The organism is Streptomyces sp. 1114.5, assembly GCF_003635085.1.
In the GTDB taxonomy this organism is placed as follows: domain Bacteria; phylum Actinomycetota; class Actinomycetes; order Streptomycetales; family Streptomycetaceae; genus Kitasatospora.
The window spans coordinates 628,759-744,101 of the sequence record NZ_RBXE01000002.1; the positions used below are offsets into that span (position 1 = coordinate 628,759).

96 protein-coding genes and 2 pseudogenes (1 of these 98 running past the window's edge) are annotated in these 115,343 nt (G+C 71.9%); 46 read left to right on the forward strand and 52 right to left on the reverse strand.

Going from position 1 to position 115,343, the window contains the following annotated elements:
- Window positions 1-57 precede the first annotated feature (57 nt).
- From BX285_RS26235 to BX285_RS26255, 7 genes and pseudogenes are all read right to left on the reverse strand, one after another.
- Window positions 58-729: pseudogene (locus BX285_RS26235) on the reverse strand (transposase); the annotation flags it as partial.
- A 99-nt stretch (window positions 730-828) separates the two neighbouring features.
- Window positions 829-1,965: a DUF5994 family protein gene (locus BX285_RS37965; RefSeq protein WP_310794238.1), complete on the reverse strand. Its 1,137-nt coding sequence runs from the start codon at window positions 1,963-1,965 to the stop codon at window positions 829-831.
- An 82-nt stretch (window positions 1,966-2,047) separates the two neighbouring features.
- On the reverse strand, window positions 2,048-2,257 hold the full coding sequence (locus BX285_RS36900; protein ID WP_143685673.1) for a hypothetical protein: 210 nt from the start codon (window positions 2,255-2,257) through the stop codon (window positions 2,048-2,050).
- Window positions 2,258-2,656: 399 nt separating this feature from the next.
- The gene (locus BX285_RS39550) at window positions 2,657-2,893 is read right to left on the reverse strand and encodes a DUF5994 family protein (RefSeq protein WP_398901186.1); all 237 of its coding nucleotides are present in this window, start codon (window positions 2,891-2,893) and stop codon (window positions 2,657-2,659) included.
- A gap of 837 nt (window positions 2,894-3,730) precedes the next feature.
- Window positions 3,731-4,684 (reverse strand): IS481 family transposase, encoded by a 954-nt coding sequence (locus BX285_RS26245; RefSeq protein WP_121179024.1) that lies wholly within the window; start codon window positions 4,682-4,684, stop codon window positions 3,731-3,733.
- A 425-nt stretch (window positions 4,685-5,109) separates the two neighbouring features.
- Window positions 5,110-6,177: a methyltransferase gene (locus BX285_RS26250; RefSeq protein WP_183107230.1), complete on the reverse strand. Its 1,068-nt coding sequence runs from the start codon at window positions 6,175-6,177 to the stop codon at window positions 5,110-5,112.
- 128 nt (window positions 6,178-6,305) lie between these two features.
- Window positions 6,306-7,526 (reverse strand): cytochrome P450, encoded by a 1,221-nt coding sequence (locus BX285_RS26255; RefSeq protein WP_183107231.1) that lies wholly within the window; start codon window positions 7,524-7,526, stop codon window positions 6,306-6,308.
- A 398-nt stretch (window positions 7,527-7,924) separates the two neighbouring features.
- On the opposite strand from BX285_RS26255, the gene BX285_RS38675 reads away from it, so the two are divergent.
- The 8 genes from BX285_RS38675 to BX285_RS26290 all read left to right on the forward strand — a co-directional run bounded on the left by BX285_RS38675 (window position 7,925) and on the right by BX285_RS26290 (window position 15,000).
- Window positions 7,925-8,059, forward strand: coding sequence for a hypothetical protein (locus BX285_RS38675; protein WP_257032335.1), 135 nt, complete (start codon window positions 7,925-7,927; stop codon window positions 8,057-8,059).
- 161 nt (window positions 8,060-8,220) lie between these two features.
- A complete protein-coding gene (locus BX285_RS26260) occupies window positions 8,221-9,120 on the forward strand; it encodes a SagB/ThcOx family dehydrogenase (protein ID WP_183107232.1) in 900 nt (299 codons plus the stop codon).
- A gap of 39 nt (window positions 9,121-9,159) precedes the next feature.
- A complete protein-coding gene (locus tag BX285_RS26265) occupies window positions 9,160-10,194 on the forward strand; it encodes a TOMM precursor leader peptide-binding protein (RefSeq protein ID WP_097235651.1) in 1,035 nt (344 codons plus the stop codon).
- Window positions 10,187-11,554 carry a YcaO-like family protein gene (locus tag BX285_RS26270; protein WP_121178398.1) on the forward strand — a complete coding sequence of 456 codons (1,368 nt, stop codon included), beginning with the start codon at window positions 10,187-10,189 and terminating at the stop codon, window positions 11,552-11,554. The genes BX285_RS26265 and BX285_RS26270 overlap by 8 nt, the downstream gene beginning before the upstream one ends.
- A 1-nt stretch (window position 11,555) precedes the next feature.
- Complete coding sequence (locus BX285_RS26275; RefSeq protein WP_179852707.1) at window positions 11,556-12,323, forward strand: CPBP family intramembrane glutamic endopeptidase; 768 nt, start codon at window positions 11,556-11,558, stop codon at window positions 12,321-12,323.
- Window positions 12,320-13,006 (forward strand): type II CAAX prenyl endopeptidase Rce1 family protein, encoded by a 687-nt coding sequence (locus BX285_RS26280; protein WP_121178399.1) that lies wholly within the window; start codon window positions 12,320-12,322, stop codon window positions 13,004-13,006. The genes BX285_RS26275 and BX285_RS26280 overlap by 4 nt, the downstream gene beginning before the upstream one ends.
- A gap of 36 nt (window positions 13,007-13,042) precedes the next feature.
- Window positions 13,043-14,107: an LLM class flavin-dependent oxidoreductase gene (locus BX285_RS26285; RefSeq protein WP_121178400.1), complete on the forward strand. Its 1,065-nt coding sequence runs from the start codon at window positions 13,043-13,045 to the stop codon at window positions 14,105-14,107.
- A gap of 230 nt (window positions 14,108-14,337) precedes the next feature.
- Window positions 14,338-15,000: a TetR/AcrR family transcriptional regulator gene (locus BX285_RS26290; RefSeq protein ID WP_179852706.1), complete on the forward strand. Its 663-nt coding sequence runs from the start codon at window positions 14,338-14,340 to the stop codon at window positions 14,998-15,000.
- Window positions 15,001-15,037: 37 nt separating this feature from the next.
- Here BX285_RS26290 and BX285_RS26295 read toward each other — a convergent pair whose 3' ends face one another.
- A complete protein-coding gene (locus BX285_RS26295) occupies window positions 15,038-15,799 on the reverse strand; it encodes a helix-turn-helix domain-containing protein (RefSeq protein WP_121178401.1) in 762 nt (253 codons plus the stop codon).
- Window positions 15,800-16,218: 419 nt separating this feature from the next.
- On the opposite strand from BX285_RS26295, the gene BX285_RS26300 reads away from it, so the two are divergent.
- The 5 genes from BX285_RS26300 (at window position 16,219) to BX285_RS26320 (ending at window position 21,657) form a co-directional block, all read left to right on the forward strand.
- Window positions 16,219-16,662 carry a helix-turn-helix domain-containing protein gene (locus BX285_RS26300; protein WP_097235644.1) on the forward strand — a complete coding sequence of 148 codons (444 nt, stop codon included), beginning with the start codon at window positions 16,219-16,221 and terminating at the stop codon, window positions 16,660-16,662.
- Window positions 16,663-16,877: 215 nt separating this feature from the next.
- Complete coding sequence (locus BX285_RS26305; protein ID WP_257032334.1) at window positions 16,878-17,267, forward strand: hypothetical protein; 390 nt, start codon at window positions 16,878-16,880, stop codon at window positions 17,265-17,267.
- Window positions 17,268-17,281: 14 nt separating this feature from the next.
- Window positions 17,282-18,385 carry an MAB_1171c family putative transporter gene (locus tag BX285_RS26310; protein ID WP_147465235.1) on the forward strand — a complete coding sequence of 368 codons (1,104 nt, stop codon included), beginning with the start codon at window positions 17,282-17,284 and terminating at the stop codon, window positions 18,383-18,385.
- Between the two features lie 88 nt (window positions 18,386-18,473).
- The gene (locus tag BX285_RS26315) at window positions 18,474-19,676 is read left to right on the forward strand and encodes an amidohydrolase family protein (protein WP_097235642.1); all 1,203 of its coding nucleotides are present in this window, start codon (window positions 18,474-18,476) and stop codon (window positions 19,674-19,676) included.
- 235 nt (window positions 19,677-19,911) lie between these two features.
- Complete coding sequence (locus tag BX285_RS26320; RefSeq protein ID WP_121178403.1) at window positions 19,912-21,657, forward strand: MFS transporter; 1,746 nt, start codon at window positions 19,912-19,914, stop codon at window positions 21,655-21,657.
- A gap of 580 nt (window positions 21,658-22,237) precedes the next feature.
- Here BX285_RS26320 and BX285_RS26330 read toward each other — a convergent pair.
- Window positions 22,238-24,514, reverse strand: a complete 2,277-nt coding sequence (locus BX285_RS26330; protein WP_097235640.1) for an MMPL family transporter — start codon at window positions 24,512-24,514, stop codon at window positions 22,238-22,240.
- Between the two features lie 327 nt (window positions 24,515-24,841).
- Here BX285_RS26330 and BX285_RS26335 point away from each other — a divergent pair, with 327 nt between their 5' ends.
- Window positions 24,842-26,077, forward strand: a complete 1,236-nt coding sequence (locus BX285_RS26335) for a sensor histidine kinase (protein ID WP_097235639.1) — start codon at window positions 24,842-24,844, stop codon at window positions 26,075-26,077.
- Window positions 26,074-26,775, forward strand: a complete 702-nt coding sequence (locus BX285_RS26340; protein WP_121178404.1) for a response regulator transcription factor — start codon at window positions 26,074-26,076, stop codon at window positions 26,773-26,775. Before BX285_RS26335 ends, BX285_RS26340 begins: the two co-directional genes overlap by 4 nt.
- A 122-nt stretch (window positions 26,776-26,897) precedes the next feature.
- On the opposite strand, the gene BX285_RS26345 is transcribed toward BX285_RS26340, so the two are convergent.
- Window positions 26,898-28,076 (reverse strand): serine hydrolase, encoded by a 1,179-nt coding sequence (locus BX285_RS26345; RefSeq protein WP_373560465.1) that lies wholly within the window; start codon window positions 28,074-28,076, stop codon window positions 26,898-26,900.
- 412 nt (window positions 28,077-28,488) lie between these two features.
- Here BX285_RS26345 and BX285_RS26350 point away from each other — a divergent pair, with 412 nt between their 5' ends.
- Entirely contained in the window at window positions 28,489-29,463 is a 975-nt protein-coding gene (locus BX285_RS26350) for an LLM class F420-dependent oxidoreductase (RefSeq protein WP_097235636.1), read from the forward strand.
- Between the two features lie 329 nt (window positions 29,464-29,792).
- The gene (locus tag BX285_RS26355; protein ID WP_121178405.1) at window positions 29,793-30,332 is read left to right on the forward strand and encodes a DUF6328 family protein; all 540 of its coding nucleotides are present in this window, start codon (window positions 29,793-29,795) and stop codon (window positions 30,330-30,332) included.
- Window positions 30,333-30,405: 73 nt separating this feature from the next.
- Here BX285_RS26355 and BX285_RS38680 read toward each other — a convergent pair.
- Window positions 30,406-30,531 (reverse strand): annotated as a pseudogene (locus BX285_RS38680) (hemerythrin domain-containing protein); the annotation flags it as partial.
- A gap of 176 nt (window positions 30,532-30,707) precedes the next feature.
- On the opposite strand from BX285_RS38680, the gene BX285_RS26365 reads away from it, so the two are divergent.
- Entirely contained in the window at window positions 30,708-31,031 is a 324-nt protein-coding gene (locus BX285_RS26365; RefSeq protein WP_121178406.1) for a plasmid stabilization protein, read from the forward strand.
- A 36-nt stretch (window positions 31,032-31,067) separates the two neighbouring features.
- Here the strand turns inward: BX285_RS26365 and BX285_RS26370 are convergent, their stop codons facing one another.
- The 7 genes from BX285_RS26370 to BX285_RS26395 form a co-directional block, all read right to left on the reverse strand.
- Window positions 31,068-31,535, reverse strand: a complete 468-nt coding sequence (locus BX285_RS26370; RefSeq protein ID WP_121179025.1) for a CinA family protein — start codon at window positions 31,533-31,535, stop codon at window positions 31,068-31,070.
- 38 nt (window positions 31,536-31,573) lie between these two features.
- Window positions 31,574-31,708, reverse strand: a complete 135-nt coding sequence (locus tag BX285_RS38685) for a hypothetical protein (protein ID WP_259470798.1) — start codon at window positions 31,706-31,708, stop codon at window positions 31,574-31,576.
- Window positions 31,709-32,022: 314 nt separating this feature from the next.
- Complete coding sequence (locus BX285_RS26375) at window positions 32,023-33,444, reverse strand: MATE family efflux transporter (RefSeq protein ID WP_121178407.1); 1,422 nt, start codon at window positions 33,442-33,444, stop codon at window positions 32,023-32,025.
- Window positions 33,445-33,452: 8 nt separating this feature from the next.
- On the reverse strand, window positions 33,453-34,484 hold the full coding sequence (locus BX285_RS26380) for a cysteine synthase family protein (RefSeq protein WP_121178408.1): 1,032 nt from the start codon (window positions 34,482-34,484) through the stop codon (window positions 33,453-33,455).
- A 57-nt stretch (window positions 34,485-34,541) separates the two neighbouring features.
- Window positions 34,542-35,876 carry a Y4yA family PLP-dependent enzyme gene (locus tag BX285_RS26385; RefSeq protein ID WP_121178409.1) on the reverse strand — a complete coding sequence of 445 codons (1,335 nt, stop codon included), beginning with the start codon at window positions 35,874-35,876 and terminating at the stop codon, window positions 34,542-34,544.
- Window positions 35,867-36,856 carry an ornithine cyclodeaminase family protein gene (locus tag BX285_RS26390; RefSeq protein WP_121178410.1) on the reverse strand — a complete coding sequence of 330 codons (990 nt, stop codon included), beginning with the start codon at window positions 36,854-36,856 and terminating at the stop codon, window positions 35,867-35,869. Before BX285_RS26390 ends, BX285_RS26385 begins: the two co-directional genes overlap by 10 nt.
- A gap of 45 nt (window positions 36,857-36,901) precedes the next feature.
- Window positions 36,902-37,891 carry a TauD/TfdA family dioxygenase gene (locus BX285_RS26395; protein ID WP_121178411.1) on the reverse strand — a complete coding sequence of 330 codons (990 nt, stop codon included), beginning with the start codon at window positions 37,889-37,891 and terminating at the stop codon, window positions 36,902-36,904.
- 378 nt (window positions 37,892-38,269) lie between these two features.
- On the opposite strand from BX285_RS26395, the gene BX285_RS26400 reads away from it, so the two are divergent.
- From BX285_RS26400 to BX285_RS39310, 4 genes are read left to right on the forward strand one after another with little or no spacing between them, the layout of a single operon-like run.
- Window positions 38,270-39,829: an ABC transporter substrate-binding protein gene (locus BX285_RS26400; protein ID WP_121178412.1), complete on the forward strand. Its 1,560-nt coding sequence runs from the start codon at window positions 38,270-38,272 to the stop codon at window positions 39,827-39,829.
- Window positions 39,826-40,824 carry an ABC transporter permease gene (locus BX285_RS26405; protein WP_398901198.1) on the forward strand — a complete coding sequence of 333 codons (999 nt, stop codon included), beginning with the start codon at window positions 39,826-39,828 and terminating at the stop codon, window positions 40,822-40,824. Before BX285_RS26400 ends, BX285_RS26405 begins: the two co-directional genes overlap by 4 nt.
- Window positions 40,821-41,660, forward strand: a complete 840-nt coding sequence (locus BX285_RS26410) for an ABC transporter permease subunit (RefSeq protein ID WP_121178413.1) — start codon at window positions 40,821-40,823, stop codon at window positions 41,658-41,660. Before BX285_RS26405 ends, BX285_RS26410 begins: the two co-directional genes overlap by 4 nt.
- Window positions 41,657-43,117: an ABC transporter ATP-binding protein gene (locus BX285_RS39310; RefSeq protein ID WP_121178414.1), complete on the forward strand. Its 1,461-nt coding sequence runs from the start codon at window positions 41,657-41,659 to the stop codon at window positions 43,115-43,117. Before BX285_RS26410 ends, BX285_RS39310 begins: the two co-directional genes overlap by 4 nt.
- A gap of 54 nt (window positions 43,118-43,171) precedes the next feature.
- Here BX285_RS39310 and BX285_RS26420 read toward each other — a convergent pair whose 3' ends face one another.
- The 5 genes from BX285_RS26420 to BX285_RS26440 all read right to left on the reverse strand — a co-directional run bounded on the left by BX285_RS26420 (window position 43,172) and on the right by BX285_RS26440 (window position 50,275).
- Window positions 43,172-44,128 carry a helix-turn-helix domain-containing protein gene (locus BX285_RS26420; RefSeq protein WP_121178415.1) on the reverse strand — a complete coding sequence of 319 codons (957 nt, stop codon included), beginning with the start codon at window positions 44,126-44,128 and terminating at the stop codon, window positions 43,172-43,174.
- A 120-nt stretch (window positions 44,129-44,248) separates the two neighbouring features.
- Entirely contained in the window at window positions 44,249-45,067 is an 819-nt protein-coding gene (locus BX285_RS26425) for a carbohydrate ABC transporter permease (protein WP_121178416.1), read from the reverse strand.
- Window positions 45,068-45,078: 11 nt separating this feature from the next.
- Window positions 45,079-46,002 (reverse strand): carbohydrate ABC transporter permease, encoded by a 924-nt coding sequence (locus BX285_RS26430; protein WP_121178417.1) that lies wholly within the window; start codon window positions 46,000-46,002, stop codon window positions 45,079-45,081.
- Entirely contained in the window at window positions 45,974-47,227 is a 1,254-nt protein-coding gene (locus BX285_RS26435) for an ABC transporter substrate-binding protein (RefSeq protein WP_121178418.1), read from the reverse strand. The genes BX285_RS26430 and BX285_RS26435 overlap by 29 nt, the downstream gene beginning before the upstream one ends.
- Before the next feature lie 300 nt (window positions 47,228-47,527).
- Window positions 47,528-50,275: a helix-turn-helix transcriptional regulator gene (locus tag BX285_RS26440; protein ID WP_121178419.1), complete on the reverse strand. Its 2,748-nt coding sequence runs from the start codon at window positions 50,273-50,275 to the stop codon at window positions 47,528-47,530.
- A 748-nt stretch (window positions 50,276-51,023) separates the two neighbouring features.
- Between BX285_RS26440 and BX285_RS26445 the strand changes: the two genes are divergently transcribed.
- Window positions 51,024-51,887 carry a helix-turn-helix domain-containing protein gene (locus BX285_RS26445; RefSeq protein ID WP_183107233.1) on the forward strand — a complete coding sequence of 288 codons (864 nt, stop codon included), beginning with the start codon at window positions 51,024-51,026 and terminating at the stop codon, window positions 51,885-51,887.
- A 32-nt stretch (window positions 51,888-51,919) separates the two neighbouring features.
- Window positions 51,920-53,020 carry an alpha/beta hydrolase gene (locus BX285_RS26450; RefSeq protein WP_121178421.1) on the forward strand — a complete coding sequence of 367 codons (1,101 nt, stop codon included), beginning with the start codon at window positions 51,920-51,922 and terminating at the stop codon, window positions 53,018-53,020.
- Window positions 53,021-53,066: 46 nt separating this feature from the next.
- On the opposite strand, the gene BX285_RS26455 is transcribed toward BX285_RS26450, so the two are convergent.
- Entirely contained in the window at window positions 53,067-53,987 is a 921-nt protein-coding gene (locus tag BX285_RS26455) for a VOC family protein (RefSeq protein WP_220783977.1), read from the reverse strand.
- Between the two features lie 159 nt (window positions 53,988-54,146).
- Window positions 54,147-54,983 (reverse strand): alpha/beta fold hydrolase, encoded by an 837-nt coding sequence (locus tag BX285_RS26460; protein WP_121178423.1) that lies wholly within the window; start codon window positions 54,981-54,983, stop codon window positions 54,147-54,149.
- A gap of 252 nt (window positions 54,984-55,235) precedes the next feature.
- On the opposite strand from BX285_RS26460, the gene BX285_RS26465 reads away from it, so the two are divergent.
- The gene (locus BX285_RS26465; RefSeq protein ID WP_121178424.1) at window positions 55,236-55,790 is read left to right on the forward strand and encodes a Dps family protein; all 555 of its coding nucleotides are present in this window, start codon (window positions 55,236-55,238) and stop codon (window positions 55,788-55,790) included.
- Between the two features lie 109 nt (window positions 55,791-55,899).
- On the opposite strand, the gene BX285_RS26470 is transcribed toward BX285_RS26465, so the two are convergent.
- Together BX285_RS26470 and BX285_RS26475 are read right to left on the reverse strand one after the other, a co-directional pair.
- The gene (locus BX285_RS26470) at window positions 55,900-56,382 is read right to left on the reverse strand and encodes a DoxX family protein (protein ID WP_121178425.1); all 483 of its coding nucleotides are present in this window, start codon (window positions 56,380-56,382) and stop codon (window positions 55,900-55,902) included.
- Between the two features lie 29 nt (window positions 56,383-56,411).
- The gene (locus tag BX285_RS26475; protein WP_121178426.1) at window positions 56,412-57,074 is read right to left on the reverse strand and encodes a hydrolase; all 663 of its coding nucleotides are present in this window, start codon (window positions 57,072-57,074) and stop codon (window positions 56,412-56,414) included.
- Between the two features lie 387 nt (window positions 57,075-57,461).
- Between BX285_RS26475 and BX285_RS26480 the strand changes: the two genes are divergently transcribed.
- Window positions 57,462-59,339 carry an amidohydrolase gene (locus BX285_RS26480; RefSeq protein ID WP_183107270.1) on the forward strand — a complete coding sequence of 626 codons (1,878 nt, stop codon included), beginning with the start codon at window positions 57,462-57,464 and terminating at the stop codon, window positions 59,337-59,339.
- Between the two features lie 85 nt (window positions 59,340-59,424).
- Complete coding sequence (locus tag BX285_RS26485; protein ID WP_398901204.1) at window positions 59,425-60,135, forward strand: YoaK family protein; 711 nt, start codon at window positions 59,425-59,427, stop codon at window positions 60,133-60,135.
- A 244-nt stretch (window positions 60,136-60,379) separates the two neighbouring features.
- On the opposite strand, the gene BX285_RS39315 is transcribed toward BX285_RS26485, so the two are convergent.
- Window positions 60,380-61,717: a CdaR family transcriptional regulator gene (locus BX285_RS39315; protein WP_310794239.1), complete on the reverse strand. Its 1,338-nt coding sequence runs from the start codon at window positions 61,715-61,717 to the stop codon at window positions 60,380-60,382.
- A gap of 186 nt (window positions 61,718-61,903) precedes the next feature.
- Between BX285_RS39315 and BX285_RS26495 the strand changes: the two genes are divergently transcribed.
- The gene (locus tag BX285_RS26495; RefSeq protein ID WP_121178429.1) at window positions 61,904-63,226 is read left to right on the forward strand and encodes a lipase family protein; all 1,323 of its coding nucleotides are present in this window, start codon (window positions 61,904-61,906) and stop codon (window positions 63,224-63,226) included.
- A gap of 101 nt (window positions 63,227-63,327) precedes the next feature.
- Here BX285_RS26495 and BX285_RS26500 read toward each other — a convergent pair whose 3' ends face one another.
- Window positions 63,328-63,894: a PadR family transcriptional regulator gene (locus tag BX285_RS26500; RefSeq protein ID WP_097235624.1), complete on the reverse strand. Its 567-nt coding sequence runs from the start codon at window positions 63,892-63,894 to the stop codon at window positions 63,328-63,330.
- A gap of 238 nt (window positions 63,895-64,132) precedes the next feature.
- Here BX285_RS26500 and BX285_RS26505 point away from each other — a divergent pair, with 238 nt between their 5' ends.
- Window positions 64,133-64,810, forward strand: a complete 678-nt coding sequence (locus BX285_RS26505) for an alpha/beta fold hydrolase (RefSeq protein ID WP_259470800.1) — start codon at window positions 64,133-64,135, stop codon at window positions 64,808-64,810.
- A 46-nt stretch (window positions 64,811-64,856) separates the two neighbouring features.
- On the opposite strand, the gene BX285_RS26510 is transcribed toward BX285_RS26505, so the two are convergent.
- Window positions 64,857-65,495, reverse strand: coding sequence for a ScbR family autoregulator-binding transcription factor (locus tag BX285_RS26510; protein WP_121178430.1), 639 nt, complete (start codon window positions 65,493-65,495; stop codon window positions 64,857-64,859).
- Window positions 65,496-66,296: 801 nt separating this feature from the next.
- Between BX285_RS26510 and BX285_RS26515 the strand changes: the two genes are divergently transcribed.
- The 7 genes from BX285_RS26515 (at window position 66,297) to BX285_RS26545 (ending at window position 75,890) form a co-directional block, all read left to right on the forward strand.
- Window positions 66,297-67,409, forward strand: a complete 1,113-nt coding sequence (locus tag BX285_RS26515) for a 3-dehydroquinate synthase II family protein (RefSeq protein ID WP_097235570.1) — start codon at window positions 66,297-66,299, stop codon at window positions 67,407-67,409.
- Between the two features lie 111 nt (window positions 67,410-67,520).
- Entirely contained in the window at window positions 67,521-68,885 is a 1,365-nt protein-coding gene (locus BX285_RS26520) for an aspartate kinase (protein ID WP_097235588.1), read from the forward strand.
- A gap of 137 nt (window positions 68,886-69,022) precedes the next feature.
- On the forward strand, window positions 69,023-70,297 hold the full coding sequence (locus tag BX285_RS26525) for a cytochrome P450 (RefSeq protein ID WP_121178431.1): 1,275 nt from the start codon (window positions 69,023-69,025) through the stop codon (window positions 70,295-70,297).
- Window positions 70,294-71,835: a GMC family oxidoreductase gene (locus tag BX285_RS26530; protein WP_121178432.1), complete on the forward strand. Its 1,542-nt coding sequence runs from the start codon at window positions 70,294-70,296 to the stop codon at window positions 71,833-71,835. Before BX285_RS26525 ends, BX285_RS26530 begins: the two co-directional genes overlap by 4 nt.
- Before the next feature lie 86 nt (window positions 71,836-71,921).
- On the forward strand, window positions 71,922-73,415 hold the full coding sequence (locus BX285_RS26535) for an aldehyde dehydrogenase (RefSeq protein WP_257032325.1): 1,494 nt from the start codon (window positions 71,922-71,924) through the stop codon (window positions 73,413-73,415).
- Between the two features lie 75 nt (window positions 73,416-73,490).
- Window positions 73,491-74,528: a zinc-binding dehydrogenase gene (locus BX285_RS26540; RefSeq protein ID WP_097235584.1), complete on the forward strand. Its 1,038-nt coding sequence runs from the start codon at window positions 73,491-73,493 to the stop codon at window positions 74,526-74,528.
- Between the two features lie 57 nt (window positions 74,529-74,585).
- On the forward strand, window positions 74,586-75,890 hold the full coding sequence (locus BX285_RS26545; RefSeq protein WP_097235583.1) for an NAD(P)/FAD-dependent oxidoreductase: 1,305 nt from the start codon (window positions 74,586-74,588) through the stop codon (window positions 75,888-75,890).
- A 264-nt stretch (window positions 75,891-76,154) separates the two neighbouring features.
- Here the strand turns inward: BX285_RS26545 and BX285_RS26550 are convergent, their stop codons facing one another.
- The 13 genes from BX285_RS26550 to car form a co-directional block, all read right to left on the reverse strand.
- On the reverse strand, window positions 76,155-77,330 hold the full coding sequence (locus BX285_RS26550; protein ID WP_257032324.1) for a cytochrome P450: 1,176 nt from the start codon (window positions 77,328-77,330) through the stop codon (window positions 76,155-76,157).
- 108 nt (window positions 77,331-77,438) lie between these two features.
- A complete protein-coding gene (locus BX285_RS26555; protein WP_183107234.1) occupies window positions 77,439-78,734 on the reverse strand; it encodes an MFS transporter in 1,296 nt (431 codons plus the stop codon).
- Window positions 78,735-78,933: 199 nt separating this feature from the next.
- Window positions 78,934-80,649 carry an AMP-binding protein gene (locus BX285_RS26560; protein WP_097239890.1) on the reverse strand — a complete coding sequence of 572 codons (1,716 nt, stop codon included), beginning with the start codon at window positions 80,647-80,649 and terminating at the stop codon, window positions 78,934-78,936.
- Complete coding sequence (locus BX285_RS26565; RefSeq protein WP_257032323.1) at window positions 80,649-81,449, reverse strand: enoyl-CoA hydratase/isomerase family protein; 801 nt, start codon at window positions 81,447-81,449, stop codon at window positions 80,649-80,651. The genes BX285_RS26560 and BX285_RS26565 overlap by 1 nt, the downstream gene beginning before the upstream one ends.
- The gene (locus BX285_RS26570; protein WP_257032322.1) at window positions 81,446-82,189 is read right to left on the reverse strand and encodes an SDR family NAD(P)-dependent oxidoreductase; all 744 of its coding nucleotides are present in this window, start codon (window positions 82,187-82,189) and stop codon (window positions 81,446-81,448) included. The genes BX285_RS26565 and BX285_RS26570 overlap by 4 nt, the downstream gene beginning before the upstream one ends.
- Window positions 82,186-82,722, reverse strand: a complete 537-nt coding sequence (locus tag BX285_RS26575; protein ID WP_101948155.1) for an iron-sulfur cluster assembly protein — start codon at window positions 82,720-82,722, stop codon at window positions 82,186-82,188. The genes BX285_RS26570 and BX285_RS26575 overlap by 4 nt, the downstream gene beginning before the upstream one ends.
- A complete protein-coding gene (locus tag BX285_RS26580; protein WP_121178434.1) occupies window positions 82,719-83,825 on the reverse strand; it encodes a Phenylacetic acid catabolic protein in 1,107 nt (368 codons plus the stop codon). The genes BX285_RS26575 and BX285_RS26580 overlap by 4 nt, the downstream gene beginning before the upstream one ends.
- On the reverse strand, window positions 83,825-84,712 hold the full coding sequence (locus tag BX285_RS26585) for a Phenylacetic acid catabolic protein (RefSeq protein ID WP_097235577.1): 888 nt from the start codon (window positions 84,710-84,712) through the stop codon (window positions 83,825-83,827). The genes BX285_RS26580 and BX285_RS26585 overlap by 1 nt, the downstream gene beginning before the upstream one ends.
- Before the next feature lie 53 nt (window positions 84,713-84,765).
- The gene (locus BX285_RS26590; RefSeq protein ID WP_097235576.1) at window positions 84,766-85,758 is read right to left on the reverse strand and encodes a 3-oxoacyl-ACP synthase III family protein; all 993 of its coding nucleotides are present in this window, start codon (window positions 85,756-85,758) and stop codon (window positions 84,766-84,768) included.
- Window positions 85,758-86,804, reverse strand: a complete 1,047-nt coding sequence (locus BX285_RS26595) for a ketoacyl-ACP synthase III family protein (RefSeq protein ID WP_097235575.1) — start codon at window positions 86,802-86,804, stop codon at window positions 85,758-85,760. Before BX285_RS26595 ends, BX285_RS26590 begins: the two co-directional genes overlap by 1 nt.
- Window positions 86,805-87,452: 648 nt before the next feature.
- A complete protein-coding gene (locus BX285_RS26600) occupies window positions 87,453-88,928 on the reverse strand; it encodes an MFS transporter (protein WP_121178435.1) in 1,476 nt (491 codons plus the stop codon).
- Between the two features lie 212 nt (window positions 88,929-89,140).
- A complete protein-coding gene (locus BX285_RS26605; RefSeq protein ID WP_121178436.1) occupies window positions 89,141-90,145 on the reverse strand; it encodes an aldo/keto reductase in 1,005 nt (334 codons plus the stop codon).
- A gap of 70 nt (window positions 90,146-90,215) precedes the next feature.
- Complete coding sequence (gene car / locus BX285_RS26610) at window positions 90,216-93,815, reverse strand: carboxylic acid reductase (protein ID WP_121178437.1); 3,600 nt, start codon at window positions 93,813-93,815, stop codon at window positions 90,216-90,218.
- 581 nt (window positions 93,816-94,396) lie between these two features.
- Between car and BX285_RS26615 the strand changes: the two genes are divergently transcribed.
- The 3 genes from BX285_RS26615 to BX285_RS26625 all read left to right on the forward strand — a co-directional run bounded on the left by BX285_RS26615 (window position 94,397) and on the right by BX285_RS26625 (window position 97,749).
- Window positions 94,397-95,479 carry a ParB N-terminal domain-containing protein gene (locus BX285_RS26615; RefSeq protein WP_257032321.1) on the forward strand — a complete coding sequence of 361 codons (1,083 nt, stop codon included), beginning with the start codon at window positions 94,397-94,399 and terminating at the stop codon, window positions 95,477-95,479.
- A gap of 164 nt (window positions 95,480-95,643) precedes the next feature.
- Complete coding sequence (locus BX285_RS26620) at window positions 95,644-96,477, forward strand: 2-amino-3,7-dideoxy-D-threo-hept-6-ulosonate synthase (RefSeq protein WP_097235571.1); 834 nt, start codon at window positions 95,644-95,646, stop codon at window positions 96,475-96,477.
- A gap of 159 nt (window positions 96,478-96,636) precedes the next feature.
- Window positions 96,637-97,749 carry a 3-dehydroquinate synthase II family protein gene (locus BX285_RS26625; protein WP_097235570.1) on the forward strand — a complete coding sequence of 371 codons (1,113 nt, stop codon included), beginning with the start codon at window positions 96,637-96,639 and terminating at the stop codon, window positions 97,747-97,749.
- Window positions 97,750-98,029: 280 nt separating this feature from the next.
- On the opposite strand, the gene BX285_RS26630 is transcribed toward BX285_RS26625, so the two are convergent.
- Complete coding sequence (locus tag BX285_RS26630) at window positions 98,030-98,680, reverse strand: ScbR family autoregulator-binding transcription factor (RefSeq protein ID WP_257032320.1); 651 nt, start codon at window positions 98,678-98,680, stop codon at window positions 98,030-98,032.
- 164 nt (window positions 98,681-98,844) lie between these two features.
- On the opposite strand from BX285_RS26630, the gene BX285_RS26635 reads away from it, so the two are divergent.
- Window positions 98,845-99,930 (forward strand): ScbA/BarX family gamma-butyrolactone biosynthesis protein, encoded by a 1,086-nt coding sequence (locus BX285_RS26635; protein WP_121178438.1) that lies wholly within the window; start codon window positions 98,845-98,847, stop codon window positions 99,928-99,930.
- Between the two features lie 109 nt (window positions 99,931-100,039).
- Here the strand turns inward: BX285_RS26635 and BX285_RS26640 are convergent, their stop codons facing one another.
- Window positions 100,040-100,600, reverse strand: coding sequence for a TetR/AcrR family transcriptional regulator (locus BX285_RS26640; RefSeq protein ID WP_097235567.1), 561 nt, complete (start codon window positions 100,598-100,600; stop codon window positions 100,040-100,042).
- Window positions 100,601-100,720: 120 nt separating this feature from the next.
- On the opposite strand from BX285_RS26640, the gene BX285_RS26645 reads away from it, so the two are divergent.
- Both BX285_RS26645 and BX285_RS26650 read left to right on the forward strand, forming a co-directional pair.
- Window positions 100,721-101,926 carry an acyl-CoA dehydrogenase family protein gene (locus BX285_RS26645; RefSeq protein ID WP_121178439.1) on the forward strand — a complete coding sequence of 402 codons (1,206 nt, stop codon included), beginning with the start codon at window positions 100,721-100,723 and terminating at the stop codon, window positions 101,924-101,926.
- Complete coding sequence (locus BX285_RS26650) at window positions 101,923-102,624, forward strand: HAD family phosphatase (RefSeq protein ID WP_097235565.1); 702 nt, start codon at window positions 101,923-101,925, stop codon at window positions 102,622-102,624. Before BX285_RS26645 ends, BX285_RS26650 begins: the two co-directional genes overlap by 4 nt.
- 102 nt (window positions 102,625-102,726) lie before the next feature.
- On the opposite strand, the gene BX285_RS26655 is transcribed toward BX285_RS26650, so the two are convergent.
- The 4 genes from BX285_RS26655 to BX285_RS26670 all read right to left on the reverse strand — a co-directional run bounded on the left by BX285_RS26655 (window position 102,727) and on the right by BX285_RS26670 (window position 105,904).
- Complete coding sequence (locus BX285_RS26655) at window positions 102,727-104,016, reverse strand: MFS transporter (protein ID WP_121178440.1); 1,290 nt, start codon at window positions 104,014-104,016, stop codon at window positions 102,727-102,729.
- On the reverse strand, window positions 104,001-105,245 hold the full coding sequence (locus tag BX285_RS26660; protein WP_121178441.1) for a hypothetical protein: 1,245 nt from the start codon (window positions 105,243-105,245) through the stop codon (window positions 104,001-104,003). The genes BX285_RS26655 and BX285_RS26660 overlap by 16 nt, the downstream gene beginning before the upstream one ends.
- A 106-nt stretch (window positions 105,246-105,351) precedes the next feature.
- Window positions 105,352-105,660 carry a hypothetical protein gene (locus tag BX285_RS26665; RefSeq protein ID WP_097235562.1) on the reverse strand — a complete coding sequence of 103 codons (309 nt, stop codon included), beginning with the start codon at window positions 105,658-105,660 and terminating at the stop codon, window positions 105,352-105,354.
- Between the two features lie 28 nt (window positions 105,661-105,688).
- Window positions 105,689-105,904 carry a hypothetical protein gene (locus BX285_RS26670; RefSeq protein WP_121178442.1) on the reverse strand — a complete coding sequence of 72 codons (216 nt, stop codon included), beginning with the start codon at window positions 105,902-105,904 and terminating at the stop codon, window positions 105,689-105,691.
- Between the two features lie 237 nt (window positions 105,905-106,141).
- Between BX285_RS26670 and BX285_RS26675 the strand changes: the two genes are divergently transcribed.
- Window positions 106,142-107,149 (forward strand): hypothetical protein, encoded by a 1,008-nt coding sequence (locus BX285_RS26675; RefSeq protein ID WP_121178443.1) that lies wholly within the window; start codon window positions 106,142-106,144, stop codon window positions 107,147-107,149.
- Between the two features lie 148 nt (window positions 107,150-107,297).
- Here the strand turns inward: BX285_RS26675 and BX285_RS26680 are convergent, their stop codons facing one another.
- From BX285_RS26680 to lat, 3 genes are all read right to left on the reverse strand, one after another.
- Window positions 107,298-108,206, reverse strand: a complete 909-nt coding sequence (locus BX285_RS26680; RefSeq protein ID WP_121178444.1) for a phosphotransferase — start codon at window positions 108,204-108,206, stop codon at window positions 107,298-107,300.
- Window positions 108,207-108,333: 127 nt separating this feature from the next.
- Window positions 108,334-109,893: an aldehyde dehydrogenase family protein gene (locus BX285_RS26685; RefSeq protein ID WP_121178445.1), complete on the reverse strand. Its 1,560-nt coding sequence runs from the start codon at window positions 109,891-109,893 to the stop codon at window positions 108,334-108,336.
- Window positions 109,890-111,269 carry an L-lysine 6-transaminase gene (lat, locus tag BX285_RS26690; RefSeq protein WP_121178446.1) on the reverse strand — a complete coding sequence of 460 codons (1,380 nt, stop codon included), beginning with the start codon at window positions 111,267-111,269 and terminating at the stop codon, window positions 109,890-109,892. The genes BX285_RS26685 and lat overlap by 4 nt, the downstream gene beginning before the upstream one ends.
- 610 nt (window positions 111,270-111,879) lie before the next feature.
- Between lat and BX285_RS26695 the strand changes: the two genes are divergently transcribed.
- From BX285_RS26695 to BX285_RS26705, 3 genes are all read left to right on the forward strand, one after another.
- The gene (locus BX285_RS26695) at window positions 111,880-113,187 is read left to right on the forward strand and encodes a hypothetical protein (protein ID WP_121178447.1); all 1,308 of its coding nucleotides are present in this window, start codon (window positions 111,880-111,882) and stop codon (window positions 113,185-113,187) included.
- Window positions 113,188-113,272: 85 nt separating this feature from the next.
- On the forward strand, window positions 113,273-114,298 hold the full coding sequence (locus tag BX285_RS26700) for a TauD/TfdA family dioxygenase (protein WP_121178448.1): 1,026 nt from the start codon (window positions 113,273-113,275) through the stop codon (window positions 114,296-114,298).
- Window positions 114,295-115,343, forward strand: partial view of an AMP-binding protein gene (locus BX285_RS26705; RefSeq protein WP_121178449.1) — the start only. 1,975 nt of this gene lie beyond the right edge of the window; 1,049 of the gene's 3,024 nt are visible here — the first part of the coding sequence; its start codon is at window positions 114,295-114,297; its stop codon lies off the right edge, out of view. The genes BX285_RS26700 and BX285_RS26705 overlap by 4 nt, the downstream gene beginning before the upstream one ends.

Consider the following 115,343-nt stretch of genomic DNA (forward strand, 5'->3'; position numbering starts at 1 on the left):
ACCTTGGTTCCCCGCCTGTGGGCGGCTGGAGCCACGCAGCCTGGGCTCGGCCGACCCGCATGTCTGGGTGATCGCCGGCGGCCATACCGTCTCGATGGCTTCGGGCAGGCCCGTCAGGCCGTCGCAGACGACCATGCACACGTCCTGGACGCCGCCTGGACGCCCCGGTTCTTGATCTCTGTCAGCACCTGGAGCCAGTACTTGACGCCCTCGCCGCCGTCGCCGGCCCACAGGCCGAGGATGATGGTGGAGATGGTGTCTTGGACACGCTCGCGCCGTAGACCTCCGCCAGGTGGGCGGAGATGTCGCCGTGCGTCAGGCCGCGCGCGGACAGCGACAGCACCATCTCTCGTCCACGCCGGTCAGGCGGCGCTGCCGCTTCTTGACGATCTGCGGCTCGAAGCTGCCCTCCCGGTCGCGAGGCACCTCGATCTCGACCGGGCCGACCTCGGTCAGGACGGTCTTCGGCCGTACTCCGTTGCGCGAGTTCCCGCTGCCGGCCCCGGCCGGGTCGTGCTTCTCGTATCCGAGGTGGTCGGTGATCTCGCCCTCCAGGGCGGACTCCAGCACGCGCCTGGTCAGCTGCTGCGGCAGCCCGCCCTCACCGGTCAGCTGCAGGCCACCCGCCCGGGCCCGGTCGACCAGCTGGGCGATCAACTGGTCGTCCAACAGGTCCGCCGGCGGCTCGACCGGCCGGACCTCTTCAACCGCCTCAACGGAGACAGTCACGTCGCTCATCAGGTGCTACTTCCATGATCGGGAGTTGCACCGTTCAAAGTGCAGACCCTGTCTGGCCGGTATCGCCGACTCCTGTCTACGAGCGAAACGCTAGACCCGCCCACAAGGAATGTCTACTCCGGCGAGCATAGATTTTGCGGCGTCCGGGTGTGAGGTAATCTGTCGCTGCGCGGCGGCGGCAACCCCCCGGGCCGCCGCCGCGCGCGCCAGAATCGCGACCCTGCCCGACCAGGCGTTCAGGTCGACCCTGAACCTGGCGTGGCGGCCGCTGCGAATGCGCGGTGCTGCCCGTTGGGCGAGCTTCCGCACGGTACCGGTGACGGCCATTGCCCGGTCCGGGTCAAGCCGCGGTGGTGAGGTCGGCGTGGCCGAACAGCGGCGCGTAGCCGTGGGGAAGGTCGGCGAGGAGACGGTCGTGAGCTGGGTCGCCTGCCAGGGCGGCGAGGGCGTAGGAGACGTCCCCGCGGGCGCCGTGAGGCTGGTGTTCAGGGCTCGGGCGACGGCTTCGATGACCCGCATGCGCGCCGACCTGTCACTGGACGCGCTGGAGACGGCGTTGTGGCGGCGGAAGATATTCATCGACATCGTCGGACTGGCCGGCGTACTGGTCGTGCTCCGCCGTCCGGTTCCGGCACCCGCGCGGGCCATCGCGGCCAGGGCCGCCTCCAGGCTCGCCTGCGGGGGGACGGCGAGCAGGCTGAAGTGATCGCGGTCGCCCCGCGTGACGATCACGGTGTCGTCGCCGACCCGGATACCGGTCGATGTGCACCGACCGGCCGTCGACGACCAGGCGGGCCGGGACGTCGTCCCAGGCTTCCGCGTCCAGGCCGACGCTCGCCGCGGGCCGGAGTGTTCAGTCAACGCCCTTACCAAACCGGGGAGTTCGGCGCCGACGTCCCGTGACCGCGGCCACCATGCGCCGTCGAGCACACCCTCGCGCGACTGTGTGGTCTCCAGACGCAGCAGGACGGTCCCCGGCTTCGCGGCCTGCCGGAACCGGTCCGGCAGAAGTCCCGGGAACACGGCACCGGTTTCGTCCGACATGGCGCGCCATCTGTCCGTGGACGCACGCCGGCCCGCCGAGCGAGGGCCGACCAAGGGGAACGGCGGCCGGGCCGTCCCATATCCCCACGGTACCCCGCCCGTACCCCGCCGACCCGGCCGGTGGGGACAGCCCGTGCGGGGTGCCGGTCTCTCAACGCCATTCGATCGCGAACAGGGCGGCATCGTCGCTCGTGCGACCCGCTGCTCGATGAGCGGTCCCGGAGACGTGAGCCCATATCCACGGCGAGGAGCGGACCCCCGGCGTCTAGGAAGCAGGCTCGCCCCAGTTGACGCGTTCTACGGCATGAGGCGGGAACGACACCCGAGATCCGTCCGCCTGAGTGACGTGCACCCATCCGCGCTCGTCGATGCGAACTATGCCCTTGACCGACTCGCCCAGCGCGACGCCGGGGCTGACATATCCCGCCTCGTGGGCCAGATGCACCGTCCCGGGGTTCGCTTCGAGGCTTGCCATGACCCGATTGTCCAGGTCCGATCCCGGGTCCGCCACCGGAGCCCTGTCGTGCCGTGCACCCGTCCGACCCTCACGGCCCGCCCCCAGGGGGCCCGGTGCCCACCCCCGTGCCCTGGTCAGGCCGGGCCGCCGTCCGGTGCGCCCGACCGCATCCGAGCGGAGCGCTGCGGATGCGTCGGTGCCGGTGCGGGCATTGGCCGGGGCGGGCGCCGAGGTCGTCAGCCACTCGGCGGCGGCCGAGGCCTCGGCCTCGGGGGAATTACCAGGAGCTGCAGGCGGAGCGGGACGAAGGAGCACACCATCACCTCGTCCGCGTCCTGCTCCTGCTCGAACCATCCGACGTGGATGACGTGACCTTCGACGGGACCCGCCGGGGGATGACCAGCCGATGTGTCGGATTCACGGTGACAGGTGTGATCTTCCCCTGTGTGGGGCCAGTGCTGCCGCCAGCGGGGGGAGTTCGTGCAGGAGGTCGTGCGAGCGGGGCCGCCGGGCGCCGTCCAGTCGTCCCGGGGTGGCTCCTTCCGGTGTCAGTGCGAGGCGCACCGGCGGTTCCGGCCCCGGTGGCTGGGCAGTCCTTCCACCGTCGGCTCCCTGCCTTGCCTCAAGATGGACCGGCGAACGTCTCACCAGCACTTCCCCTGTCCCGGCATGGCGCCGGCCCTGGCCCGCGGCACTTCAGCCAGGCAGGATCTTGCCGCTGTCGGGTGCGGCCCAAGATATTTATCGGATGACGGTCAAACATGAGCGTGCGGTAATTTTTGAAAAAGAATTCATGTGCAAGAGGTGCTCGGATTCCAGCAGTGCGGAGTATTCTGGAAAGTGCCGGGAGAAGTAACCGGTGGGACGATCGCGAGGAGGCGAATATGTGGATCAATGAGGCAGGATTCCTGGATCCGCGACTCGTGATCTCGCGAGTGTCTGCCCTTTCGGTGGGAAGATCGTAGGGTTGCGGGGGCGTGGATTCAGATCCTGTTGTCCCGGTCGGTGTTACGTTTGCGCAGGCCGGAAAGGTCACCTCCGCAGCAATGCGGGGCGGCCTTTTTTGTGGGGCGGTCGAGTGTAATGGTCTGCGTGGGAGGCCGGTGGCTCCCGTCACTATGTCTGTCGGTGGACGATGCAGAATTCCCTGATCTGGAGCCGACCGTCGCGGCCGCGCTGTTCCGAAGAGCGACATCGGGGGCTCTGGAGCGGAGGAAGTCTCATTGTCCTGGGTGAGCGGATCACTTTCGATCTCCCGCTCGCGTGCTGGCTCTCACGCGCTTCTCACGGATTGGGTGTCATGGGGTGGCATCAGGCGTCATGGAGGTTGGACGTGAAGGGCCCTGACACACTTCATTCCGTCGATCAAGTGCGCGCCGACAGACCCGCTTCTGAAGTCAGGCAACCAGCCGCCCACCTCGCCTGGCACCGGGCTCGATAGCTGGTCGCCGCCCACGACGACTTCCCCGGTGGGCGGCGGCTTCTGCGGCGCTAGGTGTTCTGTCCCGTGAGGTTGGGGATGCGGCTGGCGGGTGGCTTGCCTGCGAGTGCGGTGTGTCCGCGGTGGTGATTGTAGGTGTGGAGCCAGGCGGGGTAGGCGTCGCGGCGTTCTTGCTCGGTTTGGTAGGGCCTGGCGTAGGCCCATTCGTCGAGCAGGGTGCGGTTGAAGCGTTCGACCTTGCCGTTGGTCTGCGGCCGGTAGGGCCGGGTTCGCTTGTGGGTGATCCCGGCCTGGGCCAGGACGTCGCGCCATGGGTGGGACTTGTAGCAGGCGCCGTTGTCGGTCAGCACGCGCTGGACGGTGATCCCGGCCTGGGCGAAGAAGTCCTGGGCGCGGGTCCAGAACGCGGCGGCGGTGTCCTTGCGCTCGTCGGCCAGGATCTCGCTGTAGGCCAGGCGGGAGTGGTCGTCGACGGCGTTGTGGAGGTAGCTGTATCCGGTCCCGGAGCGGGTCCTGCGGCCGGCCTGGCGGCTGAGCACCCTGTGGCCGCCGCCGTCTGGGATGTTGCCGAGCTTCTTGATGTCGACGTGGACCAGCTCGCCGGGCGCGGAGTGCTCGTAGCGTCGGATGACGCGGCCGGTGGCGCGGTCGAGGTGCGCGAGTCGGGCGAGCCGGTAGCGAGTCAGGACCCGGTGCACGGTGGCCGGGTTGAGCCGCAGCAGGTAGGCGATGCGGGCCGGTCCCCAGCGGCGCAGGACGCGGACCTTGACGATCCGCCGCTCGGTGTGGGTCGGGGTCCGGCGGGGGCTGTGGTGAGGGCGGCTGGAGCGGTCGCTCATGCCCGCCTTGCCGTGGGCGCGGTAGCGGTCGGCCCAGCGCTTGGCCGTGGTCGGTGAGACTTGGAAGCGTTCGGCGGCCCGCCGCAGTGGCCAGCCGTCCTCGACGACGCAGCGGGCCAGGCGCAGGCGTCCGGTCTCGGTCGACGGTGCATTAGAGTGCGGTATGAGGGCCTTTCTGGCGCTGGGGTAGATGTCGCAATCCACACCTGGCCAGAAGGCCCTCACTCATTTCAAGATCACCTGACCGTGAGCCCCGTCACCAACCCTCCGTGGTCAATACAGCTAGTGCAGGCCCGCGGGGGTGCTGGGGCTTCGGAACAGGGTGTCGGTGGTGGCCTCGGCGGTGCCGGCGGGAATGTCGGCACGGGCGGCAAATCCACCGGGCTGTTCCGCCGCTCCGGCGGGCCGTCAACCGCCCGTGGTCGAATGGCAGCCCCGCATCGGGACCTCGGCCTGGTTGCTTCAGCTCGCCCGTAGCGACCAGGCCTCGTCTTGCAAGCAGGACGAAGTCACTGTCGACAGAGCGGTGCTCCCGGTTGCCACTCGGACCGAAGGGGCCGATCTGCGTATCCGTCTCAGGTTTCAGAGGCTCACTTCGGACGGGCGGTGAGTAGCCACTGAGGCGGTAGAAGGTCCTTGGCGTCGTCGAGCACGAAGCCGTAAGTGTCGAGGAGCTTCTCCCACTCGGGCAGCGTGTGTACGCGCCCTCCGCAGTTCACCATGACCTCGATGTCGACGAAGCGTCCCCAGTCGTACTCGTTGCCCGGGGTGATCACGGACTCGATGAGGAAGAGCCGGGCGTCCTTCCGGTCGCCGATGGCTGCGCGGATGCTCAGCAGGGTCTCGGCGGCCACCGTTTCGTCGAAGCAGTGCAGGGTGTTCTTGATCAGGTAGGCGTCCGCCTGGGTCGGGACGTCCCGAGGTAGTGCTCCGGCGAAGAGCTCGACCCGCTGGGACAGCTGGCCCTGCGTCAGGCCGGGATGGGCCTCTTCCAGCACCTTCGGGCGGTCCATGAGGACGCCCTTCAGCGACGGGTGGGCGTCGAGGATCGCTCGGAGGAGAGTGCCGTTGCCGCCGCCGAGGTCTGCCACGGTGTCGAACTGGGCGAAGTCGACGGCCTTGAGCAGAGCTAGCCCCACCCCCGCGGTGAGCGGCGCCCAGGCCCCCTGGTAGATGGTGCCCAGCTCGGGTGATCGGTCGAGGTAGTCGAAGAACGCCGTACCGTTGGCGGTCTGGAAGCTGGGCCGGCCCGTCTTGAGCACGTCCAGGATGCCGGCGAACGATCGGGTGGTGGGCTCCGATCCGAGCAGCAGGGTGAGGTCGCGCAGGCTGAGGTCGACGCCGCTGCTCAGGTGGTGTGCCATGGGGGTGAGGGTGAAGCAGCCGTCCTCCGTTTCCGCGAAGACGCCGACGCCGGCTGCGGCGCGCAGGCAACGCCGGAGCGGATCCGTCAGGACGCCGCAATCCTGCGCGAGGTCCTCGACCGTGCGGGGGCCGGCCTGGAGTAGGTCTGCCACTCCGAGATGGGCCAGGGCGAGCAGTGGCTGGGTGATCCACTTGGCTGCGATGAGTTGCATCAGGCGTAGATGCGGGGGCATCCAGGCGGGGAAGAGCAGGTCGGCCGGGGTAGCCGGGTTGGTGTCCTGGTGTGCGGGCACAGTGACTCCCTGAGTACGTCGGGCTGTCGTTACGCGTTGCATGGTGGGCTTGCATCGATGGCTGGTTCCCGGGCGGCTTGGTGCTCGGCTGCGCGGGGTGTACGGGCGAGTGCGGCCTCGGGGCGCGGTCAGCGGGAGAGCACGACCGGGAGCCGGCTCATGCCTCGCATCACCATGTTGTGCCGCCAGGGGAGTTCCTCGTACGGGCCGTCCAACTGCACGTCCGGGAAGCGGGAGAAGAGTGAGAGTACGGCGATCTTCGCTTCCATCCGCCCGAGGGCGTGACCCAGGCAGTGGTGCGCGCCGTGGCCGAAGGACAGGTGCCCGGTGGAGGTGCGGCCGAGGTCAAGCCGGTCCGGGTGGTCGAACTGTCGCGGGTCGCGGTTCGCCGCGCCGAAGAGTACGAGCACGGGATCTCCGGCCGGGATGAGGACGCCTGCAACCTCGATCGGTTCGGTGGGGAAGCGCCAGGTGGCGGACTTGACCGAGCCTTCGAACCGCAGTAGTTCCTCGAGCGCGCCGTCGATCAGCTCAGGGTCCTGCCGCAGCCGGGCCAGCTCGGTGGGGTGCTGCAGGAGGGTGGCGATCGCGTTGGCGATGAAGTAGCCGGTGCTCTCGTGGCCGGCGAAGAAGAGCTGGAAGAGCAGGGAGTTGAGCTCGTCGGTCGAGATCTCCATGCGCCTCTCCGCGGCGAGCAGCAGCGCCATGAGCCCATCGGGGGAGACAGCCTGCGGATCGGCCATGAGGTCGCCGAGGTACGCCGCGAGCGACTGGATGACGTGGAGGAAGACGTCGTCGTGCTCCGCGTCGCCGCGCAGGACCTGCAGCCCGAGATCGCGGAACAGGACGGCCCCGTCGGTGGGAAGGCCGATGAGCTCGACCAGGACCAGGATCGTCAGCGGGAGAGCGAAGTCGGTGAGGAGGTCGGCGCGCTCACGGTCGGCGAGATCGTTGAGTAGCGCGTCGGTGATCTCCTGGACGCGGGTCTCCAGCGATCGCAGCCGACGAACCGTCAGAGCGGCCGACATGACCTTGCGCATGCGAGTGTGGTCCGGCGGGTCGGTCGCCAGCAGATGGCGGCCGTACAGCGACTGCTTCTCCTCCGTGGCCAGGGACAGCAGCACCCCGCGGACTTCCGAGGTGGTGGAGGCTGGTTCGATGCTCAGCCTGCGGTCGATCAGGAGTGCGCGAGCCTCCTCGTAGCCGCAGACTACCCAGGCCAAAAGGCCAGGAGCGACCTCCAGTTGGTGGATCGGCCCGGCTTCGATCAGGCGGCGGTACGCGACGTACGGCGCTGCGGCGAACTCCCTCCGGAACGGTTGCGGTAGCACGGGGACGGGCGAGGCCATCTGAGTCTCCTTCGTCTGGGAGCACGGGGGGAACCGGACGGTTCGAGTGCGGTGAGCTGCAGGCGCATGCCGATCAAGGGCCGGAAGTCCCGAGCTGGGCGATCCGGGCCGGCACGCAGGCCCGACCGCGCGATGCCACAGATATTCGTCTATCACGACCAGTCGAGTGCAGGTCGGCGTAAGCATTCGAATGATCTTCGATTCGCATATGTTGTTCAGGGCCCGTTGACCACAACCTGCGTTCGTTAGAGAGTCATTCCGGGCGGTCCGCGAAGGACTGATCGCCCAGGAACACGGCTCGCCGAATCAGGGATTCCGTTTACGGGTGCATCCCGTGGTAGCCGTTTCCTCAGGACAGGCCGTCAGGCCGATGTTTCCGCCACAAGGAGGTGAAACAAATGGAGCTTCGTTCTCAGGCCAGGGTCGAGCACCGCAACGCCACGGCGCAGGTCACCCTCACTGGTGGGCGTGACGAGGAGATCGTGATTCCGGGCACCTGCTGCTGCTCGGCCGCGATCGTCCGCGAGAGCTGAGCCGGCCCAGCCGGGTGAGGTAAGCCGAGCAGGCCAGGGCCCGGCCTGCTCGGCCTTGCCCGAATCCTCCAATCAGCCCGGCCTGACGTCAGCCGCACCCGGCCGGGTAACTGAAAAGGTGATCCCGATTGTCTGATACTTCTCCGGGCACCGCCTCCGGGGTGCGCGATTCCCTGATAACGACGGAAACCCGCGAGGTCAGCCCCAGCGTCCGTTCTGTCGGACTGCGAACGCACCCGCTTCGCTTCGACAACCTGTCGAGTGCGAATGTGCTCCCGCGTACCGCCGAGGAATTCCTCATAGCCAGCAGGAATGTTCGGCACGACCGGGAAACGCAGCTCTCCGTCGCCCACTATTTCTCCGATCCCGTCACCATCGCACTGGCCCAGGCCTCCAAGAAACCTGGGGATGGCTCGGAACGCATCGCCCTGCCCGAAGCACAGCCACCGGCGGCGGACCTGGCGGACGCGATCGCAACCAGGCGCAGCGCCCGGCAGTTCGCGAGGGGACCGCTCTCACTGGAACAGGTCGCGACCCTGCTGCGCTACGGCAACTCCGAGACAGCGGAGGTCCTCGCACCGCTCGACGGCGGCGGCGAGGCAGTGCTGCGTCTACGGACCGCTCCGAGCGCCGGCGGCCTGTATCCGGTGGAACTGTGGGTCGCGGCCCTGGACGTCACCGGTCTTGCGCGCGGTGTCTACCGCTATCTTCCCCACGAGGACGCACTGGAGTTGTGGGCCGGCGCGGACACCCTGCAGCCGCTGCTCGACTCGTGCGTCGACCTGGGCCCCGGCGGGCTGACTGCCTCCGCCTCGGCGGTTCTTCTCTTCGTGGGGAGCCCCTGGCGCTCGATGCGGAAGTACGGTCCGCGCGGCATGCGCTTCCTGCTGCACGAGACCGGGGCGATCTCCCAGAACGTCCACCTCACGGCCACCGCGCTCGAAGTCGGCAGCCTGGACTACTCCGGCTACTTCGACGACGAGACCCACCGGGCACTGGGCGTCGACGGCGTGTTCCGAGCCGTCGTCCACCTCGTGCTCCTCGGCGCCGTCGCCCAGTAGCCCCTGACCGCAGACCTGTTCACCCACCATGGAGTCCCGATGCCCGAAGCGGAGGCGCGTCTCAAGCGCGCGATGACAGTGATCGGCCACAGCCCCGATGTCGTGGAGCTGCGGGTCGGAGTATGGAACCCGAAGTCGTTCACGATCACGGACGAGTCCGGCAAGGGAAAGCTGTTCGGCCTCGTCGCCGGCCTCGACGGCACCACCAGCCACCGCGATCTCGCCCGCGCCCACGGGGTCTCACGGTCCACCGTCGAGGCCGTCGTCGATCACCTGCGCACGCTCGACGCCATCGAGTGGGGCTCCACGAACGCGCTCGACGCCTACCTCGATCACGTCAACGCCCTCCGGGTCGACGACGGGGCCCGCCAGCAGACCGACCGCGCCGTGCTGATCGGCGACCCCGTGCTCACCGACGGGATCGCCGGGCTGCTCGGGGACGCCCAGGTCGCCAAGATCGAACGGATCGGACCCGAGGACGCCCTGGCCCGCGACCTCGCCGCCACGGACCCGGCGATGCTGCACGACGGCCTGCGCCTGGCCGAACTGGCCGAGCGGTTCGCGCAGTTGCGTGGCGCCTACGTTGTATGGGCGCAGCAGACGGTCAACCCCGTCCAGTCCCAGGTGTTCAACCGGATCGCTCTGGAACTCGGCGTGCCGTGGACGCACGCGGCCATCGACGGCCCGTTCCTCTTCGTCGGCCCGACGATCGTGCCGGAGAGCTCCCCCTGCTACGAGTGCTTCGAGACCCGGGTCACCATGAACCTGCGGGAGAGCGCGAGCTACCTGAAGTACAAGACCGCGCTGGCCGAGGGACAGGTGGTCCCGGGCACGCCGCCGATGCTCGCCGCTTTGCGGACGACGCTCGCCGGGCACACCGCGCTGGAGGCGGTCAACTTCCTCAAGACCGGCAGCACCTTCACGATCGGCAAGACCCTGGGGATCTACCTGCCCACCATGGAGATCGCCCACCACGAGTTCCTCCGGCTGCCAGGCTGCCGGGCGTGCGGCTCCCTGCGCGGGCGCGACGACTCCAGTCTGTACTTCGACGCCAGGGCGTGGATCAATGAGTGAGGCAACCACCCTGGCACCGCGTGTCTTCCGCGACGAGGACGAGCGGGCGTGGTCCCTACAGGCCCGGATGCACAACCGGCTGTGTGGCCTGATCACCTCCATGGGCGGCTTCAACCGTCACCTGCGCGCCCCACGACTGTTCGTGGAGGGCGCCGAGTTGACCGGTGTACACCTGTGGCAGGACCGGTCCGCCCCCAAGCCCGGCTCGTACCACATCGGCGGGTACGGATTCGTCCCCTTCGAAAGCCGCATCCGGGTGCTCGGCGAGACCCTCGAACGCTACGCCGGCCATGCGGTGGTCGCCGAGGGCCGCCTGCCCGTCACCATCGCCAGCCACACCGAGATGGTCCGGCGAGGCGAGCCGGTGCTGGAGGCCGAGGCGTTCGCGTTCTTCGAGCGCACGCAGCTGTCCAGGAAGGACTTCCTCTACCAGGCCTTCGACCCGGCGGCCCCGATGGGCTGGATCCGCGTACCGTCGCTGACCGACGACACCGAGGCCATGGTACCGGCCCAGCAGTTCCTGCTCGGCTACCTCCCCGCCGCCGAGGAGCCCTGGCTGGTGTCCGCGGTCACCACCGGCACGGCCGCGCACACCTCTCCCACAGCCGCGCTCAGCGGGGCGCTGCACGAACTCGTCCAGATCGACACGGCCGTCGGGCACTGGCACGGGACGATGACGAGCGTGCTTATCGAACCGGACCACCGGCTCGGAGCTCTTCAGGCCTTCATCAACCGGCACTACCAAGGCACGGTCGCCCCCGAGTTCCACTACCTGCCGAACCCTGATCTTCCCGGTTTCACGGTGGCCTGCCTGCTGCGCTCGCGGGCAGGTGTGGTCCCGGCGGTGAGCGTCGGCCTGGGCAGCGGCAGCAGCCTCCAGAGGGCCGTTTACCGCTCGCTCCTGGAGACCGTGGGCGTCCAGGCGCTGGCGAACTGGTCCTTCTTCCAAGCGCAGTTGGATGCTGCCGACGGCAAGCTGGCGGCCGGTGAAGAGCGACTGGACACCATGTTCGACCTGGAGTCCAACGTCGGCTACTACGCGAGCCCCGAAGGGGCACAGAAGGTGGAGGAGCGGTTCGCCCGCAGTGTTCGCCTGCCCGCGAACGACCTTCCGGCGGACGACGCACGGTCCTCTCGCGAGATCGTGCGGGAGGTCGTGGACGCCTTCCGCCGCACCGGCAAGCGGCTGTACTGGAACGACCTGACCTCACCGGACATCCGCGACCTGGGCTTCACCGTGATGCGGGTATGGTCCCCGGACACCTTGAGCCTGCCGCTGCCCAGCGCGCCTCCCGCCGCGCATCGCCGGTTCGCGGACTATGGCGGCTTCGTCAATCCGCTTCCGCACCCGTACCCGTGACATGCGCGCCTACCTCCTCGCCGTCCTGGTGCTGTGGGGACTCGCGCCGATGGTCCTGGCTTCCCACGTCCACGGCCGGTGGATCGAGACCAGGTCCCGCAACCTGCCGACGCTCCCCGTCTACTTCGTCCTGATGACCGGGCTTACCGGGCTTGCCCTCGCGGTGCTCGGGCCGGGCATGCTCTGGGAAGGCCGATGGCCCTGCCTGGCCGCTGCCGCGCCGGGCGGAATCGTGCTCGCCGAGATCACCTGGCGAGCCGACCGGTACCTGGTCAGGAAGCTCGGCAGGCGGCCGGGACGGCCGGCGCCGAACACCGCCCGGGTCGTGCGGCACACGCGCCCGGTGGGGATCGCGGCCCGAGGGGCGCGCCCGGCGACGGCTGCGCAGCGGTCAATGCCCGCGAACCGGTGGGGCACGACGGAACGGCAGCGTGAGATCCACGTCGGCCTGCCTTGGCTCGTGGCCGGTGCTGTGCTGGAAGAGGCCTGGTACCGCGGGGCGCTCGGGCACCTCGCACTGTCCGGGATCCCGCTCCCGGTCGGGGTGCTGCTGTTCGTCGGCGCGACGGCCGCGTTCGCTCTCTCGCACCTGCCGTTCGGCTGGCGGCAGGCCGCAGCCAAGCTTCCTCTGTCTGTACTCGCCCTCGCGGCAACGCTGACCACCGGAACCGTGCTCACCGCCGTCATCGGCCACACGCTGTTCAACATCCGCGTCTGGCGCCTGTACCAGCGCACCACGGCCGCCCGCGCGAAGGCGGCCACCGGATGAGCACGCTGCTGGAACCGCTGCTGCGCGGTGCCGTCGCACTCGCCGTCCTCGGCGTGGGAGGTCGCTACGGCGTCCGGGCGCTGAACGTACGGCTGGTTGCGGTGGTCGGCGGTGAGGTCATTTCGCAGGTGGCGACCTGGTGCGTGGTCCTTGGGCTCCTTCTGCCGCTGTGGTGGCCGGCCGGGACAGGGATCGGCTCCGGCGCGAGCACCATCGTGCTCGTGCCCTTGGGCGCGGCCGTCGGCGCAGGGGAGCTGGCAGTCGCGGGGCTGCTGTCGACCATGGTGGCGAGCGCCGTGCGCCGCGAATCGGTGGGAAGCCACAACTGGATGGCGGTGCTGCACAGCACAGCTGTCCGGCCCTACCGCCGACTGGCACAGAGACTGCCCTGGCCGGCAGCGGCCGGAGTGTTTCTGCTGGTCGGGCTCGCCCAGGAACTACTCCTGCGGGGAGCCGTCTTCGGTTTGGCCAGGGGCGGCGGCGCCGGTCTGGCGGTCGCGCTGTCGGCGTGCTGCTCGCTGCTTGCCGCTGTACTGCCCGTGCGCGACAGGGACGGACGGTACCTCGCCGGCGTCGTGGGCGTGGTAACCGGCGTGGTCCATGGCCTCCTCTATGCACACACGCACAGTCTGATCCCCCTCGCCGTGGCACAGGGCACTTTCCTCGCCCTGGCTGTCCTGTAACTACCCAACCTCGTACACCTGTTGAGGAGGAACATCGTGAAGTACGGGATATCTCTCCTGCCCGACTGCCGGCCGCATCTTCGCTCCGCGGCCCAGTACTACGCCGACGTGCTGCGAGCGTCTCGGCTGGCTGACCAGCTCGGCTTCGAGTACGTGAAGATGACCGAGCACTACCTCAAGGACTACGGCGGCTACTGTCCGAGCCCGCTCGCGTTCCTGACTGCGGTCGCGGCCCAGACCAGCAGGATCAGGCTGATGACCGGCGGCATCCAGGCCTCGTTCCACCACCCCATCCAGCTCGCGGCGGACACCTCCCAGCTGGATGCGGTCAGCGGCGGCCGTTTGGACGTGGGCTTCGCGAGGGCCTGGCTGCCGTACGAGTTCGAAGCATTCGGCATCGACCTGGACGAAAGCCGCGCGAGGTTCACCGAGACGATCGAGGCCGTGGTGCGGCTGTGGACCGAGGACAAGACCTCCGAGGACACGCCGTTCTTCCGCTACACGGATGCCACCTCCCTGCCGCCGGTGACCCAGACACCGCACCCGCCCGTGTGGGTGGCGGCTGTCCGGTCCAGGGAGAGCTTCGCCTGGATCGGCGAGAAGGGCTTCTCACTGCTGATCGCCTCCCCGCCCCGAGAGGAGGAACTCCCGCGCATGCGGGAGATGGTGGAGGTCTACCGCGAGACCTTCGAGGAGGAGCACGGCGCATCGGGGCGCAAACCGCGGGTCGCCCTCAGCGTCCCGCTCCACGTGGCGGAGACGGACGACGAGGCGTACACGGCCGGGGCGCCGTTCCTGCGGGAGTACCTGCAGGTCTGGGGAGAGGCGGCCGACTCCTGGGCCGGCGTCACCTCCTCCGCCTACCCGGGCTACTCCGCGGCCGGGAAGACCTTTCTGAACACGTCGGAGGCCGACCTGCGCTCCACGGCGACCGGCGTGCTCGGATCCCCGGGCACCGTCGTCGAGAAGATCCATGCACTGCGCGATGCCCTGTCGCTGGACACGATGCTCTGGCAGATCGACTTCGGCGGGCAGAACGCGGAGTCCATGGAGCGCAACCTTCGGCTCTTCGCGCAGGAGGTCTGGCCCAAGGTCCGCTGACCCACGGCAACCTGCGATGACGACCGCTGCGGTCGGGAGTGAGCCCAACAGCCTCCCGGCTGCAGCTCCGTTGTGTCCCTGCCCATTGGCTGGCTAACAAGGTTAGTTAGGTGGCCTGATGATAGGCTCCGAGGGCGCGAATGGAGGACGGGGTGGCGACAGGGTCAGAGGCCCGGAAGCGGGAATCGCCGCGACGGCGGAAGGAATCGCCGCGCGCCGATCGGGCTCCGGTGACCCTGGACCGGGTCGCCGAGGCAGCCTTCCGGCTCATCGAACGGGACGGGCTGGAAGCCCTCACCATGCGGAAGGTTGCCGACGAGCTCGGCATCCAGGCCGCCTCCCTCTACTGGCACGTCCAGGACAAGCACGACCTCGTCGACCTGCTCGCCGACGCCCTCTTCGCAGACTTCGACCTGGAGGCACTGCCAGACGCGGAGTCCGGCGACTGGAAGGCCAACCTGACAGAGTTCGGCCACGCGTTCCGCCGATACCTGCTGAGCAGACGGGATGCCGCGCAGATCCTCGTCAACCGCTTCGTGCTCGGGCCTCACATGCTCAGTAACCTGGAGCGGCTGCTCGGCTGGCTGCGAGGCTCCGACCTCGGCGACCGGGAAAGCTCGTACGCGCTGATCACGTGCCTGGTCTACATCCACGGCTTCGTGCTGTGGGAGACCACGCCCATGTCCGGCGCGGTCGCCCGCGGTGAGGCCCCTAGGGAGTATCTCGACGAAGTGCGGGAGGAACTGGAGGAGTTGTCGCCGGAGGAGTTCCCCCACACCGTCGCGCTCGCGGAACAGCTCACCGGGCCGAGCAACGACGCCCGCTTCGAGTTCGGCCTGTCGTGCCTGCTGGACGGTCTCGCTGCGCAGGCGGCAGGCGGGGCCGGCGCATGAGGACCAGCTGAGTCCTCATGCGCCGACCCCGCCGGGCTCAACGATGGCGATCAGTCGGCACGAAGGACAGGATCTTGTAGCCGGCCAGGTACCGGGGGACGGTCTCGACCACCGTGACGCGCGGACCCCACACCCGATGCCGGAACGGGCGAGCGGGCACCGGGCGAATCAGAGGACGAGTCGACAGTTGCGTCCACAGCCTGTGCACGCGCGGGTCGAGGGCGACGTTCCGCACCAACGCCTTCGGCCACTCAGCGTCTGGGTACACCTCGCAGGCCGTCCTCAGATCGTTCAACAGCGGAGTGGCCCACGCCTCGTCCCAGTCGCCGAGCAGGGTGTCACGAAGCCGGGGCGCCAGGAGCACCTGCCGCAGGAGATTCGCCCGGCCGTGTCGGTCCGGAGCGACCGCGTGAAAGATGCTCTGGTAGGCGCCGTTGGCGGACACGACCTGCCAGGCCTGGTCGATGATCACCGCAGGGCAGGCTTGCATCGACAGCAGGTCCGCCCAGGTGGACTGCTCGTCGAGGGTCGCGCCGTCCAGCGGCGGCGGATCGTGGCGGACGGTGAGCATGTACAGCCGCCAACGCTCGTCAGGGCTCAGCTCCAGCAGACGTGCGAGCTCGTCGAGCACCGCGGCGCTCGGGTTGCGGATACGGCCTTGCTCAAGGTTCCAGTAGCCACGCGGGGACAGATGCAGTTGCTTGGCGACGTCCTCCTGGGAGACGCCGGCGCGCTCGCGACATCGGTGGAGAAAAACTTGCAGCTCGCCGCGCGTCTTGATCGCCGACTGCACCGCCATGATCGTTACCCTCTCTGCTCGGTGAGTGGATTCGACCGGGGAAGTCGAAGAGCTGGGTAAGTTGCTTATGGCCAGGCACGGTTGCGCCAGGACCGGGCGAGGCTGGGTTGGGCTCGCCGGTGGGAGCGCTCCTGATGGGCGGGTGCCAGGGTGTTGCGGGATCTGGGGCCTTGCCTGTTCCGGCCTGCGTCAGCTTGCTCGCCGCCCCCGGGCGCATGCCGAACGCTTCCCGGCCTCTAGCTTCGACGGCCGGTATCTCCACCCTTGTCGAAGATCATTTCTGGCTTATCTCAACCACAGTGGAGTTGCTTGCGGGGAGTCTATTCTTGGAGTGGACATGATTCAACTGTCGTGCAGGGCTGGGGCTTGAGGTAGATTGACGGCAGTCGAGACCAGGCCGTTGCCGCGAGGGGGCCGCTGTGACCGAGCCGGTGGGCCGTAGCCTGGCGGACAAGCTGAACCACTTGTTCGCGACCGTCAAGCCCCGTGGGGGCCAGGAGTACAGCAACGAGTACGTCGCCGGCGCCATCGGCAAGGCCGGCGTCGCGATCTCGCAGAGCTACATCTGGCAGCTGCGCAAGAACAAGAAGACGAATCCGACCCTCCGGCACCTTCAGGCACTAGCAGACTTCTTCGGGGTGCCCGCGGCGTACTTCTTCGACGACGAGGTGACAGACCGGGTCGAGGGCCAGCTGAGCCTCCTGCGAGCGGAGCAGGAGCGCCTCGACAAGGCGGTCGGCAGCGGCGACGTGAAGGTCATGGCTATGCGCGCGGGCGAGCTGTCGCCGGAGCGACGCAAGCAGGTGATGGATCTCCTCGACGTGGTCTACCAGTTGGAGCAGGCGGAACGACGGGGCTTGTGACTGGTCGACATCGTCGACGCCGCTGACGTCCGGAGGGGAACCGGCTGCCGCGGGACAAACTGATATCGAATCTGATCGGGGTGGGCAGATTGAAGGAACGGGAGCTGCGGCGTCGCTGTAGGCGCGAGCTGCGGGCACTGGGTATCCAGCCACCGTTACAGGTGGACGTCCTGTGCCAGCTCCTCGGGGAACGCCGCGGGCGTCCCATCCGGCTCGTGCCCTACTCGCTGCCAGTGCCCGGGCCCTTCGGTGTTTGGCTGGCTACCACCTCGGCCGACTACATCCTGTATCAGCAGGAGACCAGCAAGATCCACCAGGACCACATCATCCTGCACGAGGTCGGACACATTCTGGCGGATCATCAGAGCGATGAAGCAGATGACGAGTTCTGGCGGCAGATGACGCCGGATCTCTCGCTCGAAGCCGTCAAACGGGCACTTCGGCGAACCTCCTACGACCAGGATCACGAACGTGAGGCCGAACTGGTCGCCACGATCATCCTGGAATGGGCCTCCGTGCTCGATCGCGTGACGCCGCGCAGGTCGAACAACCCCTCGGTCCAGCTGGTGCAGACCGCCCTGGGTGATCGGCAGGGATGGCTGTGACGGTCCCTCTCGGCGTGGTTCTCGTGATCGCCGTGGCCTGGAAGCTGTACCAGCTCATCAAAGCTCCTCACGATCGCCCGCTTCGGGCAGTCACCCTGTGTCTCGTATGTGCGGGCATGGCCTTCCCGTTCGGCCAAGCAGCCGGCAGGCGGGTAGTCGACAGCGCCGCAGGTCCCGGCACGGCCCTACTTCTGCAGAATGTGCTGCTGCTCGGGGCCGTCTACTGGCTGATGTGCTTCTACCTCCACTCGGCCTCGGATCAGCACCAGGGGCGAGTGCGCGCCAGATGGGAAGCTGTCCCACTGGTCGTCGCCGTCGCCGTCATCTCGATCGCGGCGGTTGCCACTCCGCGAAGCGTCGAAGACCGTATGTATGAGACCGCAGACATGCGGGTGACGCCCGTGGCGGTCTTCTACGTGGTCGCCGGGCTGTACCTGGCCTACGCACTCGCCTCGGCACTGCCCTGGACCTGGCGCTATGCCCGGATGTCCACCCGGCAACTGGCCACCGGGCTATGGCTGGCAGCAGCGGGTATGGCGGGCATGGTAGCCGCCGACGTGATCCGCCTGGTGCTCGTCGTCTTCCGATGGCGAGGCAACCCGGTCCCACCGGTGCTTACCTTCAGCGCGGGCCTGCTCCTCGCGATCGCCATTCCACTGTTCGTGATCGGCATCACCTACCCCGGTCTCGTCACCCGGATCGCTGCACTGCGCATCTGGCGGAATCACCGTCGCGTGTACTGGCGGCTTCATCCGCTCTGGACAGCACTGCACGAGGTGTACCCCGAAGACGCCCTGCACCGCGTACCCGTCGGCCTCTGGAGCGACAGACTCTCGCTTCGAGGCGTCCACCGCCGCTACTACCGACGCGTCATCGAATGTCGTGACGGGCTCGTCCGAATCAGCCCGTACGTCGCACAGCTCGGCGTCCACGACGACAGGACCGGGACGTCTTCGCCGGCGCTACTGGCTGAGCATCTGCGGACCGCGCTCCGGACCTACGCGGCTGGCCGCCCGACGCCTTCGACTGCGGTTCCCATGGCGATGCCGCACACCGATGACCTGGATGCTGACGTGCAACAACTCGTAGTACTCGCAGACGCGTTAAGGCAGGAATAGCGCGTCATTCCTGAGGCCGTGTGAGCCTCAATCCTGCGTCGACGGCGCGGGCGACTCCCCATACCTATTGGATCAAGGAAAACGAACGATGGAGCTGCTGATCTCAGCGGGACGGGTCCTCACGGGTCCCGGTGGCGAACTCGTGGACGACGGGGCGGTACTGGTCGGCAATGGTGCAATCGTCGCGGTCGGGACCCGAGACGAGGTGGAGAGGCTTGCTCCGGACGGCGTGCGGAGGGTTTCCTTCCCCGAGGGCACTGTGCTCCCCGGATTGATTGACTGCCACGTGCATCTCGCCTTCGACGCCTCGCCGGATCCGGTAACTGCCGTGCGCGACGCGGATGACGCGAGCCTCCTTCTCGGTATGGCTGGCCGGGCACAGCAACTCCTGGCCACTGGGGTGACCACGGTGCGGGATCTGGGAGACCGGGGCGCGCTTTCCGTGCGGCTACGCGACGCGATCGCTGCGGGCGTACTGCGCGGTCCGCGGATCATGGCCGCGACGGCGCCGCTCACCTCACCCGGAGGGCATTGCTGGTTCCTGGGCGGCGAGGTATCCGGTGAGGAAGCCATCCGGGAGCAGGTGCGGCGCAACGTGGAGAGCGGCGCCGACGTGATCAAGGTCATGGCCACAGGCGGTGGAATCACCCCGGGCGGACCTGCGACTTGGCAATCCCAGTTCACGACCGAGGAGCTGCAGCTGGTCGTGACCGAAGCCGGGCGGGCGGGCCTGCCTGTAGCGGCCCACGCCCACGGCGCGGATGGCATCGCCAGCGCCGTGGCCGCTGGAGTGAACACGATCGAGCACTGTACCTGGATGGTCGAGGGGGGCTTCGAGATGCGGGACGAGGTAGTCACCGACCTCGCCGCCAAGGAGATCCACGTTTGCCCGGCAGCCAGCCCGAACTGGCGGGGTTTCGCCGAGCGGTTCGGGAGGGAACGGGCCGAGGAGGTCTTCGCGCGGGTGCGCTGGATGGCCGAGCGGGGAGTCCGCCTGGTGGCGGGAACAGATGCCGGCGTGCCGAACGCGGTCTTCGACGGGTTCGTGAGCAGCCTCGAGTTCTACGAGTATCTGGGCTTCCCCCGGGACCGCGTCATCGATATGGCCACCATCGACGCTGCCCGCGCCCTCGGTATCGACACCGAAACTGGACAGCTTGCCGCCGGCTACCGTGCCGACCTGCTCGTCGTCGACGGCGACCCGCTCCGAGACCTGAACGCCCTGCGTGCCATCCGCCTCGTGCTGGCAGGAGGGCGCCCATGCGGCAACGGCAAAGGTGAGAGTTGGTGATCGCGTCGGCTCTGATCCTCATGTGACGGCCTGACCGGGATCCACGTGCGCCCGGGTCAGTCAGCGAGTTCTGCTGACTGACCCGGGCGCACACGTATGTCGGGGGGCGGTGAGGAGCGGCGGGCGGAGCCATGCGTGAGCATCGAGCCGTGAACACCCTACCTAACGTTGATAGATAACCCTAACGGCGTTAGGGTGTGAGGTGTCGAAGTCGCCACAACCCTTGGGAGAGGCCATGGTTGAGCTTGGCAAGGGGGAAGTGCCGGCACGAGCCGTGCACACTAAACCTGCCGGATCGCGCAGCTGGATCGCGCTCGCCGTCGTGCTGACGGCCGCGTTCATGCAGCTGATCGATGTCAGCATCGTGAACGTTGCCGTTGCCGCGATCCAGAACGGGCTGGGGGCGAGCTACTCCCAGATCCAGTGGGTGCTGGCTGGGTACACACTGGCGTTCGCGGTCCTGCTGATGGCCGGAGGGCGACTGGGAGACCGTGCCGGGCGAAAGCGGATCTTCCTGGTCGGAATGATCGCCTTCACCGCCGCCTCGTTGTTGTGCGGAGCCGCCGGCAGCGCGGAACTGCTGGTGGTCGCCAGGCTCCTTCAAGGGCTCGCCGCCGCATTGATGTACCCACAGGTCTATTCCGTCATCCAGGCGACCGTCCCGCCGGAGCGACGAGGCGTCGTGCTCGGCATCCTCGGGGGCATCATCGGCCTCGCTGCGATCACTGGCCCGCTGGTCGGCGGCCTGCTCATCCAGGCCGACTTGTTCGGCTGGGGCTGGCGGCCCATCTTCCTGGTCAACGTACCGGTTGGCATCCTGGCAGTGCTGCTCGCTCTCCGCTACCTTCCGGAGTCCCGTGTGGAGAACCCTGGTGCCGTCGATCTGCCGGGAGTCCTCCTGGTCACCGCAAGCCTCGCGCTGATCGTCTATCCGCTCGTTCAGGGGCGTGAACTCGACTGGCCGAAATGGCTGTTCGCCCTGATGGGCGCCGGTGTCGCTCTGTTACTACTCTTCGCGGTCTACGAGCAGTATCGCGCACGGTCAGGCAGCAGTCCGCTCGTCCGGATGAGCCTGTTCCGCAACCGCAGCTTCACCGGCGGACTGGTCGTGGTCATCCTCTTCTACGGCGCCTTCCTGCCCTTCTTCCTGGTGTTCAGCCTCTACGTCCAGGCGGGTCTCGGCTACACGGCTCTTCAGGCGGGCGTGGCTCTGGTCCCCTACGCGCTGGGCTCGGCGGTCGGATCCGGGACCTCGATCGCGCTGGCCCCTCGGCTCGGTCGTCCGATCCTGCACCTGGGGTTGGCTCTCCTCATCCTCGGCACCGGCGCGACCATCTGGGTCGTGCACCGCTGGGGCACCGACCTCCACACTCTCCAACTGCTGCCCTCGCTCGTCCTCTCGGGTATCGGCTTCGGGCTGACCGTCACCCCGCTGGTCACCCTCGTCCTGGCCAAGGTGCCACTTGATCAGGCCGGCGCAGCCGCCGGCGTACTTACCACCGCGCAGCAGATCGGCAGTGCTGTCGGCATCGCGGTCCTGGGCACATTCTTCTTCGGATTGCTCGGCAGCCATGCGGACTCCGTCACCGAAGCTCAAGTCCCGAAACTCAAACGGGAGCTGGTCGTACTTAAGCTGGACGAGTCGGTGGCTGACCGGATGATCCAGCAATACCGCGCCTGCTTCCACGACCGGGCCAACGAGAAGGACCCCGCCGCCGTCCCGGCCAGCTGCCAGGCCGAGAGCAATCCGCCGGGCGGAAGCAGTCAGATCCAGCTCGCCGCGAAGGTGGCAGACGTCCTCCAGGCCGAGGCGACCCGCGACCTGCGCACCGACTTTGCCGAGGCGGCAGAGCGAACCCTCTTCCTGCAAGTCGGCCTGTTCGTCGCCTGCTTCCTGCTGGTGTTCGCCCTCCCGCGGGTCCGCGGCCAGGAGCTGAGCGAATTCGAGGAGCGAAGCCGCGACACGGTGATCATCGGGTGATCTCCTGGCCTGGCGCTTGCGGACCGAAGCGCCGCGATCACCGCAACATGCCGCCATACCAGCCCTGACGAAGAAAGAGGAGAGATCGCGCGCAGGTTCAAGAGCGCAGCCTCACTGGTCTTGCTGGTCGCCTTGTCCGCGACCGCCGTCGGATGCGGGGAGCCCGACCACGCCGTTCTCGGCTCCACCCCGAGAACGATCTGTGCCGACCGGCCAGGTGGCGCCGCCTGTCGGCCGGGCCGCCAGATCGGCCGACACCCCGTTCCCGGAGCACCACTGGCCCGCGCGTTTCACTTCGAGGTGCGTCCGGATCACGACCGGAAAAGCAGAAGTGCCTTCTGAGCTGGGACGATGAGGCCTGTCCAAGGTCTCCGTCGTACCAGCGGGAAGGCACTTTCCGCGTGCACACCACCCGGTCTCGCCCCGACCCCGGGCCCGTCAGCGCTGACGGGCCCGGGGGCGTTAACCACGCTGGTTCGCGCCTGCCGGCGGATCTGGCGGATGCCACCACACGGACCAGCGGCTTCTCCGAGGCACTGCGGTGGCTGCGTCCGGTGTCGTCTTCCGAGCCGGCCGCGTTCTAGGAGTGATGGCTCCGTCGGGCCCGGGAGGGGGCGGCGCCGTGTTCCTCCTGCGGCGCGGGCCACTGGGGCCGGGGCGGCGACTGCCGTGCGTGCGGGGGGTCCGTGCGGTGCCGGTCGGTGGGTCGGGTGGTCGTGCGTCCGGGGCGCAGGGGCCACCACAGGCTGCGGCCGAGGATCGCGGCCAGGGCGGGCACCAGCACGATGGACAGCAGGAACGCGGAGAGCAGGATGCCGAGCGCGGTGGCGAAGCCGATCTGCTGGGTGGAGGGTTGCGGGGTCACCGCGAGGCTGGCGAAGGAGCCGGCCAGGACGAGGCCCGCCGTCGCGATGGCCGGCGCGGTGTGCCGCAGGGCGCGCGCGACTGCTGCCCGGGGCGGCCCGGGATGTTCCATCTCCTCCCGGATCCGGTCGCTGATCAGGATGTTGTAGTCGGTGCCGAGCGCGACCACGAACAGGAACAGGACCAGGGGCAGCGTGAAGTTGACGCCCGGCTTGTCCATGGCGTGCTGGAACAGCAGGGCGGCCGCGCCGAGGGTGGCCGCGAAGCCGAGGCCGACGGAGAGCATCAGGACCACTGGTGCCAGCAGGCTGCGCAGCAGCAGGAGGAGGATCACCCCGATCAGTGCCGCCGCGACCGGGAAGACCAGCCGAAGGTCGCGCCCGACGGCGGTGGAGACGTCGGCGAAGACGGCCGGGGTGCCGCCGACGTGCGCGGCCAGGTCGGCGGGGGTGCTCTGGGCGACGGCTTCGCGGATCGGGCCGGAGACCAGGTCGCGGGCCCGCTGGGACTGCGGGTCCTCGGTGAGGAACAGGTCGATCCGTGCGGCCTGCCGGTTCTCGCTCAGGACCGGCTTGGCCACCTGGCCGACGCCGGCGACCCGGGTGAGGCGCTGGGCCAGGCCGTCCAGTGCGCCGGCGGAGAGGGGGCCGGCGTTCTTGGTTTCGACGTAGACGCTGGTCGGGTCCGCCACGCCGGCGGGCAGGGCATGGGCGATTTCGAGGGCGGTGGTCTGGGACGCGGTGCGTGGGCCGCCGCCCACGCCGTAGTCCATCCTGATCCCGGCCAGCCCGCCGGCCAGGGCGCCCAGGAGGGCGAGCGAGGCGAGGACCACGGTCAGCGGGCGGCGGGCCAGCAGGCCGGCGAATCGGGCTGCGGTGCCGGCGCGGGGTTCGGCGTCGAGGGCACGTGAGGGCCAGAAGAGTTTGCGTCCGCAGGCCGCGAGCACGGCGGGCATCAGGGTGAGACTGGCCAGCAGCATGACCAGGACCGAGACCGCGACGGCCGGGCCGAGCACCCGGAACTGGCCGAAGCCGGCGATCCCGAGGGTGGCGAAGGCGGCGACGATGGTCAGTGCGGCCGAGGTGACCGCGGTGCCGACCTTCTGACTGACCTCGGCGGCGGTGGTGCGGTGGTGGCGATCGGGTCGGGCCCGCAACTGCTCGCGGAAGCGGAACATCAGGAACAGGAAGTAGTCGATGCCGATGCCCAGGAGTACCACGCCGATGAGGCTCGGTACGGAGGGGTCGAGCTTGATGCCGGTGAGCAGCGCGGTGCCCACGACCGCGCCGCCGGCCACGCCGCTGATGAGGGCCACCGAGACCAGCGGCAGCAGGGCGGCGAGGACGCTGCGGAACACCAGGACATGGAGCAGCACGATCAGGGCGACGGCGCAGGCGGAGGCGATGGTTGCGAGGGTCTTCCCGTCGTCGGCGGAGTCGACCTGGTCGGCGAGTGCGCCGGTGAAGCCGGTTCGCAGGCCCTGGGCGGCGAACTCCGCCCGGGCGTTGTCCCGGAACGCCCGGAAGGTGTTCTCCAGGCCCGGGTCGGCGGGGTTTCCGGTGAGGTTGGCGGAGAGCAGCTCGAAGGTCCCGTCAGGTGCCGCCATGGCCGGGCTGACCTGGGGGATCTGCGAGTAGTCCCGCTGAAGGAGCGCCTCGTCCTTGGGCTTGGGCATGGCGACCCTGAGGCTGCTCAGCCGCTTCGCCCCGGCGTCGATCTGCTCCCGGTCGGTGGGAGTCAGTGCCCGGCCGTCGGTCCGTGCGACCAGGACGGTCACCGGGTTGGCATCGGGCTTCGCCCCGAACCGGTCGTGGGCGATCGCCATGGCGGCGGCCGAGTCGTAGCTCTTGGGTAGGAAGTCGGCCGTCTGCGTCTGGGTCACCCGGTAGATCAAGGTCTGGCTCAGGATGGTCAGGAGCATTCCCAGGACCGCCCACGCGGCGATCACCTTCCACGGATTCCTGGTGGAGAATCCGGTCAGGGCACGGATCACGCTGTCCTCCGGTTGTGGTGCTGTAACCGGGAGTTCCGGCACGTCTCCAGGCCATCACGGGGTACCGGGCCTTCTCGTCCGAGCGGGGGAGGAGAACGCCGTCGGGACCAGGGCCCGGCACACGGTCCTGACCAGGACCAGGGGCCTGGTCAGGGATCGGTCCGGGGTGCCTGCCCGGGGCCGGGAGCCGCTGCGAGGATGGACCGCGGAGGCTCCCCCGGGCGGGGGCCGCAGGCCGTTGCCGGAACGGCACCCGACTCCGAGATGCGGCCGCGGTGAACCGGCGAAGGCCAGTGCCGACCGGCCACGGAAAGGACCAGCACCAGCATGTCGACGCCCCACCGGCCCGTGCCGCCGCCGAGAGCCGACGGCCTGCCCTGGACGGCCAGTGACGCGCTGGTGGCCGTCGGGGCGGCCGTCCTGGACCTCCTCGGCTATTCGATCGGCAGTCCGGACGGAAGCCAGCCGATCGCCCTGACCGCGCTGGTCATGCTCGTACTGGCGGCCATGCCGCTGCTCGCCAGGCGCCGCTACCCGCTGGCGTCACTGGCCGGTGTGCTGGTCCTCGGCCTGGCACTGAACCTGCGCGTGCCGGTGCCGAACCACTTCAACGCCACCCTGTGCGTCGCGCTGTTCGCTGTGGCCCGCTCCAGCGGCATCGCGGTGGCGGCGCCGGCCGCCCTGGTGGCGGCCGGCGTGCCACTGCTGGGCCGGGGGCATCCGCTGCCCCCTCCGGCGGCGGACGTGGCGGCCAACGTGCTCGCTGCGGCGCTGGTCATCGTCGCGGCCGAGGTTCTGAGGCGTTGGCAGCACGAGATGGAGGTCAGGCGCAGTCTGCTGGCCGACCGCGCGGTGGCGCAGGAACGGCGCCGCATCGCACGGGAGTTGCATGACATCGTGGCCCACCACATCACCACCATGCAGCTGATGGCCGGTGGTGCCCGAGCGAACCTCGGGGGTGACACCGAGGTGGTGCGCGACGCCCTGGTCACGCTGGAGGGCTCCGGGCGGATGGCGCTGCGCGAGATGCGCCAGCTGCTCGACGTACTCCGGGCCGGCGACGTGCCGGAGGAGGCGGCAGGGGCCGGGGCGCCGTCCGCGCCGCAGCCCGGCGTCGGGGACCTCGCAGGGCTCGTCGAGGAGTCCCGCAGGGCCGGTCTGCCCACGGAGTTCGCCGTCCTGGGGCAGGAGCGTCCACTGCCGCCGAGCACCAGCCTGGCGGTGTTCCGGATCGTCCAGGAGTCCCTCACCAACACCCGCAAGCACGCCGGCGGTCGGGCCCGGGCGCGGGTTCACCTGACCTACCACCCGGACCGGGTCACCGTCGAGGTGTCCGACAACGGCTCCGCCGCGCCGACCGATGCCCGGGTGGGCACCCTGACGGGGACGGGCGGTGCGGCCGGACCGCGGGCGGGCCGCACCGGGTACGGTCTGATCGGCATGCGCGAACGCGTCGCGCTGCAGGGCGGCAGCATGGTGGCCGGCGGCGTCGACGGTGGTGGCTTCCGGGTGGTGGCCGGCCTGCCGACGGCGCCGCCCGACGGAGAGGACCGGCTCGGATGACGGGAACCCCGGAGCGGATCAGGGTGCTGATCGCGGACGACCAGCCGCTGGTGCGGCGGGGCCTGGCCCTGATCCTGGCACCGGACCCGGCGTTCGAGGTGGTGGCGGAGGCGGACGACGGGCAGCAAGCGGTCGACCTCGCGCACCGGCACCGGCCGCACGTCGTGGTGATGGACATCCGGATGCCGGTCCTCGATGGCGTCCAGGCGACCGAGCGGATCACGCGGGAGCTGCCCGCATGCCGGGTCCTGGCGCTGAGCACCTTCGACATGGACGAGTACGTGGTGGCCGCCCTGCGCGCCGGCGCCTCCGGGTTCCTCCCCAAGGACGTCTCCCCGGAGGAGCTCTCGGCGGCCGTGCGCACCGTACACACCGGGGAGGCGGCGGTGGCGCCGCGCCTGCTCACCCGGCTGATCTCCACCTACGTCACCACGCCCCGCCGGCCGCAGTCGCCGCCGTCGGTGCCGGTGTCCGATCCGGGTGAACTGACGCCCCGCGAGATCGAGGTGTGGCACCTGCTGGCCACCGGCCTCGACAACGCCGAGATCGCGTCGGCGATGGGCATCAGCGTCTCCACGGTCAAGAACTACATCACCAGCATCTTCGCCAAGCTGAGCGTCCGCGACCGGGCTCAGGCGGTGATCGCGGCGTACGAGTCGGGCCTGGTGGAGGCCCGGTCCACGAACCCGGCGGGCTGAAGCGGGATCGAAGTGGGCTGGGGGTGGGGGGAGTTGAGCCGGGCCTGGCCAGCGACCCCCACCGGGCTCGTGTCCTGGTGGGGTCGATGGTCGAGCCCGGTCGGTTGTCCGCCGTGGGCGGGTCAGCGGCAGAGGGCCGCGTCCAGGGCGTCCGCCATGTGCTGCGCGGCGGCCTCGTCCGGGATGGTGGTGACTGTGATGGTGGCGGCGCGGCCGTCCTCGGTGACCCCGCCGCGGGAGCGGTAGCCCGGGGTGGTCCCGCCGTGGCCCCAGAGGAGGCCGCCACAGGAGAGCGGCTTGCTCTGCAGACCCAGCCCGTAGCGGACCCCCGGGCCCAGGAGCTCGGCGGGGACGGTGGTGCGCATCTCGGCGAGCTGCGCCGCGGGCAGGAGCCGGCCGCCGACGAGCGCGGTGAAGAACGAGTTGAGGTCGGTGTTGGTGGAGACGACCGCCCCCGACGCCCAGGCCATCGAGGAGTCCATCTCGGTGTAGTCGATCGGGGGTGCGTCCGGCGCGCTGCGGTAATAGCCGTGCGGGTGGGCCTCGTGGATGGTCGTGTCCCCCGGGGTGGGGAAGTAGGTGTGGCGCAGGCCGATCCGGTCGATGACGCGCTTGGTGATCTCCTCGCTGACGGGCCGCCCGGTGACCTTCTGGATGAGGAGTCCGGCGACGATGTAGTTGGTGTTGCTGTACGCCCAGCTGGTGCCCGGGGGGAAGACGGCCTTCTGGGCGAGGGCGCCGTCGAGGAGGTCGCGGGGCTCGAAGTAGCGGTGCTGGATCGTGGTGAAGTCCGAGAGCGCGGGGGCGCTCATGTAGTCGGGCAGGCCGCTGGTGTGCTGGAGCAGCTGACGGACGGTGATGTGGCGTCCGTCGATGCCGTCGCCGCGCAGCAGGCCGGGGAGGTAGGTGTCGACGGGCGCGTCAAGGCCGATCTTTCCTTCGGCGACGAGCTGGAGGACGACGACGGCGGTGAAGGTCTTGGTGTTGCTGCCGATCCGGATCTGCCCGTCGACGGGGACCTTGGCCCCGGTGGCGAGGTCGCCGACGCCGGCGGTGTAGGTGCGGGTGCGGCCGTCGCGGCCCTTGACGGAGGCCAGCGCGGCGGGCAGGTCGTCGTCCTTCACCAGCGCGTTCAGGCTCGACTGGACGCTGTCCGGCCTGCCGCCCGCGAACGCCGCAGTCGGTGCCAGCGCCCCGGCCGTCATGACCCCGGCGGCCACGGCGGTCACGACCGCCACCGCCCGGTGTCGGCTGCCCCGGCGGGAGAGCGGGAAGCGGCTGTGAGGTGCATGCTCGAACACGAAAGGACCCCTCCGATGAATGGCGCCGGTGATCCCGGCCTTGATCAAGAGGACCATTCGGAGGCAGGGGAGTTCGTCCGCACCCAGGACGAAACCGCGCCCGGGAGTGGACTCCGGGAGTCGCCCCCGGCCAGGACCGTACTCCTGGCCGCCGGTGCTGATCGGCCCGCTTGGGGAGGCGCGGGATTCGGGGACTCACCGGGGACCAGGCGTCGTTCATCGCCGCCCCTGAGATGCGGACACTCGCCGCGGTCGCCGGGTCGCGGTTCCGGGCGGGGGTGTGGCCCGCGCCGGGGACGGCGACCGGACCGACGCGGCCGGGCCGGGCAGTCACGGGCGGGGGGGGAATGCGATCGCGGGAAATCAGGACCTGCCGGTGTGCAGGGTGCCGTGATCGGGGCAGACGCGCGCCATGGTGAAAATCGGATACACGATGATGACCGAGCAACGGGGCCCGCGCGATCTGGTCGCGGACGTCGTACGTGCCGAAGGCGCCGGTTTCGACTTCTCGGTGATCTCCGACCACTCCTTCCCCTGGCTGGACGAACAGGGCCACGCCCCGTACGCGTGGGCGGTGCTCGGCGCCGCCGCGCAGGCCACCTCCCGCATCCCACTCATGACCTACGTCACCTGCCCCACCTTCCGCTACCACCCCGTCGTGGTGGCGCAGAAGGCCGCCACGCTCCAGCTCCTGTCCGAGGGCCGTTTCCGGCTCGGCGTGGGCAGCGGCGAGAACCTCAACGAGCACGTGGTCGGCCAGGGCTGGCCGGCGGTGGCGGTGCGCCAGGAGATGCTCGACGAGGCCGTGCAGATCATCCGGGCGCTGTTCGCCGGCGAGTACGTCACATGGCACGGCCACCACTTCGACGTCGAGGGCGCCCGGCTGTGGGACCTTCCCGACCGGCCGCCACCGATCGGAATCGCCGTCTCGGGGCCGCGCTCCTGCGAACTGGCGGGTCGCTCGGCCGACCTGGTGATCGCCGTGGAGCCCGACCCGGCGCTGGTCGCCGGCTTCGCGGAGCACGGCGGGGCCGGGAAACCGGCTGTGGGCCAGCTGCCGGTGTGCTGGGACCCGGACCGGGACACCGCCGTACGGCGGGCCCACGAGCAGTTCCGCTGGTTCGGCGGCGGCTGGAAGGTCAACGCCGAACTTCCCGGGACCGCGGGCTTCGCCGCCGCGAGCCGCTTCGTCCGCCCGGACGACGTCGCCGAGGCCATCCCCTGTGGCGACCGGGTCGAGGACTTCGTCGAAGCGGTACGGCCGTTCTCCGACGCAGGATTCGGCGAGGTCGCTCTCGTCCAGGTCGGCGGCGACAGCCAGCCCGCGTTCCTCGACTGGGCCGGCAGCACCCTGCTGCCGGCGCTGCGTGCGGCATTCCGGGCCTGAGGGGGCCTGACGGGGCCTGACGGGGCCTGACGGCACCGCCACGGCCCGGCCTGTCACGGCCGCGCGGGGGAGCCGGTCGCTGGGCCACCACCCGGAAGCGAGGCGCTTTCACCCGACTGTCAGGCATCCCGCAAGCGGGGCGGCTGCCCGGGTTCCCGCCCGGGGCGGGTGACGGCAACTCGTCGTAGGTTGCGGACATGACCAGTGACGAGACGACGATCCCCGCCGTCACCGCCTTCATCGCCCTGCCCTACGGCGAGGAACTCCTGCGCTGCGCCCGCGCCCGGACCGGCCACCCCCAGAACCGCATGTAACCGGGAGGGGATCCGTTGACGACGAACAATGGCGCACCGGGCCGGGACGAGACACCCCAGGAACGGGCCGACCGCCTGTGGTCCGACATGCTCCAGGAAGTGCGCGTGTGCCAGACCGGTGCACAGATCCTCTTCGGCTTCCTCATCGGCGTCGTCTTCACCCCCCGCTTCGCAGCCCTGCCCGACTTCGACAAGAACCTCTACACCGCCACCGTGATCCTGGGCGCCGTTGCCACCGGCGCCCTCATCGCACCCGTGGCCTTCCACCGCCTCCTCGCCGGCCACGACATGAAGCCCGAACTCATCCACGTCGCCGGCCGCCTCATCGCCACCGGACTCGTCACCCTCGCCCTGACCATCGCCGCCGCCCTGCTGCTCCTGCTGCGCACGGCGACCGGCAACCCGGCCGCCGCATGGATCATCAGCGCCACCGTCCTGCTGTGGTTCACCACGACCTGGCTCGTCCTGCCCCACGTCGTACTACGTCGAACGGCGGCACGCCAGGCGACCAAGGGTGACAGCGGCGAGGAGGGCGGTAACGGCCGGTCCTCATGATGCATGCCCCCGGGCCGACAGGCCCACGCTGACGGGGGCGGCGGTCATTGTGGTCACCGCCGTAAGGCCCGCTCCGAGCTGCCGTGGGGTCGCGGGCCCGGTCGACCAGGCCGACGCCGGGGGCGAGCAGCTTGCCGGCCGTCGGGGAGTCGGGCGCGGCGGGGTGCGGGCGGGTCGGCGCGGGGCGGCGGAGCCTGCGGCGCGCATGGGATGACGAAACACGGGCAAACGCCTCGGCGTAGCGCCCCACCCGGTCCCTGCCGGGCACCTCCCGGGGCGCCGGACGGTGTCGGAAATCTGCGAACGGGCCGCGTCCTGGGGTCGAGGCAGACTACGCGGCCCACAGCAGAGGCGGCACACCACAGAGGAGGAAACATGCCTGCGGGTTCGAGCAAGAAGCGTGAACGGCAGTACGAACACATCAAGGACAGCGCGCTGGAGCGCGGAGAGAGCCAGAAGCGGGCGAAGGAGATCGCTGCCCGGACCGTGAACAAGGAACGGGCCCGGCACGGTGAGTCGAAGACCGCCAGCCGCTCGTCCATTCACGACATGTCCTCCGCCCGGCGCGGCGGGCAGCGCTCGCACTCCGGCTCCCAGGGGCCGACGAAGGAGCAGCTGTACAACGAGGCCAAGCAGCGGAACATCCACGGCCGCTCGAAGATGAACAAGAAGGAACTCGCCAACGCCCTCGGCCACTGACCGAGTGCGGCGACGGCGTCCGGTGTGCGCCGGCCGTCAGGGCGAGGGACGCAGACGGGCCTGCAGAAGGCCCAGTGCCTCGGCGACGCACTCCTGCTGAATGGCGAACCGGTCACCGTGCAGGTTCGGCGAGATGACGCGCGTGCCGTCAGCGTCGGCAAGCGCGATGAACACGGTGCCGACCGGCCTGCCGTCCTGCGACTGCGGGCCGGCCACTCCGGTGGTCGAAAGGGCGTACGTGCTGCCCATCAGTCGCCGCACACCGTCCGCCATCTGCCGGGCCACCTCGGCATCGACCGCACCGCGCCGCTCCAGCAAGGCACGCTCGACACCCAGAACACCGTGTTTGACCTCGTCGGTGTAGGCCGTGACAGAGCCGACGAACACCTCGCTCGCCCCGGGCGGCTCGGTGAGCACGAGCGCCAGGAGGCCACCCGTCAGGGACTCCGCCACGGCCACGGTGCTCCCGGCCGCTCGAAGCGCCGCGGTCAGCTCGCGCGCCATCCGGTCCTGGCCCGCCTCGCCCACGGGCGCGGAGCTGTTCACCGGGAGGTGCCCGAGCCGGCGCCAGGCCGGTCCGTACCGGGCCGGTGGGCACGGACGGCGGCGCTGACCGCCCCGGTCGGGTGGTCGTTCAGGTAGACGGGCAACGGCTCGGCCAACGGCTGGGGGGACATCGCCATTCCTCCGGATCAAGGGTGGTAGCGCAGGACCGGCCGTGCGTGGGGCGCAGCGGCTCCGAGCCTGTCCCGACCCGAAACAGTCCGGCCGTTTCATCGTGCCGCGATCCGCACTCAAGCGCGCACGGAACGGAGCAGGAGGGGCTTTCGGAAAGCTGCAGCACGGCATTCCCGGAGATCACCGGAACCGTTGAGGGCGGCGTGGGACACACCGGAGAGCAGGGCGCGGACTGCGTCCTCGACCATCTCCGGGCCGTGGGGGCCGGTCCGGTCGCGCTGGACCGGCCCCCGGGTGTGGAGCGAGGCGCGGTTCAGCCGGTGACGGCCGGCTCGGGAACCGTGGCTGCCCTGGCGGTGAGGGCGAGGCCGTAGCGGCGCAGCAGGAGGACGGCGGTGGTGGCGAGTCCGATGAGCAGGCCGAGCCACAGGCCGCGGGTTTCGCCGCCGAGGGGGTAGGCGAGGAGCCAGGCGGCGGGCAGGCCGACGAGCCAGTAGCCGATGAGGGTGATGCGGAAGCCGCTCTTGGTGTCGTCGAGGCCGCGGAGCAGGCCGACGCCGATGTTCTGGGCGCAGTCGAAGAACTGGAGCACGGCGACGACGGCGAGGAGGCCGGTGGCGATGTGCAGGCCCTGCTGGTCGGTGGCTGTGTCGGGGGCGAAGTAGGGCCGCAGGACGAGGTCGGGGACGGCGAGGTAGGCGATGCCGACGAGGGTGGTGACGACGGCACCGCAGGCGAGGGCGGTGTTCTTGATCCGGCGGGCGGCGGTGTACTCGCCGAGGGCGAGTTCGCGGCTGACGTTGATGGAGGCGGCGTGGGAGAGGCCGACGGCGACCTGGAAGACGATGTAGATCAGCTGGTTGACGGCGGTGTGGGCGGCGAGGGCGGCGGCGCCGAAGCTGCCGGCGAGCAGGGCGGTGACGGAGAAGAAGCCGGCCTCGGAACCGTAGGTGGCGGCGATCGGGGTGCCGAGGCCGAGCAGGCGGCGCACGGTGGGGGCGTCGGCGCGCCAGAAGTCCAGGCTGAGCAGGGGTGCCAGCTGGGGGTCGCGGCGGGCGGAGGCGTAGAGGGCGAGGAAGGAGAGCAGGTAGACGCTGCTGGTGGCCACCCCGATGCCGGTGAGGCCGAGCTTGGGCAGGCCCCAGGTGCCGTGGATGAAGACCCAGTTGAGTGCGGCGTTGATCGCGACGGAGGCGATGGTGATCCGCAGCAGGGCCTGCGGTCGGCGCATGCCGACGGTGAACTGGCGGATCGCCTGGAACCAGAGGCAGGGCAGCAGTCCCGGCGCCAGGGCGGCGAGCATGCCCTGGGCGCGGTGGGCGACGTCCGCGTCCTGGCCGAGGAAGGTGGCGGCCTGCCCGATGAGGACCATGAGGACGGCTCCCACGAGGCCGGCGAGGGTGGCGACGGCCATGGCCGCCCTCACCAGGGCGCGTACTTCCTCGCTGTCGCCGGTCTCGGTGTCCTTGTCGGGGTGCTCGGCCTGTTCGGCTCGGGCGGCGGCGGCCGCGACCTGGTTGCCGACGGAGGTGACGAGGCCGACGCCCATGGTGCGCAGCTGGTTGAAGACGACCAGGGCGAGGCCGCCGGCGGCGAGGGCCTCGGTGCCGAGGGCGCCCATCATGACGGTGTCGGTGGTGGTGAGGGCGACCTGGGCGAGCTGGGTCAGGGCGAGCGGGACGGCGAGGACGGCGAGGGCGCGGCCGTCGCGGGCGAGGGTGGTCAACTGCTGCATGGTGAGGCTCAGTTCCTGCGGAGTTTGGTCAGCGTCTCGTCGATCCCGGCTTCGACCGCCGGGTCGAGGAGGTCGCGGGCGGTCATCCAGTCGTCGTTGAAGACGGTGTCCATGTACTTCTCGCCCCCGTCATTGATGAAGGCGACCACAACGGTGTCGGGAGCGAGCCGGGGCAGCCGGTCCAGTGCCTCGTACACGACGCCGCCCGCGGAGCCGCCGATCAGCAGACCGGTGCGGCGGGCGACGGCGCGGGCGGTGGCGAAGGCCTCGACGTCGCCGACCTTCACCCCCTCGTCGATGAGGTCGTAGTCGACGAGCAGGCCGATGGTGGCGCCTTCGGGGGTGCCGGTGCCGGACTGGTAGTAGTCGTGGGCGGGCGGGCCGAAGGCGATGGAGCCCTTGGGCTCGACGCCGACGACGGTCACGTCCGGGACGCTCTTCTTCAACTCCCTGGCGGTGCCGCACAGTCCGCCGCCGGTGCCGACGGCGCCGATCAGCACGTCGACCCGGTTGTCGAGGGCCTGGGCGATCTCGCGGCCGACGGCGTAGTAGCCGACGGCGTTGCTGGGGTTGTTGTGCTGCTCGGTGAAGAAGGTGTTGTCCTTGCCGCGGGCCATGTCCTCGGCGAGTTCCTCGCGGGCGGCGGTGTGGAGTTCCTCGCCGTCGGTGTCGGCGTCGACGTAGACGAGTTCGGTGCCCATGGCCCTCATGCCGCGCAGTTTGTCGGCGGCGGCGTGGTTGTCGACGACGGCGGTGAAGCGGTAGCCGCGCTCGGCGGCGACGACGGCCAGGCCGAGGCCGGTGTTGCCGGAGGTGGACTCGATGATGTGGCCGCCCTCGCGCAGTTCGCCGCGTTCCTCGGCGTCGAGGACCATCTGGCGGGCCATGCGGATCTTCGCGCTGCCGGTGGGGTTGAACATCTCCAGTTTCAGCAGCAGGCGGGCGCCGTTGTCGGCTCGGGCGAGTTCGAACAGCGGGGTGTAGCCGATGAGGTCGGAGATCCGGCTGACCACCGGGGGGCGGGTCAGGGCGTCGGTCATGGCGTGTGGCTCCGTGGGGGTGGGGCAGTGCGGACGGGGCGGTCGGTCAGGGCAGGGTCAGCGGTCGAGGCGCCAGCGGGGTCGGCTGCTCTCGTGGGGGTGGTCGATGACGATCTTCGGCGGCAACGGCAGCTCGTGGAAGGGGGATTCGTTGGAATCCATCTGGTAGCCCGCGGTGTTGGGGTAGACGAGGAGGTCACCGACCGCCGGCCGGGCCGGGAAGGGGACCTTGCGCCAGGTCAGCAGGTCGGAGTCCAGGCAGCTCGCGCCGCCGACGCAGGCCTCGTACGGGCCGTCCTCGCGGTCGCCCCGGGTCAGCAGGACGGGTTCGGGCAGGTACTCGCTGTTGAACCACTGCTCGGACAGGCTGAGGCTGGTGCCGTCGACGGTGACGATGCCGTACCCGGTGCGGTCCTTGACGCCCTGGATGCGGAAGACCGAGGATCCCGCCCGGTCCAGCAGTGCGCGGCCGGGCTCCAGCAGCAGCATCACCCCGGCCTGGCGCAGGCGCTCTGCCAGGCTCGCCCCCGATCCGCCCGGACGGGCGGCGAGGATCGCGCGCAGCGCGTCGGCGCCTGCGACGGGGGAGTGGTAGGGGTAGAAGTCGCTTGCGGCGAAGGACTTGTGGCCGTGGTAGTGCGCTGCGTCGTTCTCGGCGAGGAAGGTGTCCCAGGCGTCGGCCGGGACGTAGTCGACGGGGAAGCCGCCGCCGATGCTGATCCGGTCCGCCTGCAGGCCCAGCGTCCGGGCCTTGAGGCAGAGTTCGACGAGGTCGCCGGCGAGGTCGGCGCGTTCCTGGATCTCGTAGCCGGAGAGGTGGAAGCTGAACCCCTCCATCCGGACGGCGTCGCCGGCTTCGGCGCACCGCCCCAGCGCCTCGTGCAGCTGGGCGTCGTCGAGTCCGAAGCGGCTGCGGCGCTGGGAGGGCGGGTGGCGGCGCAGCAGTACTCGGGCGGGACGGTGGTCCGCGCGGGCGAGGAGGCGCTCCAGTTCGTCGAGGGCGTCGACGGCGATCAGCGCGCCCTGCCGCACGGCCACGTCCAGCAGCTGCCCGGACTTGGCGGGGCCGGTGACGACGAGGTCCTCGCCGCGCACGCCGTGTCCCAGGGCCTCGCGCAGCTCGCCGAGCGAGGCGACGTCGACTCCGGCGCCCGCGGCGGCGCAGCGGTCGATGAGGACCGAGGCCTTGTTGGCCTTCTTGGCGTAGTAGACGCGGCCTTCGACGGCGGCCTCGGCGAGGGCGGCGCGGAAGTCGGCCAGGTTGGCGTCGAAGCGTTCGGGCAGCAGGTAGTGGAAGGGGCCGCCGAGGCCGTGGGCGAGTTCGTGGAGCAGGCCGCTGGTGTGCAGGCGCTCGGCGAGCGGGTCGGGGTGGGCGGGCAGGGTCAGCGCCACAGGGCCACCTCGGTGCCGAGGTTCTGGTCGGTGGCGAGCTGGGCGAAGCGGTGGCCCAGTGCGATGTCGGTGACGACGAGTCCGCTGTTGTAGGCGAAGATCCGCTGCTCGGGGGCGGTGCGGGCCTTGGAGACGCCGGAGATGACGACGGGCAGCTCCAGGTCGACGGCCGGGAGGTTGCCGTCCGCGTCGGCCATGTCGGTGCCGGTGACCCGCATCTGGGCCTCGCTGGTGGCGATCACCCGGTCCGCGCGGTGGAGGGTGGAGGGGGCGAGGCCGTGGCCGACGAGTATCGACACCGCGCCGGGCTTCAGCCAGTCGGCCTCGACGGCGGCCGGGGTGTGGGCGCCGGCGGTGGCGACGATGACGTCGGCGTCGCGGGCGGCGGCCCTGAGGTCGGTGACCAGCTCGATCTCGCGGTCGGGGAAGTGGCGGGCGAGTTCGGCGCGGACGGCGGCGATGCCGTCGGGGTGGGTGCCGGACAGCAGCAGGCGTTCCAGCTTCGGCAGGGTGGTGAGCAGGAACGGCAGGGCGAGGCGGCCCTGGGTGCCGGTGCCGATGACCAGCGCGGTCGAGGCGTCGGGGGTGGCGCACTCGCGGGCCAGCAGCGCGGAGACGGCCGGGGTGCGCAGGGAGCCGATGCGGGAGCAGTCCATCATCGCCACGGGCAGGCCGGTGACGTCGTCGTAGATGGTCAGCGTCGTGTAGTAGTGCTGGTTCTCGCGGCTCTCGTGCAGGCCGTGCTTGTACGAGGTCTTGATCGCGACGACGTTGCGCACGCCGTCGCGCCCGAGCATGGCGTAGGAGACGGAGTGGCCGTCGGCGGGCTTGACGGTGAGCTTGCGGGGGTTGTCGGACTGGCCGGCGGCCAGGGTGCGGTAGGCCTGTTCGACGGTGTCGACGACGTCGGCGAGGGTGATGTCCAGGCCGGCGAGGTCGCTGGTGGACAGTACGCGCAGGGTGGTGTCGTCCCGGTCCATGAGGGGGCCCTTTCGAGGTGGTGAGGCGGCGTCGGTGGCGGTGGTTCAGGCGGCCCAGGCGGTGAGGGCGGCCTGGCCGTAGCCGTGTTCGTCGTGCTCGGCGAGCGGGCGGGTGGGGCGGTCCTCGACGCGCACCGAGGCGCGCTTGAGCCAGCGGTCGGTGCCGTCGTAGCGGGCCTGGAAGGGGACGCGTCCGTGGACGACGATGTCGTTGTCGACGACGAGGACGTCACCCGGCTCCAGGCTCACCGCGACCGAGACGCGGGCCAGCTCCTCGCCGAGGCGCCCGTAGGCCTCGCGCCACGCCTGGTCGGTTCCCTCCAGCGGGGTGTAGGCCGGGTCGTAGCGCATGGTCAGGCCCTCGGGCGAGTCGAAGAGGGTGGGGACCGGCGCGGGCCGGCCGCCGAACTTCCGGGCCTGCTCGTAGGCGTCGTCGGGCAGGACCGGTGCGACGGGCCGCTTCAGCTGCTCCAGGTCGGCCTGCGCGAGCTCGGTCAGGCGCACGCTGGCGGCGGTGGTGGCGATGTTGTCGTGGTTGCGCATGCAGCACAGCAGCAGCAGGTGCGCGCGGCCCGGGTGGAAGGCGTCCTCGGTGTGCGGGGTGAGCAGAACCGAGCTGGACGCGCCGGTCTGCTCGCTCTCGTGGCCGGGGGAGGGAACGATGTTGTGCACGAACCGGCCGTCCTGCTGGCCGTCCCAGGCGATCGGGGTGCCCATCAGCGTGGAAACCAGCAGGAGTGCGACGTCCCACACCGCACCGGCGTCGGCGACGGTCGACCAGTGACCGGGAGTGGGGCCGAGCTCGGCGTCGTCGATGTCCAGGCCGCGGAGCACGAACAGGCCGTCGGCGGTGTCGACGGGGCGCAGCTGACGGCGCAGCGGCTCGCTGAACCGGGCACACACGACGGGCAGGTCGGCCAGCAGGGCGGGGCTGGTCGCGGAACCGTGGAAGGCCAGCAGCTCGGCGGCGGTGGTGGTGAGTTCTTCCGCGGCGGCGGTGTCGAGGCGGCGTACCGGGGCAGGGCAGGTGGGCACGGTGGGGCCTTCCGGGGACAGGAGGGGAGAAGAGGGGCCGCGGGCACGTGGCATCACCGCGCCGGTGCGGGACGGCGGCGGGAGCTTCGCGTGGGGCGTGGTCCGGGGCGGCTCGAACGGCCGGACGACAGGAAAGGTAACAACGACTCCGAACTAAGGCAAGCCTTACCTGACTGGATGTCTCCGTTTGCGTAGCCGGTTCCCGGTGGCGGCGCATGCGCCGCGCGGGGCCAACCTGCCTGTCCAGGAGGCGCTTTGTGGAATGAGGGGCGCATGGCCGGGAGGGTGGTGCGCCCCGTCCGGCGGCTTGCGCCCTGACTGAAACTTAGGATAGGTAAACCTAAGCACATCGAGTATGACCCGAAACGAGGATCGAACGTGGGCGTCACCAGACGACAGCTGCTGTGGGCCGGTGCCGGCATCGGGGCGGTCGGCGCACTCGCTGCCTGCGGCAGCGGCACGGGAGGATCCAAGGACACCGCCCCCTCCGGCGGGGACTCCCAACAGCCCCGCGCCGGAGGCACGTTGAAGGTCGGCGCGCTCGGCAAGGCCTCCGCCGTCACCCGTGACCCGCACGGCACCCAGGCCAACGAGAGCGACTACCTCATCATCAGCCTGCTCTACGACACGCTCGCGATACCCGGGGCCACGGCCAACACCGCACCCCGCCTCGCCGCCTCCTGGAAGCCCTCGGACGACCTCAAGACCTGGCGCTTCACCCTCGCCGACGGCGCCACCTTCCACGACGGCACCCTCGTCACCGCCGACGACGTCGTCTGGTCGCTCAAGCGCCTGCGCAACACCCCGGCCGGCAAGAGCCGCCTGCCCGGCATCCAGCCCGAGGGCATCACGGCCGAGGACGCCAGGACCGTCGTCCTGGTCTCCGACTACGCCAACGCAGACCTGCCGCTGCTCACCCGCCTGACCACCTTCGTCCTCAAGAAGGACACCAAGGACGACGCGATCGCCGGCGCCCCCGGCACCGGCCCCTTCAAGCTCGACTGGTACCGCGACGGCAACGCCCGCCTGGTGCGCAACGACAACTGGTACGGCGGCAAGGTCCTCCTCGACGCCGTCGAGGTCCGGCTGTTCGAGAGCCCCCAGGCCATGGCCAACGCCCTGCTCGCCGGGCAGATCGACCTCGCCTCCAACGTCGGCGCCGTCGCCGCCCGCACCGCCGAGGCCCGCAAGGACGTCCGGATCGTGCGCCGCCCCAACGACATGGCGATGCCCATCGTCATGCGCACCGCCGACGGCCCGTTCGCCGACGCGCGGGTGCGCGAGGCCCTCAAGCTCGCCGTCGACCGCGACGCCATGGTCAAGCAGGTCCTCTCCGGCTACGGCAGCATCGCCAACGACATCCTCGGCACCGGCGACCCGGCCTTCGCCAAGGACATCCCCCAGCGCACCCGCGACCTCGCCAAGGCCAAGCAGCTGCTCGCCGACGCCGGCTTCGACACCTCCAAGACCTACGACCTGATCACCACCGAGGACATCGCAGGCCTCGCGGAGTCCGCGACCCTGTTCGCCACCCAGGCCCGCGAGGCCGGGGTGAAGATCAACGTGGTGAAGCAGGACTCCAAGGTGTTCTGGGACGCCACCTGGCTCAAGGGCACCCTCTACACCACCTACTGGGGCACCAACGACTCGGTGGTCTTCTTCGCCTCCAAGACGATGCTCTCCGACGCCGGGCAGAACGAGTCCGGCTGGAACGAGCCCACCTTCGACGAGACCTACCGCAAGGCCATGGGCGCCGCCGACGCCACCGAGCGCGGCAAGCTGCTCCACCAGCTCCAGGAGACCGAGTTCGCCAAGTCCGGCTACCTGCTGTGGGGCATGGCCGACGGCATCGACCTCGCCGGCGCTGCCGTGCGCGACCTGCCCAAGCTCCCCGGCTACGGCCGCGTCCAGCTCGAAAAGACCTGGCTGGCGCGTTGACCACCCGTCACCCCGCGGGTGCGCCGACGTTCCGAAGCCTTCCGGCCCGCATCCTCCCCGGTGCGGGCCGGGTCGCCCGGCAGGCCGCACGGCGCCTGGTGCTGCTCGTCGTCCTGCTCGCCGCCGTCTTCGCCGCCGTCGAACTGCTGCCGGGCGACGCCGCCGGTGCGACCTCCGACCGGGGCGTCACCGCAGCCGACCTCGCCGCCCGCCGCACCGCCATGGGCCTGGACCGCCCGCTCGCCGAACGCTTCCGGGACTGGATGACCGGCCTGCCCACCGGCGACCTCGGCACCACCGCCCGCGGCCGACACGTCACCGACGTCCTGGCCGGCCCCTTCCCCAACACCCTCCTGCTCGGCGGCCTCGCCCTCGCCGTCAGCACCGCCGGCGCCCTCGCCCTCGGCGGCTGGGCCACCCTGCGCCCGGGCGGACGCACCGACCGCGCCGTCGACGCCCTGTCCACCGCCGCGTACGCCCTGCCGGAGTTCGTCGTCTCCGTGGCCCTGCTCCTGCTGCTGTCCCAGTGGACCGGCTGGCTGCCCGCCGTCACCCTCACCGGCCCGGACGGCAGACCCGAGTCCTGGACGATGATCGTCCTGCCGCTGCTCTCCCTGACCGTCCCCCAGATCGGCTGGAACACCCGCATCGTGCGCGGCGCCCTCGCCGACCAGGCCGCCCTGCCCCACGTCCAGGCCGCCATCCTCGACGGCCTACCCCGCCGACGCATCCTCAGCCACCACATGCTCCCCGGCGCCCTGCCCGCCATCGCCGTCGGCATCGCCACCTCCGCCGGCATGCTGCTGGGCGGAACCGTCGTCGTCGAGACCCTCTTCAACTACCCCGGCATCGGCGCCGTCCTCGCCGGAGCCATCACCGACCGCGACACCCCCCTCGTCGCCGGAGTCGTGGCAGTGGCCGGCGCCTCCATCAGCCTGCTCCTGCTCCTCGCCGACACCGTCCGCACCACCGCCCTCGGAGACGAGCGCCGATGACCGCCCCGACCACGAACGTGCCCACCACCCGCCGAACCCGGCGTGTGCTCCTGCGTGCCGTTCCGGCCCTCCTGCTCGTCCTCCTCGCCCTCACCGGGCCGCTCCTGGCCCCGCACCCGATCGACGCGCCGGTCACCTTCCCCTACGCCGAAGCCGGCGCCGGCGCACCGCTGGGCGGAGACCAGCTCGGCCGCGACGTCCTCAGCCGCCTCCTGAGCGGCGGCGCACCCCTGATCGCCACCGCCCTGGCCATCGCCCTCGTCGTCACCGCGGCCGCCACCGCCATCGGCATCATCGCCGCACTGCGCCCGGTGCTCGGCCGGTGGATCGAACGCGCCGCCGACCTGACGATCCTGCTGCCCTCCGTCCTCGCCATCATGCTCATCGCCCTGGCCTGGCCCGCCGGAGGACGCCTGGCCGTCGCAGCCGCCGCCACCCTCCTCGGCATCCCGTACGCGGTCCGGATCGTCGCCGCCGCGGCCGCCCCCATCGCCACCACCGGCTACGTCGAAGCCGCAGCGGCAGGCGGCGAGAAACTGTGGCACCTGACCGTGCGCGAGGTCCTTCCCAACCTGCGCTCCACCGTCCTCGCCCTGTTCGGCCTGCGCTTCGTCGAAGGCATCTACATCGTCTCCGTCGCCGCATTCCTCCAGCTCGGACCCCAACCCCCCGAAGCCGACTGGGCACTGATGATCCGCGAGAACGCCGCCGGCATCACCCTCAACCCCTGGGCCGTCGGCGCCCCCTGCCTGGCCATCGGCCTGCTCGCCATCAGCGTCAACCTCGCCGCCGAAGCCCTCGCCCCCGCCCGGCCCACCCCGGAGACCCCGCTGTGAGCACCCCCGCCGCCGCCGCCGCCCACGCCACCGCACTGTCCATCACCCTGCACGGCGCGCAGCTGCTCACCGACGCCACCCTCACCCTCACCCCGGGCCGCATCACCGCCATCACCGGACCCTCCGGCGCCGGCAAGACCACCCTCCTGCGCGCCCTCACCGGCGCCCTCCCACCCGGCGCGCACGTCACCGCCGGACACCTCACCGTCCTCGGCCACGACATCCTCACCCTCCCGCCCGAGGAACTGCGCCGCCTGCGCCGCCACCAGCTCGCCTACGTCGGCCAGGACCCCGGCTCCGGACTCAACCCCCGCATGCGCGTCGACCGCCTCGTCACCGAGACCGCCGCCGACCGCCGCAGCACCTCCGTCCCGGAGCTGCTGCGCACCGTCCACCTCCCGCTCGGCGAAGGCCTCGAACGCCGCCGCCCGGCAGCCCTGTCCGGCGGACAGCAACGGCGCGTCGCCCTCGCCCGCGCCCTCGCCCGCCGCCCGGCGATCCTCCTGCTCGACGAACCCACCGCCGGCCTCGACCCCGCTCTGCGCGACGACATCGCGGAGCTCCTGCGCGACGTCGCTGCCTCCGACGACATCGCCATCGCCCTCACCAGCCACGACCCCGACTTCGTCGCCCGCTGCGCCGACCACGTCCTCGCGCTGTGGCCGGCCCGCCCCACCACCGCCCCGGCCGTCTCTCCGGCCCCGGCCGAGCGCCGTCACACCCCGGCCCCCGGGACCGAGCCCATCGTCGAGGTGACGGCACTGCACGCCACCGTCGGCACGGGCCGCGAGCGCCACCACGTCCTGACCGCCTTCGACCTCAACCTGCCGCCCGGCACCCTCACCGGCATCACCGGCCCGTCCGGCTGCGGCAAGACCACCCTGCTACGCACCCTTGCCGGCCTTCACCGGCCCGACGCCGGCAGCATCACCCTCGCCGGCGAAGCCCTGGCGCCCTCCTACCGGCGCCGTACCCGCGACCAGCGCCGCCGCATCCAACTCGTCCCCCAGAACCCGCTCGGCGCCCTCAACCCCGCCCACACCGTCGGGGCCACCCTCACCCGCCCGCTGAAGCTCCATTTCGCCCTGGCCGCCGACCGCTGCGCCGAGCGCGTCGCCGACCTGCTGACCTCCGTGGGCCTCACCCCCGACCACGCCGCCCGCCACCCCCACGAACTCTCCGGCGGACAGCGCCAGCGCGTCTCCATCGCCCGAGCCCTGGCCGCCGAACCCGACGTCCTGCTCTGCGACGAGATCACCTCCGCCCTCGACGCCGACACCGCCGACGGCATCATGGAACTCCTGCGCGACCTACGGGACACCCGAGGCCTGGCCGTCGTCCTCGTCAGTCACGACCTGCCCCTGGTGTCCGCCCACGCCGACACCGTCCTGCCACTCGGGCGTCCCACCGACAAGGACCCCAACCTCCTTGCGGTCCGGATCACTTCGGGCCGGTAGGTACGGCGGGGCCGGTAGGTACGGCGGCCGGCCTCGGCCGGGCGGGGGAGGGGGTCATTGCGCCGGTTTACCGCGGACCTGCCAGTCCCTCGGAGTCATGCCGTAGGCGGCGCGGAAGGCGCGGCTGAAGTGGCTGGAGTTGGCGAAGCCCCAGCGGCGGGCGACTCCTGCCACGCCGAGTTCGGCGGCGACCGGGCGCAGGAGGTCCCGGCTGCAGCGTTCCAGTCGTTGCGTTCGGATCCATCCGCCGACGGTGGTGCCTTCGAGGTGGAAGAGCTTGTGGAGGAAGCGGACCGAGATGAAGTTGGCCTCCGCGATGGTGGTCGGGGAGAGGTCCGGATCGCGGAGGTTGCGCAGGATGTGAGTCTTGACCCGTTCCAGGGAGGCCGCGCTCTGCGGTGACTGGGGGCGGGAGCGGTCGGAGCGGTCGTCGACGAGGAGGGCCAGCAAGTCGAGTGCGGTGGCTGCGGCTCGGCGGCCGACCGCCTCGTCCAGCACCTCCGCCTCGCGCGCCATCCGCGAGAAATAGGTCGCCACCAGTGCGGCGCTGCCCTCGGACCCGCTGAAGGGGGTGGCGGTCAGCGCTCGGAGGTCCCGCTCCGGAACATCCAGCTCGGCGCGGGGGAAGTGGAAGGACGTGAAGACGAATTCCTCCTCAAGCGTCTTCCGGAAGACCCGGGAGGTGTCGGTGATGGAGAACTCGCCCGGCCGGATGACCGACTCCCGGCCGTCCTGCTCCTTGAGTGCGGTGCCCCGCTCCTGGAGGCTGAGGATCAGCGACGGGGGGCCGCCGTCGGCGATCATGCGCCGGCTGCGCGTCACCACCTGCGGCCCCGCCTGGACCCTCGATATCCGCATCGGGCCGAGCTGGTGGCCGACGATCGCGCCGGGCGACGGCACCTCCTCCAGAAAGTTCACCATCATCGGCACGAAGGCGTGGGACACCGCCTCGTGCCAGCTCTCCGTTCGGTCGGAGGCGGACAGTCGCATGGTGGAGAGAGATGCGGGCACCGGGTTCCTCTCGGGTCGGTCGGCCAGCGGTGGCCCCGTCCACCGCTGTGCCTTCCGGGTCACCATGCCGGAAGGCCCGGGGCGGGACATCGCGTGAACCTACTAGATCGGGTGTGACCCTCACGTGACGGTCGCACCGGTGGCGGTGCCGGTGACGTGGCGTTGGGCGAGGACGAGCAGGACGGCGGCCGGCACGGAGGCCAGGACGGAGGTGGCCATGACGGCGTTCCACCGGTCGGTGTGGGCGCCGAGGTACTGGTAGACGCCCAGGGTGACCGGCCGGACAGCGTCCGTGGTGGTCAGGGTGAGGGCGAAGAGGAGGTCGCTCCACGCGAGGAGGAAGGTGAAGACGCCGGCCGTGACCAGGGCGTTCCGGCTCAACGGGAGCACCACGGAACGGAAGACGCGCAGCCGGCCGGCACCGTCCATCCGCGCGGCCTCGACGATCTGCTCGGGGATGCTCCGCATGAACGAGTGCAGGACGAGGATCGCGAAGGGGACGCCGGCGGTGGAGTCGGCGAGGACCAGCCCGAGGCGGGAGTTCAGCAGCCCCAGGTCGTTGTACGCGCCGTAGAGCGCGTTGGCCACCACGATGCCCGGCACCGCCTGGGTGGTCAGGACGCCGAGGAGTACGGCCCCGGCGCCGCGCAGGCGGAACCGGGCCAGTGCGTGGGCCGCCGGTGCGGCGAGGGCCAGGCTGAGCAGCGCGCTGCCGAGGGCCACCAGGAGGCTGGTGACGAGGTTGCGCCCCTGGTCGCGCAGCGCGGCGGCGTACCCGCCGAAGTCCGGGTGGAGCGGGAACCACCCTCCGCGCAGGGTGTTGCCGGCCGGCTGGAGGGAGGCGTTCACCATCCAGTAGACGGGGAACAGCATCAGCGCGAGCAGGACGATCCCGACGAGGGTGGACAGCGGACCGCCGCGGCCGGGTGGGCGTTTCACGGGTGGGCCTCTCAGAAGGCGCGGGCGCGTCGGTCCGCGCGCAGATATAGGACGGCGAACACCAGCGACAGGACGATGAGCACGTTGCCCAGCGCGGCGCCGCGCCCGAAGTCGTACTGCCGGAAGGCGAGTTCGTAGGACTGGGTGGCGAGGGTCTCGGTGGCGCCGGCCGGTCCTCCGCCCGTGACCACCAGGATGACGTCCAGCACCTTGACGGTGTAGACCACGCTCAGCACGAGCAGCACGCTCACCACCGGCCGCAGCAGCGGCCAGGTGATGTGGCGGAACGAGGCCAGCGGCCCGGCGCCGTCCAGCTTCGCCGCCTCGTACAGGTGCGGGGGGATGTCCTGCAGACCGCCGTACAGGATCGCGGTGTTGAAGGGGACGCCGACCCAGGTGTTGACCAGGACCACCGACAGCAGGGCCTGGGAGGTGCCGGTGAGCCAGGGGACGCCGGACGAGGTGAGGTGGAGGCCGCGCAGCACTGCGTTGACGGCTCCGGTGTCGGGGTCGAGCATCCACTTCCAGACGGTTCCGGTGGCGACCAGCGGCAGCAGCCAGGGCAGCAGCAGGAGCGAGCGCAGTACGCCGCCGAGCGGGAAGCGGCGCCGGAAGAACAGGGCGAGGGCCAGGCCGAGGGCGAACTGCCCCAGGACCGATCCGGTCGTGAACACGGCCGTGGTCAGCAGGGTGCGCGGGAAGGCGGGGGAGGAGAGGACGGCCGCGTAGTTCCGCAGACCCGTGAACGGGGCGTCACCGGTGTAGAAGGTCGTGACGGTGTACCGCTGGAAGCTCATCACGATGTTCTCGACGATCGGGTAGCCGAAGAACAGCAGCAGGTACGCGGCGGCGGGCGCGACGAACAGCCACCTGGCCCACCGTTCCCCGCGCCGGAGCGGCGAGGGGTCAGTGGCCCGTGGCGGTCTGCTGCGCATGCCTGAGGGCTTCCTCCGGTGTCTGCTCACCCGTCAGCGCGGACTGGACCGCGGTGTAGATCCCCGTCGCCGCCTTGGGCCACTCGACGCCGAGCTCGCCGGTACGGGCGCGCGCCACCGTCACGCTCCGGGCGAAGGCGGCCATCGACGGGTTCGCCTCGGCGTGCTGGGCGGCCACCGCGGTGCGGGAGGGCACGGTGTGGTGCTGCCGGGCCGCGGTGAGCATGGTGGCGGGGGAGTTCAGACAGGCGAGCACCCGGGCGGCCTTCTCCTGCCGCGCCTTGGAGGGGTTCTGCGGGACGGTCCACACCTCGCCACCGAGCGGGGTGACCGGGGTCTGCCCCGACTGCGGGACGGGGACGGGGGCCACGCCCCAGTGCAGGTTCGCGTCCTGCTCCAGGGCCGGGATGCGCCAAGGGCCGTTGATCATCATGGCCGTCCGACCGGCGACGAACTGGTCGTGGACGTCGGCCTGCGTCCAGTTCAGCACCGACTTCGACATGGAGCCGCTGTTCACCAGGTCGACCCAGAGCTGGAGCGCCTGCGCGGCCTGGGGAGTGTCCAACTGCCGTTCGTCGCCGCCGTTGGACCAGAGGAAGGGTAGGAACTGCCAGGTGCCCTCGAAGGTGGCGTTCGCGTCGACCGCCATGCCGTAGCGCCCGGGACGGGTCAACACGGCTGCGGCCGCCTTCAGTTCGTCCCAGGTCCGCGGGACGCCGACGCCGGCCTCGGCCAGCATGTCCTCGTTGTAGATCAGGGCGACGGTGCTGACGTTCGGGGCCAGCCCGTACAACTTGCCCTGGTAGCTGCCCGCCGAGGCGATGCCCGGGGCGAAGCCGTCGGCGTCGATGCCGTAGCCGTCCAGCGGGCTCAGCGCGCCGGTTCGGGCGATCTGCTGCAGGTCGGGGTTGTCGAGCATCAGCAGGTCGGGGAGGGTCCGGGAGGACGCCTGCTGCAGGACCTTGGGGACCAGGGACGCACCCGGGACGCTCGTCTGCTCGACCCGCACCCCGACCGTCCGGCCGCATGCGGTGAGCAGGTCGCCCCACTGGGCGTGCTCGGTCTGGTCGGTGTAGTAGTCGAGCGCGGTGATGGTGGTCACCTCGCCGTCGGCCGGCCCGGAACCGGTGCCGTCACCGCACCCGGCGGCGGCCGGCGCCAGGAGCAGGATCCCGGTCAGGAGGGTGGCGAACCGCCGAGCCGACGATCTGGCCGGTGAGATCATGCTGGTGCCTTTGCCGGGTGCCTGGGGCCTGGGGTGGGTGGTGCGAAGGGGGTGACTCCAGGGATGCCGTTCACCGGGCCAACCGGACTCTTCCGTTCGAACGGATATTAAACACCCCCGGGAGCACCCGTGGCATGCGCGGTGGCCTCCCGGATCATCGCCACCACGGCGTCAGGCCGCGACAGGGGAACGGCGTGTGAAGCGTTCGGCACGTACTCGGTGGCTGCCGTGCGTCGGGCCGTGAAGCGCTGGGCGACGGGGTTGAGCAGGGGCATCGCCTGAACGTACCCACGAGCCCGCTCAGCCTTCGGGCAGGGAGGCGACCAGGTTGGCGAGCTGCACCCGGGAGCCGATCGACAATTTGCGGAAGACGGACGTCAGATGGGTGTTGACGGTGTGCGGGGACACCACGAGCACCTCGGCGGCCGACCGGTTGGTGTGGCCCTGGGCGATGAGGCGGGCGACCTTCTCCTCCGAGGCCGTGAGGGCGGCCCAGCCCTGGACCGGGCGCTGCACGGTCGCCGCCCGGCGGTTGTCGGCCCCGGTGCCGTTCAGGGCGCGTTGGACGTGTGCCGCCGCGGCGTGGGCGCCCGCCTCGGCGAACGCGCCGCGCGCGTGGGCCAGCGCGGTCACCGCCCGGTCGCGCCGCCCCGCGGCCAGCAGGGCCAGGCCGAGATCGGCGTGGGCGGCGGCCCGGGTCAGCGGGCGGGGGCTCGCTTTGAGCAGTTCCACGGCGTGTTCGAGCACGGCGGGGTCGTTCCGTACGAGCCCGCGGGCCTGTGCCGCGACGCCGGTGGCGGTCGGTACGGACGGGTTGCGTCCGGCGTGGGCCTCGGCCTGGGCGGCCAGGTCCTCGGCGAGCTCGCGCTCCCCGGCGCGCAGGGCCATCCGGACCGCGGCGTCGACCCAGTCGCGCAGCAGTCGCCAGCGCATGAACGGCCCCTGCCGCTGGATCTGGTGGATCCGGTCGACCGCGAGCGCGACGTCCCCGTCGGCCTCGGCGTGGACGGCCTCCAGGAAGTGCACCGCGGCCGTGTTGCCCGGGTTCGGTTTGACGGACAGTCGCTCCCGGGCGGCGAGCAGGTGCTCCCCGGCCGCCTCCCGGTCGCCGCGCAGCAGCGCGATCCGGGAGCGGATCACCCGGCCGTTCACCTGCTGGACGGGTACCCGCACCTCGTCCTCCAGGCGCTCCATGGTCACGAAGTCGGCCTCGGCGTCGTCGAGCCGGCCGAGCCCCAGGTCGTGCTGGCCCTGGGCCCACAGCAGCATGGCCTGACGCACCGCACCGGCCCGCTCCGCCGCCCGGAGGAGCAGGCGCCCGCCCGCGGCGAAGTCGTCCAGGTGCAGGTGCGCGACGACCTCCTCGGGGAGGAAGGCGGAGTCGATGGCGCTGAGCGCGGCGAATCGTTCCAGCGCGGCGGCGTTGTCCCCTGCGTTCAGCGCGATCTCGCCCAGCCCGGACAGGGCCAGGACGTGGGCCTCCCGGTCGCCGATCGCGGTGGCGGTGCGCAGCGCGGTCTCGCCGGCCTGCCGCGCCGCGGCCAGGTCACGGCCCCGGGACAGCGCCAGGGCGCGCAGGGCGGCCAGCCGTGCGCAGATCTCCGGGGCGGAGCCGCCTGCGGCGAGGGCGGCCTCGGTCCGGCGGCGCAGTTCGTCGGCGAGGTCCATGGTCCACAGCGCCCCGCCCAGGGCGGACTGGAGCCGGCCGAAGGTTTCCAGGGGCGGACGGTCGGCCAGCAGCCGATCGCCGGTCTCCAGCGCCTCGCGGTCGCGGCCGGCCCGGGCCAGGCAGAGGATCGTCTGCTCGCCCACCTCGAACCTCAACCGCCCTGCCGTCGGGGTCAGTTCGAGGGCGCGCAGCATCAGGTCGGCCGCCGGCTCCGGCGTGACCGCCAGCACGTCCTCGGCCGCTCGCCGCAGCAGCGCCACGGCTTCTTCGTCCCCGGGCGTGGCCCCCCGCAGGATGTGCGGCACCGCGTCGATCGGCTGCCGGCCCGCGGAGACCAGGCGGCGGGCGGCCTCGCGATGCAGGGCCTTGCGGGCCGACGGAAGGATGTCGGCGTAGACCGCCTGGCGCAGCAGGTCGTGCCGGAAGACGAGGTTGTCGCCGTCGTCGTCCAGGAGGCCGGCATGCACCGCCTCCTCCAGCGCAGGAAGCAGGGCGGCGGCCGGCCGGTCGCAGAGCGCGGCGGCGTCGTCGAAGCCGAACCGGCGGCCCAGCACCGCGCCCATCCGGAGGAACCCCAGCGTGTCGGGCTGCAGGGACCGGAGCCTGCCGCGCACGCCGACCACGAGCCGGGAGGGCACGACGTCCTGCGCGGCGTCGGCGGTCCGTAGCCCGGCCAGCATCTCGACCGCCAGGAACGGGTTCCCGCCGGCGCCGTCGAGCAGGTCCCGCACCCACGTGTCGACCGCCGGTCCGAGCGTGTCGTCGGCCAGTTGACCGATGGCCGCGCCGGACAGCGGGCCCAGGGTCACCGTGACCGCCGGAAGGTTTCCGGTGGCGGCGGCCACGATCTCCTCCGCCGGGCCGGCGGGCTCCCGGCGCCCGGTCAGCATCCACAGGACCGGCGAGGTCCGCAGGCGGGTCGGCAGCTGCTGGAGGGCGAACCGGCTCAACGCGTCGGCCCACTGCACGTCGTCCAGAGCGATCAGCACCGGCGCGTCGGTGGCCCTGGCCTCGATCGCCTCCGCCAGGCGCTCCACCAGCCAGATCCGCTGGTCGTGGTTGCGGGCGAGATCGGCGAGGTCACCACCGCACAGCAGTGGGCGGTCGCCGTGCAGGATGCTGGCCGCCAGCGAGGAGAACGGCACGAGGTGGTGCAGCTCGTCGGCTTTGCCGAGGCTCACGGAGAACCCCGCCGCGCCGGCCCGGCAGACGGCCTCGGTGAGCAGGGTGGTCTTGCCGATGCCCGGCTCCCCCCGGATCAGGGCCAGCCCCCCGCTGCCGGTGCGGGCCACCGAGGCGGTCAGCTCCTGGAGGTCCGCGAGCTCGGTCTCCCGGCCGCGCAGGCCACGATGGGACAGCGGACCGCCTGACCCTGCCATTCGAGCGTCTCCCCCGTCCACCCGTGCCTGCCGGAGTCCGGCTCCGTCCGCGCCGCTGCTCCCGGCTCTCAGAGGGTACGCGGTGGGTGGTCGGCCGCTTCACCGCAGGTGGCGGCGGTGCTGAGGTCAGCCGGCGGGGCGGGGCAGTTCGGCGTCCCAGTCGATCGCGCCGCCTTCCGTCCGGCCGTGGCAGGTGCAGGGGGGCGGACCCGGAGGTCGCCGAGGCCGTGTCGGCGCGCGCGGGGTGCGGTGGGGCCGGGTGGGGGCGGCGCGGTGGTCTTGCCTCGGGTCCTGGGCGCTGCCGTGGACCAGGGGAGGCGGATTCGCCGTCCAGGCTAGGGAGGGGTGTCGGCGGGGGTGTTCCGATGGTGCACGGCGATCTGACGGTCTGTGCACCGTTGGGGGGCCGCAGCGGGTGGGAGGCGGGGTCCTTCCGGCCTGGCCCGTTCTTCGGGCCGGCGCGTTCGGGGAGGCTTCGCCGGTTGTCGAAGGTGTGCTTCGCCGGTGCGAACTACGGTGCGCTGCAAGCATTTTCGTCTTCTTCGACGGGGGCGGGCGAGGCCTCCGGCGAGCAGCGGATGCCAGTCGGGGCGGGCACCATCCGGGGCCACCGAAGCCTTCGGAACTCCGATTGTTGAATGTTGTCCGATAGGTCCGCGCCTTGTATCAATGGCACACCTTCCCGGTATTCGACAGAACCAACTCCCACCGGTCGGAGCCTCCCATGAGCCAGTCGGGTCCCTCACTCATGCCCGAAACCCCCGCGCCCGACGTCGCGGTCCACCAGCTTGACCAGGCCGCCCGCGACGGCGGCAACGGCTGCATCGACATCCTCTCCCCGCCACCCGGAACCGATCCCGAGGACTGCCTCTACGTCACCCTGCACGTCCACGGCGCGGCCTCCGTCCGACGCGGCGGCGCCAGCACCGCGCTGGCCCCGGGGGACCTGCTGATCAGCACCACCCCGCACCCGGCGGGCCTGCTGCAGGACTCCGCATGCCGGATGGTCCGCTTCCGCATCCCCTGCTTCTACCTGGGCATCCGGCAGAGCGACGTCCGGCGCGCGGGCGGGCTGATGGCGCGGGGGAGCGAGGGGATCGGCTCGATCGCCTCCCAGTTCCTCCGCACCCTGGCCACCCGGGCGCAGACCCACCGGGCCCGACCGGGCGACCACCTCGCGCGCAGCGTCTGCGACATCGTCGCCGTCCTGGTGACCGAGCTGCTCGACCGGGAGAACCCGGAACACCACAACGGCACGGCCGAGTTGCTGTCCCGGATCCGCTCCCACATCGAGCAGAACCTCGCCGATCCGGACCTCTCGCCCGAATCGATCGCCCGCGCGCAGCACATCTCGGTGCGTTACCTCCACAAGCTCTTCCAGCAGGACGGGACGACCGTGGGCCAGTGGGTGCGGCGGCGCCGCCTGGACGCCTGCCGCCGGGAGCTGGAGCGCCCGTCCCGTCGGCAGACCAGTGTGTCCGCCGTCGCGCACCGCTGGGGCTTCGTCAGCCACTCCCACTTCAGCCGGGCGTTCCGCGACGCCTTCGGCGTCTCGCCCCGCGAGTGGCAGGCCTACGCCACCCGGACCGAGGGCCACAACCCTGCCTCCTGATCCCTCCACCCGGTGCCATCCGAAAGGCCGCCATGCCCCCCACCAGGCCCACCATCGTGCTCGTCGACGACGGCTGTTCCGACGACGAAACGGTCGCCGCGGGGGAGGTCGAGGATGCACCACCCGGGCGCTGCCCGTCCGAGCAGGCCGGAAGCGGTTCGTGCGGCCGGCGCCCGGTGCTGGAGCGGGCGCTCGCGGAGTTCCCGGACGGCGGAGCCGGCCGGTCCGCGACGGACCTGCCGGACCCCGCCGCCCTCACCGCAGACGGCCGCTCCGACGACGGGCCGAAGGAGTACGAGGACGATCCGTACGGCACCACGTCGGAGTGGTTCGCCCTGCCGTGCGGGCCGACCGGGCGGGTGCGGGTCCAGGTGACCAGGCCCGTCGGCGGCGCCGAGCCGAGCCCGGTGGTGCTGTTCCTGCCCGGTCTGGGCCGGTCGCTCGGGGACGCCGCCTGCTACGGCCCGTTGATCCGGGACTTCGCCCTGGGCACCGACGCCGCCGTCGTGTACGTGGAGTACGACCGGGCGCCCGCCACGCGCTACCCGGTGGCCGTCGAGCAGTGCTACGCCGTGGCCCGCTGGATCCGCGCGCACGGCCGGGAGATCGGGTTGGAGGGGGACCGGATCGCCGCCGTCGGCGACTCCACGGGAGGGAATCTGGTGGCAGCCCTGACGTTGCTCGCCCGGGAGCGCGGAGACGTACGGCTGGTGCACCAGGTGCTGCTGAGCCCGGTGACCGATGCGGACTTCGACACCGCCTCCTACCGCCGGTTCGCGACCGGCTACTTCCTGCACCGCGACCACATGCGCCGGTTCTGGGACGACTACCTGCCGGAGCCGCACCGGCGGCGGGAGGCCGTCGCCGCGCCGCTGCGGGCGACGCTGGAACAACTCGTCGGGCTCCCGCCGGCGCTGGTGGTCACCGCCGAGGCCGATGTGCTGCGGGACGAGGGCGAGGCCTACGCCGCCCGGCTCCGGCTGGCGGGCGTCCCGGTGGTGGCGGTGCGCTACCAGGGGGTGCCGCACGGCTTCCTGCTGCTCGGTGCACGCTGCCCCACCGGCACCGCCCGGGCCGCGCTGCTGCAGGTCGTCGACACCGTGCACATGGCGCTGCACCGCCGGTCCTGGTGAGGACGGGCGGTGCAGCGCCGGGTACGGGCGTGGCCTGCGCGGCCGGTCACCGGTCGGTGTGGACCTCCGCGACGTAGCCACCCGGGAACCGGACCATCGCGCTCTCCCGGCCGTCCGCGCGGACCGGCCCCGACAGCACCGTGGCGCCGGCCGCCCTGGCCCGGCCCAGGGTCGCGCCGAGGTCCGGCACGCCGTAGCCGGTGGTCTCCAGGCCGAACGGGTAGGGAAGGTGGCCGTCCGTCACCGTGACGGTGGTGGTGCCGAAGCCGGAGGTGAGGCGGATGAGCCGGTACGTCGTCCCGGGCAGGCCGATCGCGGCGCCGTCGGCGTGCCGGTCGTCGGAGACGACGCGGCCCTTGGTGAAGGCGAGGTAGCTGTCCAGGAAGGCGCGGACCGAGTCCGGCGACAGGTAGAGCCGGTTCTCCGGCACGCTGGCCAGGGCCGGGTACGACGTCGGGGCGTTGTGCACGTAGAGCTGGGCGCTGATCCCACCGGGGAACTGGACGACGGCGTCCCGGCCGATCGGGTCGGCGAACGGCGCCACGGTGACGGCCGCGCCGTCGGCGCGGGCGGCTCGGACCGCCTGGTCGAGGTCGGTCACCAGCCAGCCGGTGCGCTCGGTGCCGAACGGGTACGGGACGGGCGTGGTGTAGTCGAACACCGACAGCGTGCCGACCGGCGACACCACCAGCTCGGACAGCGTCCGGCTGGGGGTCGGGGTCACCTGGGTGGGGACCGGCCCGATCGTGGTGCCGCCGAAGGTGGACGTCCAGCTGGTCACGAAGGCCTGCTCGGTGCCGGGTGCGACGTAGACGTGGGTGGTGTCGTACTGCGGGCCGACGGCGAACTGCTGGTGCGAGCCCGGCTTCGCCGGGGTGCTCTGGGTTGCCGAGGCGGTGGGGATCGCCGTCAGCGCGGCGACCGCCGCGACCAACGGGACCACGCGTCGGACGAGTCGAAGCTTCACGGGTGACCTCCTGGTCATGGTTCGCGCCCGGAGCCGCTCGAGCGGGCTCCGGGCGCGGGTGTGTGGCCGGTACCGCCGTCGCCGTCCGAACCCGGGGCGGCGACGGCGGTACCGACGACGGGACGGACGGCCGCGGTCGGGGGAGCGCGGCCGCCCGGGTCACTTCGCGAGGAAGGCGAGCAGCGCGGTGTTGACCTCCTCGGCGTGGGTCCAGAGCAGGCCGTGCGGCGCGCCCTCGATCTCCACGTACTCGGCGGAGGGCAGCGCCCGGTGGAAGACCCGGGCGGTGTTCTCGATGGGCAGGGTACGGTCGCCGGTGCCGTGCACGATCAGGGCGGGGACGTCGATGCGCGGGATGTCGGCGCGGAAGTCGGTGTACCAGGTGGTGGGGGCGGCCGCGGCGGCGAAGAAGCCGCCGCTCGCCGCGGTGTTCCAGCTGTTGCGGACGGCCTCCTCGCTGATCCGGCTGCCGAGGTTCTCGTCCAGGTTGTAGAAGTCGTTGAAGAAGCCGGTGTAGAAGGCGTAGCGGTCGGCCTTCACAGCGGCGACGATGCCGTCGAAGAATTCCTTCGGGGCGGCGCCGTCCGGGTTGTCGTCGGTCTTGAGCAGGAACGGCTCCAGGGAGGCCAGGAAGGCGACCTTGGCGATGCGGGCCGAACCGTAGGTGGCGACGTAGCGCGCGACCTCGCCGGTGCCCATCGAGAAGCCGACCAGCACGGCGTCCCGCAGGTCGAGGGTCTCCAGCACGGTGTTGAGGTCCGCGGCGAAGGTGTCGTAGTCGTAGCCGGTGGTCGGCTGGGAGGACTGGCCGAAACCGCGGCGGTCGTAGGTGATGACCCGGTAGCCGGCGTCGAGCAGCGCGGCGCTCTGCCGCTCCCAGGAGTGTCCGCTCAGCGGGAAGCCGTGGATGAGGACGACCGGCTGTCCGGTGCCGTGGTCCTCGTAGTAGAGGTCGATGGAGGTGGAGTTCTCCTGGCCAACGGTGATGAACGGCATGGGGTTTCCCTGTCTTTCGGCCGGCGTGCGGTTGCGATGGAGCTCACCCTAGGAGCGGTCGCCGCCGGCTTGTTGCCTCGGAGAGCACTCGATGTCGTCCGAGAGTGCTCCGCGTGGGCCCGGCTGCTCACATGGGCTCAACTCCCGTGCGAGTGCACGGAAAGACCGCAAGCGGTGCGCCGTCGGAACAGGCCGACGGCACGCGCGTTCCTAGCCTGGTCCCCGAACCGTCCGGCCGTCCCCAGGAGCGCCATGACCAGCCAGCCACACCTCCACCAACACGCCGTCGAGATCCAGGAGTTCGGCACCGTCACCCAGCTGCCGATCGCGCTCTCCCACGACGCCCGGCAGTACTCGTGCCAGCGGCTCAACCGCGTCCTCGCGGACACCCAGTTCCTGTACGCGCTGTACAAGAAGTGCCACTGGGGCATGCGCGGGCCGACCGCCTACCAGCTGCACCTGCTCTTCGACAAGCACGCGCAGGAGCAACTGGAGCTGGTCGACGCGCTCGCCGAACGGGTGCAGACGCTCGGCGGGGTCGCCGTGGGCGATCCCCGGCACGCCGCACGGATCACCGGGGTGCCGCGCCCGCCGGACGGCATCGAGGACGTGCACTCGATGCTCTCGCGGCTCCTCGACGCGCACGAGACCATCCTGGCCGACGTCCGCGACGCCGCCACCCGGGTGGCTGGGCTCGGCGACGACGGCACCCAGGACCTCCTGGTCTCCCAGATCATCCGCACCGGTGAGACCCAGGTCTGGTTCCTCGCCGAGCACCTGGTCGTCACCCCCGAGACCGGGGCGTGACCGCGGGCCGGGTCCGTTCGTCGGCGGCCCGGCCCGCTCTGTGCCGAGCCCGTTCGTCGGCGGGCCCGGCACTTTTTCGTGCGCCCGTGCCCGCCGACGAAGCCGGGCCTCAGCCGCGGTGCAGGGCGAGCCTGGTGGCCAGGCCGCCGCCCACACCGGCGACGAGGGCCACGGGCAGACACCACAGCGGCCAGTGCGCCAGGCCGAGGGCCCCGTCGACCGACCACTGTCCGGGGCCGGTGGCGGTCAGCGCCGCGCCGATGACTGTCAGGACGAACGGGAACTCGTACCCGTCGTGCTGCACCCACAGCCCGTGGGGCCACTTGACCGTCAGCGCGACGGTCATCACCCCCATGACGCCCGCGCCGGCCAGCGGAGTGAGCAGGCCGAGGGCCAGCATCAGTCCGGCCCCGACCTGGGTGCCACCGGCGGCTATCGCGGTGAGCTTCCCGCCGCGGAAGCCGTCGCCCCGGAACTCGGCACTACCGCCTTCCAGGCCGCCGCCGCCGAGGTGGAAGCTGACCTTCTGGACGCCGTGGCCCGCGATCAGCAGACCGGCGACCAGGCGCAGCAGGAGAAGGCCCGTGTTCATGTCGGACTCCGTTGGGTCGGTGCGGTCGGTCAGCCGGCGGCGTGCGGGTTGATCATGGACTGGGCGTAGACCAGGCCCATGCCGTAGGCGCCGCCGTGCTCCTTGACCAGCTCGGTCACCGCGACGTAGGTCTCGGTGCGGGCCCAGTCGCGCTGGAGCTCCAGCAGGACCTGGATCCAGGTGACGGGCACGGCGCCGGCGGCGGTCATCCGCTGCAGGGCGTGCTCGTGGGCCAGCGGGCTGACGCCGCCGGAGGCGTCGGCCACGACGTAGACCTCGTAGCCCTGGTCCAGCGCGGACAGGGCCGGCAGGACGAGGCAGACCTCGGTCCACAGGCCGGAAAGGATGATCTTCTTGCGGCCGGTCGCCTTGACCGCCTCGACCAGGGCCTCGTCCTCCCAGGCGTTCATCGTGGTGCGGTCGACGACCTCCTGGTCGGGGAAGACGGCCTTCAGCTGCGGGAGGATCGGGCCGGAGAAGGACTCGGCGGCGACGGTGGACAGCACGCTCGGCACACCGAAGATCTTCGCGGCCTTGGCCAGGCCGACGGTGGCGTTGATGATCGCGGTGCGGTCGCCGCTACCGGTGCCGAAGAACATCTGCGGCTGGTGGTCGACGAACAGCATCATCGCGTTGTCGGGGGTCAGCAGGTCCGGGCTCGGAGCGGCGTGGACGTTGGCGAAGTCGACCATGGGTCTTCTCTTTCCTTGTGAATACGGCGAATTGACGTGACATCAGGCCGCCCCGGACCGCCGGGGCGCTCGTTCAACGACGCTAGACGCGGCGCCCCGGGGTGTTCTGCTCGCTGCGCGCCCGGGATTGTCCTGACAACGCACGACCGGCCGAACCGGGCCGGCCGACCGCCTCAGTGCGCTGCGGGGCCATCGGTCATGCGCTGCAGAAGTCCTTCGCGCGTGCCGGCTGCCTAGGTTTCGCCGGGTGGCCCCGCCTGGCCGCGATCAGCTCCCCCGATCCCCAGCACCGACCACCATCGACCGCCACCGAGCATCACCGCACTCCACCGCACTCCACCGAACATCACCGCACTCCACCGAACGAAGGGACCTCCCTTGTCCACCATGCCCGTCGCCGGAATCCGCCCCGGCGCCCCTGGCCGGCCTGCCGACCTCGTCGTGCGCAACGCCAAGGTGCACACCAACGACCCGCGCCGCCCCCAGGCCACCGCCGTGGCCGTCCGGGACGGACTGGTCCGAGCGGTCGGCGACGACGCGGAGGTCGCCCCGCTGGTCGGCCCCGGCACCCGGGTGGTCGACGCGCTCGGCCGCCGGGCCGTCCCCGGGCTCAACGACGCGCACCTGCACGTCATCCGCGGCGGCCTCAACTACGTGCTGGAGCTGCGCTGGGACGGCGTACCGACGCTGCGCGAGGCCCTGGCCATGCTCCGGCTGCAGGCCGAGCGCACCCCGCCCGGCCAGTGGGTGCGGGTGGTCGGCGGCTGGTCCGCCGACCAGTTCGCCGAGCGCCGGCTGCCCACCCTGGAGGAGCTCAACACGGCGGCACCCGACACCCCTGTCTTCGTGCTGCACCTCTACCAGTCGGCGCTGCTCAACCGGGCCGCGCTGCGCGCCGCGGGCTTCACCCGGGACACCCCCGACCCGGCGGGCGGCCAGATCGTGCGCGGCCACGACGGCGAACCCACGGGCCTGCTGATCGCCGCCCCGGGCGCGCTGCTGCTCTACTCCACCCTGGCCAAGGCGCCGACCCTGGACGAGGCCGACCGGATCGGCTCCACCCGGCACTTCCTGCGCGAGCTGAACCGTTTCGGCCTGACCTCCGCGATCGACGCCGCCGGCGGCTTCCAGAGCTTCCCCGAGAACTACGGCACCGTCATGGAACTCGCCCGCCGCGGCGAGCTGACCCTGCGCATCGCCTACCACCTCTTCCCGCAGACCGCCGGGCAGGAACTGGACGACCTCACCCGCTGGGTCAACACCGTGCGCCCGGGGGAGGGCGACGCCTGGCTGCGCCTCAACGGCGCGGGGGAGAACCTCACCTGGGCCGCCGCCGACTTCGAGAACTTCACCGAGCCCCGGCCGCAACTGGGCCCCTACGAGAGCGAGTTCGAGAAGGCCGTCCGCCTGCTGACGGAGAACGGCTGGGGCTTCCGGCTGCACGCCACCTACGACGAGACCATCCGCCGCGACCTCGCCGTCTTCGAGAAGCTCGCCGCCGAGGGCCTCTTCCCGCAGGGCAACCGCTGGCTCTTCGACCACGCCGAGACCGTCAGCCCGGACAGCCTCGACCGCATCGCCGCCCTGGGCGGCGCCGTGTCCGTGCAGAACCGCCTCTCCTTCCAGGGCGAGGCCTTCGTCTCCCGCTACGGTGCTCCGGCCGCCGCCGAGGCGCCGCCGCTGCGCGCCATGCTGGACCGCGGCCTGACCGTCGCGGCGGGCACCGACGCCACCCGGGTCTCCAGCTACAACCCGTGGGTCGCCCTGCACTGGCTGGTCTCCGGCCGGGCCGTCTCCGGGCGGCGCCTGGCCGCCGAGCACAACCGGCTCAGCCGCGAGCAGGCCCTGGAGCTCTACACCCTGGGCGGCGCCCGCCTCACCGGCGAGGAAGAAGTCAAGGGGCGTCTGACGGTGGGGAGTTACGCGGACTTCGCGCTGCTCAGCGCCGACTACTTCACCGTGCCCGAGGCCGACATCCCGCACATCGAGTCCGTCCTCACCGTCGTCGGCGGACGCATCGTCCACGCCACCGCGGAGCACCAGGGCCTGGCCCCCGAGCTGCCCGAGGTCTCACCCTCCTGGAGCCCGGTCACCCGGTTCGGCGGCTACCACACCACCCCCGCCCCCAGCCTGGCCGGCGTCCGCCAGGCCGAAGGCGTGCTGGAGGCCGTGGCCGCCTCCGGCGAGCAGCACGCCTGGCGCGCGGCGCGCGGCCTCGTCCTGCCCGGGCAGGGGCAGGTGCCGCTGGACCCCTGCTTCTTCTGACCGAAAGCCCGTTCCGCCGCTCTGGGGCAACCGCCGGACCACGGCGGGCCCCCACCCGCCTCCCCCTACCGCCCGAGGAGCCGTCGTGACCCAGCCCGCAGCCGATTCCCGTACCGCACCCCCGACGCCGCCGGTGCCCGGACCGCAGATCCACGACCGCCACCCGCTCGCCCTGGCCCTGTTCGGCCTCACCCTGGTCAGCGGCCTCATCGACGCCGTCAGCTACCTCGGCCTCGGCCACGTCTTCACCGCCAACATGACCGGCAACGTGGTCGTCATCGCCTTCGCGCTCGCCGGAGCACCCGGCTTCTCCGTGACCGGTTCGCTGACCTCCCTCGCCGCCTTCCTCCTCGGCGCGCTCCTGGCCGGCCGGCTCGCCACCCGGCACGCCGGAACCCGGCGCCCCGCACAGTTGCGCACGGTCTTCGCCTTGGAGGTCGCGCTGTACGGCGCAGCCGCCGCCGTCGTCTTCGCCTGGAGCGCGGACGGGCCCGCACAGTACGCCGTGATCACCCTGCTCGCCCTGGCGATGGGCCTGCGCAACGGCACCGTCCGCGGCCTCGGAGTACCGGACCTCACCACCACCGTGCTCACCCTCACCCTGACCGGCCTGGCCGCCGACTCCCGCCTCGCCGGCGGCACCGCCCCCCGCCGGCGCAGGAAGGTCCTCTCCGTCGCCACCATGCTCGCCGGCGCCGCCCCGGGCGCCGTCCTCGTGCTGCACGGACAGACCGCCTGGGCTCTGGTCGCCAGCGCCGCCCTGTCTGGCGCCACCCTCCTGCTCTACCGCGAGTGACAGACGCTCCGTCAGCACCGTCGCAGTGACGCCGGCCACCCGCGGGGGCGGGAGGGCCGGCGGCGTGGGGCGCGTGGGGCAGGCGGTGTCCGCGGTGTCCTGGCGATCGCGGGCGGAGCCGTACGACCATCTGATGGTTGGCCTTGATGTAGACAACTCCCTTTCGCTACCGCTCTGGTGACTGACCGTCGGCACATACGGCAAGGTCCGGCTCGACGGCCCGCTCCACGAAGCCCCGAACCCGTCAGCCGCTGGTCGGGCGCTCGCGCGCTGCCGCGTCGAAGGCCGCCAGTGCCGCCCGCAGCATCGGCAGGTCGCCGCTCCGGGCCGGGTCCAGGCCGGTGAGCGCGGTGGCCTTGCGCAGCCGGTAGTCCACGGTGTTCGGGTGCACCCGCAGCCGGGTGGCCGCCTGGCGCCGGTCGAACCCGGCGGCCTGGAACGCGCGTAACGTCTCCAGCAGCTCCGGGCGCCCGGCCAGTGGCGCGAGCAGCGCGGCCAACCCGTCCCGGGCCGGGCCCGGGCGGCTCAACTGGTACTCCAGCAGCACGTCGTCCAGCCGGTACAGGCCCGTACCGAGCCCGGCCGCCCGCGCCACCTGGCGCACCTCCCCGACCAGCCGGGCCGCCTCGGCCACCCCGTCCGGCGCGGCGGCGGCCGCGGCCACCAGCAGTTCGGCGCCGCAGATCCGGCCGAGCTGCTCGACCAGGGCGCCCAGCCGGACCCAGTCGGCGTCGCCGAGCCCGGCCACCGGCGTCTCCTGCGGGAGCAGCGCCAGGCCGCCCTCCTCGGACAGCGCGGTCAGCGGCACCCCGCGGCTCTGCCGCTCCAGCTCGTGCCGCAGCCGGCGGACCTTGCGGCGCGCCGCGACCGAGCGGTTGACGCCGGGCAGCAGCTCGTCGGGGTGCGGTCCGGCCGCGATGCTCAGCACCAGGTAACTGGGCGGCAGCGGCAGGCCGGCCCGGTCGGCCGCGGCCTGCGGGCTGCCGCCCTCCAGCAGCCGGGACAGCAGCGCCTGCCGGGCCACCTGCTCCTCGCCGAGCGCGGCCTGCCGCTCGCGCACGTAGCCGGTAGCCACCGCACAGCTGACCAGCCGTAGGTAGCCGAGCAACCGGTGCTGGGCGCGCAGCACGTCCGGCAGGTCGCCGGGTTCGGCGGTGGCCAGGATCCGGGTGGCGCACTCCTCGGCGCCCAGGTGGTAGGCGCCGACCACGGCCTCCAGCGGGATCCCCTCGTCCGCCCGCTGGGCCGAGGACTCGCTGATCTTCTCCAGCAGCTCCCGGCCCGGCAGTTCACCGGTGCGCAGGACCTCGACGAAGTGCCGGATCCCGTGCTCGGTGGCCCGGGTGATCTCGCCGCGCACCTGCTCGGGCGGCATGGCGGCGTACGCCGGCAGCTGGTCCAGCAGCCTGGTCAGCACCGCGGGCACCAGGAGCGGCAGGTCGGTCAGCAGTCGCTGATGCAGCGGCTGCCCGCCGCACCGCGGCGCCGAGTCGCCGGTCGCGGCTCCGCGGGAGCCGACCGCGTCCCCGAGGGAGCCGGCCAGGGGCGTGGGGGAGCCGGTCGCGGTCTGGGGTGCGATCACAATCCACCTCGCGAAAGTTTGTGAGCGATGCCCAGGAGCGGACCGGCGGCCGGACGGCCATCATTGTCATCCGAAGTTACCCACCAGTTGACAACGGGATCGTCCTCACGACACCCGGCAGCGGGCCCGCGCCTGACGCTCGCTCAGCCGCCCCACCCGGCGGACCCACCTGTGAATCGGGGAGACATGTCCACAACCGCCGCTCGACTCCTGGCCACCGCCCTCGCCGCGGCGGTGGCGGTCACCGCCGCCCCGGTGGCCGGCGCGGTCGCGAGCACGCCGAGCGCCACCGACCGGTTCTACGTCTACGACGGCAGCGCGCCGCTCGCCTCGCTGTCGCCCGGCACCGTGCTGAAGACCCGTCAACTGCCCTACCACCTGGTCGGCATCCCGACCCCGGTGACCGCGATCCAGCTGCTCTACCGCAGCACCGACGCCCAGGGCCGACCGTCCGCCAACGTGACCACCGTGCTCCGGGCACCGGGCGGCGACGGCCGCAGGGCGGTCTCCTACCAGTCGTTCTACGACTCGCTCAACCCCGCCGACGGGCCGTCCCGGGCGATCGCCGGCGATGTCACGCTGGGCGGGGTGATCGCCAACTCCGAGGCGATGTTCGTGGTGCCGTTGCTGCTCCAGGGCTACGACGTGGTGGTTCCGGACACCGAGGGCCAGTCGGCCGACTTCGGGGCCGGCCCCGAGTACGGCACCAACACACTGGACTCGATCCGGGCCGCGACCAACTCCGCCGCCACCGGCCTGGGCGCCGACACCGAGTTCGGGCTGATGGGCTACTCCGGCGGCGCCGTCGCCACCAGCTGGGCCGCCGCGCTGGCCCCGAGCTACGCCCCCGAGGTGAACCGGCACCTGGTCGGCTTCGCCGAAGGCGGCCTGCTGGTCGATCCGGCCCACAACCTCAAGTACGTCGACGGCGCGCTGGTGTGGAACGGCCTGATCCCGTTGGCGTTGATCGGCGTTTCCCGCTCCTACGGCCTGGACCTGACGCCCTACCTGAGCGACTACGGCCTGCAGGTCCACCAGAAGCTGCAGAACGGCTCGATCGTCAACGCGCTCGGCCAGTACCCCGGGCTGACCTGGGCGAAGATGGCCAAGCCGGAGTACGCCGACCCCGACTCGGTGCCGCCGTTCGTGGCCGCCGTGAACCGCGTCAACCTGGGCAGCGCCGGCACGCCGACCGTGCCCGGCTACATCGCGCAGGGCGGTGGCGGCTTCTGGGAGGGGACCTTCAACAACCCGGCCGGCATCGGCACCGGCGACGGGGTGATGGTCGCGGGCGACGTGCGGGCGCTGGCCCGGCAGTACTGCGACAGCGGCAACGGCGCGATCAAGTACGACCAGTTCGACCTGCTCAGCCACCTCGGCGTGCCGGCGCCCTGGGCGCCGCTGGCACTGGGCTGGCTGAACGACCGGTTCGCGGGCCGGCCGGCACCCTCGGACTGCGGCTCGATCCCGGGGGGCAACTCGCTGGCGTCGGAGGCGGTGCGGTCCTGACGGGCCGCCTGCGGCAGCCCCGGCACGCGCCGAGCGTGTCGGGGCCCGCCGCGCTGCCGGCCGACGGACGCGTTGCCTCCGGGGCGACCGGTGCCGTGCGTTCAGTCCTGAAGGACCGAGCGCCGGTCGAGGACGCGTAGGGCGGTGTCTCCCCAGCTGAGGTTCTCGCGTTCGAAGGCCATGCCGCGCAGGAGCGTGAGGTAGGGGCCGATGCGTTCGGCGTGGGCGAGGTACTGCTCCTCGGTGCGGCCGTCGAGCAGTTTCACCTGGAGGCGTTCGTAGCGGGCGAGCTTGGCGCGGGCCCATTCCATGCGTTCGGCGACGGCGGCGCGGACGGCAGCGGCGTCGCCGGCGTCGACGCTCTGGACCTTGACCAAGAGCTCGTCGCGGATGGTGCTCGGCTTGCTCGGGAGTTCCTCGGTGTAGGCGCGGACGGCGGTGCGGCCGGCCTCGGTGAGGGAGAAGAGGCGCTTGTTGGGGCGCTTCTCCTGGTGGATGACCCGGGCGGCGATCAGGCCGTCGGCCTCCATGCGCTCCAGTTCGCGGTAGAGCTGCTGGGGGGTGGCCATCCAGAAGTTGGCCACGGAGGCGTCGAAGCCCTTGGCGAGGTCGTAGCCGGACGCCTCGCCCTCCAGGAGGGCTGCCATCAGTGCGTTCCGCAGAGCCATGCGGGCAACGTAGCACCCCCATTGTCTAGTCAACAATGCGAGTAGTCGGCGTTCGCTCGACGCCGATCCGAGCCGCTGTGCGCGGGCTGTGGACATCCGGCCGCCGCCCGCGTGTTCACCAGCCGCCAGGTGACGTCGACCGATGGTTCGGCGTCACATGATCGAGGGGCGGTCCTCCGGGGCCGCCCCTCGCTCGCGTGCGGCCGGCGTTGCCGGGGTGGGACCTATCATGGCGTAGGTGAAGTTCCTGATGGTGCCCGGTGGTTGGTGCGGCGGGTGGGCGTTCGACCCGGTGGCGGCCGAGCTGCGCCGGGGCGGTCACCAGGTCGAGGCGGTGACGCTGGCGGGGCTGGAGCCGGACGGCCCGGACGATCCGGACCGGCCGCCGAACCTCGACACCCACATCGACCAGGTGGCCGAGCTCGTCGAGGGGAGCGGGGGCGGGCCGCTGGCGCTGTGCGGGCACAGCTACGGCGGGATGGTGATCGCCGGTGCCGCGGACCGGGTCGGTGACCGGCTCGACCAGCTCGTCTTCATCGACGCCTACGTCCCGGCGGACGGGGACTCCTGCTGGTCGCTGACCAGCGACCACTTCCGGGGGTTGTTCACCTGCGGCTCCCGTGCCGACGGCCGGTGGGTGGCCGTGCCCGAGCGGTTCGACCCCCGGGCGCGGCCGCATCCGTTGCCGAGCCTCCTCCAGTCGGTCAGGCTGGGGGGCGGCTCCGGGCACGGGTACGGCCGTACCTTCGTCAGCGGTGGCGCATGGCCGGCCAGCCCGTTCGGGCCGCTGACGGAGCGGTTGCGCGAGGACCCGGCCTGGCGGGTGCACGAGCTTCCGGTCGGTCACGACATCGCCCGCCGCGACCCGTCCGGTCTGGCGGCCGTGCTCGACGCGCTGGCCCCGGACACCGGCTGACGGGTCGCTGGTGTCCAGGGGGCGATCGGGGCGGTGCAGGGGAGTGCTACGCGTGGCAGGGGAGGACGATGTCGAGGATCTCCCGGACGCGGTCGGTGAGGTCCTGGCGGTTGTGCTCGACCCAGGAGATGTGCTGGCTGCCGAAGAACGCGGCGACGACGACGCGGGCGATGGTGGCGGCGTCGGCGGTGGGCTGCCAGGCGTTCTCGTGCTGGGCGCGGGCCAGGAGTTCGGTGATGAGCTGGGTGAACCCGCTGAACGGCGTCGGCATGTCGGCGTTGACCAGGTTCCGCTCGATCTGCAGCCGGGCACCGGCCTGCGCCACCGGGTTGTCCCGCAGGAAGACGGCGGTCTGCAGGAGGAACTCGGCGACCGCGTCCAGCGGCGGGAGCTGCTTGTCCATCACCGCCTCGGCGACGGCGGGCAGCTGGGTGTAGAACTCCTCGGTCACCGCGACGGCCACCGCCTCCTTGTTCTTGAAGTGGAAGTAGACGGCGCCCTTGGTCACCTCCGCCCGGTCGGCGATGTCCTGGAGCGTGACAGCGGGGAAGCCCTTGTCGGCGAAGGCCCTGGCAGCGGCGTCCAGCAGCTGCCTGCGGGTCTGGCCGGCGCGTTCCTGCTTGAGTTCCCGCAGGGCGGTCTTGGTCCCGACGGCTGTCCACAGATCGCTGTTGCGGCTGTTCATGGTCCCTCTCCCGTGCTGGTCTCTGCTGCGAGGCCGAGCCTTGCTTGATACCTCTGCGAAGGTATATTTTTGTTTCGCACCCGATTTTAATACGCCGGGGGGCCGCGGGCCAGCCGCCCGGGCGGTTTGACGTGAGAACGCCGTCTCCGGCCGCCCTGAGCGCGGGGTGCCGACGCCACCGAACGAGGGCTGAGCCCGTCCGTGGCGGTCAAGTGGACCCCCGGTGTGTGCGTCGATCGGCCGGTACTCGGCCGACGGGCTCCGCCCGGCCAGGAATGTCCCGGCATTGCACCGCTCCCGGTTTCCCGGGCCTTCCGCCGGCCGCGACCGATTTTATTCCCGTCGGTATATTCGGCGCTCCCGCCGGCCTTTGTTCGCGCGCTTGTCCACGCCCTCGTGTGCACCCGCTGTGTGCGTGCCGTGCAACCGGGGATTTCCCCGGTTGCACACTGTGCAGTCGATGCCGGAACAGGCTTGAAAAAAAATACCTTGGCAAAGGTATCCTTACGTTCGGGTCGATCGGAGCCGCACTGCTGGGCTCCGTGGCCTCCGGCCGTGATCGGCGTGCGCGGTTGGCGGTGGGGCGGCGCCCCACCGCCAGGGCGCGCACATCCGTTCGCGGTACGGGAAGGAGCGCGCGGCAAACCCCGGGAAAGCAGCCGAATTTGCTGGTCCTTGACAGGCCGACAAACTCCTTGGTTTCCTCGGGAAAGCGACAACGGAAACACCGAAAGAATTGCCGCGGAAAGCGCGGGAAAGAATTCGACGAACAATCATCCCCACAACCCAAAGGTGCGAAAAATGAAGTCCGCTTGGATCGATCTCCGTGGTTTCGCCGGTGAGCTCGCGTCTGCCGTCATCGAGGAGAGTGCTCACCTCGGTGTCGAGGCGGTCGTCTTCGACGACCCGGATCTGGCGGGGAAGGTCCCGCCGAACCTGACGAAGGTGGCGGTGGTCAATGGTGAGACGCCGACCACGCTGATCGACCGGTTGGTCGAGGTGGTGGATCTGCTGGTGGCGGATCACTCGATCGCGGAGAAGTTCGAGGGTCTGCGTCCGGGGCTGCGCACGGGTGTGCTGGTGCGGGTGCTGGACGAGCAGACGCTGGATGTCGCGTGCAAGGTGGCGAACCGGGCGGAGGTGACGCTGGTGGAGTTCCGGCAGGACCCGAGCAAGATTCCGCTGGAGATCCTGCTGGCGGCGGCGGACCAGGCCAAGGGTTCGATCGTGACGGTGGTCGAGGACATCGAGGACGCGAAGATCACCATCGGGGTGCTGGAGCGTGGTTCGGACGGTGTGCTGTTCACGCCGAAGCGGGTGGGTGAGGTGACCGAGCTGGTCGAGGCGACTCATGGTCAGGTGGCGTCGCTGGACCTGGAGCCGCTGGAGATCGTCCAGTTGCAGCACCTGGGTCTGGGGGACCGGGTGTGCGTGGACACCTGCTCGCACCTGCGTCCGAACGAGGGCATCCTGCTGGGTTCGTACTCCAGTGGTCTGATGCTGGTCTCCAGTGAGACGCACCCGCTGCCGTACATGCCGACGCGTCCGTTCCGGGTGAACGCGGCTGCGCTGTCGACGTACACGCTGACGCCGGGCAACCGGACGCAGTACCTGTCGGAGCTGCACTGCGGTTCGGAGATCCTGGCGGTCAGCACGGACGGCAGTGTGCGCACGGTGATCGTGGGGCGGATCAAGATGGAGTCGCGTCCGATGCTGCGGATCGAGGCGCGGACCGCGAGCGGTCAGCTGGTGGACATGGTCGGTCAGGACGACTGGCACGTGCGGGCGCTGGGCCCGGGCGGCAGCGTCCACAACTTCACCGAGCTGCGCAAGGGCGACGTCATCCTGGGCCACACCATGACCGACCAGCGCCACGTCGGCTACGCGATCCGCGAGTTCCTCCACGAGCAGTAAGCGCGTCCGACCCGCGCCGCTCACGCGGTCAACCGGGGAAACGGCCGGTCAGCGCGGCGCCCGACCAACGTCCTCCACGTCCCTAGGATCCGAAGGAAGAGAGTGCGTGAGATGGCGCTCATAGTGCAGAAGTACGGCGGAACCTCGGTCGCCACACCGGAGAAGATCATCGAAGCGGCCCGGCAGGCCCGGGCCGCCCGCGAGGACGGGCACCAGGTCGTCGTGGTGGTGTCCGCCATGGGCGGCGCCACCGACGGCCTGCTGCGCCTGGCCTCCGCGGTGTCCGACCACCCCGAACCGCGCGAGCTCGACGGCCTGCTCTCCACGGGCGAGGCCGCCTCCTCCGCGCTGCTGGCGCTGGCGCTCAACCAGCAGGGCGTCAGCAGCCGGTCGTTCAGCGGCGCGGAGGCCGGCATCCGCACCGACCACCGCCACGGCCGGGCCGCGATCGTCAAGGTCGACCCGCGCCGGCTGCGGGAGGAACTCGGCAGAGGAACCGTCCCCGTCGTCGCCGGCTTCCAGGGCGAATCGGTCCTCACCGGGGCCTGCACCACCCTGGGCCGCGGCGGCTCGGACACCACCGGTGTCGCCCTGGCCGCCGCGCTCGACGCGGACCACTGCGAGATCGTCACCGACGTCGCCGGCGTCTACACCGCCGACCCCCGGTCGGTCGTCGGCGCCCGGCGCCACGCCGGCCTCTCCTACGAGGAGATGGCCGAACTCGCGGTCAGCGGCGCCAAGGTGCTCGCCGCCGACTCCGTGGACTACGCCCGCACCCACGGCGTCGAGTTGAAGGTCCGCGCCAACAACAGCGCGACCGGCCCGAAGACCTGGGTCGGCCACGGCCGCAGCGCCGGCGGCCCGACGCCCGGGGACTCCTGGACGGCCAACGGCCAGAGCTGTCCGATCGCCGGCGTCGCCGGGCGCTCCGGCCTGGTCCGCTGCGTCCTGCGGCGGATCGGCCCGGACCACGTCCTGCGGCTGCTCCGGGAGTTGGCCGAACGCGAGACCGAGGTCGAACTGCGCCGCTACGGCAACTACGGCACCGAGGACCTCGGCGACATCGCGCTCACCCTCCCCGAGGAGAGCGCGGAGGAGCTGCGGGAACTGCTGGCCGACTCCGACCGCGGGATCCGCCTCGACGAGGCGCACTGGACCTCGAACCTGTCCAGGCTCTCCGTCGTCGGCCTCGGCATCGGCCGCCGGCCGTACGCGCCGCTGCGCCTGCTCGAAGCCCTGCGCTCGGTCGACGCCGCGCGTACCGACGTCCACGTCACCTCCAACCGGATCAGCGTGCTGACCGGGCGGAGCGACCTCGCCGAGGCGACCCAGATCGTCCACGACACCTTCGTGACCGATCCGGAGGTGCACCGGATCGAGGCGACGGACTCGGACGACGCCGACCCGACCTGGTCGCTGACCGCCGAACGCGGCCGCCTCGACGTCGCGGTGCCCGCCCTGGCCGCCGCCGAGTAGACCCGGGTACCCAGGCCACCCGCCACCCCCATCCCACGAGGGAGAACACCGATGTCCGCCATCCGACTCGACCCCGGCCGCCGGGGCGGGCCGACCATGCCCCGGCCCGCCGAGCGGCCGCGTTCGGAGCGTCCCCGATGACCACGACAGACACCACGACACCCACCACGACAGAGACCGCGACAGGGGCCACGACCCCGACCTTCGACCCCACCTCCGACCGTCAACTGGCCGACCCCTACCCGACGTACGCACAGATGCGGGCGCAGTGCCCGGTGCTCCACGACCGCGACCGGGACATCTTCGTCGTCTCCCGGCACGAGGACGTGGTGCGCGTCGTCCACGACGCCGAGACCTTCTCCTCCGAGAGCGCCGTACGGGTCACCTCGGCGCCCGAGGCCGACGAGGTCAAGCAGGTGATGGCCGAGGGCTGGTCCCTCACGCCGAACCTGACCGAGAGCGACGGCGAGGAACACACCCGGCTGCGGGTGGCTGTCAACCGGGTCTTCACTCCCCGGCGGGTCGCCGAACTGGAGCCCTTCACCCGGGACACAGCCGAGGAGCTGATCGCCCGCTTCGCCGCAGCCGGCACGACCGACATCATCGAGAGCTACGCGTGGCCCCTGCCGCTGATCGTCATGGCGCAGATCCTCGGCATCCCCGCCGAGGACGTGCCGCGACTGCGCCGGTGGAGCCACAACTGGCTGCGGCTGTCGGTCGGGACGGGCCCGGTCGACGAGCGGGTCGAATGGGCCCGCGACGTCGTCGAGATGCAGCACTACGTGATGGCGCTGCTCCAGGAGCCGGACCGGGTCACCGAGGGCGGGCTCATCTCCTCCCTGGCGGCCGACCCGGGCGAGCGCGCGCTCGACACCGTGGAACTGATGCGCATCGTGATGAACCTGATCATCGCGGGGCACGTCACCGTCACCCGTGCCATCGGCAACGGCCTGGTCACCCTGCTGGAGCACCCGCAGCAGCTCGCGGCCCTGCGCTCCGGCGAGGCGAGCGTGGAGGCGATGGTCGAGGAGACCCTGCGCTACGAGTCCCCCGTCCAGGGCCTGTTCCGGACCGTGACCAAGGAGACCGAACTGGCCGGCCGGCACCTCCTGCCGGGGGACCGGGTGATGGTCCACTGGGGCTCCGCCAACCGGGACGGGTCCGTCTTCGAGGACCCGGACGAGTTCGTGCTGCGCAGCAGGCCCGGCCGGCACCAGATGGCCTTCGGCCGCGGTGTGCACGCCTGCCTGGGCGCCGCGCTGGCCCGCCTCCAACTGCGCACCGCCATCCCGCTGCTGTTCGACCGGCTCCCCGGGCTGCGGCTGGGGCCCGCCGACTCGCGCACCCGCGAACGGCTGGTCATCGCGCGCGGATTCGAGGAGCTCCGACTCGACTGGGACGTCCCGCGATGAGCTACGACGTGATCGTGATCGGCGGCGGGTCGGCGGGGTGCGTCCTCGCCGCCCGGCTGAGCGCCGACCCGCGACTGTCGGTCCTCCTGCTGGAGGCCGGGCCCGACTTCGCCACCCTGGAGGAACTGCCCCCGGAGGTCGCCGACGCGACCTACGCGCCGTTCACCCACGACTGGGGCTACCACTCCGTCGCGGACGCCTTCGGCAACGAAGTGCCCGTCCCCCGGGGCCGCATCATCGGCGGCTCCTCCGCGGTCAACGTCTGCGTCGCGATGCGGGCCCGGCCCTCCGACCACGAGGCGTGGGCCGAGCAGGCCGGCCCCGCCTGGGGCTACGAGCAGATGCTGCCGCTCTACCGGGAGATGGAGCACTACCCGTACGGCGAGGAGAAGTACCACGGCCTGGACGGCCCCTACCGGATGACCATGCCGGTGGCGGAGGACCTGGGGCCGCACGCGGCCGCCGTGCGACGGGCGAGCGCCGACCTCGGGCACCCGCTGGTCGACGACTTCAACGCGCCGGGCGCACCGGGCTTCGCGTACACCCCGCTCAGCGCGGCCGACGGCGTCCGGCTGAGCACCGCGATCGGCTACCTCAACCCGGTCCGCCACCGGCCCAACCTGGAGGTGCGCGGCGAGACGCTGGTCGACCGGGTGCTGTTCGACGGCACCCGGGCGAGGGGAGTACGGTTCGCCGACGGGGAGGAGATCCCGGCCCGGCACGTCGTGCTCAGCGCCGGCGCCTACAACTCGCCCGCCATCGCGCTGCGTTCGGGCATCGGCGCCCGGGCCGACCTGGCCGAGCTCGGCATCGACGTGGTGGCCGACCTGCCGGGCGTGGGGCGCAACCTCACCGAACACCCCGCCTACTGGAACATCCACGTCGCCAAGCCGCCGCAGGAGCAGGCCACGTCGATGTTCGGCAGCGTGCTGAGCGTCGCGGTGGGGGAGGACGAGCCCGACTACGACGTCCAGGTCCTGCCGTCGGCGGCGGTGCCGACCGCCGGACTGCCCCCCGCGTTCGTCCGACCGGTCGAGAACCACCCGACCGGCTGGGACATGGTCTTCTTCGTCTCCTGCCTCCAGCCCCGCTCGCGGGGCAGCGTACGGCTCGCCTCGCGCGACCCCGAGGACGCGCCGGTCATCGACCTCGGCCTGTACCAGGACGCCGACGACGCCGAACTGGTCGCGGGCGGTGTCCGGCTGGCCCGCCGGCTCGCCCGGACCGCGCCGCTCGCCGACCTGCTGGTGGAGGAGCGCGTCCCCGGACCGGAGGTCGGCGACGAGGAGCTGGCGGAGGCGATCCGCCGGGCCCCGGCGCACTACAACCACGGCAGCTGCACCATGCGGATGGGCCGCGCTGACGACCCGGACGCCGTGGTCGACCCCGACGGCGCCGTCCACGGCGTCCAGGGGCTGACCGTCGCGGACGCCTCGGTGTTCCCGGTGATGCCCCGGGTGGCCACCAACGTCCCGGCCATCGTGGTCGCCGAACGGATCGCCGCCGTCCTGCGCGAACGACTCGCCGCGCACGACTGAGCTTCAGCAACCTTCAGCACCTTCAGCAACCTTCAGCAACCGGAGAAGCGCCGGCCTGCCCGGCGATGAGAATTCAGGAGGATCCCGTGTCCACGACCGAGGAAACCGTCGACGTCCTGCACACCAGGTGGTCGTCGAAGGACGACGCGTACCGGTTCACCGTCGAGAACCCGGCGACCGGCAAGCCCCTGGTGGTCATCCAGGGCGCCGGCCCGGACGAGGTGGACCAGGCGGTGGAGGCCGCCCACGCCGGGCACTTCGCCTGGAAGGCCCGCACCCCGCGCGAGCGCGGCAAGTACCTGTGGAAGGTCGCCCAGGTCATCCGGGAGCACGCCGACGAGATCGCGGCGCTGGAGTCCAGCGACAACGGCAAGCCGGTGACCCAGGCCCGCCAGTTCGACCTGGAGGGCGCCGCCACCGTCTTCGAACTGTTCGCCAGCCTCTGCGAGGTGATGCCCGGCCAGGTCCGCGACTCGGGCAGCATGCTGGACGTCACGGTGCGCGAGCCGTTCGGCGTCATCGGCGCCATCGTGCCGTTCAACTGGCCGCCGCTGCACACCGCAGGCAAGATCGCCCCCGCGCTCGCCGCCGGCAACGCCGTGGTCATCAAGCCGCCGGAGCAGGCCCCGCTGTCGGTGCTGCGGACGGTCGAGCTGATCCAGTCCGTGCTCCCGGACGACGTGGTGCACGCCGTCACCGGCCCCGGCACCGTCGGCGCCCGCCTGGCCGGGCACAAGCTGGTCGGCAAGGTCTCCTTCACCGGCGCGCCCACCACCGGCCAGGCGATCATCCGCACCGCCTCGGCGAACCTGACCCCGACCCTGCTGGAGCTCGGCGGCAAGAACGCCCTGGTGATCTTCGAGGACGCCGACCTGGACTCGGCGCTGCGCTGGGCCGTCGAAGGCGGCTACTTCAACCAGGGCGAGGCCTGCACCGCCTCCTCGCGCGTCCTGGTCCACGCCGACCTCCACGACGAGGTGGCCCGCCGCCTCGCCGCCGCCGTCTCCCGGCTGAAGGTCGGCAACGGCGCCGACGCCGGCACCCACGTCGGTCCGCTGGTGACCGAGGCGCAGCGCCGCCGGGTCCTGGACTACCTGGAGATCGGCGTCGCCGAGGGCGCCACCATCGCGGCGCAGGCGCCGCTGCCCACCGACCCGGAGCTGGCCGATGGCTACTACGTCCCGCCGACGCTGTTCACCGGCGTCACCCCGGACATGCGCATCGCCAAGGAGGAGATCTTCGGCCCCGTCGTGTGCCTGATCCCGTTCCGCGACGAGGACGAGGCCGTCCGGATCGCCAACGGCACCGACTTCGGCCTGGTGGCCGGCGTGTTCACCCGCGACTCCGAGCGCGCCCTGCGGTTCAGCCGGGAGCTGCGCGCGGGCGTCGTCTTCGTCAACCACTACAACCGCTCGTTCACCGGGTCCCCGTTCGGCGGTGTGGGCGCCAGCGGCTACGGCCGGGAACACGCCCTGGAGACCCTGCAGGAGTACAGCTTCAGCCGTACCCTGCGCCTGACCTCCGGTCGCGGCGAGGTCCCGCGGTGGGCCCCGTCGCTGGAGGTCGTCGACGCGGAGTGATCCGGCGTCGTCGTCGAAGTGATCACCCTCCCGGCCCGTGCCGGGAGGGTTCGTCGATACACGAGGTGGAGCGAGATGAGTACGACGATGCGCGCCGCGGTCTGCGTCGCGGCGGGCGGCCCCGAGGTCCTGGAGATCCAGGAGCTGCCCGTCCCGCAGGTCCGTGACGGCTGGAGCCTGGTACGCGTGGAGGGTGCGGGCCTGAACCGTTCGGAGCTGAGGACCCGCCAGGGGCACTCCCCGAACGTCGTCTTCCCCCGGGTGCTCGGCATCGAGTGCGTGGGGACCGTGGCCGTCTCCACCGACCCCGGGCTGCCGGCCGGGCGCACCGTCGCGGCGGTGATGGGGGAGATGGGCCGGGAGTTCGACGGCGGCTACGCGCAGTACGCGCTGCTGCCGAACGCACTGCTGATGCCGGTCACCACCACCCTGCCCTGGGAGGTCCTGGCCGCCCTGCCCGAGACCTACCTGACCGCGCGCGGCGCCCTGGACGCCCTGGGCCTGGACGACCAGGGCCTGGTGCCGGGCGGCGGGGGACGGCTGCTGATCCGCGGCGGCACCTCCTCGGTCGGGATGGCGGCGGCCCAGATCGCCGCCGCCCACGGCGTCGAGGTCGCGGCCACCACCCGCAACAAGGACAAGGCCGCGGCGCTGACCGCGGCCGGCGTCGACCACGTCCTGCTGGACGAGGGCGGGTCACTGGCGGCCGGCGTGCACGCGCTGTGGCCCGACGGCCCCGACCACGTCCTGGAGCTCGTGGGGACCAGCACCGTCCTGGACTCGCTGCGCCTGGTGCGCCGCGGCGGGACGGTCTGCGTGGCGGGCTCGCTCAGCGGCTGGCTGATCCCCGACTTCGAACCCATCGCCATGATCCCGACCGGGACCAGGCTCACCGCCTTCCACAGCGACACCCTCAAGGGCAGCAGCGGCCGGGGCCTGCTGCAGAAGATCATCGACGAGGTCGAGGCGGGCGCCTACCGGCCCAACCTCGACGCCGTCTTCGCCCTGGACGACATCGTGGCCGCCCACCGCCGCATGGAGGCGGACGGCGCCACCGGAAAGACGGTCGTCCTGCCCTGGGCCGAGCCCAGCGGCCCACGGACCGACCGATGACGCACCACCACCGCACGACCAGAGAATCCACTGACTATCCGGACCAGGAGCGCTGACATGGGGACCGAGTACATCGAGACCGCCGTCGTCGGAGGGGGCCAGCAGGGGTGTTCAGTCGCGGGCTCGCTCGCCCGGCTCGGCTACCACGCGGTGGTGTTCGAGCGGGGAGAGATCGGCCAGACCTGGGCCCGCGAACGCTGGGAGAGCCTGACCGTCAACACACCCAACCGGACCGTCACCTTCCCCGGCATGCCCTACGACGGGGACGACCCCGAGGGGTACATGCCGGCCCGCGAGGTGGCCCAGCGACTGCGGCGCTACGTGGCCGAGACGGGCGTCGAGGTGCGCGAGCACACCGCCGTCCGCTCGGTCGAGGCGCCCGTCGAGGACCCGGTCCACCCGGACGCGCGGTTCCGGCTCCACCTGGAGAACGGCGACACCGTCGAGGCCCGCAACGTGGTCGCCGCCCTGGGCGGCTACTCCTCGCCGCGCCTGCCGGAGCTGACCGCCCGGATCGACCCGTCGGTCACGCAGCTGCACACCCGCTACTACCGCAACCCGCAGTCGCTGCCGCCGGGCGCGGTGCTCGTCGTGGGCTCCGGGAACAGCGGCCAGCAGATCGCCGAGGACCTGCGCGACGCCGGCCGGGAGGTCTACCTCGCGGTCGGAAAGCACAAGACCTCGCCGCGCCGCTACCGGGGCGCCCAGGTCCTGGACTGGCTGCAACTGCTGCCCCTGGAGGGCAACCTGGAGTCCGCCTCCGGCGGCCGCGGCGACTCGCCCGTCCTGCCCGGCGTCTCCGTGCTCAGCGGCAAGGGCGGCGGCCAGGAGCTCAGCCTGGCCGTCCTGGTCGGGAAGGGCGTGCACCTCGTCGGCACCGTCCGCGGCGCGCAGGGCACCACCCTGCAGCTGGAGGACAACGTCCGTGCCATCGCGCAGGCCGCGGCCCGTGCGGAGGACGACCTCCTCCGGGCCATCGACACGGCGATCGAGAAGTACGGCCTGGTCGTCCCCGAGCGCACCCCCGTCCCCGCCTTCGACCCCTCGCTGTTCGCGGACTACGGGGACGAGCTGGACCTGACCGCCAACAACATCACCGCGATCATCTGGGCCACCGGGTTCGTGCCCGACTACGCGATCCTGCCGCCGACGGCACTGGAGGACAACGGCATGCCGGTGCACCGCGCCGGCACCGGCGCCCTGCCGGGCCTGTACTACGCGGGGCTGCCGGAGGGCGGATCCGTGATGCCGCTGCTGATCGCCTCCACCCGGGACCAGGCCGAGCGGGTCGCCCGGGGCGTCCACCTGGACAACACCCTGCGCCACCGCTCGCCGGCGGCGCTCGGTCCGCTCTGGACGTGACGCACCGACCCCCAACGGGTATGCAGGGCCCGGGTCTTGGACCCGGGCCCTGCGTGTTGTCCGGGCCGGGACCCTCGGCAGCTCCCCGCGGTGGCCGGTCCGGCCGGCTCGGACGGCTTGGACGGGCCGGCCGGTTCGCTCCCAGGGATCGGGGAGCAGGGTTCGGTCCCACGGACGGTTCGGTCCCACGGACGGTGAAGCGGGAGCACGCGCAGGGGCCCGCTGCCGTCGGCAGCGGGCCCCTGCGAGAACCGCGGTCGGCCGTCAGGCCGGGCGGGGGATGACCTCCAGGCTCTCGGGGCCGTTGATGATGAGGGACTTCAGACGGGCGGGCTGCTCCCCGGGGTGGGCGAGGGCGAGCTCGGGCAGCCGGCGGAACAGGGTGGTCAGGGCGACTTCCGCCTCCAGGCGGGCGAGGTGCGCGCCGAGGCAGAAGTGCGGCCCGTGGCCGAACGCGAGGTGTTCCTTGCTGCTGCGGGTGGGGTCGAAGCTCTCCGGGCACTGCGGGTGGAGCTCCGGGTCGCGGCCGGCGGCGGCGAAGCCGAGGCTGATCGCGTCGCCCTTGCGGATGAGGACGCCCTCGCCGAGGTCGATGTCCTCCAGGGCGACGCGCATGGGGATGTGCATCACCGGCCCTTCGATGCGCAGCGTCTCCTCGACGACGTCCTGCCAGCTGATGGCCCCCTCGCGGACCCGGGTGAGGTTCTCGGGGTGGTTGAGCAGGGCCTGGACGGCGCTGCTGATGAGGTTGACGGTGGTCTCGTAGCCCGCGCCGATCATCAGGAAGAGGGTGCCGAGCAGGACGGCGTCCGACATCGGCTCCTCGTCGGCCTCGGTCGGCAGGAGCAGGTCGCTGGTCAGGTCGGCGGCCGGGTTCTCCCGCTTGTACTGCAGCAACTCGCCCAGCCGTGCGTACAGTTCGTTGTGCGCGGCCAGTGCGGCATCCGGTTCGAGCGAGGAGTCCAGGACCGCGTCGATCCCGGTGCTGATCCTGCGGCGCAGGTGGTCGGGCACGCCGAACAGGTCGCAGATGACGGTGATGGTCAGCGGCAGCGCCAGGGCCTGGCGCACGTCGGCGACGGCGCCGGGCGGCAGCGCGGCGAGCGCGTCGACCAGCTGGTCCGCGGTGGCCTGGATCTGCGGACGCATCCGTTCGACCTGGCGCGGGGTGAACGAGGGGGCGACCCGGCGCCGGGAGGTGCGGTGCTCCTCGCCGTAGAAGTTGAAGAAGCTCTGCTGCAGGGCGATGGGTGCCAGCGGCCAGCCCTCGGGCATGTCGGCCAGGCCGGCCCAGTGCCGGCGGATGTCGCGCGAGACGCGCGGGTCGTTGGTCAGGGCCTGGATGACGCTGTGCCGGGTGACCGCCCAGGCGAGGACGGGCCCCGGCAGCTCCACCAGCACCGCCGGCGCCTCGCGCAGCGCGGCGGCCTCGGCGTGCATCGCACGGCCGGTGGGATCGAGGACGGGACACCTGAGAACGGACGGGGATGACATGCGGTACTCCCTCTCTGGACGTGGCGCGGAAGAATTTCCCGTGGCGGGGCCGGGTCAGATCCCGGCGGTGGCGATCTCGGGGGACGCGGCGGTGGCCGGCGTCTCGACGGCGGGCCGGGCGACCGTGCGCTCGGAGTACTCCCGCAGGAAGGCCGAGGCGACCAGGCCGATCACGCCCGCGGCCGCCATGTAGACGGCGATCGGCTTCCAGCTGTGGTAGCTGCTCAGCAGCGAGGTCGCGACGATGGGGCTGACGGCGCCACCGAGCAGTCCGCCCACGTTGTAGCTGATGGACATGCCGGAGTACCGCACCACCGTGGGGAACAGCTGCGGCAGGAACGCCGCCTGGGCGCCGTAGTTGGCGGCGAAGCCGGTGAACAGCAGCACGAAGCCGAGGGCCATCAGCGGGAAGGACCCGGTGTCGAGCAGCGGGAACCAGGCGAACGGGGCCACCGTCATCACGACGATGCCGCCGACGAAGACCGCCTTGCGGCTGTGGCGGTCGCCCAGCCAGCCGAAGAACGGCATGGCGACGATCAGGAACACGCAGGACACGACGAGCAGTTCCAGCATGACGTCGTGGCTCACGTGGACGGTCGCACCGTACTTGAGCGAGAACACCGACCCGAGGTAGAACACCAGGAACAGCGGGATCGTCGACAGCGACGCGCACAGCGTGATCAGGCCGTAGCGGGACAGGACTTCGAGCGCGGGCCTGGTCCTGACCGCACCCTCGGCCTTCGACTGCTGGAATTCGGGGGTCTCCGCGATCCGCAGCCGGACCTGGAGCGCCACGGCCACGAGCACGGCGCTGAGGAGGAACGGCAGCCGCCAGCCCCAGGCCAGCACCTGCCGGTCCGGGAGCAGGGTGACGAGCAGGAGCACGCCGTTGGCCAGCAGCAGGCCCCAGGCGTTGCCGGTGCCGACGATGCCGGTGAGCAGGCCCCGTCGGTTCGGCTGCGCGCTCTCCAACGCCATCAGGAAGCCGCCGCTGGACTCCCCGCCGACCGAGAAGCCCTGGACGAACCGCAGGACCGTCAGCAGGACCGGGGCGGCGACGCCGATCGTCCCGTAGGTGGGGAGCAGGCCGATCAGGACGGTTGCGCCGCCCATCAGGACGAGCGTGGTGACCAGGGTGGCCTTGCGGCCGATCCGGTCCCCGAAGTGTCCGAAGACGACGGCGCCGAGCGGCCTGCCCACGAAGGCGACCGCGAAGGTCGACAGCGACAGCAGGGTGCCGGTCATGGGGTCGAACGAGGGGAAGAAGAGCTTGTTGAAGTAGAGCGAGGAGAACGAACCGTAGATGAGGAACTCGTAGAACTCGATGCTGTTCCCGATGAGGCTGCTCACTACGGCTCTTCTGCGCTGCCCCCTGCTCATGGTGACGGCGTTCATTTTCGCCTCCGATCCGATGGGTCGACTGTGGGGGTGGTGCCGGTTCTGCCGGTGGTGCCGGCGGGGGCCCGAGGACGGGCGAGCGGGCCGTGCGGCCGGCGTTTCCGCCGGCGGCAGAGCCCGCTCGCCGATCCGGTGCAGTGCGCGTGGTCCGCTAACTCTGGAAGTCCTCCTCCCACCACTCCTGGGCCGACCGCGAACTCCGCTCCTGCTCCCGTCGGCGCAGCTCGGCGCGCTGGGTCTTGTTGGAGACGGTGGTCTTGGGCAGCTCGGTGAACTCGATGCGGCGTATGCGCTTGTACGGCGCGAGGTGTTCGCGGGCGTGCGCGAGGAGGAGCTGGGCGGTCTCGGCCTCCGGCAGGTAGCCGGCGGCGAGCGCCACGTACGCCTTGGGCACGGCCAGTCGCAGCGGTTCGGGGGAGGGCACCACGGCGGCGTCCAGGACGGCCGGGTGCTGCATCAGTACGCTCTCCAGTTCGAACGGGGAGATCCGGTAGTCGGACGCCTTGAAGACGTCGTCGCCACGCCCCACGTAGGTGTAGCGGCCCTCGACGTCCCGGGAGGCGATGTCGCCGGTGTGGTAGTAGCCGTCGCGCATGCTGCGGGCGGTCGCCTCGGCGTTGCCCAGGTAGGCGGTCATCAGACCGAGCGGCTGGTCGGCCAGGCGCAGGCAGACCTCGCCCTCCGCGGGGGAGCCCTCGACGGGGGTGCCGGTGCGCGGGTCCAGCAGCGTCACCTCGTAGCCGGGCAGCGCCCAGCCCAGTGTCCCGTCGGCGTTGTCCGGCTGCCCCGGCGGGTTCCCGATCGAGGCGGTGGTCTCGGTCTGCCCGTAGCCGTCCCGGACCGTGACCCCCCACGCCTCGCGGATCCGGCGCACCACCTCCGAGTTCAGCGGTTCACCGGCGGCCACCGCCTCGCGCAGCGCCATCGGCAGCCGGGTGAGGTCCTCGCGGATCAGGCTGCGCCAGACGGTCGGCGGCGCACAGAAGGAGGTCACCGCACAGCGCGACATCATCTCCAGCAGCGGACGCGCGGTGAACCTCGGCTGATTGACGATCATGACCGTCGCCTCGGCGTTCCAGGGCGAGAACAGGTTGCTCCACGCCCACTTGCCCCAGCCGGGCGAGGAGATGTTCAGGTGCACGTCGCCGGGGCGCAGGCCGAGCCAGTACATGGTCGACAGGTGGCCGACCGGGTAGCTCACGCTGGTGTGCCCGACCATCTTGGGCAGCGAGGTCGTGCCCGAGGTGAAGTAGATGAGCGACAGGTCCTCGGGCCCGGTCCGCTCGACCTCCAGCAGCGGCTCGGCGGCGTAGGCCTGCCCGTAGTCCTGCCAGCCCGCAACCGGCGCGCCGACGGCGATGCGCGTCCAGTCGCCGGGCAGCTCCGCCAGCTTGGGGGTGAGGCCGGACTCGGCGACGACGTGCTTCACCTCGCCGCGTTCCAGCCGGTCGGCCAGGTCGGCGGGGGTGAGCTGGACGGCGGTCGGGATCACCGTGCAGCCCAGCCGGAACGCGGCCAGCACGGACTCCCAGAGCTCCACCCGGTTGGGGAGCATCAGCATGATGCGGTCCCCGCGCCGGACGCCGGCCGACCGCAGCCATCCGGCGACCCGCCGTGAGCGCTCGGCCAGTTCGGCGAAGCTCAGTGCGGTGTCGGCGAGGAGCGCACCCTCCTTGTCCAGGTCGACCACGCGCAGCGCGGTGGCGTCGTTGCCCTCGGCGATGGCGTCGAACCAGTCGGCGACCCAGTTGAAGGTCTCCCCGATCCGTGGCCTCGGAAATGCCCGGGCCCGCGGCAGGTCCCCGTAGGAGGCCAGCAGGTGGTTGCGGGCGCGCCGGAACTCCTCGGTCGCTGTACCCATGGTGATTACCTCCCGTTGAAGGTCGCGCGGCCGGGCCCGTCGGCGGCGAAGCGCCGCATGCCGGTCAACCGGTCCTCGGTGGCGAACAGTGCGGCGAACACGGACCGTTCGATGGCCAGCCCGGCGCCCAGGTCGGTCGCCAGGCCTCCGTCGACGGCGGTCTTGGCGGCGTGCAGGGCGAGCGCGGGGCCGGTCTCGAAGCGCCGCGCCCACTGCAGCGCGGCCTCCAGCACCCGGTCGGTCTCGGTGACCTGGTCCACCAGGCCGATCTCCAGGGCCTCCTGCGCTCCGACCTGCCGGCCGGTGAAGATCAGCTCCTTGGCCCTGGACGGGCCGATCAGCCGGGGCAGCCGCTGGGTGCCGCCGGCTCCCGGGATGACGCCGAGCAGGATCTCGGGGAGCCCGATGCGGGCCTCGGTGCCGCAGATGCGGGCGTCGGCGGTCAGGGCCAGCTCGCAACCACCGCCCAGGGCAGGGCCGTTGATGGCGGCGACCACCGGCTTGGGGATGTTCGCCACCGCGTCGAAGGCGGCCTGCAGCACGGCGGCGTGCCCGACCATCTCGGCGTGCGTCATGGTGGCCATTTCCTTGATGTCGGCCCCCGCCGAGAAGGCCTTGGGGCCGCCGTACACGACCACCGCGCGCACCCGCGGGTCGGCCGCGGCCTGCTCGGCGGCCAGGCGCAGCGCGGACTGTCCCGCACGGTCGAGCACGTTGAGCGGCGGGCGCTCCAGGCGCAGGACGCCGACCGCTCCGTCGATGTCCAGCCGGGCGGTGGGGTGTCCCACCGCGGGGGCGGTCGTCACGACCACAGCAGACCTCCGTTGACTTCCAGGATGTGGCCGTTGACATAGGTGGACTCGGGGCCGGCCAGGAAGACCGCCGCGTCGGCGGCCTCGTCGGCGCCGCCGGCCCGGCCGAGCGACAGCCTGGTCTTGTAGTGCTCCCAGACCCGCTCGTTGGCGGTGAGCTCCTGGCCCATCCCCTCGTCGAGGATGCCCGGGGCCAGGGAGTTGACCAGGATGCCGCGGCGGGCCAGCTCGATCGCGCTGACCTTGGTGAACATCTCCACCGCGGCCTTGGTGGCGCAGTACCCGGCGGCGCCGATGGCGACCCGGGTCGCCATGCTGGAGGAGACGTTGATGATCCGGGGGGTGGTGCTGCGCTCCAGGTAGGGGACGGCGGCCCGGGTGCAGAGGAAGACCCCGGTCAGGTTGGTGGACACCATGTCCTGCCAGTCGTCGACCGCCAGCCGGTCCACCTTTCCGTCCCGGCTCACCCCGGCGTTGGCCACCAGGATGTCGATGCCCCCGAAGCGTTCGGCGGCCTCGGTCATCAGCGCGGCGACCGAGGCCTCGCTGGTGACGTCGGTCTCGACGTAGGCGCCGCGGCCGGGGGCGAGGTCGAAGACCTCCTTGATGTCATAGGGGTTGCGGGCGGCGCAGACCACCTGCGCGCCCTCCAGCAGGTAGCGTTCCGCGATCGCCCGGCCGAGCCCCCGGGTGCCTCCGGTGATCACGGCGGTCTTTCCGCTGAGCCTCATCATGATCCTCCCTGCCTGGAGTGGGACGTAGCGTGCGCGGCTGAGCAGCCGGCCGTACCGATCACGTCGAAGAGCGAGCCGCAGCCGCGGCAGTCGTAGGGCACCTTGCAGACCGAGCCGCCGAAGCGGCCGGCCCGCTGGACGTCCTCGCCGCCGCAGTACGGGCACCGGGGAGCGGCGCCGGCCACGCGGTAGCCGGCCATCCGCAGCACGTTCCGCCCGGCCGGGGTCACCGCGGACGGCTCCCAGGCGCCGCGCTCCCACACGATCTCGACCTCGCTGCCCGGAGCCGCCTCGTCGAGCGCGGTGCGCACGCGTCGGGCGATCTCGCCGAGACCGGGGCAGCCCAGCCGGGTGGGGGCCAGGTTGACCTGGATCCGGTCCTCGGTCAGCGACACCGAGCGCAGCACGCCGAGTTGACGCAAAGTCACGTCGATCTCCGGGTCGAAGACCCCGCCGACCACGTCGGCGAGCCGGTCGGCGAGCTCGTCGGTGCGCTGGTCGGTGCGCTGGCCGGGGAGTTGGTCGGTGCTCAACTGAACACCCCCGCCGCGTAGGTGTCGCGGACCACGCGGCCGCGGGCGAGGGAGTCGGCCAGTTCGCTGCCGCCCAGCCCGGCGGTCCGCGGCTGCGGGCGGGACGGCAGGCGCGACCCGGGGCCGCCGCCGACCAGCGCGACCAGACGCTCGTGCAGGGCCGCGGCCGGAGCCGGACCGCCGGGCAGCGCGCCCGTCCCGATCCCCTGCGGAAGGCCGCCGAACACGTCGCCGGCGAGCTCGGTCACCTCGGCGTAGGCCAGGGTGAACTCCGCCTCGGTCTCGGGCCAGGCGGTCAGCGCCTGCGCCCACCGCCGCCAGTGGTCCAGGTGGACCAGCTGCTCCTCGCGGACGGCGGCGATCGCCGACAGCAGCGCCGGGTCGGTGCCGACCTCCGCGGTCTGCTCGGCGAGCACGGTGACGGCCGCGGCGACGACCAGGCCGCAGGCCACGGTGGACGGCCAGTCGGTGAGCCGCTCGATGGCGCGCGACACCTGCCACTGCGCCTGCTCGCGGTCGAAGAACCAGGCGTCGATGGCGAGTTGGTCGAAGCCGTGCAGGGTCAGGATGGTCCCGGCGTGCGCCAGCGCCTCCTGTCCGATCGAGCCGACCGCCAGCGCCTCCTCCACGTCGATGTAGTCGCAGATGCGGGCGCCGAGCCGGTTGCCGAGGACGAACAGGTCGTCGGCGAGCGCCAGCCACAGGTCGCCGAGCCCGGCCTCGCCGGCCCCGCCCACCGCGTCGCGGTGGTCGTACGGCGCGCCGTCGCGGACCTGCGAGGCGGTGGCGGCGATCTCCGCGGCGGTCTCCGCGGCGGCGGCGCGGTCGCGCCGGCGGGCGGTGGGGAAGCCGGGCTGGCGGTGCGGCATCCGGGTCTTGGCGGCGAGGAGGTTCCGGTCCTCCGGGCTGGGGACGATCATGTCGGCGCGGCGGACGACCCAGAGCGTGACCAGGTCGTCGCGGCGCCCGTAGGTCTCCTTGGCCAGGTGCCAGGCGGTGTCCCGGCGCGGCGAGACGATCGAGCCCACGTGGTTGAGGGGCGTGCTGGAGCCGTGCTGCGCGAACACCTCGTAGATGTCGCCGTCGTTCCGGGTGTGCGGCATCACGCCACCCCCAGCATGGCGCGCCGGTACTTGGCGTTGCGGTCGAGGGCGTTGCGCACCCAGTCCAGTCGCCGCTGCGAGGACGGCCCGCCGTTCGCGATCAGCTTCTTCACATCGGCCCAGTCGGGCATCGCGTACTCCCACTCGCCTGAGGGCGCCTGACGGACCAACGCCGGGTCCACGTGCACGCCGAGCTTCCGGAAGACCGGAATGATCTTGTTGAGCCACTTCTGGCGCACCGCGTCGTTGCTGTCCGGCTTCATGCCGACCTGCCACATGCGGTTGGTGTGCAGGGTGTCGGTGTCCGGCGGCCCGAGGTAGATGAGGATCCTGGTCAGCCACACCTCGAACGCGTCCTGCACCCGTTGGCGCTGCTCGGCGGAACCGTGCGTCATGACCTCGTGGGTCAGGTCCAGGGCGTGCTGGTAGTGGAAGGACTCCTCGCGCTCGACCTTGCGCAGCGCCCGGGCGTACGGCAGGTAGACGCCCTTCGCCAGGGACTGGAACTGGCAGATCGCGGCCGAGTTGGTCAACAGCAGCCCGGTGCCGAGCTCCTCCCAGGTCTGGAAGGAGAAGTGGAAGATGTTGTGCAGTTTGGTACGGCCCTCCAGGTAGTCGAGGAAGATCTGCTCGCGCGGTACGCCCAGGTCCTCGGCGACCCGGGCGACCGCGTGGCCGTGGCCGACCTCGTCCTGGATCTTGGCCATGAGCATCTGCCGCCTGGTGTGGCCGGGCGCGCGGTCCAGCCACTCGACGTACTGCAGCACGCCCACCAGCTCGTTGAGCGCCTGGACGCTGGCGAACCGCCTGGCGCCCTCCCGCACGTCGTCGGGCATCGGATCCCACAGCTCGTAGCCGCGGTGCCCCGCCGCATTCGCTGTCTGCATGTCTGTCTCCTTCCGTAGCTCTTGCGCGGTTCTTCGGCTGTCGTCGGGCCGGCTCAGTACCAGCGGACGACGGCGGCCCCCGCGGTCATGCCGCCGCCCACGCCGGCCAGCAGCAGGCGCTCGCCCCGCCGGAAGGGCCGGCGCTCGTTCTCCGCGCGCAGGGTGAGCGGGATGGAGGCCGCGGCGGTGTTGCCGAAGTGCGGTGCGGTGAGGGGAACCCGGGCGGGGTCGAGGCCGAGTTCGTCGCAGCAGGCTTCCACCAGCCGGGTGTTGGCCTGGTGCAGGATGAAGCGGTCCACCTCGTCCTGCCGGACCCCGGCCTGGTCGAGGGCCTCGCCGATCACCTTGGGGAGGACGCCGAGCGCGTAGTCGCGCACCTCGCGGCCGCGCATCCGGAACAGGTGCCCGCCGGCCTCCCGGGCCTCGGCGTCCAGCGGGGCGCGGGTGCCGCCCGCGGGCACCTCGACCAGGTCGCGGTGCTCGCCGTGGGCGACCAGCCGCCAGCTCAGGATGCCGTAGCCCTCGGGCACCGGGCCGACCAGCACCGCCCCGGCGCCGTCGCCGAACAGGCTGACGGTGCGCCGGTCGTCGCGGTTCATCAACGAGGAGTAGATGTCCGAGCCGACCACCAGGGCGTGGTCGCCGCCCAGCCCGGCCGGGCGCGCCGACAGCATCGAGTCGGCGACCGCCAGACCGTAGAGGAAGCCGGAGCACACCGCGTTGACGTCGAAGGCCGGGACGTCGGACAGCCCGAGCTTGTTCTGCAGGACCGCGCCGGTGGAGGGCTGCGGCTGGTCGGGGGTCGAGGTGGCCACGATGATCAGCCCGAGCCGGTCCTGCGCGTCGGGCAGGGCGGCCAGTGCCTCGCGGGCGGCGGGCAGGGCGAGGTCGGAGGTGGTGGTGCCGGGCTCCCGGTAACGGCGTTCCAGGATGCCGGTCCGCTCCACGATCCAGCTCTCGTCCACGCCGGTCCACTCGGCGACCTGTGCGTTGTCGATGACCAGCGGCGGCACGTGGCCGCCCAGGCCGAGGATTCCCATGCCCATCAGACACTCGCCTCCGGCACCTGCACGACGGCGCAGGTCCAGGTCCAGGCCGCCCCGCCGTTGACGACCAGCGCGAAGTCGCCCGGCTGGAGCAGGGCGTGGTCGCGCAGGTCGACCAGGTTGGCGAGGAAGTCCCCGCACCCCAGGTGGCCGGTGGCCGTGCCGAAACGCAGCGCCTCGGCCTTCAGCACGTCGGCCACGATCGGCGCGTAGATGGAGTCCAGCAGGCTCACGCCGAGCCGCGGCAGGGCGATGTACTTGATCCGGGGGTCGTCGAGCTCCAGCCCCGCCTCGTGCACGCTGTCCACGATCACCTTGCGGATCAGCCGGGCGGCGATCTCGCTGAACCGCTCCTTGCCGTGCACCGCCACGTAGGACTTCTTGGGGCGCTTCAGGTCGATGTACTCGTTGTGCGTCAGGGGCGCGGGGCTGAAGTCGTCGCCGTGCCGCAGCAGCAGCTCCAGCTCGGAGGCGGTCTCGGTGGCCATGGACACGAGCGCGTAGTCGTCGGATCCCGAGTCGTCGCCGCGGTGCACCAGCATCGCGGTCCCCGCGTCACCGAACCCCAGGCCGTAGTCGCAGACCCAGCGGCGGAAGCCGGGCGGCTCGAAGCGGTCGCCGGTGGTGATGAGTGCGGCCTCCAGCCCGGGGTCGGTGGCCAGGTGACGCGCGACCAGCTGGAGGGAGAGCGCACCACCGTTGCAGCCCTGGTACACGCCGTACGACAGGGCCTCGGGCGTGCCCAGCTCGTGCGCCAGGTAGTGCGGCGGCGACCACATGTCGTGCCCCTGGTGGTAGATCCAGGAGTGCAGGATCAGGCCCACCTTGGTGGGGCTCCACCCCGCCCGGTCGATCGCGTCGCGGGCGGCCGTCAGCGCCATCTCGGGACCGGACCACCGGGTGGAGACCGGCAGGTGGGGGACGCCGATCTTGGCCGCGTCCGAGGTGCTCAGCTTGCCCGCGGCGATGGCGTCCTCGACGGTCTCGTGGTCCGGTGGGAACCACGACGTCACGGTCTTGATCCGCAGGTCGTTTCCGAATTTCATCGGGCTCCTTCGAAAGCTCGGGATTCGTGGGGAGTGCGGCTCTCCGTCAGGCGAGCGGGTGTCGGCCGAGGGCCGGCGGTCGGTCCGACCGGCACGGCGTCCGACGGTTCGTCCGCCTGACACCGCGTCTGACCGGTGGTTCGTCTGACCGGCACTGCGTCTGACCGTGGTTCGGTACGGCCGGTGGTTCGGTACGGCCGGTGGTTCGGTTCGGCCGGCGGTGCGGTTTCGGCCGGGAGGAACGGGCACGCCGCATCTGGCGTGGCGGTACGCGGTCGTCCACCATCGGGGAGCTGACACCGGCGCTCTGCGCCGCGGGCGGCATCCCGGCTGCCGTCCAAGTGGGGGACATCCCCACTTGGACGGCGGGAGCCATTCCCGACCGACAACAAATACCTTACAGAAGGTATGTTCTTTGGGCCATGGTGATTCGCGTCGCAACTGCGGCGGGCCGGCCCGGCGGCGGGCCGGGTGCGAAGGCAGAAGCTCCGCCGCAGGTCGGTGCCGTGCGGGCGGAGCAGTGGGGGCATGGGTCGGCGCCCCGGTCGCCGAGCTGGCGACCGGGGCGCCGAGGAGCGCCGGCGGCGGGGCCTCCGACCGTCGGGTCGTCGGCCGCGCCCGCCCGGGGGTGGCGCTCCTGATGGTGCGTCAGCCTGCGTGTGAGGCTGCCTCGGTGAGGTCCGTCGCCACTTCCTCGGTGGCGGTGGTGGCGGGTGCCGGGGTCGGCTTGGGCTGCTTCTTCAGTGCCAGCCCGATGAAGGCGCCGCCGAGCGTCCCGACGGCGGCGACCCAGCCCGCCGTCTGCAGCCCGCCGACCAGCGCGGTGGTGTCCGGGGCGGACCCGGCACGGGAGTTGGCCACCGCGACCAGGGCGGCGAGGCCGAGGGCGCCGCCGATCTGACGGCAGGTGGAGGCGAGGGCCGAGGCGACACCCTGCTGGGCGGGCTCGGCGCCCGAGGAGGCGATGGCGACGAAGAGCGACGGGAAGGCGAAGCCGCCACCCGCACCCCAGATCACCACGCCCGGCAGCACCGCCCAGTAGGAGCCGTGCGCGGACATGCCGGCGATGATCGCGGCCAGCCCGACGGCGGTGCCGACCGAGCCCCAGAAGAGCGTGGTGCGGACGCCGAGCCAGCCCAGCACGCGGGCGTTGAGCTTCATCGCCACCAGCATGCAGGCGACGGTCGGCGGCAGGAAGGCCAGACCCGCGGTCAGCGGGCCGTAGTTGAGCACGTTCTGCAGGTAGGTGGTGAGCAGGTAGTAGGTGCCGCCCGAGGAGGCCTGGAAGACGATCAGCGCCAGCATGGCGACGATGAGGCCCCGCAGGCGGAACAGCTTCAGCGGCACCAGCGGGTCGCTGGAGCTGTTCTCGATCAGGACGAAGACCGCCAGCAGCACCGCGCCGACCGCGAGGGCGCCGGCGCCCTCGATCGAGCCCCAGCCCTTGTCCGGGCCGCTGACCAGGCCGAACACCAGCAGCGTCGAGCCGATGGTGGCAACCACGGCCCCGAGCGCGTCGAAGCTGCGGCCGTTGCCCAGCGGACGGTCGGCGGGCAGGACCCGGGTGGCGGCGAAGGCGGTGCCCAGCGCGAGCGGGACGTTCACGAAGAAGACCCAGCTCCAGCCGAAGGCGCTGGTCAGCACCCCGCCGAGGAGCGAGCCCGCGGCCAGGCCGGCGCTGCCCATGGCACCCCACACGGAGGTGGCGCGGTTGCGCTCCGGGCCCGCGGCGAAGGTGGTGAAGACGAGCATCAGGGTTGCCGGGGTGAGCAGCGCGCCGCCCACGCCCTGGGCCGCGCGGGCGGCCACCAGCAGCACGGCGTTCTGCGCGAGTCCGCCGGCGAGCGAGGAGAGGGCGTAGATCACCAGGCCGGTGACCAGCATGCGGCGCGGGCCGATCCGGTCGACGGCACGGCCGCCGAACAGCAGCAGGCCGCCGAGCGCGACCGCGTAGGCGCTCACGACCCACTGCAACGACTGGGCGGAGAAGCCGAGTTCGCGACCGATGTCGGGCAGCGCCACGTAGACGATGTTGTAGTCGATGGTGACGATGAACTGGGTGAACGCCAGCAGGGCGAGGATGTACCCGGCCCGCCGTGGCGATCGGGTTTCTGAAGTAGCCATGACGAGGTTTCTTCCTTCGGGACGGGCTGGGGTGGCGCCCGCACGGACGGGCACCGTAGGGACGAGAATAATCCCTTCGCAAAGGTATGTAAATCCGCGACGGGGGAGCCGGGCCATCCGCCGTGGCGTCAGTTGCCTGCGGTGGCCCGGCCTTTGGGCGAGGCGGGTGCGGCCGGTGCGGGCGTGACCGGCGCCGGCGTGACCGGTGCGGGCTACTCGCGGCCGTGCGAGGTGAAGCGCATGTCCGCGTACCGGGTGCCGGAGACCATTGCGGCGATCGGTTCGAGCGCGGCGAGTTCGGCGGCGGTCAGGATGAGGCCCGCGGCGGCGATGTTCTCGGCCAGGCGGGTGCGGCGGCGGGTGCCGGGGATCGGGACCACGGTGAGGCCGTGCACCGCGGCGCGCTGGTGCACCCAGGCGAGGGCGACCTGGGCCGTGCTGACGCCGCGTTCGGCCGCGATCTTCCGGACCGGCTCGACCAGGGCCGCGTTGGCGGCGGCGCTGGCGCCGGTGAACCGGGGCATCGAACGCCGGTTGTCGTCCGCCGCCAGCTGGCCGGCGTCGGCGAAGGCCCCGGCGAGGAAGCCCCGGCCGAGTGGCGAGTACGGGACGAAGGCGACCCCCAACTCGGCGGCGGCCGGGACGACCTGGCGCTCGACGTCGCGGGAGAACAGCGACCACTCGGACTGCACCGCGGCGATCGGGTGCACCGCGTGCGCCTCGCGCAGCTCCGGCCCGGTCACCTCGGACAGCCCGAGGTGGCGCACCTTGCCGGCCGCGACCAGCTCGGCCATCGCACCGACCGACTCCGCCAGCGGCACGGCCGGGTCGCGGCGGTGCATGTAGTAGAGGTCGATCGTGTCCACACCGAGGCGGCGCAGCGAGGCGTCCACCGCGGCGCGGATGTAGCCGGGGCGGTTGTCGACGCCCCGGTGGGCCGGGTCGTCCGCCCGGCGTTCGATGCCGAACTTCGTGGCGAGGAAGACCCGTTCGCGGTGGGCGCGGACGAACGGGCCGAGCAGCTCCTCGTTGGCGCCGAAGCCGTAGACGTCGGCGGTGTCGAAGAGCGTGACGCCGGCGTCGAGCGCCGCGTCGAGTGTCGCCAGGGCCTCGGCCTGGTCGGTCGGCCCGTAGAACTCGGACATGCCCATGCAGCCGAGGCCCTGGACGCCCACCGCGGGGCCGTCGGTGCCGAGCGGGGCGGTGGGGAGAGTCATGCGGTTGTGTCCTTTCGTGACACTGACACGGGTGTGACGGCGGGCTCGGTGGAGGTGGTGGAGGGCCTGGTCAGATCAGCTGCAGGTGCTGCAGGTCGGTCAGGTACTTCTCGATCAGCGGCCGGGACAGTCCGGGGATGTCGCCCTGGGCTCCGATGCCGGCGCCGCGCACCGCCCGGCGGAACCGTTCGGCGGGGACGGCCGAGCCGGCCACCGGGGTCGCCGGTGCGCGGTAGGCGTGCAGCAGGGGCAGCAGGGAGTGCTGGCGCTGCCGCTCCGGGAGCCCCCGCAGGGCGGTCGCGAAGCGCTCGTGCCACTCGCCGTGGTCCGCGATCCGGTGGATCGGCGTGCCGGCGGCGATCAGCCAGTCGACCACGGTGTCCAGCGAGACGCCGTCGTCGTGCGGGTTGACCGCGTTGTACGTACGGTGGCCCGCCTCGCCGCCGCCCAGGGCGGTCACCGCGGCGGCGACGAAGTCGGCCGGCAGCCCGTCGTAGTGGGCACGCACCGGCTGCTCCGGGTCGGTGGCCCGGTAGAAGGACCGCGGGGCGATCCCGGTGGCGATCAGGCTGAGCACCAGGCGGGTGAAGGTGTCCGTGACGTTGACCTGCCCGGTGTAGCGGCCGTGGGCGAGGATCATGTCCGAGCGGAAGACGGTCACCGGCAGCCCGCACAGGTCGTGGGCCTCCCGCAGCAGCACCTCGCCGGCCCACTTGCTGGTGGCGTAGCCGTTGGCGTGGCTCCCGTCGATCGGCCGCTCCGGGTCGGTGGTGCGGATGTCGCCGTCCTCGTCCAGGGCGCCGTGCGCGGCGACGGCCACCGAGGAGAGGTAGGAGACCGGCTTGAGCCGGGTGGTGAGGGCGAGGCGGACGAGCTCGGCGGTGCCGGCGACGTTGGGGCCGAACAGCTCCCGGTACGGCAGCACGTGGTTGACCAGCGCGGCGGGGTGCACGATCAGGTCGACGGTGGCGGTCAGGCGCTCCCAGTCCGCACCGGCCAGGCCCAGGTCGGCCGCGCCGATGTCGCCGGCCAGCACCTGCAGGGTGCCGTCGGCGGTCAACTCGGCGAAGCGGCGCTTGAGTTCGCTGTCCCCGCTGTCCATGGCCCGGTCCAGGCGCTGCCGGGCGTCGGTGTCGTCGGTGCCGCGGACCAGGCAGATCAGGGTGCCGCCGACGGGGGCGAGGCGCTCCAGCCACTCCAGGCAGAGGAAGCGGCCGAGGTAGCCGTTGGCGCCGGTCAGCAGCACGGTGGCGGGCGCGCCGGTCGGCCGCGGGAGGGAGGGGGCCGCGGCCAGGGTGGCCGGGTCGATGAACCTGTCCAGGGTGAGGTCGGCGGCCCGGACGGTGGCCGGGTGGTCGCCGTGCACGTCGGCGAAGGCGGGGCGCCGGGCCGGCCGGGGGCTGTCGCCCGGTCCGGCGGCCGCTCCGGCGGCCTGGTCGCGGGCCTGCTCGATGTGGTCGGCGATCCGGCGCAGGCTGTTGGCCGGGCCGATCAGCGTTCCGACCGGGACCTCGACGTCGAGGACTTCCCGCAGCAGGCCGGAGAGCGACAGCGCGGAGAGCGAGTCGCCGCCGAGGTCGGTGAACCGGGTCGTCGGGTCCAGCTCGCGCTCGCCGGTGCCCAGCAGCGCCTGGACGGCGCGGGCGACGGTCTCCAGCACCGGGCGGCCGGTGTCCTGCCGCAGCTCGTGCAGCTCGTTGGCCCGGCTCTCGGCCAGTTCGGCGTAGCGCTGCTCCAGCCGCGGGCCGTAGTGCGCCTTCAGCCGGGGCCGAAGGTGCTTGGTCGAGTCGGACAGCAGGCCGTTGTCCTGGCTGAACGGCTCGGTCTCGATCAGCAGATCGCGGGGGACCTCGTACGGCTGGAGTCCGGCGTCCCGGGCGATGCGCTGTAGCGACGCGCTGATCGCGGCCTTCAACGCGGCCTCGTCCGGGGTCTGTTCGAGCGCTTTGGGGGTCGGCACCACCACGGCGAGCAGGAACGCCTGGGAGCTGTTCCCGTACACGAAGACCTGGTGCACCAGCGGGCTGGCGACGTAGGCGGCCTCCAGCTTGGCCAGCGCCACGAACTCGCCCTGGGAGAGCTTGAGCACGTTGTTGCGCCGGTCGACGTAGACCAGCCGGTCCGGTTCGAGCTCGGCCATGATGTCGCCGGTGCGGTAGTACCCGTCCTCGTCGAAGACCTCCGCGGTGACCTCCGGGCGGCGGTAGTAACCCGAGGTGAGCAGCCGGGACTTGAGCAGCAGTTCGCCGCGGGGGTGCGGGGAGTCGGTGGTGAAGTACCCGAGCTCGGGGACGTCCACGAGCTTGTAGTCGAGCACCAGCGCCCGTTGGACGCGCTGGTCGAGCATGACCAGGCCGGTCTCGGTGGTGCCGTAGCTGTTGAGGAAGGGGATCTCCAGGCAGGCCTCCAGGAAGTCGACCAGCTCGCGGGCGAGCGGGGCCGAACCGCACGGGGCCAGGACCAGCCGGCCGCCGAACACCTCCTCGCGGAAGTGCGCCAGCAGCCCGGCGTGCTCCGCCTCCGGCAACTCGCCGTGCGGGGCGAGCTGTTCGAGTCGGCTCTGGTAGCTCTGGAAGACCATCTCGCAGACCCGCGGCACCAGGGCGAGCTCGGTGGGCCGGATCAGCGCCAGGTCCTCCAGGAAGGTGGAGAGGTCGCTGGTGGCCATGAAGTAGGCGATGCCGCCCTGGGCGAGGGTCTTGGCGACCAGCCGGCGCGCCACGAGGTGGCTCTGCGGCAGGAAGTTGGCGGTGATCGTGGGGTACTGGTGCTCGGACTCCCAGCGCGGGCGCCACATCAGGGACACCGTCGACTCGCTGAACATCACGCCCTTGGGGCTGCCGGTGCTGCCCGAGGTGTAGATCAGCGATGACAGCGCCCCCGTCGCCCCGGTGCCGTCCGCCGTTCCCTCCGCCGTGCCGTCCTCGGCAGGCAGCGCCGGCGGGTCGGGCAGCTCGCGGCCGCGCCCGATCACCTCGGACAGCAGCTCCAGGGTCAGCGGCGAGCCGGCCGCGGCCAGCCGCCGGGACGCGGCCGCCACGGCCTCGCGGTGCTCGTCGAGCTCGGGGTGGTGGTCGAAGACGATCAGCCGGCGCACCGGGCTGTCCGCGTCCAGGGCGTCCAGGACCGGACCCAGCCGGGCCACGCTGGTGGCGAAGACGCGCGGCGCGGCCTCCGCCACCAGGTGGGCGATGTGCTCCACGGAGGCGTTGTTGTGCAGCGGCACCGCGACCGCACCGACCTGGCTGCAGGCCAGGTCCACCGCGGTGTAGTCGGCGCCGGCGAAGCCCAGGGTGGCGACGAAGTCCCCGGCGCGCAGCGGGTGCTCGGGGTGGTGGTACCAGTCGGCGGCGATCGCCCGCAGCCGCTGCCACAGCTCGCCGTACGTGACGGTGTCGAAGCGGGGGAGCAGCCGCAGCTCGGTGCGCCCGTCCACCGTGACGAACTCCCGGGCGCGCTCGCCGAGGGCCGGCCGGTCCGCGTACCCCGCGAGCGTCCGGCGGACGATCTCGGCCAGCCGCAGCCCGTCCTCGGCGGTGGCGTCGTGGACCTCCCGCAGCGGCAGGTGGCCGGCGAGTTCCGGCTCGGCCGCGACCAGACCGGCGATCCGCGCTTTCCGGTTGGCCTCCAGCTCGGCGCGCGTGGAAACGACTCGCGCATTGTTCTTCATGACTACACCTTTCCGGCCGTGCCTGCCCGACCGTTCACCCGCCCGCGGGGAGCCGGGGCGGAACGCCGTACGTAACCAAGTCGGTCCGACCGGCGCGCCGAGGCGGTGCGCCGATCGCCGTGTGCGAGTCGTCGAGAAAACCGGGGCTCGGCCGCCGGCCACAGAATTCGCTCTTTTCCGGTGCGGGAATCCGGAGGGGAAATCCCGATCGGGCCGCGGTGTCCCGGCGGAATGCGCGGGGACAGCAGGCGGCCGGAGCGCGGCCAGCGTAGCGCCCGGTTCGAGCGGCGGGCCAGCCTTCTGCAGGCGGGCCCTCCTCCTGCCCGGCTCGCCGCCCGAGCCCCTGCCGGCCCGCCGCCCGAGCCCCTGTCCGGCTCGCCGTCCGGAGCGGGTGTGCAACCGGGGAAGAGGTCCAGTTGCCCACCCCGCATGCCCTCTGACCTGGGAAAACAAGAATATACCTTGTTAAAGGTATTTTTTGCTGGCACTGTCGATGACGTCGGCGGAGCGCCCCACGCCTCCGCCGGACGGACAACAGGACACCAGGACGTGGCAACCGAGGACGCGACCGAGGGGGCGGAATGACAGACGTCGAGGCGATCCACACCCGCACACGGAACCAGGACTCCGGCCCCCCGGGGCTCGACCTCGCCGGCACCCACCAGGCGGACATCGACGTCGGCGCGGAGGTCCGCTGGATCCCCATCGCCGACCTGGTCCTCTCCGACTCGCCCCGCACGGCGGGGGAGGACAGCGAACACGCCCGAACCCTGGCGGAGCTGGGGTCCGGAGCCGAACTGCCGCCCATCATCGTCCAGCGCGGCACCAACCGGGTCGTGGACGGACGGCACCGGGTCCGCGCCGCCCAGCTCAGGGGCGAGCGGGAGATCCGGGCCTGCTTCTTCGACGGCGACGACCCCGGGGCGTTCGTCCTGGCCGTGCGCCTGAACGTCCGGCACGGCCTGCCGCTGTCGCTGGCCGACCGCAAGGCGGCCGTGCGGCGCATCCTGGCCGAGCACGACACCTGGTCGAACCGGGCCATCGCCGCGATCGCCGGGCTGTCGCCCAAGACGGTCGCCGCGGTGCGCGCGGAGGCCGGGCAGCCCGCCGGGCAGGCCAGGGTCGGCCGGGACGGCAGGGTGCGGCCGGTGGATGCCGCGGCCGGGCGCGAACGCGTCCGGGAGATCCTGGCCAGGGAGCCGAACTCGTCCCTGCGCGCGGTCAGCGCGGTCGCCGGAGTCTCCGTCGGCACGGTGCGCAGCGTGCGCGACCAACTGCGCCACCAGCTGCGCGAGCGGGGTGCGCCACCCGCCCCCGCCCTGCGGGCCACGGTTCCGGCGCGCTACCCCGAGGCGCCGCCGAGCGTCCCGGTCATGCGGGCCACCGTCCCGCTGCGCAGCGCCGAGATGATGCTCAACTCGCTGCGCACCGATCCCTCGCTGCGGTTCAACCAGTCCGGCCGGCTGCTGCTGAGCATCCTGGCGGTCGCCGCGATGGACCCGGACGCCTGCGAGCGGCTGATCGCGGACCTGCCCGACCACTGCCTACACTTCGTATCCGAACTGGCAATGGTGAGCATGCAGGGCTGGCAGGAACTCGCCGTGCAGCTGGAAAGGCGGCGGTCCGCTCCCTTGACTTCTGCGTCGGTCTCGGACGTTTATTGATGTCCGGGGCGCCGGACAATCCGGCGCCGAAGCAACGGAAAACCAATTCGACGGAGTTCTCGAAACGGCGGCCTTGACATTACCGGCCGATTTTTGATCCCGTCGGGGACAACAGAAGTCGAGAGCCACGAACGATCTCCGGAAGACGGGAAAGGGGCAGGAAAATGACCGAGTCATACGGCTGGACGGGAAAGCGCCGTCGGATGCAGCGGATCATCAATCCGACGTCCGGCACGACGTTCCTCGTGCCGCTCGACCACTCGCTGGCGGACGGCCCGGTGGCCACCACGACCGGATTCACCCGGCTGGTCACGGCGATGTCCGCCAACAACGTGGACGGGATCGTCGTCCACAAGGGCCGGGTCCGCTTCCTGCCGGCCGAGCTGCTCAGGGACCTGGCGCTGATCGTCCACCTGAACGGCAGCACCCGGCACGCCGCCGACGTCGACGCGAAGATCATGGTCGGCGCGGTGGAGGAGGCCGTCGCCCTGGGCGCGGACGGCGTGAGCGTGCACATCAACCTCGGCTCGAACACCGAGGCGGCGCAGCTCACCGACCTCGGCACCGTCGCCGACCACTGTGCCCGCTGGGGCGTCCCGCTGCTCGCGATGATCTACCCCCGCGGGCCGCGCATCTCCGACCCCGCCGACCCGGTGCTGCTCGCCCACGCGGCGAACGTCGCGGCCGACCTGGGCGTCGACATCGTCAAACTGCCGTACACCGGCTCGCCGTTGACGATGGCCCAGGTCGTCCAGGCCAGCCCGATCCCGGTCGTGACCGCCGGCGGCGGCGTGATCGGGGACACCGACAAGTTCCTCGGCCTGATCGAGAGCACCATGGAGTCCGGCGTCACCGGCGTCGCCGTCGGACGCAACGTCTTCCAGGCGGCGGACCCGGGCCGACTGGCCCGCTCCATCGCCGAGCGCGTGCACGCCGGCCTCCGGCTGCCCGAGGCCCTGGTGCCCGACCTGACCAGCTCGGCCGTGACCGCCGCCTGACGGCCGGCCGCGCCCACCGATCCACCGCACGCCCGCACTGCACGCCGCACCACCGCACCTCGTGCACGGCACGCTGAACCACCGCACATCGCACGCTGAACCACCGCACATCGCACGCACGCTGACAGCCGATCACACAGCAACGGAAGAGGAATGACGATGAAGTCCGCTTGGATCGATCTCCGTGGTTTCGCCGGTGAGCTCGCGTCTGCCGTCATCGAGGAGAGTGCTCACCTCGGTGTCGAGGCGGTCGTCTTCGACGACCCGGATCTGGCGGGGAAGGTCCCGCCGAACCTGACGAAGGTGGCGGTGGTCAATGGTGAGACGCCGACCACGCTGATCGACCGGTTGGTCGAGGTGGTGGATCTGCTGGTGGCGGATCACTCGATCGCGGAGAAGTTCGAGGGTCTGCGTCCGGGGCTGCGCACGGGTGTGCTGGTGCGGGTGCTGGACGAGCAGACGCTGGATGTCGCGTGCAAGGTGGCGAACCGGGCGGAGGTGACGCTGGTGGAGTTCCGGCAGGACCCGAGCAAGATTCCGCTGGAGATCCTGCTGGCGGCGGCGGACCAGGCCAAGGGTTCGATCGTGACGGTGGTCGAGGACATCGAGGACGCGAAGATCACCATCGGGGTGCTGGAGCGTGGTTCGGACGGTGTGCTGTTCACGCCGAAGCGGGTGGGTGAGGTGACCGAGCTGGTCGAGGCGACTCATGGTCAGGTGGCGTCGCTGGACCTGGAGCCGCTGGAGATCGTCCAGTTGCAGCACCTGGGTCTGGGGGACCGGGTGTGCGTGGACACCTGCTCGCACCTGCGTCCGAACGAGGGCATCCTGCTGGGTTCGTACTCCAGTGGTCTGATGCTGGTCTCCAGTGAGACGCACCCGCTGCCGTACATGCCGACGCGTCCGTTCCGGGTGAACGCGGCTGCGCTGTCGACGTACACGCTGACGCCGGGCAACCGGACGCAGTACCTGTCGGAGCTGCACTGCGGTTCGGAGATCCTGGCGGTCAGCACGGACGGCAGTGTGCGCACGGTGATCGTGGGGCGGATCAAGATGGAGTCGCGTCCGATGCTGCGGATCGAGGCGCGGACCGCGAGCGGTCAGCTGGTGGACATGGTCGGTCAGGACGACTGGCACGTGCGGGCGCTGGGCCCGGGCGGCAGCGTCCACAACTTCACCGAGCTGCGCAAGGGCGACGTCATCCTGGGCCACACCATGACCGACCAGCGCCACGTCGGCTACGCGATCCGCGAGTTCCTCCACGAGCAGTGACGGGGCCGGGGCCTGTCCTCAAACCCGCGTCGCCCCACAGGCGGAGGTTTGAGGACAGGCCCCGGTACCGCCGGCGCCCCCAGAGCCACCCGGCCGCCCCACGCCCCGGTGGGGCGGCCGGGTCTCCCACCGCACCGAGGAGCGACGGCAGGAGCGGAACCCGCTGCACGGCACGGCAGCGGACCGCACACGCAAGAAGGAGCAGGCCCGGGATGCCCGGGTCTGCTCCGTGCTGTCCGGTGGGTCGAACGGCAGGTCGGACAGTGGACCAGACAGCGGATCAGTCGGCGGGGGAGTGGCCGGGCAGGACGGCGTCGACGATCTCGCCGACGCGCTCCTTGAGGTCCTGGCGGTCGCTCTGCACCCAGGAGATGTGCTGGGCACCGAAGAAGGCGGAGATCAGGATGCGGGCGTAGCCCTCGGGCGAGAGCCCGGGCCGCAGCTCGCCGGCCTCGTCGGCCTGGGTGAGCAGGCCGGTGAGCAGGGCCTCGAAGTCGGCGTACGGCGTCGGCAGGGTGGTGCCGATGTAGGCGCGCTCGATCTGCAGCCGCGCGCCGGCCTGGATCACCCGGTCGTCCCGGAAGGCGTCGGCCGTCCGTTGCAGGGCCTCCACGACCGTCCTGAGCGGCGGGAGGCCGAGCTTGAGCGCCGGTTCGAAGATCAGCGGCAGCCGGCGGTAGAACTCCTGCACCACGGCCTCCGCCAGGGCCTCCTTGTTGGCGAAGTGGAAGTAGACGGCCCCCTTGGTCAGGCCGGCGTGTTCCGCGACGTCGAGGATCGTCACGCCAGGGAAGCCCTTCGCGGCGAAGACCGCGGCGGCGGACTCCAGCACGGCCTGCTGGGTCTGGAGGGCCCGTTCCTGCTTGAGTCGTGCTCCCTTGGCGTTCGTCACCGCGTGGTGCCGGTTTCTGCTTTCCTGATGTGTGGCCACTTGTGGACATCTCCTTGCGCGTGCGGCCGAGCCTCGACCTGTGCCGGGCCACCGCGTGGCCCATAGGCGTTGAGAATACCTTCCCGAAGGTTTATTCTACTCGGCAAGCAAGACACCGCGCCGCAGCGGTTGCGGCGTGTGCTAGCTGACCCCCGGGGGAAGTTATGCGAGCAAGTCACGATCCGCTAGCCGGTGAGACCGACGCTTCCGCAGTCACCCTCTCCGATGATCCCGGCCAACGGCTCAGTTACCAGCAGACGGTCCCGCGCCATCTGGTCCACCGCGCGGCAGTCTCCGAGGTCTTCCTCACCGACGCCCGGCCCTCGGGCGACGACCGCTTCCTGGTCGCCGCCCAGTGGCCCCGGGACCACGCCCTCTACTACCCGGACGGCGAGGGCCACGCCGATCCACTGCTCTTCGCCGAGACCATCCGCCAGGCCATGGTCTACCTGACGCACGCCTACTACGGCGTGCCGTTCACGCACTGCTTCGTCGGCAGCGACTTCGACTTCGAGATCACCGATCCCGAACTGCTCCGGGTCGGTGCCACGCCGCTCCAGCCGGTGCTGCACGCGCGCTGGACCGATCTGGGCAGCCAGCCCCCGCGCCGGACCTCGCTGCGGGTGGACGTGGAGCTGTCGATCGGCGGGCGGCCCTGCGGGCGCGGTTCGATCTCCGTCATCGCGCTGGACCCCAAGCGCTACCGGGTGCTGCGGCACCGCGGGGCGGGCGCCGCGGTCGAGGCCGGGGCCGAGGACGGGGCGCGGCCGGCGAGCCGGCTGCCCGCCGCGCGCGTGGGTCGGCTGCGGGGCCGGGACTGCGTGCTGGAGCGGACCGAGAGCGGGGCCTGGCAGATGCGCGCGGCACTGGACCACGCCGTGCTGTTCGACCACCCGACCGACCACATTCCGCTGATGGTGCTGCTGGAGGGCTTCCGCCAGCTCGGTCACGTGCTGATGCGCGAGCCCGCCTCGGTGGGCCGGCCGGAGGGGCCCCTGCCCGTCCTGACGGGCGTTCAGGTCTCCTGTGTGGCCTTCGCCGAGCTGTACGCCCCGGTCGAGTTCCAGGTCCAGGACGGCTTCGGCCGCCCCGGGGAGCTGCGGGTGGACGCCGTCCAGGCCGGCCGCCGGGTGGCGACCGCCACGATGACCTGGGCCCTCCCGGGGACCGCGGACCAGCGGGTGGAGCCGCGGGTGGACGATCTCGTGGCGGAGCAGCGGGTGCTGGTGCCCGAGGCGGTCGTGGTCTGAGGGAGTGTCTTGTGGATCTCGTCGGACCCGGCAAGGATCCGTACGACACCCCCTGAGCGTCCGGGGCGCCCCGGCCGACGCGGTCACCGCGCCGGGCCGGGGGTCCCGGTCACCACTCGGTGCCGGACAGGACGGGGATCAGCTGCCGGATGTCGTCCACCCGGCGGACCAGGTGCGCCGCATCGGGCCAGCAGGAGTTCACCCAGGCGCCCAGCAGCACCACCACGGCCAGATCCGCCGCGGGTTCGGGCTGGTCGGCGTGGACCGCGAGCTGTTTCGCGATCCCGCGGATGTTCTCCAGCACCTGGGGGGCCTCGCCGCTGTTCCAGCCCTCCTCCAGCACCAGCCGGAGGCCGGCCCGCACCCGGGCGTCGGCCTCGATCTGCTCGGCCACCGCGGTGACCAGCCGACTCAGCCGCACCGGGGTGCCGTCGGCGGCCTGCGTGGCCGTCGTCAGCACCTCGGCGAGCACCTCTTCGAGGTGTGCCACCAGGGCGTCGGCGAGCGCCTGTTTGGACTGGAAGTGCCCGTAGAGGGCGCCCTTCGTCAGGCCCGTCCGATCCGCCACCCGCTGCAGGTTGGCCAACGCGAACCCTCGCTGCAGGAATTCTGACGCGGCAGCGTCAACGATCAGGTCGTGCGTGCGCAGTGCGCGAGCCTGGCGGACCACTCTTTACCTCCGAACCGAGGAATCACGGTACAAAGATACCTGCATGAAGGAATTTTTACACCCGTTCCGACGCTTCCTCCAGTCGCCGGCCGGGTTGTCGACCGAGAGAGGCACACGACCATGAGCGCTACCGACGTTCTGGCGCCCGCACCGGCTCCGGCGCCGCCGGCCGGGCCACCGCCCGTCCCCCTGGCCCGGGTCACCGCCCTCGCCGCCGCCGAGGCCGGCACGGCGGACGAGACCGGCCGGCTCTCCTCCGCCCTGACCGACGCCCTGACCGGCGCCGGCTTCCCACGGCACTTCGTCCCCCGCCGCTGGGGCGGAACGGCAGGCGGCTACCGGGAAGCCGTCGACCGTACGGCCGCACTCGGTGCCGCCTGCGCCTCCACCGCCTGGTGCGCCGGCCTGTACGCGGCCCACGGCCGCTTCGCCGCCCAGCTGCCCGAGCCGGGGCAGCGCGACCTCTGGGGAGCCGGCCCCGACGTCCGGATAGCCGCCGGCCTCACCCCGCCCGCGGGCACCGCCGCCCCCGTCGACGGCGGCTGGCGGCTGGACGGCGAGTGGGCCTGCGTCAGCGGCGGCGAACACGCCGACTGGGTGCTGCTCGCCGCCGTCGAACAGGTCCCCGCTCCCGCGGGCCGCCCCGGCGAGGCCGGCCGCGGCACCCCGCCCGTCGCCCGGGTCTGCGCGCTCCCCGTGCAGGACGTCACCGTCCTCGACACCTGGGACTCCACCGGGCTGCGCGGAACCGGCAGCAACTCCGTGGTGGTGAACGGGGCTTGGGTGCCCGCCCGGCGCACCGTCCCGCTCGCCGAGCTGCTCGCCGGCCGGCCCGGAGAGGGACGCGCCCACTGTCACACCCTCCCGGCCATGCTCGGCGGCCCGCCGCTGCTCGCCACGGCCGCCCTCGGCGCCGCCCGGCACGCCCTCGCGGCCTGGACCGACTGGGCCACCGGACCCGCCCCGCACACCGCACCGCTGGAGACCGACGCCGCCGCCCGGTACGCGCTGGCCCGCTCCGCCGCCGAGACCAACGCGGCCGGCCTGCTGCTGGAAGCCGCCGCCGACCGCGCCGACCGCACCGATCCCACCGACGCCCCGGCCCTCGCGCAGGCCGTCGCCGCCAACCGCCGCGACACCGCGGTGGCCGTCGAGCTGCTGGTCACCGCCGTCGAGCGACTGTTCCGCACCGGCGGAATCCACTCCCGCGAGCGCGGCGGCGAACTCCAGCGCTGTTGGCGGGACGTGCACACCGTCGCCGCGCACGGCGCGCTGCGCCTCGAACCGGCGGCGGACGCCTACGCCGCCGCGGTGGCCGGGCGATGACGCCGCCCCGCCGCGGGCCGGACGGCGCCGGCTACCTGGTCTTCGCCGACGTGGACGAGACGGTGATCCGCTGCCGGAGCCCGCTGGAATTCCTCGACCACTACTTCGCGGAACGCCACGGACCGGAGGGCCGGCGCCACGCGGCCGCCGTCCGCGCCGACCTGGACGCCACCGTCGCGGCCGGCCGCCCACGGGAGGAGGCCAACCGCCGCTACTACGCGGCCTGGCGCGGGGAACGCCTCGCGGACGTCCAGGACTCCGCGCACGACTGGTACCTGCGGCGCCGCGAGAAGCACGGCTTCTTCATCGGCGAGACGGTCGCCGCGCTGCACCGCCACCGCGCGGCCTCGGCCGAACTGGCCCTGGTCTCCGGCTCGTTCGCGGCGTTGCTGCACCCGCTCGCCGAGGAACTCGGCGCGACCCACGTGCTGGCCGCCGAGCCCGCGGTCGAGCGCGGGGTGCTGACCGGCGAGCTCGTCGGACCACCGATGATCGGCGAGGGCAAGCGCCAGGCCGTCCGTGCCCTGCTCGCCGACCGTCCCGCCATCGACCCGGGCGACTGCCACGCCTACGGCGACCACGTCTCCGACCTGCCGATGCTCCAGGAGGTCGGCCACCCCACGATCGTGGGCGGCTCGCCCGAACTGCTGGCGCTGCTGCCGCGGGCGAACCGGCTCGGGGTGTGGGTCGGCGTGTGACCGGACCGGGCACCGAGCGCCGCGGGTCTGCAGGGGGGCGGCAGACCCGCGGCGCTCGTTCGGAGGTGGTTCAGCGGTTTCGCAGTCCGGTGGTACGGCGGCTCAGCGGGCGCCGGCCGGCACCTGCTGCGCCCCCGGGGGCGGGGCGGGCTCGTCGCCCGGGCCGGTCCGCAGCGCCCAGCGCGTGGTCGGCACCGCCGCGAGGCCCGCGGCGAGGATCAGCACGCCGAGCAGGATCCACCCGGCGAAGCCGAGGCCGAGGCAGAGCAGCGTCGCCAGGGACTGCGAGACCACCCGCCCGATCCCCGATCCCATCGAGAAGACGCCCTGGTAGCGCCCCTGCGACTCGGCCGGGGCCAGCGCGAAGCTCAGCTCGAAGCTCGCCGCGGAGTACCAGATCTCACCGAAGGTGTAGACCACCATGGCGAGCACCAGGACCGCCGAGGCCAGCCACCCGGGCAGGGCCGCCATGGCGCCCATCAGCGCGAAACCGGCCAGCACCGCGAAGCCCGAGCGCGCCATGAACCGGGCCGCGGCCGCGGGGGAGTCGATCCCCCGGGACATCCGCACCTGGAGCAGCACCACCAGGACCGTGCTGAGCGGCACGATCACCCCCACGATCGCGTGCGGGGCGCGGGTGTGCAGGAAGATCCACAGCGGCAGCACCAGCGGCAGGACCGGGAACTGCTGCATCATCACCGCGTTGAGCCCGACCAGGCACAGGTACGGCCGGCTCACGCCCGCCCGCCGCTGCCCGTCCGCGCCACCGGGCGGGACCGGCGGCACGTGCGGCAGGCGGCTGACCATCGCCGCGCAGACGGCGAAGGTGACGGCGTTGCCGAGGATCAGCAGCTCGTAGCCGGTCCGGGTGCCGGAGCCGATGGCCAGCGCCGCCAGCGGCCCGCCCAGCGCGACGCCGAGGTTGCTGCCCGAACGCAGGCAGGAACGCAGGTGCGTCGGCCGTTCACCGCCGACCGCCCTGACCAGCGGGCCGCGCGCGGCCGCACTGGCCGTCGCCGCCAGCGAGATGCAGGAGCAGAGCAGGACGAAGGTGGTGAAGGAGCGGGCGAGGACCAGGGCCGCCATCGCCAGTGCCTCCGCGCCCAGCATCACCAGGTACACCCGGCGCGGGCCGCTGCGGTCCGCGAGCCGGCCGACCGGCACGCCGGCCAGCAGGCCGATCAGCCCGGAGACGGTCAGGCCCAGACCGACCTGGGTCTGCGACATCCCGACGACCCGGACGAAGAACAGCGCGCTGCTGGTCAGATACATGCCGGTGCCGACGGTGTTGACCACCGTCGCCCAGAACAGCGTCCGGCCCGGGCCGCGGTCCGGCAGCATCGAGAACCCGGACAGCGCCCGGCGCACGGCGGTGGTCACGACGGCCGACACGGCTCGGCCTCGGTCGTCACCGACCGGGCGAACCAGTCGCTCAGGGCCAGCATCCGGGCCTGCACCTGCTCCTCGGTGTCCCCGACCACGAGCGCCGAGCCCGCCTTGAGGTTCGAGGCCGCGCTGATGTCCGGCACGGTGGCGCCCTTGGTGAGGCTCACGATCGCCTCGACGCAGCCCGGCTGCGCGAGGACCGCCGCCACGTCGGGCACCTCGACCACGCGGCCGGCCGGAGCGGAGAACTGCATCCAGCCGCAGACCTCCGGACGGTCCGCGGGCACCGGAGCCATCGGCAGGCCGAGGGCCGCGCGGGCCCACTCGCCCGGCAGGTCCACCCCGAAGCGGTACCGGATCGACTCCCGGATCATGGCGCCGCCCACCCGGCCGGCGCACTCGCTGAACGTCAACGCGCCGTCCCGCTCGAACATCTCCAGGTGGAAGATCCCCTCGCGGTGCCCGAGGGCGTCCAGCGACTCCTGGAGCAGCGCCTCGGTGGCCGCGTACAGCCCGGGATGCCCGGCCGGCTCCAGCACGACGGAGCCCACCGGCACCCCGGCCTTGATGTCGATGACGTTGGTCAGGTACCGGGAGACCGCGAACCACTGCACCTGGCCGGCCCGGACCACCCCGTCGACGTGGAGCTCGGTGCCCGCCACGAAGTCCTCCACGAGCCAGGGGCCGCGCGGCGGTTCGGGGGCCTCCGCCAGCAGGCGGGCCAGCGACTGCGGGTCGGCCAGCACGTGGGTGTCCCGGGAGCCGCCGCCGGCCAGCGGCTTGACGACCACCGGGCGGTCCCAGTCGTCCACCGTCAGGTCGGTGAGCAGGTCGACCACCCGGCACGCCGTGACCGGCACCCCGGCGGCGCGCACCAGCTGCTTCTGGACGAACTTGTCCCGTACGGCGATCGCGGTCGGCACGTCCAGGCTCGCGCAGCCGCCGACCGCGGCCAGCACGGCGGCCGTCACCACGGAGAGTTCGCGCATCGAGCAGACGTGCGAGAACGCCGACAGGGTGAGCCCGTGCCGGGCGAGACCGGAGACCACCTCCTCGGAACTGCGGGTGTCCGGCACGGTGAGGAACCGGACGGCGTCACTGGGCTCCAGCGCCCGCGCCTTGTGCAGGTCCCGGGGGTCGAGGACGTTCACCACGTGGGCCCCGAGCTCGGTGAGCGCCGTCAGGGCCGGCTCGTACCAGCCCAGGAGCAGGACCTCGGCAGATGACTGTTCCAACTGTGCGCTCCTTGAAGCTCTTCCGCGGTGCGGTGTGCCCGGGGTCGTCGGGGCGGACGGGGCGTCGGGTGGGGGTGGATGGGCCGGGCCCGGGGACTCCGGCCGGTCAGTCGTCGAGTAGGACGGTGTCGGCGATGTCGGGGGCGAGGGAGGCCCGGCCGGGGGAGACGGTCACACCGGCCTGCGGCGGGTAGTCCGCCGCGCAGCGGGAGGCCAGGCCGGTCGCGGCGGACTCGGCGGCCTCGACCCGGTCTCTGGCGATGAACAGGACGACGACGGCGGTGCGCCCACGCGCTTGCACGTAGACGTGTTCGAGGGAGTCCTCGACCGTCGAACGCTCTCGGATGCGGAGGTCCAGTTCCCGCGGGTCGAAGGTCGATCCCCGTGCGGTGAACCGGACGTGCACCAAGTACACGACGAGCTCGCGGTGGTCCGGCCGTCGCTCAGTCGCCCCAGGTGTTGTTCGGGGCCATCACGACGGCCTCGGTGGCGATGCCGATGCCGGAAACCTGGGCGCCGGAGGCCTGGGCGGTGGAGGCGGCGGGCGCCGGGGACTGCTCGGGACCGGCCGAGCCGGCGGAGACGACGATCACGGCGCCGACGGTCAGCGCGAGGGCCCAGCCGCCGAGGGAACGGGCGGAAGCGGAAATACGGGACATGCTATTCCTCCGTGGTGTTCTCAGAACGGGAAATTCGGGAAATGGTGATGAATGCCGTCGGCGCTGTTCCCGCGTTCGGATCCCAGCTTTGCCCGGTCACCGGCCCGTTGTCTGCCCCCGGAGCTGACAGCGTGTTGCGTTTGCAGCATCAGGACAGGGCTTGTTGCGGTTTCACTGCGTTCTGTTACGGTGGCCGCGATTGTGGAGGCGGAACGTACGCCTGAACGGGGGCACGAGATGGAATTCAGCCTGTTCGGTCTGAAGGAGGACGAGGAGCTCGTCTACCGGGAGATGCTGGCGGAACCGGGGGTCCGGAAGCAGCAGATCTCCGAACGCCTGGGCTGGCCGGTCGACCGGGTCGTCGCGGCCCTGGACGACCTGGCGCGGCGGTCGCTGGTACGCCCCTCCGTGGAACAGTCCGGTGAGCTGCGCATGGTCAAGCCGGAGGTCGGCCTGCGCCAGCTGCTGCTCCAGCAGGAGAACGAACTGCTGGAACTGCAGAAGCAGTTGGTCGCCTCGCGGCTCGCGGTGACCCGGCTGATCGACGACGCGACCCGCAGCGCGCCCGACGTGGACGGCGGCGCGGTCAGGGTGATGGGCGCCGACCAGATCCTCGCGCACATCGAGGAACAGGCGATGAGCTGCGAGAGCGAGATCGCCGTCTTCGCACCGGGCGGCGCACAGAAGCCCGAGCAGCTCGACGCCGCCCGCCCGCTGGACCGGCTGGCGCTGGAGCGCGGCGTCCGGGTCCGGTACGTCTACCTCGACAGCGTCCGCAACGACCCCGCCACCGTCTCGTACGCGCGCTGGCTCGACGAGCACGGCGGCGAGGTGCGCACCGTCGCCTGCCTGCCGCCGCGGATGATCGTCTACGACCGCACGGTGGCGCTCGTCCCGGTGGACCCGACCCGGGGCACCAGCGGGGTCCTGGTGCTCACCGGCGCCGGCGTGGTGGAGGCCCTGGCCAACCTGTTCGAACGGGTCTGGTCCGAGGCCACGCCGTTCGTCTCCGGGCGCACGCCGGCCCGGAACGACTCGGGGCAGCCCGAGTTGGGGCCGCAGCACCAGGCGGTGGTCCAGCTGATGATGGAGGGCTTCACCGACGAGGTGGTGGCCCGCAAGATCGGCGTCTCGGTGCGCACCTGCCGTCGGATCACCGCGGAAATCATGCAGCAGTTGGGCGCGCGCAGCCGTTTCGAAGCGGGCGCCCGGGCCATGGCCTGCGGTTGGCTGGTGGCGAACTGAGAGCAGCTGATCGTCGTCAATGTGCTTGAATAGAAGCATTCTTGATGGACCGTCAGGTGAACGGTGAATCGGCGATCGGGGGAATTCCCGGTCGCCGATTCGCCATTGTGCTGGAATGCTGTCGCTACGCGCACGGAGCTTTGTCGGTCTACTTCCGGCCGCTCGGATCCGTGAGGATCCATCGGGCCCGGGCGAGGCTCGCGGCCCGCATGCGGGGGGCGGCGTCGGAGACCGCCAGGCCCCACGCGGCCACGGCGAGGGTGCGGGCCGTGACGAGCAGGTCCAGCAGCGGATCCCGGGGGTCGGCTCCGTAGGCGCGGACGGCGGCGTCGGCCCAGTCGACGCCGTAGCCGCGCTCGCCGGTGCCGAGCGCGCGGGCCCGGGCGGCGAGGCAGGCGAGGTCCCAGAGCGGAGGCCCGGAGGCCACGTCCTCGAAGTCCGTCCAGACCAGCCCGCGCGGGGTCGCCATGACATTGGCCGCGTGGGCGTCGCCGTGCAGCGGCTGGGCCTCGGGGGCGGCGTCGGCGATGGCCGCGCGGACCTCGTCGTAGCGGTCGGACAGCCGCCGGAGCTCCTCGGCCGTCAGCCCGCATTCGGCCGTCAGCCCGCGGAGCCAGTCGCGCCCCTCCTCGACCAGGCCGAGCGCCGGCAGCGGGATCGGCAGGTCGCGGAGGTTGGCGTGCAGCCTGCGCAGGGAGCGGCCCAGCTCCTCGGGGTCGAGAGCGGCCGCCGGGTCCGGATGCTCCAGGGCCGCGAAGGTGAGGACCAGCCCGTCCCGGTGGTGCGGCCCGGGCGGCAGCGGGGGCGGGCAGGGGCGCGTCGCATCGCGGCCGTCCAGGTGCGCCAGCACGGCGACGTCGCGGGCCAGCCACTCCCCGGTGCCGTCGCGCAGTCCGGCCATCAGTCCGGCGATCCGGGCGACGACGGGCAGCGGGTCGAGCCGGACGAGGACGTTGCTGGCGTCGCGCAGCACGACGGGCCGCTCGACGGCGAGGCCGTACTCGGCCGCGACGGCCACCGCGGCGCGGGCGGCCCGGTCCGTCTGGTTCTCGGTCACCGGTTGATCCTCTCGTTCGGGCGCGCGGCCCCTCGGGCTCGGGGGCGTTGCGGTCCGGGGCCGTCGTGGTCCGGAGCCGTTGCGGTGCCGGGGCCGGGGCGGTGTGCGCCCCGGCCCCCGCCCCTCGTCACGGCAGCCGGTAGCCCAGGTCGGGTTCGAGCACGCCGGTGTCCATCTGGGCGCGCTGCAGCCGGCCCGAGTGGTCCCAGTTCATCGACTGCCAGCGGGTGAACTGGTCCAGCACCCAGACGCCGGACTGACGCGAACCGTTGCCGGAGCGGCCGTTGCCGCCGAAGGGCAGGTGCGCCTCGGCCCCGGAGGTGGAGTTGTTGATGCTGATCATGCCCGCTCGCACGCCGCGCCGGAAGGCGAAGGCCGCCTGCGGGTCACGGGTGTAGATGGCGGCGGACAGGCCGTAGCCCGGCGCGTTGGCCAGCTCGATCGCCTGGTCGAGGCTCCGGTAGGAGGCGACACCGACCAGCGGGCCGAAGGTCTCCTCCTGGAAGAGCCGGTCCTCCGGGCGCACGCCGTCCACCACGGTCGGGTGGTAGTACAGACCCGCCTCCGGGTCGCCGACGAAGCCCGCGCGCGGCCGGTCACCGGTGATCCGCCCGTGCGCGGTGGAGCCGTGCACCTCGTGGTGCGGGGCGATCCAGCCCAGGCACTCCTCGAAGCGCTCGGCGAAGTGCTCGGCCAGCAGCGGACCGTAGAGCACCGGCCCGGTCGGGTCGCCGATCACGGCCTCCTCGACCGCCCGGACGAACTTCGCCAGGAAGGCGTCGTGCACGGACTCGTGCACCAGGACGGTGCCGAGCGAGGTGCACCGCTGGCCCGCCGTGCCGAAGCCGGAGAACAGCGCGCCGTGCACGGCCAGGTCGAGGTCGGCGTCCGCGGTCACCACCATCGGGTTCTTGCCGCCGAGTTCGAGGCACGGGGTCTGCAGGTGGCGGCCGGCGAGCTCGCCGATGCGCCGGCCCACCTCGGTCGAACCGGTGAAGCCGATCTTGTCGACGCAGCCCTCGGCGAGCGCGGACTCCAGGCCGGCGAAGGTCTGCGCGCCGTCCGCGTGCACGATGTCGAGCACCCCGGTGGGCAGGCCGGCGTGCGCGAACAGCTCGTACAGCGCCTGGGCGGAGGCGGCCGCGTACTCGGCCGGCTTCCACACCACGCTGTTGCCGCACAGCAGCGCCGGCACCAGGTACCAGGAGGGGACGGCCACCGGGAAGTTCCCCGCCGTGATCACCGCCACGACGCCGACCGGCTCGCGGAAGGTGAACAGCTGCTTGTCGGGCATCTCGCTGGGGACGGTCTGGCCGTAGAGCCGGCGGCCCTCGCCCGTGAAGAAGTCGCAGGTGTCGATGATCTCCTGGACCTCGCCCAGCGCCTCCGGGTACGGCTTGCCGATCTCCCGGGTGACCAGCGCGGCCAGCCGCTCCTTGTTCGCCTCGACCAGCCGGCCCGCGGCGGCGATCACCCGCCCGCGCACCGGCGCGGGGGTGTCCGCCCAGGCGCCCTGCGCCCGCCGGGCGGCCCGGCAGGCCGCGAGGAACCCCGCGCTGTCGGCGAGCCGGACCTCGGCCACCACCTCGTCGCGGCGCGCCGGGTTGGTGGAGGTGTACGTCCGCAGCCGGTGGTCCTCGGGCAGCGGCCCGCCGTCGACCACGGAGGCGATCAGCCGGGTGCTCATACGGCCGCCACCTCCTTCGCCATGCCGGAGAGGGTGCGCTCGATCGCGGACAGTGCGACGTCGATCTCGTCCACCGAGACGGTCAGCGCGGGGCGGACCCGGACGGTCGCCTCGCCGCCGGCCAGCAGCAGCACCTTCTCCTCCACCCGCAGCCGGTGCAGCAGCTCGTCGCGGGTGGCCGAGTCGGGCAGGTCGAAGGCGCACATGAGGCCGCGGCCACGGGCGTTGGACACCAGCAGGGGGTGGCGGCGGGCGAGCTTGCGCAGGCCGTCGAGGAAGTAGCCGCCCATCACGGCCGCGCGCGGGATCAGCCGGTCGCGCTCGATGACCTCCAGCATCCGCCGCGAGCGCACCATGTCCACCAGGCCTCCGCCCCAGGTGGAGTTGATCCGGCTGCTGACGGTGAAGACGTTGTCCGGCACCTCGTCCACCCGGCGCCCGGCCATGATCCCGCCGACCTGCACCTTCTTGGAGAAGGCGACGATGTCGGGCTCCAGGCCGAGCTGCTGGTAGGCCCAGGCTCCGCCGGTCAGGCCCACGCCGGTCTGCACCTCGTCCAGCACGAACAGCGCGTCGTGCTCGCGGCACAACTGCTGCATGGCGCGCAGGAACTGCGGGCGCAGGTGGTTGTCGCCTCCCTCGCCCTGGATCGGCTCGGCGATGAAGCAGGCGATGTCGTGCGGGTGCGCCTCGAACGCGGCGGCGGCCTGCGCCAGCGCGTGCGCCTCGGCCCGCTCCACCTCGGCCAGGTGGTCCTCCATCGGGAAGCGGATCGCGGGCACGTCGATGCGCGGCCAGTCGAAGGCCGGGTAGCGGTCCGTCTTCGCCGGGTCGGTGTTGGTCAGCGACATGGTGTAACCGCTGCGGCCGTGGAAGGCGCGGGTCAGGTGCAGCACCTTGCGGCCCAGGTCGCGGGAGCGGCCCCGGGCCTCGTTGTGCCGGCTCTTCCAGTCGAACGCGCACTTGAGCGCGTTCTCCACGGCCAGGGCGCCGCCCTCCACGAAGAAGAGGTGCGGCAGTTCCGGGTCGCCCAGCACCCGGGCGAAGGTCTCCACGAACTGCGCCAGGTGCGTGGTGTAGAGGTCGGAGTTGGCCGGCTTGTTGGCGCCGACCGCGGCCAGCACCCGCATGAACTCCTCGTCCTCCACCACGTCCGGCGGGTTGATGCCCAGCGGGCTGGAGGCGAAGAAGGTGTACATGTCCAGGTACGCCTCGTTCGTCACCGCGTCGACCAGCCAACAGCCGCGGCTGCGTTCGAGGTCGAGCACGAACGGGTAGCCGTCGACGAGCAGGTGGCGGGCGAGTCGCGGGTGGACCTCGGCCGGGGCGATGTCCTGGGCGGGCGGCAGGCCCGCGGTCAGCGGTGAGTGCAGCATGGGCGCTCCTTGGGTTCGGGCCCGGAAACGATGCCTGACCGGTGCTCAGATGGGGCGGACGAAGTCCACGCGCCCGCTGGGAATACGGGCCGACCGGCGTCGGACAAGGGAAATGGCAACGCTGTCTCTTAGGCATCGAGGACGCTATTCATCGAATGCGTCGGCTGTCAAGGGAAATCGACTCGGGGTGCGGGAGAGGACGAGGCGCGGGCCGCCCGCGGCGGGTTCCGAGGCCGGCGAAAGGCCGGCGAAAGACCGGCGAAAGCCCGCTGCAAGGCCGGCGCGAACCTGGTCGGTTCGATGAAAGCCCAGGTCAGAGCTGGTCTCGGGGATGGCCGCATGCTGCAAAGGCCGGGTGGTGCCAACGGAAGATGTGGCGTCCGCGCCGCCCGGGGTGCCACAGTGGCGATACGCGGAAGCCGCTGCGGAATTCGCCGGCGGAAATACCCCGACGGATACCGAACCCGTTTTCCCGTGAGGTATCCCGAGGTATCCAGACGTATCTCGACGTATCTCCACGGCGGCCGCCGCACCATTCCCGGCCCGCCGGAATTCCCCCGATGCCGCCGCCCGGTCGGCGCGTCGCTCTGCATGATGTGGAGGTGCCTGAATGGCCCTGCTTGTTGCCGACCCGGAGCGGACCGCGCGGCAGTTGACCGACGACCTGCGGGACGACCCCGTCGCCCTGCCGGGCGCGGCGGTCGGCCTGCGGCCGGCGCTCCTGGACGCCGCGGTGCACGACCGGCTCGCCGAGGACGCCGTGCGCTTCGTCCGCCTGGTCCAGCACGCGGCCTGGAGCCGGGCCGCCGACGCCACCCGGCTCGCCGCGGCGCTCGGCCTCGGCCCGCAGGAGTACCGCCCCTTCGGCGACCCGGCCCTCGAAGCCGCCACGGCCGGACTCTTCGCCCGGCCCGACGCGCTGCTCAGCGGCGGCCGCGCGCAGTTCCTGGAGTGCAACTTCGGCGGCGCGCTCGGCGGCGTGATGAAGAGCCACCTGCTGCTGCGCAGCTACGCGAAGCTCTACCCCGGGCTGCTCGGGCCCGCCGGCACCGCCACGGCCGTGGACCCGCTCGCCGCCAAGGCGGAGGTCTACCGCGAGGTCTGCGCCCGGCTCGGCGTGCCGCCGAAGGTCGGCATCCTGGGCACCGCCCGGGAGGAGAACATCGCCGGCGCACGCTACTTCGGCATCGAGGTCGACCACCTGCGCTCGATCGGGTTCGACGCGGCGTTCGTCGAACCCGAGGACCTGGACGGCGGCCGGGAGGCCGAACACCCCGTCCTGTCCTGCCACTTCATCCCGTCCGAATGGCGCCGCATGGGCGTGCCGCTGGAGCCGGTCGAGCGGGCCGCCCGGGCCGGGGTCGCGCTGCTGCCGTCCCCCGCCTCCGCGCTGCTGTCCGACAAGACCCTGCTGGCCTGGCTCTCCGACGGCTCGGTGCCGCTCGAAGCCGCGGACCGCGCGTTCCTCGACGAGGTGCTGCCGTGGACCCGCCAGGTCCTCGCCGGGACCACCGACTTCGAGGGCAGCCGGGTCGACCTCCTCGACCTGGCGGTACGGCGCCGCGAGACGCTCGTCCTCAAGCCGGCCCGCGGCTTCGCCGGCCAGGGCGTCCACCTCGGCGCCCGCAGCGCGCCGGAGCAGTGGCGCCGGGCGCTCGACCGGGCGGTCGCCGAGGGCGGCTGGATCCTGCAGCGCGCCACCGACGCCGACCCGATCCCCATGGACTTCCACGATCCGGCCACCGGATCGATGGTCAGCACCGACAGCAACGCGGTCGTCAGCCCGTTCGTGATGGGCGACCGCCCCGCGGGCTGCATGGTCCGCCACGCCCCCGGCCGCACGGCCGGCGTGGTCAACCGCTCCGCCGGAGCCGCGACCAACGTCGCGGTCCGCCTCCCCGACTCCTCGCAGGACTGACCGCCCGCGCCCCACCGCGAGCGCTCCGTCCCCGTCCCACCCCCGTCACAGCCACCCCCCATCACCACCGCAGGAGAGTCCCGCCATGCCCATCGCCAAGTTCGCCGGCCTGGAGTCGCGCACCCCGCGCGGCGCCGCCGACCCGGAGCTGGTGCGCCGTACCACCTACAACGAGGAGCAGCTGCCGCTCGTCCTCGAATCCGAGTCCGACGTGGACCTGCCCGCCTGGATCGCGGCGCACCGCGAGGAACTGCGCGCCGACCTGCACCGCCACGGCGCCCTGCTCTTCCGCTCGGCGCAGCGGCCGGACTTCGACGCCGTGGTGCAGGCCTTCAGCGGCGAACTCGTCGAGTACCAGGGCGGCGCCGCGATCCGCAGCAGGGTCGGCCAGAACACCTACACCGCCAGCGAGTACCCGGAAGAGCTCGACATCCGGCTGCACAGCGAGTTCTGCTACTCCAACGACTGGCCGATGCTGCTGTTCTTCCAGTGCGACATCGAGCCGCAGGACCGCGGCCAGACGCCGATCGCCGACAACCGGAAGATCCTCGCCGCCATCCCCGAGCACATCCGCGAGCAGTTCGCCGAGCGCGGCCTGACCTACACCCGCGGCTACGGCTACAACCGCACCTGGCAGCGCTCCTACGAGACCGAGAGCCGCGAGGAGGTCGAGGCCGTCTGCGCCCGCGAGGGACGCACCGTCGAGTGGATCGGCGACGACCGGCTGCGCACCTCGGAGCGCCGCGCCGCGGTCGCCGAGCACCCGGTCACCGGCGAGAAGGTGTGGTTCAACTACGCCCACGGCTTCCACATCTCCCGGATGGACAGCGGGATCCGCGACGCCCTGTCCACCTCGCCGGAGGACACCGACGAGCAGCTGTGGCCCAACAACGTGTACTGGGGCGACGGTTCGGAGATCGACGCGGAGACGATCACCGTCGTCAACGACATCGTCGAGCAGCACGCGGTGCAGTTCGACTGGCGCGAGGGCGACGTGCTCGTCGTCGACAACATGCTCGCCGCGCACGGCCGCCGCCCGTTCAGCGGCCCGCGCCGCATCCTGCTGAAGATCGCCGAGTCCTACCTCGCCACCCAGGGGGTCCAGGCATGACCACCACCGTCCAGGACACCGCCCTCGCCCCCGCCGAGGCCCGGGTGACCGAACTCGGCCCGATCCAGCGCACGCTGCTCGGCACCGGCGACCGCCGGCTCTCGCTCACCGTCCGGATCCCCTCGGCCCAGGCCGGCCAGGTCCGCGCCGCCCTCTCGGCCGCGCTCGCCACGGCCCCGGTGCTCGGCGCCGAGCTGGTCGAGGTACCCGGCCTGCGCATCCCCAGCCAGCGCCCGGCGGCCGGCGCGGACTGGACCGGGGGCGAGCTGGCCCTCGGCACCTTCCGCGCCCGCGTCACCGACAGCTGGGACGGCCCCGAACTCACCCTCTCCTGCGACGCCATGTTCGCGGACACCACCTCCGTCAGCCTGCTGCTGGCCGAGGTGGCGCAGCGCCTGGGCACCGCCGGCGCCCCGTCCGCCGACGCCCCCGACTACCTGGCGATCGCGCCCGGCCACCTGGCCATGCTGCGCGAGGGCGAACTCGCCGAGGAGGAGCGGTTCTGGGCGGGCCGCCGCCCCCGCACCGAGGGAGCGGCGAAGCAGCTGGCCGACGCCGTACCCGGCCGCACCGACGCCCCCGAGGCCGAGCACGTCGCCCTCGGACGCCCGCTGACCGGCCCCACGCTCGCCCGGCTGAACGCCCTCGCCGCCGAGACGGCCACCACCCCGGCCGACGTCGCCCGCACCGCGCTGGCCGCCGTGCTGCACCGCATCGGCCTGCCCGCCGGCAGCCTCGGCTGGACCGGCGACGCACGCCAGGCCATCGGACTGCCCACCGTCCCCGGCCCGTTCACCCAGGTCGTGCCCTGCGCGACGGCCCCGGACCCGACCCAGGGCGGCCCGGCCGCGGTGCGCGCCCAGCGCGCCGAGGACGAGCAGGCCCTGGCGATGCTCGGCGGCCCGACCCACGGCCCGGCCGACCCGACCCCCGAGCTGGTCTTCGACTCCCACGGCCTGCCGCAGCTGCCGGCCGGCTGGTGCCTGGAATCCTGGTCCTTCCCGCTCGCCGGCCGCGCCGTCTTCTCGCTGCGCGTCCAGGGGGA

Bases quoted from the DNA above. Each gene is read 5' to 3' on its own strand.
- BX285_RS26570 (WP_257032322.1), bottom strand. From the start codon at position 82,189: ATGATGAGGCTCAGCGGAAAGACCGCCGTGATCACCGGAGGCACCCGG.
- BX285_RS26645 (WP_121178439.1), top strand. From the start codon at position 100,721: ATGAGCGCTACCGACGTTCTGGCGCCCGCACCGGCTCCGGCGCCGCCG.
- BX285_RS26520 (WP_097235588.1), top strand. From the start codon at position 67,521: ATGGCGCTCATAGTGCAGAAGTACGGCGGAACCTCGGTCGCCACACCG.
- BX285_RS26595 (WP_097235575.1), bottom strand. From the start codon at position 86,804: ATGAAATTCGGAAACGACCTGCGGATCAAGACCGTGACGTCGTGGTTC.
- car (WP_121178437.1), bottom strand. From the start codon at position 93,815: ATGAAGAACAATGCGCGAGTCGTTTCCACGCGCGCCGAGCTGGAGGCC.
- BX285_RS26280 (WP_121178399.1), top strand. From the start codon at position 12,320: ATGAGCACGCTGCTGGAACCGCTGCTGCGCGGTGCCGTCGCACTCGCC.
- BX285_RS26670 (WP_121178442.1), bottom strand. From the start codon at position 105,904: ATGTCCCGTATTTCCGCTTCCGCCCGTTCCCTCGGCGGCTGGGCCCTC.
- BX285_RS26480 (WP_183107270.1), top strand. From the start codon at position 57,462: ATGCCCGTCGCCGGAATCCGCCCCGGCGCCCCTGGCCGGCCTGCCGAC.
- BX285_RS26390 (WP_121178410.1), bottom strand. From the start codon at position 36,856: ATGGACCGGGACGACACCACCCTGCGCGTACTGTCCACCAGCGACCTC.
- BX285_RS26650 (WP_097235565.1), top strand. From the start codon at position 101,923: ATGACGCCGCCCCGCCGCGGGCCGGACGGCGCCGGCTACCTGGTCTTC.
- BX285_RS26585 (WP_097235577.1), bottom strand. From the start codon at position 84,712: ATGCAGACAGCGAATGCGGCGGGGCACCGCGGCTACGAGCTGTGGGAT.
- BX285_RS26270 (WP_121178398.1), top strand. From the start codon at position 10,187: ATGAGTGAGGCAACCACCCTGGCACCGCGTGTCTTCCGCGACGAGGAC.
- BX285_RS26580 (WP_121178434.1), bottom strand. From the start codon at position 83,825: ATGCCGCACACCCGGAACGACGGCGACATCTACGAGGTGTTCGCGCAG.
- BX285_RS26625 (WP_097235570.1), top strand. From the start codon at position 96,637: ATGAAGTCCGCTTGGATCGATCTCCGTGGTTTCGCCGGTGAGCTCGCG.
- BX285_RS26540 (WP_097235584.1), top strand. From the start codon at position 73,491: ATGAGTACGACGATGCGCGCCGCGGTCTGCGTCGCGGCGGGCGGCCCC.
- BX285_RS26510 (WP_121178430.1), bottom strand. From the start codon at position 65,495: ATGAACAGCCGCAACAGCGATCTGTGGACAGCCGTCGGGACCAAGACC.
- BX285_RS26635 (WP_121178438.1), top strand. From the start codon at position 98,845: ATGCGAGCAAGTCACGATCCGCTAGCCGGTGAGACCGACGCTTCCGCA.
- BX285_RS26295 (WP_121178401.1), bottom strand. From the start codon at position 15,799: ATGGCGGTGCAGTCGGCGATCAAGACGCGCGGCGAGCTGCAAGTTTTT.
- BX285_RS26340 (WP_121178404.1), top strand. From the start codon at position 26,074: ATGACGGGAACCCCGGAGCGGATCAGGGTGCTGATCGCGGACGACCAG.
- BX285_RS26460 (WP_121178423.1), bottom strand. From the start codon at position 54,983: ATGCCGTTCATCACCGTTGGCCAGGAGAACTCCACCTCCATCGACCTC.
- BX285_RS26255 (WP_183107231.1), bottom strand. From the start codon at position 7,526: ATGGCCTCGCCCGTCCCCGTGCTACCGCAACCGTTCCGGAGGGAGTTC.
- BX285_RS26335 (WP_097235639.1), top strand. From the start codon at position 24,842: ATGTCGACGCCCCACCGGCCCGTGCCGCCGCCGAGAGCCGACGGCCTG.
- BX285_RS26475 (WP_121178426.1), bottom strand. From the start codon at position 57,074: ATGGTCGACTTCGCCAACGTCCACGCCGCTCCGAGCCCGGACCTGCTG.
- BX285_RS26530 (WP_121178432.1), top strand. From the start codon at position 70,294: ATGAGCTACGACGTGATCGTGATCGGCGGCGGGTCGGCGGGGTGCGTC.
- BX285_RS26375 (WP_121178407.1), bottom strand. From the start codon at position 33,444: ATGCAGCAGTTGACCACCCTCGCCCGCGACGGCCGCGCCCTCGCCGTC.
- BX285_RS26410 (WP_121178413.1), top strand. From the start codon at position 40,821: ATGACCGCCCCGACCACGAACGTGCCCACCACCCGCCGAACCCGGCGT.
- BX285_RS26350 (WP_097235636.1), top strand. From the start codon at position 28,489: ATGGTGAAAATCGGATACACGATGATGACCGAGCAACGGGGCCCGCGC.
- BX285_RS26615 (WP_257032321.1), top strand. From the start codon at position 94,397: ATGACAGACGTCGAGGCGATCCACACCCGCACACGGAACCAGGACTCC.
- BX285_RS26380 (WP_121178408.1), bottom strand. From the start codon at position 34,484: ATGACCGACGCCCTGACCCGCCCCCCGGTGGTCAGCCGGATCTCCGAC.
- BX285_RS26450 (WP_121178421.1), top strand. From the start codon at position 51,920: ATGCCCCCCACCAGGCCCACCATCGTGCTCGTCGACGACGGCTGTTCC.
- BX285_RS26600 (WP_121178435.1), bottom strand. From the start codon at position 88,928: ATGGCTACTTCAGAAACCCGATCGCCACGGCGGGCCGGGTACATCCTC.
- BX285_RS26500 (WP_097235624.1), bottom strand. From the start codon at position 63,894: ATGGCTCTGCGGAACGCACTGATGGCAGCCCTCCTGGAGGGCGAGGCG.
- BX285_RS26605 (WP_121178436.1), bottom strand. From the start codon at position 90,145: ATGACTCTCCCCACCGCCCCGCTCGGCACCGACGGCCCCGCGGTGGGC.
- BX285_RS26370 (WP_121179025.1), bottom strand. From the start codon at position 31,535: ATGGCGCGCGAGCTGACCGCGGCGCTTCGAGCGGCCGGGAGCACCGTG.
- BX285_RS36900 (WP_143685673.1), bottom strand. From the start codon at position 2,257: ATGGCAAGCCTCGAAGCGAACCCCGGGACGGTGCATCTGGCCCACGAG.
- BX285_RS26590 (WP_097235576.1), bottom strand. From the start codon at position 85,758: ATGGGCATGGGAATCCTCGGCCTGGGCGGCCACGTGCCGCCGCTGGTC.
- BX285_RS26445 (WP_183107233.1), top strand. From the start codon at position 51,024: ATGCCCGAAACCCCCGCGCCCGACGTCGCGGTCCACCAGCTTGACCAG.
- BX285_RS26265 (WP_097235651.1), top strand. From the start codon at position 9,160: ATGCCCGAAGCGGAGGCGCGTCTCAAGCGCGCGATGACAGTGATCGGC.
- BX285_RS26695 (WP_121178447.1), top strand. From the start codon at position 111,880: ATGGCCCTGCTTGTTGCCGACCCGGAGCGGACCGCGCGGCAGTTGACC.
- BX285_RS37965 (WP_310794238.1), bottom strand. From the start codon at position 1,965: ATGCCGCCCTGTTCGCGATCGAATGGCGTTGAGAGACCGGCACCCCGC.
- BX285_RS26700 (WP_121178448.1), top strand. From the start codon at position 113,273: ATGCCCATCGCCAAGTTCGCCGGCCTGGAGTCGCGCACCCCGCGCGGC.
- BX285_RS26545 (WP_097235583.1), top strand. From the start codon at position 74,586: ATGGGGACCGAGTACATCGAGACCGCCGTCGTCGGAGGGGGCCAGCAG.
- BX285_RS26440 (WP_121178419.1), bottom strand. From the start codon at position 50,275: ATGGCAGGGTCAGGCGGTCCGCTGTCCCATCGTGGCCTGCGCGGCCGG.
- BX285_RS26675 (WP_121178443.1), top strand. From the start codon at position 106,142: ATGGAATTCAGCCTGTTCGGTCTGAAGGAGGACGAGGAGCTCGTCTAC.
- BX285_RS26525 (WP_121178431.1), top strand. From the start codon at position 69,023: ATGACCACGACAGACACCACGACACCCACCACGACAGAGACCGCGACA.
- lat (WP_121178446.1), bottom strand. From the start codon at position 111,269: ATGCTGCACTCACCGCTGACCGCGGGCCTGCCGCCCGCCCAGGACATC.
- BX285_RS26275 (WP_179852707.1), top strand. From the start codon at position 11,556: ATGCGCGCCTACCTCCTCGCCGTCCTGGTGCTGTGGGGACTCGCGCCG.
- BX285_RS38675 (WP_257032335.1), top strand. From the start codon at position 7,925: ATGGAGCTTCGTTCTCAGGCCAGGGTCGAGCACCGCAACGCCACGGCG.
- BX285_RS26320 (WP_121178403.1), top strand. From the start codon at position 19,912: ATGGTTGAGCTTGGCAAGGGGGAAGTGCCGGCACGAGCCGTGCACACT.
- BX285_RS26495 (WP_121178429.1), top strand. From the start codon at position 61,904: ATGTCCACAACCGCCGCTCGACTCCTGGCCACCGCCCTCGCCGCGGCG.
- BX285_RS26620 (WP_097235571.1), top strand. From the start codon at position 95,644: ATGACCGAGTCATACGGCTGGACGGGAAAGCGCCGTCGGATGCAGCGG.
- BX285_RS26365 (WP_121178406.1), top strand. From the start codon at position 30,708: ATGCCTGCGGGTTCGAGCAAGAAGCGTGAACGGCAGTACGAACACATC.
- BX285_RS26465 (WP_121178424.1), top strand. From the start codon at position 55,236: ATGACCAGCCAGCCACACCTCCACCAACACGCCGTCGAGATCCAGGAG.
- BX285_RS26435 (WP_121178418.1), bottom strand. From the start codon at position 47,227: ATGATCTCACCGGCCAGATCGTCGGCTCGGCGGTTCGCCACCCTCCTG.
- BX285_RS38685 (WP_259470798.1), bottom strand. From the start codon at position 31,708: ATGTCCCCCCAGCCGTTGGCCGAGCCGTTGCCCGTCTACCTGAACGAC.
- BX285_RS26430 (WP_121178417.1), bottom strand. From the start codon at position 46,002: ATGCGCAGCAGACCGCCACGGGCCACTGACCCCTCGCCGCTCCGGCGC.
- BX285_RS26685 (WP_121178445.1), bottom strand. From the start codon at position 109,893: ATGAGCACCCGGCTGATCGCCTCCGTGGTCGACGGCGGGCCGCTGCCC.
- BX285_RS26470 (WP_121178425.1), bottom strand. From the start codon at position 56,382: ATGAACACGGGCCTTCTCCTGCTGCGCCTGGTCGCCGGTCTGCTGATC.
- BX285_RS26315 (WP_097235642.1), top strand. From the start codon at position 18,474: ATGGAGCTGCTGATCTCAGCGGGACGGGTCCTCACGGGTCCCGGTGGC.
- BX285_RS26515 (WP_097235570.1), top strand. From the start codon at position 66,297: ATGAAGTCCGCTTGGATCGATCTCCGTGGTTTCGCCGGTGAGCTCGCG.
- BX285_RS26550 (WP_257032324.1), bottom strand. From the start codon at position 77,330: ATGCACGCCGAGGCCGCCGCGCTGCGCGAGGCGCCGGCGGTGCTGGTG.